Annotated in this window: 100 protein-coding genes (1 of these 100 cut by a window edge); 55 read left to right on the plus strand and 45 right to left on the minus strand. The window is 65.3% G+C overall.

The genetic code is table 11. From position 1 onward, the window contains the following. The 4 genes from ACFSUD_RS10725 to ACFSUD_RS10740 form a co-directional block, all read left to right on the plus strand. Nucleotides 1-494: the 3' portion of a M4 family metallopeptidase gene (locus tag ACFSUD_RS10725; RefSeq protein ID WP_386374228.1), read on the plus strand. It extends 613 nt beyond the left edge of the window; 494 of the gene's 1,107 nt are visible here — the last part of the coding sequence; its start codon lies beyond the left edge, outside the window; the stop codon is at nucleotides 492-494. 35 nt (nucleotides 495-529) lie between these two features. Beyond that, complete coding sequence (locus ACFSUD_RS10730) at nucleotides 530-844, plus strand: protealysin inhibitor emfourin (protein WP_386374229.1); 315 nt, start codon at nucleotides 530-532, stop codon at nucleotides 842-844. Between the two features lie 263 nt (nucleotides 845-1,107). Beyond that, nucleotides 1,108-1,620, plus strand: coding sequence for an RNA polymerase sigma factor (locus tag ACFSUD_RS10735; protein WP_386374231.1), 513 nt, complete (start codon nucleotides 1,108-1,110; stop codon nucleotides 1,618-1,620). After that, nucleotides 1,617-2,354 carry an anti-sigma factor family protein gene (locus ACFSUD_RS10740; RefSeq protein WP_386374233.1) on the plus strand — a complete coding sequence of 246 codons (738 nt, stop codon included), beginning with the start codon at nucleotides 1,617-1,619 and terminating at the stop codon, nucleotides 2,352-2,354. Before ACFSUD_RS10735 ends, ACFSUD_RS10740 begins: the two co-directional genes overlap by 4 nt. 7 nt (nucleotides 2,355-2,361) lie before the next feature. Here ACFSUD_RS10740 and sorU read toward each other — a convergent pair whose 3' ends face one another. The 4 genes from sorU to ACFSUD_RS10760 all read right to left on the minus strand — a co-directional run bounded on the left by sorU (nucleotide 2,362) and on the right by ACFSUD_RS10760 (nucleotide 5,631). Continuing rightward, nucleotides 2,362-3,207, minus strand: coding sequence for a SorU family sulfite dehydrogenase c-type cytochrome subunit (gene sorU / locus ACFSUD_RS10745; protein WP_386374235.1), 846 nt, complete (start codon nucleotides 3,205-3,207; stop codon nucleotides 2,362-2,364). A gap of 56 nt (nucleotides 3,208-3,263) precedes the next feature. After that, nucleotides 3,264-4,448 (minus strand): SorT family sulfite dehydrogenase catalytic subunit, encoded by a 1,185-nt coding sequence (gene sorT, locus ACFSUD_RS10750; RefSeq protein WP_386374237.1) that lies wholly within the window; start codon nucleotides 4,446-4,448, stop codon nucleotides 3,264-3,266. A gap of 179 nt (nucleotides 4,449-4,627) precedes the next feature. Then, the gene (locus ACFSUD_RS10755) at nucleotides 4,628-4,810 is read right to left on the minus strand and encodes a hypothetical protein (protein WP_386374239.1); all 183 of its coding nucleotides are present in this window, start codon (nucleotides 4,808-4,810) and stop codon (nucleotides 4,628-4,630) included. 125 nt (nucleotides 4,811-4,935) lie between these two features. Beyond that, nucleotides 4,936-5,631: an IclR family transcriptional regulator gene (locus ACFSUD_RS10760; RefSeq protein ID WP_386374241.1), complete on the minus strand. Its 696-nt coding sequence runs from the start codon at nucleotides 5,629-5,631 to the stop codon at nucleotides 4,936-4,938. A 102-nt stretch (nucleotides 5,632-5,733) separates the two neighbouring features. On the opposite strand from ACFSUD_RS10760, the gene ACFSUD_RS10765 reads away from it, so the two are divergent. The 4 genes from ACFSUD_RS10765 to ACFSUD_RS10780 all read left to right on the plus strand — a co-directional run bounded on the left by ACFSUD_RS10765 (nucleotide 5,734) and on the right by ACFSUD_RS10780 (nucleotide 11,001). Then, nucleotides 5,734-8,049 (plus strand): cytochrome P450/oxidoreductase, encoded by a 2,316-nt coding sequence (locus tag ACFSUD_RS10765; RefSeq protein WP_386374243.1) that lies wholly within the window; start codon nucleotides 5,734-5,736, stop codon nucleotides 8,047-8,049. A gap of 55 nt (nucleotides 8,050-8,104) precedes the next feature. After that, complete coding sequence (locus tag ACFSUD_RS10770) at nucleotides 8,105-9,130, plus strand: TRAP transporter substrate-binding protein (RefSeq protein WP_386374245.1); 1,026 nt, start codon at nucleotides 8,105-8,107, stop codon at nucleotides 9,128-9,130. An 87-nt stretch (nucleotides 9,131-9,217) separates the two neighbouring features. Continuing rightward, nucleotides 9,218-9,703 carry a TRAP transporter small permease gene (locus ACFSUD_RS10775; protein WP_386374247.1) on the plus strand — a complete coding sequence of 162 codons (486 nt, stop codon included), beginning with the start codon at nucleotides 9,218-9,220 and terminating at the stop codon, nucleotides 9,701-9,703. Beyond that, nucleotides 9,700-11,001: a TRAP transporter large permease gene (locus tag ACFSUD_RS10780; RefSeq protein ID WP_386374249.1), complete on the plus strand. Its 1,302-nt coding sequence runs from the start codon at nucleotides 9,700-9,702 to the stop codon at nucleotides 10,999-11,001. Before ACFSUD_RS10775 ends, ACFSUD_RS10780 begins: the two co-directional genes overlap by 4 nt. A gap of 18 nt (nucleotides 11,002-11,019) precedes the next feature. Here ACFSUD_RS10780 and ACFSUD_RS10785 read toward each other — a convergent pair whose 3' ends face one another. Continuing rightward, entirely contained in the window at nucleotides 11,020-11,514 is a 495-nt protein-coding gene (locus tag ACFSUD_RS10785) for a GNAT family N-acetyltransferase (RefSeq protein WP_386374251.1), read from the minus strand. A 302-nt stretch (nucleotides 11,515-11,816) separates the two neighbouring features. Here ACFSUD_RS10785 and ACFSUD_RS10790 point away from each other — a divergent pair, with 302 nt between their 5' ends. Then, the gene (locus ACFSUD_RS10790) at nucleotides 11,817-12,263 is read left to right on the plus strand and encodes a DUF4168 domain-containing protein (RefSeq protein ID WP_386374253.1); all 447 of its coding nucleotides are present in this window, start codon (nucleotides 11,817-11,819) and stop codon (nucleotides 12,261-12,263) included. 78 nt (nucleotides 12,264-12,341) lie between these two features. Here the strand turns inward: ACFSUD_RS10790 and ACFSUD_RS10795 are convergent, their stop codons facing one another. After that, the gene (locus tag ACFSUD_RS10795; protein ID WP_386374255.1) at nucleotides 12,342-13,241 is read right to left on the minus strand and encodes a LysR family transcriptional regulator; all 900 of its coding nucleotides are present in this window, start codon (nucleotides 13,239-13,241) and stop codon (nucleotides 12,342-12,344) included. Nucleotides 13,242-13,371: 130 nt separating this feature from the next. On the opposite strand from ACFSUD_RS10795, the gene xdhA reads away from it, so the two are divergent. From xdhA to guaD, 5 genes are read left to right on the plus strand one after another with little or no spacing between them, the layout of a single operon-like run. Continuing rightward, a complete protein-coding gene (xdhA, locus tag ACFSUD_RS10800) occupies nucleotides 13,372-14,832 on the plus strand; it encodes a xanthine dehydrogenase small subunit (protein WP_386374257.1) in 1,461 nt (486 codons plus the stop codon). Between the two features lie 14 nt (nucleotides 14,833-14,846). Next, nucleotides 14,847-17,243 carry a xanthine dehydrogenase molybdopterin binding subunit gene (gene xdhB / locus ACFSUD_RS10805; protein ID WP_386374259.1) on the plus strand — a complete coding sequence of 799 codons (2,397 nt, stop codon included), beginning with the start codon at nucleotides 14,847-14,849 and terminating at the stop codon, nucleotides 17,241-17,243. Between the two features lie 3 nt (nucleotides 17,244-17,246). Further along, on the plus strand, nucleotides 17,247-18,086 hold the full coding sequence (xdhC, locus tag ACFSUD_RS10810) for a xanthine dehydrogenase accessory protein XdhC (RefSeq protein WP_386374261.1): 840 nt from the start codon (nucleotides 17,247-17,249) through the stop codon (nucleotides 18,084-18,086). A gap of 60 nt (nucleotides 18,087-18,146) precedes the next feature. Then, on the plus strand, nucleotides 18,147-19,742 hold the full coding sequence (locus ACFSUD_RS10815; RefSeq protein ID WP_386374263.1) for a xanthine/uracil/vitamin C permease: 1,596 nt from the start codon (nucleotides 18,147-18,149) through the stop codon (nucleotides 19,740-19,742). 59 nt (nucleotides 19,743-19,801) lie between these two features. Then, a complete protein-coding gene (guaD, locus tag ACFSUD_RS10820; RefSeq protein WP_386374265.1) occupies nucleotides 19,802-21,115 on the plus strand; it encodes a guanine deaminase in 1,314 nt (437 codons plus the stop codon). Nucleotides 21,116-21,141: 26 nt separating this feature from the next. Here guaD and ACFSUD_RS10825 read toward each other — a convergent pair whose 3' ends face one another. Next, nucleotides 21,142-21,924, minus strand: a complete 783-nt coding sequence (locus tag ACFSUD_RS10825) for a cyclase family protein (protein ID WP_386374267.1) — start codon at nucleotides 21,922-21,924, stop codon at nucleotides 21,142-21,144. Nucleotides 21,925-22,177: 253 nt separating this feature from the next. On the opposite strand from ACFSUD_RS10825, the gene ACFSUD_RS10830 reads away from it, so the two are divergent. The 3 genes from ACFSUD_RS10830 to ACFSUD_RS10840 all read left to right on the plus strand — a co-directional run bounded on the left by ACFSUD_RS10830 (nucleotide 22,178) and on the right by ACFSUD_RS10840 (nucleotide 25,225). Further along, nucleotides 22,178-22,798, plus strand: a complete 621-nt coding sequence (locus ACFSUD_RS10830; RefSeq protein ID WP_386374269.1) for a hypothetical protein — start codon at nucleotides 22,178-22,180, stop codon at nucleotides 22,796-22,798. 99 nt (nucleotides 22,799-22,897) lie between these two features. After that, a complete protein-coding gene (locus ACFSUD_RS10835) occupies nucleotides 22,898-24,529 on the plus strand; it encodes an acyl-CoA dehydrogenase family protein (RefSeq protein WP_386374271.1) in 1,632 nt (543 codons plus the stop codon). A gap of 90 nt (nucleotides 24,530-24,619) precedes the next feature. Next, nucleotides 24,620-25,225, plus strand: coding sequence for a dimethylsulfonioproprionate lyase family protein (locus ACFSUD_RS10840; protein ID WP_386374273.1), 606 nt, complete (start codon nucleotides 24,620-24,622; stop codon nucleotides 25,223-25,225). A gap of 49 nt (nucleotides 25,226-25,274) precedes the next feature. Here the strand turns inward: ACFSUD_RS10840 and ggt are convergent, their stop codons facing one another. Together ggt and ACFSUD_RS10850 are read right to left on the minus strand one after the other, a co-directional pair. Further along, a complete protein-coding gene (ggt, locus tag ACFSUD_RS10845; protein ID WP_386374275.1) occupies nucleotides 25,275-27,002 on the minus strand; it encodes a gamma-glutamyltransferase in 1,728 nt (575 codons plus the stop codon). Between the two features lie 118 nt (nucleotides 27,003-27,120). Continuing rightward, entirely contained in the window at nucleotides 27,121-28,041 is a 921-nt protein-coding gene (locus tag ACFSUD_RS10850; protein WP_386374277.1) for a LysR family transcriptional regulator, read from the minus strand. A 124-nt stretch (nucleotides 28,042-28,165) separates the two neighbouring features. Here ACFSUD_RS10850 and ACFSUD_RS10855 point away from each other — a divergent pair, with 124 nt between their 5' ends. From ACFSUD_RS10855 to repC, 4 genes are all read left to right on the plus strand, one after another. Further along, nucleotides 28,166-29,152, plus strand: a complete 987-nt coding sequence (locus ACFSUD_RS10855; RefSeq protein WP_386374279.1) for an Ldh family oxidoreductase — start codon at nucleotides 28,166-28,168, stop codon at nucleotides 29,150-29,152. 323 nt (nucleotides 29,153-29,475) lie between these two features. Continuing rightward, complete coding sequence (gene repA / locus ACFSUD_RS10860; protein WP_386374281.1) at nucleotides 29,476-30,651, plus strand: plasmid partitioning protein RepA; 1,176 nt, start codon at nucleotides 29,476-29,478, stop codon at nucleotides 30,649-30,651. Beyond that, nucleotides 30,651-31,550 (plus strand): plasmid partitioning protein RepB, encoded by a 900-nt coding sequence (gene repB / locus ACFSUD_RS10865; RefSeq protein WP_386374283.1) that lies wholly within the window; start codon nucleotides 30,651-30,653, stop codon nucleotides 31,548-31,550. Before repA ends, repB begins: the two co-directional genes overlap by 1 nt. A 176-nt stretch (nucleotides 31,551-31,726) precedes the next feature. Continuing rightward, nucleotides 31,727-32,941, plus strand: coding sequence for a plasmid replication protein RepC (repC, locus tag ACFSUD_RS10870; RefSeq protein WP_386374285.1), 1,215 nt, complete (start codon nucleotides 31,727-31,729; stop codon nucleotides 32,939-32,941). Nucleotides 32,942-33,181: 240 nt separating this feature from the next. On the opposite strand, the gene ACFSUD_RS10875 is transcribed toward repC, so the two are convergent. Then, a complete protein-coding gene (locus ACFSUD_RS10875) occupies nucleotides 33,182-33,943 on the minus strand; it encodes a MauE/DoxX family redox-associated membrane protein (RefSeq protein ID WP_386374287.1) in 762 nt (253 codons plus the stop codon). 145 nt (nucleotides 33,944-34,088) lie between these two features. Then, nucleotides 34,089-34,661 carry an EF-hand domain-containing protein gene (locus ACFSUD_RS10880; protein WP_386374289.1) on the minus strand — a complete coding sequence of 191 codons (573 nt, stop codon included), beginning with the start codon at nucleotides 34,659-34,661 and terminating at the stop codon, nucleotides 34,089-34,091. Between the two features lie 236 nt (nucleotides 34,662-34,897). On the opposite strand from ACFSUD_RS10880, the gene ACFSUD_RS10885 reads away from it, so the two are divergent. From ACFSUD_RS10885 to ACFSUD_RS10905, 5 genes are all read left to right on the plus strand, one after another. Beyond that, the gene (locus ACFSUD_RS10885; protein ID WP_386374291.1) at nucleotides 34,898-35,614 is read left to right on the plus strand and encodes a response regulator; all 717 of its coding nucleotides are present in this window, start codon (nucleotides 34,898-34,900) and stop codon (nucleotides 35,612-35,614) included. Continuing rightward, nucleotides 35,611-36,963 carry an ATP-binding protein gene (locus tag ACFSUD_RS10890; protein ID WP_386374293.1) on the plus strand — a complete coding sequence of 451 codons (1,353 nt, stop codon included), beginning with the start codon at nucleotides 35,611-35,613 and terminating at the stop codon, nucleotides 36,961-36,963. The genes ACFSUD_RS10885 and ACFSUD_RS10890 overlap by 4 nt, the downstream gene beginning before the upstream one ends. 158 nt (nucleotides 36,964-37,121) lie before the next feature. Beyond that, entirely contained in the window at nucleotides 37,122-39,179 is a 2,058-nt protein-coding gene (locus ACFSUD_RS10895; RefSeq protein WP_386374295.1) for a catalase, read from the plus strand. A gap of 123 nt (nucleotides 39,180-39,302) precedes the next feature. Further along, nucleotides 39,303-40,538, plus strand: coding sequence for a putative DNA modification/repair radical SAM protein (locus tag ACFSUD_RS10900; protein ID WP_386374297.1), 1,236 nt, complete (start codon nucleotides 39,303-39,305; stop codon nucleotides 40,536-40,538). Further along, nucleotides 40,538-41,959 carry a UdgX family uracil-DNA binding protein gene (locus ACFSUD_RS10905; protein WP_386374299.1) on the plus strand — a complete coding sequence of 474 codons (1,422 nt, stop codon included), beginning with the start codon at nucleotides 40,538-40,540 and terminating at the stop codon, nucleotides 41,957-41,959. The genes ACFSUD_RS10900 and ACFSUD_RS10905 overlap by 1 nt, the downstream gene beginning before the upstream one ends. Nucleotides 41,960-42,013: 54 nt before the next feature. Here the strand turns inward: ACFSUD_RS10905 and ACFSUD_RS10910 are convergent, their stop codons facing one another. The 7 genes from ACFSUD_RS10910 to ACFSUD_RS10940 form a co-directional block, all read right to left on the minus strand. Beyond that, complete coding sequence (locus ACFSUD_RS10910; protein WP_386374301.1) at nucleotides 42,014-42,502, minus strand: YciE/YciF ferroxidase family protein; 489 nt, start codon at nucleotides 42,500-42,502, stop codon at nucleotides 42,014-42,016. A 50-nt stretch (nucleotides 42,503-42,552) separates the two neighbouring features. After that, complete coding sequence (locus ACFSUD_RS10915; protein ID WP_386374303.1) at nucleotides 42,553-43,653, minus strand: glycosyltransferase; 1,101 nt, start codon at nucleotides 43,651-43,653, stop codon at nucleotides 42,553-42,555. Then, nucleotides 43,650-44,216 carry a class I SAM-dependent methyltransferase gene (locus ACFSUD_RS10920; RefSeq protein ID WP_386374305.1) on the minus strand — a complete coding sequence of 189 codons (567 nt, stop codon included), beginning with the start codon at nucleotides 44,214-44,216 and terminating at the stop codon, nucleotides 43,650-43,652. Before ACFSUD_RS10920 ends, ACFSUD_RS10915 begins: the two co-directional genes overlap by 4 nt. Further along, entirely contained in the window at nucleotides 44,213-44,920 is a 708-nt protein-coding gene (locus ACFSUD_RS10925; RefSeq protein ID WP_386374307.1) for a PIG-L deacetylase family protein, read from the minus strand. The genes ACFSUD_RS10920 and ACFSUD_RS10925 overlap by 4 nt, the downstream gene beginning before the upstream one ends. After that, a complete protein-coding gene (locus ACFSUD_RS10930) occupies nucleotides 44,917-46,014 on the minus strand; it encodes an acyl-CoA dehydrogenase (protein WP_386374309.1) in 1,098 nt (365 codons plus the stop codon). The genes ACFSUD_RS10925 and ACFSUD_RS10930 overlap by 4 nt, the downstream gene beginning before the upstream one ends. Beyond that, entirely contained in the window at nucleotides 46,015-47,058 is a 1,044-nt protein-coding gene (locus ACFSUD_RS10935) for a glycosyltransferase (RefSeq protein ID WP_386374311.1), read from the minus strand. It lies immediately after the preceding gene. 294 nt (nucleotides 47,059-47,352) lie between these two features. After that, nucleotides 47,353-48,090 (minus strand): Crp/Fnr family transcriptional regulator, encoded by a 738-nt coding sequence (locus ACFSUD_RS10940; RefSeq protein ID WP_386374313.1) that lies wholly within the window; start codon nucleotides 48,088-48,090, stop codon nucleotides 47,353-47,355. Between the two features lie 260 nt (nucleotides 48,091-48,350). Between ACFSUD_RS10940 and ACFSUD_RS10945 the strand changes: the two genes are divergently transcribed. Next, on the plus strand, nucleotides 48,351-48,794 hold the full coding sequence (locus ACFSUD_RS10945; RefSeq protein WP_386374315.1) for an enoyl-CoA hydratase: 444 nt from the start codon (nucleotides 48,351-48,353) through the stop codon (nucleotides 48,792-48,794). Continuing rightward, nucleotides 48,795-49,739: a cation transporter gene (locus ACFSUD_RS10950; protein WP_386374317.1), complete on the plus strand. Its 945-nt coding sequence runs from the start codon at nucleotides 48,795-48,797 to the stop codon at nucleotides 49,737-49,739. 81 nt (nucleotides 49,740-49,820) lie between these two features. On the opposite strand, the gene ACFSUD_RS10955 is transcribed toward ACFSUD_RS10950, so the two are convergent. From ACFSUD_RS10955 to ACFSUD_RS10970, 4 genes are all read right to left on the minus strand, one after another. Then, on the minus strand, nucleotides 49,821-51,065 hold the full coding sequence (locus ACFSUD_RS10955) for a cation:proton antiporter (protein ID WP_386374320.1): 1,245 nt from the start codon (nucleotides 51,063-51,065) through the stop codon (nucleotides 49,821-49,823). A gap of 170 nt (nucleotides 51,066-51,235) precedes the next feature. After that, the gene (locus tag ACFSUD_RS10960; RefSeq protein ID WP_386374322.1) at nucleotides 51,236-52,402 is read right to left on the minus strand and encodes a C45 family autoproteolytic acyltransferase/hydolase; all 1,167 of its coding nucleotides are present in this window, start codon (nucleotides 52,400-52,402) and stop codon (nucleotides 51,236-51,238) included. Between the two features lies 1 nt (nucleotide 52,403). Further along, complete coding sequence (locus tag ACFSUD_RS10965; protein WP_386374324.1) at nucleotides 52,404-53,525, minus strand: extracellular catalytic domain type 1 short-chain-length polyhydroxyalkanoate depolymerase; 1,122 nt, start codon at nucleotides 53,523-53,525, stop codon at nucleotides 52,404-52,406. Nucleotides 53,526-53,555: 30 nt separating this feature from the next. Beyond that, a complete protein-coding gene (locus ACFSUD_RS10970) occupies nucleotides 53,556-53,972 on the minus strand; it encodes a CopG family transcriptional regulator (RefSeq protein WP_386374326.1) in 417 nt (138 codons plus the stop codon). 161 nt (nucleotides 53,973-54,133) lie between these two features. Between ACFSUD_RS10970 and ACFSUD_RS10975 the strand changes: the two genes are divergently transcribed. Together ACFSUD_RS10975 and ACFSUD_RS10980 are read left to right on the plus strand one after the other, a co-directional pair. Continuing rightward, a complete protein-coding gene (locus ACFSUD_RS10975) occupies nucleotides 54,134-54,379 on the plus strand; it encodes a type II toxin-antitoxin system CcdA family antitoxin (RefSeq protein WP_386374328.1) in 246 nt (81 codons plus the stop codon). Then, the gene (locus ACFSUD_RS10980) at nucleotides 54,379-54,675 is read left to right on the plus strand and encodes a CcdB family protein (protein ID WP_386374330.1); all 297 of its coding nucleotides are present in this window, start codon (nucleotides 54,379-54,381) and stop codon (nucleotides 54,673-54,675) included. The genes ACFSUD_RS10975 and ACFSUD_RS10980 overlap by 1 nt, the downstream gene beginning before the upstream one ends. 7 nt (nucleotides 54,676-54,682) lie before the next feature. On the opposite strand, the gene ACFSUD_RS10985 is transcribed toward ACFSUD_RS10980, so the two are convergent. Beyond that, on the minus strand, nucleotides 54,683-56,224 hold the full coding sequence (locus ACFSUD_RS10985) for a phospholipase D family protein (RefSeq protein WP_386374332.1): 1,542 nt from the start codon (nucleotides 56,222-56,224) through the stop codon (nucleotides 54,683-54,685). Between the two features lie 110 nt (nucleotides 56,225-56,334). Further along, complete coding sequence (locus ACFSUD_RS10990) at nucleotides 56,335-57,525, minus strand: hypothetical protein (protein WP_386374334.1); 1,191 nt, start codon at nucleotides 57,523-57,525, stop codon at nucleotides 56,335-56,337. Nucleotides 57,526-57,851: 326 nt separating this feature from the next. Between ACFSUD_RS10990 and glpD the strand changes: the two genes are divergently transcribed. The 9 genes from glpD (at nucleotide 57,852) to glpK (ending at nucleotide 68,542) form a co-directional block, all read left to right on the plus strand. After that, nucleotides 57,852-59,456 carry a glycerol-3-phosphate dehydrogenase gene (glpD, locus tag ACFSUD_RS10995; protein ID WP_386374336.1) on the plus strand — a complete coding sequence of 535 codons (1,605 nt, stop codon included), beginning with the start codon at nucleotides 57,852-57,854 and terminating at the stop codon, nucleotides 59,454-59,456. An 8-nt stretch (nucleotides 59,457-59,464) separates the two neighbouring features. Next, entirely contained in the window at nucleotides 59,465-60,553 is a 1,089-nt protein-coding gene (locus tag ACFSUD_RS11000) for an ABC transporter ATP-binding protein (RefSeq protein ID WP_386374338.1), read from the plus strand. Then, nucleotides 60,553-61,638: an ABC transporter ATP-binding protein gene (locus tag ACFSUD_RS11005; protein ID WP_386374340.1), complete on the plus strand. Its 1,086-nt coding sequence runs from the start codon at nucleotides 60,553-60,555 to the stop codon at nucleotides 61,636-61,638. The genes ACFSUD_RS11000 and ACFSUD_RS11005 overlap by 1 nt, the downstream gene beginning before the upstream one ends. Before the next feature lie 91 nt (nucleotides 61,639-61,729). Further along, complete coding sequence (locus ACFSUD_RS11010) at nucleotides 61,730-62,602, plus strand: carbohydrate ABC transporter permease (RefSeq protein ID WP_386374342.1); 873 nt, start codon at nucleotides 61,730-61,732, stop codon at nucleotides 62,600-62,602. Nucleotides 62,603-62,770: 168 nt separating this feature from the next. Continuing rightward, nucleotides 62,771-63,661, plus strand: a complete 891-nt coding sequence (locus ACFSUD_RS11015; protein WP_386374344.1) for a carbohydrate ABC transporter permease — start codon at nucleotides 62,771-62,773, stop codon at nucleotides 63,659-63,661. A gap of 444 nt (nucleotides 63,662-64,105) precedes the next feature. Then, nucleotides 64,106-64,390 carry a GIY-YIG nuclease family protein gene (locus ACFSUD_RS11020; protein ID WP_386374346.1) on the plus strand — a complete coding sequence of 95 codons (285 nt, stop codon included), beginning with the start codon at nucleotides 64,106-64,108 and terminating at the stop codon, nucleotides 64,388-64,390. 499 nt (nucleotides 64,391-64,889) lie between these two features. Further along, a complete protein-coding gene (locus ACFSUD_RS11025; RefSeq protein WP_386374348.1) occupies nucleotides 64,890-65,162 on the plus strand; it encodes a DUF2160 domain-containing protein in 273 nt (90 codons plus the stop codon). 84 nt (nucleotides 65,163-65,246) lie between these two features. Further along, nucleotides 65,247-66,944 carry an ABC transporter substrate-binding protein gene (locus ACFSUD_RS11030; protein ID WP_386374419.1) on the plus strand — a complete coding sequence of 566 codons (1,698 nt, stop codon included), beginning with the start codon at nucleotides 65,247-65,249 and terminating at the stop codon, nucleotides 66,942-66,944. A 110-nt stretch (nucleotides 66,945-67,054) separates the two neighbouring features. Then, nucleotides 67,055-68,542 (plus strand): glycerol kinase GlpK, encoded by a 1,488-nt coding sequence (gene glpK, locus ACFSUD_RS11035; protein ID WP_386374349.1) that lies wholly within the window; start codon nucleotides 67,055-67,057, stop codon nucleotides 68,540-68,542. 97 nt (nucleotides 68,543-68,639) lie between these two features. Here glpK and ACFSUD_RS11040 read toward each other — a convergent pair whose 3' ends face one another. Together ACFSUD_RS11040 and ACFSUD_RS11045 are read right to left on the minus strand one after the other, a co-directional pair. Further along, complete coding sequence (locus ACFSUD_RS11040; RefSeq protein ID WP_386374351.1) at nucleotides 68,640-68,759, minus strand: putative transporter small subunit; 120 nt, start codon at nucleotides 68,757-68,759, stop codon at nucleotides 68,640-68,642. A gap of 22 nt (nucleotides 68,760-68,781) precedes the next feature. After that, nucleotides 68,782-70,437: a sodium:solute symporter family protein gene (locus ACFSUD_RS11045; RefSeq protein ID WP_386374353.1), complete on the minus strand. Its 1,656-nt coding sequence runs from the start codon at nucleotides 70,435-70,437 to the stop codon at nucleotides 68,782-68,784. Between the two features lie 451 nt (nucleotides 70,438-70,888). On the opposite strand from ACFSUD_RS11045, the gene ACFSUD_RS11050 reads away from it, so the two are divergent. The 7 genes from ACFSUD_RS11050 (at nucleotide 70,889) to ACFSUD_RS11080 (ending at nucleotide 74,941) form a co-directional block, all read left to right on the plus strand. Next, nucleotides 70,889-71,272, plus strand: a complete 384-nt coding sequence (locus ACFSUD_RS11050; protein WP_386374355.1) for a winged helix-turn-helix domain-containing protein — start codon at nucleotides 70,889-70,891, stop codon at nucleotides 71,270-71,272. Nucleotides 71,273-71,342: 70 nt separating this feature from the next. Beyond that, nucleotides 71,343-72,122 (plus strand): molybdate ABC transporter substrate-binding protein, encoded by a 780-nt coding sequence (gene modA, locus ACFSUD_RS11055; RefSeq protein WP_386374357.1) that lies wholly within the window; start codon nucleotides 71,343-71,345, stop codon nucleotides 72,120-72,122. 5 nt (nucleotides 72,123-72,127) lie between these two features. Beyond that, on the plus strand, nucleotides 72,128-72,820 hold the full coding sequence (gene modB / locus ACFSUD_RS11060; protein ID WP_386374359.1) for a molybdate ABC transporter permease subunit: 693 nt from the start codon (nucleotides 72,128-72,130) through the stop codon (nucleotides 72,818-72,820). Continuing rightward, nucleotides 72,820-73,938, plus strand: a complete 1,119-nt coding sequence (modC, locus tag ACFSUD_RS11065) for a molybdenum ABC transporter ATP-binding protein (protein ID WP_386374361.1) — start codon at nucleotides 72,820-72,822, stop codon at nucleotides 73,936-73,938. Before modB ends, modC begins: the two co-directional genes overlap by 1 nt. Nucleotides 73,939-74,049: 111 nt before the next feature. Continuing rightward, nucleotides 74,050-74,265: a hypothetical protein gene (locus tag ACFSUD_RS11070; RefSeq protein WP_386374363.1), complete on the plus strand. Its 216-nt coding sequence runs from the start codon at nucleotides 74,050-74,052 to the stop codon at nucleotides 74,263-74,265. Between the two features lie 2 nt (nucleotides 74,266-74,267). Further along, entirely contained in the window at nucleotides 74,268-74,432 is a 165-nt protein-coding gene (hemP, locus tag ACFSUD_RS11075) for a hemin uptake protein HemP (RefSeq protein ID WP_386374421.1), read from the plus strand. Then, nucleotides 74,429-74,941 carry a hypothetical protein gene (locus tag ACFSUD_RS11080; protein ID WP_386374365.1) on the plus strand — a complete coding sequence of 171 codons (513 nt, stop codon included), beginning with the start codon at nucleotides 74,429-74,431 and terminating at the stop codon, nucleotides 74,939-74,941. Before hemP ends, ACFSUD_RS11080 begins: the two co-directional genes overlap by 4 nt. 67 nt (nucleotides 74,942-75,008) lie before the next feature. On the opposite strand, the gene ACFSUD_RS11085 is transcribed toward ACFSUD_RS11080, so the two are convergent. Both ACFSUD_RS11085 and ACFSUD_RS11090 read right to left on the minus strand, forming a co-directional pair. Next, nucleotides 75,009-76,292: an amidohydrolase family protein gene (locus ACFSUD_RS11085; RefSeq protein WP_386374367.1), complete on the minus strand. Its 1,284-nt coding sequence runs from the start codon at nucleotides 76,290-76,292 to the stop codon at nucleotides 75,009-75,011. Next, entirely contained in the window at nucleotides 76,285-77,193 is a 909-nt protein-coding gene (locus tag ACFSUD_RS11090; protein WP_386374369.1) for a sulfotransferase family protein, read from the minus strand. The genes ACFSUD_RS11085 and ACFSUD_RS11090 overlap by 8 nt, the downstream gene beginning before the upstream one ends. 202 nt (nucleotides 77,194-77,395) lie before the next feature. On the opposite strand from ACFSUD_RS11090, the gene ACFSUD_RS11095 reads away from it, so the two are divergent. Together ACFSUD_RS11095 and ACFSUD_RS11100 are read left to right on the plus strand one after the other, a co-directional pair. Further along, on the plus strand, nucleotides 77,396-78,760 hold the full coding sequence (locus ACFSUD_RS11095) for a selenium-binding family protein (protein ID WP_386374371.1): 1,365 nt from the start codon (nucleotides 77,396-77,398) through the stop codon (nucleotides 78,758-78,760). A gap of 10 nt (nucleotides 78,761-78,770) precedes the next feature. Further along, nucleotides 78,771-79,127 carry a 2Fe-2S iron-sulfur cluster-binding protein gene (locus ACFSUD_RS11100; RefSeq protein ID WP_386374372.1) on the plus strand — a complete coding sequence of 119 codons (357 nt, stop codon included), beginning with the start codon at nucleotides 78,771-78,773 and terminating at the stop codon, nucleotides 79,125-79,127. Nucleotides 79,128-79,193: 66 nt separating this feature from the next. On the opposite strand, the gene ACFSUD_RS11105 is transcribed toward ACFSUD_RS11100, so the two are convergent. The 4 genes from ACFSUD_RS11105 to ectA form a co-directional block, all read right to left on the minus strand. Further along, nucleotides 79,194-80,678 (minus strand): aspartate kinase, encoded by a 1,485-nt coding sequence (locus ACFSUD_RS11105; RefSeq protein ID WP_386374374.1) that lies wholly within the window; start codon nucleotides 80,676-80,678, stop codon nucleotides 79,194-79,196. After that, on the minus strand, nucleotides 80,659-81,045 hold the full coding sequence (locus ACFSUD_RS11110; RefSeq protein WP_386374376.1) for an ectoine synthase: 387 nt from the start codon (nucleotides 81,043-81,045) through the stop codon (nucleotides 80,659-80,661). Before ACFSUD_RS11110 ends, ACFSUD_RS11105 begins: the two co-directional genes overlap by 20 nt. 5 nt (nucleotides 81,046-81,050) lie before the next feature. Beyond that, on the minus strand, nucleotides 81,051-82,337 hold the full coding sequence (gene ectB, locus ACFSUD_RS11115; RefSeq protein WP_386374378.1) for a diaminobutyrate--2-oxoglutarate transaminase: 1,287 nt from the start codon (nucleotides 82,335-82,337) through the stop codon (nucleotides 81,051-81,053). Nucleotides 82,338-82,409: 72 nt separating this feature from the next. Beyond that, nucleotides 82,410-82,919 (minus strand): diaminobutyrate acetyltransferase, encoded by a 510-nt coding sequence (gene ectA / locus ACFSUD_RS11120; RefSeq protein WP_386374380.1) that lies wholly within the window; start codon nucleotides 82,917-82,919, stop codon nucleotides 82,410-82,412. 278 nt (nucleotides 82,920-83,197) lie between these two features. Between ectA and ACFSUD_RS11125 the strand changes: the two genes are divergently transcribed. After that, nucleotides 83,198-83,683: a MarR family winged helix-turn-helix transcriptional regulator gene (locus ACFSUD_RS11125; RefSeq protein WP_386374382.1), complete on the plus strand. Its 486-nt coding sequence runs from the start codon at nucleotides 83,198-83,200 to the stop codon at nucleotides 83,681-83,683. A 25-nt stretch (nucleotides 83,684-83,708) separates the two neighbouring features. On the opposite strand, the gene ACFSUD_RS11130 is transcribed toward ACFSUD_RS11125, so the two are convergent. Both ACFSUD_RS11130 and ACFSUD_RS11135 read right to left on the minus strand, forming a co-directional pair. After that, a complete protein-coding gene (locus ACFSUD_RS11130; protein WP_386374384.1) occupies nucleotides 83,709-85,493 on the minus strand; it encodes a TRAP transporter permease in 1,785 nt (594 codons plus the stop codon). Nucleotides 85,494-85,591: 98 nt separating this feature from the next. Then, nucleotides 85,592-86,548 carry a TAXI family TRAP transporter solute-binding subunit gene (locus ACFSUD_RS11135; RefSeq protein ID WP_386374386.1) on the minus strand — a complete coding sequence of 319 codons (957 nt, stop codon included), beginning with the start codon at nucleotides 86,546-86,548 and terminating at the stop codon, nucleotides 85,592-85,594. 242 nt (nucleotides 86,549-86,790) lie between these two features. On the opposite strand from ACFSUD_RS11135, the gene ACFSUD_RS11140 reads away from it, so the two are divergent. After that, nucleotides 86,791-87,498 carry a sulfotransferase family 2 domain-containing protein gene (locus tag ACFSUD_RS11140; protein WP_386374388.1) on the plus strand — a complete coding sequence of 236 codons (708 nt, stop codon included), beginning with the start codon at nucleotides 86,791-86,793 and terminating at the stop codon, nucleotides 87,496-87,498. A 39-nt stretch (nucleotides 87,499-87,537) separates the two neighbouring features. On the opposite strand, the gene ACFSUD_RS11145 is transcribed toward ACFSUD_RS11140, so the two are convergent. Both ACFSUD_RS11145 and ACFSUD_RS11150 read right to left on the minus strand, forming a co-directional pair. Beyond that, nucleotides 87,538-88,956, minus strand: a complete 1,419-nt coding sequence (locus tag ACFSUD_RS11145) for a sensor histidine kinase (protein ID WP_386374390.1) — start codon at nucleotides 88,954-88,956, stop codon at nucleotides 87,538-87,540. Further along, a complete protein-coding gene (locus ACFSUD_RS11150) occupies nucleotides 88,953-89,432 on the minus strand; it encodes a molybdopterin-dependent oxidoreductase (protein ID WP_386374392.1) in 480 nt (159 codons plus the stop codon). Before ACFSUD_RS11150 ends, ACFSUD_RS11145 begins: the two co-directional genes overlap by 4 nt. Nucleotides 89,433-89,952: 520 nt before the next feature. On the opposite strand from ACFSUD_RS11150, the gene panB reads away from it, so the two are divergent. Both panB and panC read left to right on the plus strand, forming a co-directional pair. Continuing rightward, the gene (gene panB, locus ACFSUD_RS11155; RefSeq protein WP_386374394.1) at nucleotides 89,953-90,780 is read left to right on the plus strand and encodes a 3-methyl-2-oxobutanoate hydroxymethyltransferase; all 828 of its coding nucleotides are present in this window, start codon (nucleotides 89,953-89,955) and stop codon (nucleotides 90,778-90,780) included. After that, nucleotides 90,777-91,610 carry a pantoate--beta-alanine ligase gene (gene panC, locus ACFSUD_RS11160; RefSeq protein ID WP_386374396.1) on the plus strand — a complete coding sequence of 278 codons (834 nt, stop codon included), beginning with the start codon at nucleotides 90,777-90,779 and terminating at the stop codon, nucleotides 91,608-91,610. Before panB ends, panC begins: the two co-directional genes overlap by 4 nt. Nucleotides 91,611-91,629: 19 nt before the next feature. Here the strand turns inward: panC and ACFSUD_RS11165 are convergent, their stop codons facing one another. The 4 genes from ACFSUD_RS11165 to ACFSUD_RS11180 form a co-directional block, all read right to left on the minus strand. Beyond that, nucleotides 91,630-92,913, minus strand: coding sequence for a TRAP transporter large permease (locus tag ACFSUD_RS11165; RefSeq protein ID WP_386374398.1), 1,284 nt, complete (start codon nucleotides 92,911-92,913; stop codon nucleotides 91,630-91,632). Then, nucleotides 92,906-93,427: a TRAP transporter small permease gene (locus ACFSUD_RS11170; RefSeq protein WP_386374400.1), complete on the minus strand. Its 522-nt coding sequence runs from the start codon at nucleotides 93,425-93,427 to the stop codon at nucleotides 92,906-92,908. The genes ACFSUD_RS11165 and ACFSUD_RS11170 overlap by 8 nt, the downstream gene beginning before the upstream one ends. 76 nt (nucleotides 93,428-93,503) lie before the next feature. Beyond that, nucleotides 93,504-94,454, minus strand: coding sequence for a TRAP transporter substrate-binding protein (locus tag ACFSUD_RS11175; RefSeq protein WP_386374423.1), 951 nt, complete (start codon nucleotides 94,452-94,454; stop codon nucleotides 93,504-93,506). Between the two features lie 182 nt (nucleotides 94,455-94,636). Then, complete coding sequence (locus tag ACFSUD_RS11180; RefSeq protein WP_386374425.1) at nucleotides 94,637-95,512, minus strand: DMT family transporter; 876 nt, start codon at nucleotides 95,510-95,512, stop codon at nucleotides 94,637-94,639. Between the two features lie 350 nt (nucleotides 95,513-95,862). On the opposite strand from ACFSUD_RS11180, the gene ACFSUD_RS11185 reads away from it, so the two are divergent. After that, a complete protein-coding gene (locus tag ACFSUD_RS11185; protein WP_386374401.1) occupies nucleotides 95,863-98,910 on the plus strand; it encodes an aminotransferase class III-fold pyridoxal phosphate-dependent enzyme in 3,048 nt (1,015 codons plus the stop codon). Between the two features lie 253 nt (nucleotides 98,911-99,163). Next, entirely contained in the window at nucleotides 99,164-100,789 is a 1,626-nt protein-coding gene (locus ACFSUD_RS11190) for an ArnT family glycosyltransferase (RefSeq protein WP_386374403.1), read from the plus strand. A gap of 12 nt (nucleotides 100,790-100,801) precedes the next feature. On the opposite strand, the gene ACFSUD_RS11195 is transcribed toward ACFSUD_RS11190, so the two are convergent. From ACFSUD_RS11195 to ACFSUD_RS11205, 3 genes are read right to left on the minus strand one after another with little or no spacing between them, the layout of a single operon-like run. Beyond that, nucleotides 100,802-101,209, minus strand: a complete 408-nt coding sequence (locus tag ACFSUD_RS11195; protein ID WP_386374405.1) for a GtrA family protein — start codon at nucleotides 101,207-101,209, stop codon at nucleotides 100,802-100,804. Next, a complete protein-coding gene (locus ACFSUD_RS11200; RefSeq protein ID WP_386374407.1) occupies nucleotides 101,190-102,191 on the minus strand; it encodes a glycosyltransferase family 2 protein in 1,002 nt (333 codons plus the stop codon). The genes ACFSUD_RS11195 and ACFSUD_RS11200 overlap by 20 nt, the downstream gene beginning before the upstream one ends. Further along, nucleotides 102,178-103,800, minus strand: coding sequence for a glycosyltransferase family 39 protein (locus tag ACFSUD_RS11205; protein WP_386374409.1), 1,623 nt, complete (start codon nucleotides 103,798-103,800; stop codon nucleotides 102,178-102,180). Before ACFSUD_RS11205 ends, ACFSUD_RS11200 begins: the two co-directional genes overlap by 14 nt. Nucleotides 103,801-104,512: 712 nt before the next feature. On the opposite strand from ACFSUD_RS11205, the gene ACFSUD_RS11210 reads away from it, so the two are divergent. Next, nucleotides 104,513-107,434 carry a G8 domain-containing protein gene (locus ACFSUD_RS11210; RefSeq protein ID WP_386374411.1) on the plus strand — a complete coding sequence of 974 codons (2,922 nt, stop codon included), beginning with the start codon at nucleotides 104,513-104,515 and terminating at the stop codon, nucleotides 107,432-107,434. A 123-nt stretch (nucleotides 107,435-107,557) separates the two neighbouring features. Here the strand turns inward: ACFSUD_RS11210 and ACFSUD_RS11215 are convergent, their stop codons facing one another. Beyond that, entirely contained in the window at nucleotides 107,558-109,252 is a 1,695-nt protein-coding gene (locus ACFSUD_RS11215) for a hypothetical protein (RefSeq protein WP_386374413.1), read from the minus strand. Between the two features lie 137 nt (nucleotides 109,253-109,389). Further along, nucleotides 109,390-110,049 (minus strand): type I secretion C-terminal target domain-containing protein (locus tag ACFSUD_RS11220; RefSeq protein ID WP_386374415.1); only part of this gene is annotated, 660 nt, incomplete at its 5' end.

A 110,049-nucleotide genomic window follows, 5' to 3' on the forward strand; every position in this document is an offset into this window, starting at 1 on the left:
AATCCGGCGCGTTGAACGAAAGCTTCGCCGATGTTTTCGGGATCATGGCCAAGCAACATGCGCTCGGGGAAAGCGTCGATGACAGCGACTGGCTGGTGGGCAAGGGCATCCTAGGGCCGGAGATCAACGGCGTCGCGCTGCGCTCGATGCGGGCCCCCGGCACCGCCTATGCCGATGCGGTGCTCGGTCAGGATCCGCAGCCCTATCACATGGATTTCTACATGGACACGACCAGCGACAACGGCGGCGTGCATATCAATTCGGGCATCCCCAACCATGCTTTCTATCTCTATTGCCAATATCTGGGCGGCAATGCATGGGCAAAGCCCGGGCAGATCTGGTATCATGCCTTGCAGCGGCTGAACAATCCGCTGGCCAGCTTTCACGACTGGGCCGGTCAGACGGTGAGCAGCGCGATGGAATTGCACGGCATCGGCTCGCTGGAGGTCAACCTGCTGCGCCGGGCGTGGAAACTGGTGGGGATTCAAGTCTGAGCATGAGCGGCTGTGCGGCGATGGGATGTGCCCTGATGATCATAAAGATTGCGACGACTGGCGGGATCGGCGGTTTTGGCCTCGGTCAGGACCGGAAGGTCGATGTGAACGCCCTGCCCGCGGAGATTCGCGCGCAGGCCTGCGAGATGCTGAGCGATGCGCAGTTGAGCGCCATGGCCAAGGCGTCTTTCGACAAGGGGGCCGACCGGGTCAACTACTCCATCGCGCTGCAGGGCGATGACGGCGCGGTGCGCCGCTACGAGATCGGCGAAGCCGCGATGCCGCCCGAGATGCTAGACATGATCGACACGCTGCAAAGCTATCCCGAGGCGGAGGACGATACGCCCTGAGCGCATGGCGGGCCGGGGCCCGTTGCGAAACACCGGGGGCTGCGGCTCGCCCGCAGCCCGCAGGCGTCTCGCTTCCGCAGCATTCTTGCCGCGATCCCGCAGGCGCCTCGCTTCCGCAGCATTCTTGCCGCGATCCGGCAGAAGCTCTAGGTTGCCTGCATGACCTCCCCGACACCGAGTCTTCCCTGCCTTGCGAAAAAGATCAGCGTCGCGCGCCGCGCCGTTGCATATGCGGGTGTGGGCCCTACGACCGGGTCGGCCGAATGAGTCGCAGGCTGCAGGCCGCGCTGGTCACCCTGATGCCCGAATTCCGCGCCTTCGCCCGCTCGGTCTCGCTCAACCCGGCCGATGCGGAAGATCTCGTGCAGGATGCCGTCGAACGCGCGCTGCAGGCCCGCGGCGCGCCCTCCGAGGTCCCGGCGCTGCGGCGCTGGATGTTCCGGGTGATCCGCAATCTCAATGTCGATGAGCTGCGAAAAAGACGCGTGCGCCGGGAATATTACACCGCCCAGACGCGTCTTTATGACGAGGCCCCCGCCAGCCCCGACGTCGCCCGCGACACGCTGGTGCGGATCGCCTTCGACACGCTGCCCCCCGCCACGCGGGAGATCCTGTTCCTGATCGATGTCATGGGGTTCAGATATGTCGAGGCGGCCGAGGTGATGGAGGTGCCGGTGGGCACGGTGATGAGCAGGCTCAGCCGGGCGCGCCGGGTGATGTGCGAAAAAATGGCGGGACCGGCCGAGGCTGTGCCGCAGCGGAAAGTGACGCGATGAACGATAGCACGATGGATGACTGGACCCGGCTCAGCGCCTTTCACGACGGCGAGCTCGACCCGCAGGCGACGCGCGAGATGCAGGCGCGGCTGGACCGCGAGCCTGCCCTGCGGGCCACATTGATCGAGATCGCGGAAATCTCCGCTCAGCTCAGACATCTGCGCCCGGCACCGGCACCGGAGGCGAAGCTCGCACCCCGACGGCTCGCGCACCGGATGCGCCGGGGGCTGGCGCTGGCGGCGTCGCTGGCACTGGCGGGCTTCGTTACTGTCCATTTGCTGGGCGATCCCGAAGCGCCGCCGCGCGATGCGCTGGCCTGGCATGCGGAATTCGCCAGTCGCGCACAGCCTGTCTCCGCCCATGCGGCGCTTATCGCCGCGGCGCAGGAAAGCTTCGGCACGCTCCCCGATCTTACGGCGGCCGGGCTCACGCTCACCGACATGGCGGCGAGCAGCGATGCGGGCGGGGCCTATCATTTCGCGGGAGAACGCGGCTGCCAGCTGACAGTGCTCGTCGGCACCGATGCGCGGCTCGGCGTTCCGACCGAAAACGTGCTGGTCCGGCAATGGCACGCGGGGGGGCTGAGCTATGTGGCGGTGGCGGCGGGGATGGACGCGGAGCGTTTCGCCAGCGTCGGGGCCTATCTCGAGACACTGACCCGGCAATCCGGGACGCTCGGCACCAGCGTTCTCGCGATGCGCGCGGCGACCGAGACCGCCACGCGCTGCATTTGATCGCGCCTTATTCCGCGCTGGCGAGCGGCGCGTCGGAATGCGCGTCGAGATAGGCGATCACGTCGGCACGGTCCTGCTCCTTGCGCAGCCCGGCAAAGCCCATCTTGGTGCCCTTGATCGTGCCGCGCGGGTCGGCGAGGAATTCCGCGAGGAAGGCCGGGGTCCAGTCGCCTTCGATCGCGCTCATGGGACGGGAGTATTTGAAGCCCTCGGCGCGTGCCACCGTATCACCGACGATCCCGTAGAGACGCGGTCCGACCCGGTCGGCTCCGCCCTTTTCAACGGTATGGCAGGATTTGCACTTGCGAAAAACCTTCTCGCCCGCTTCCGCATCGCCCATGGCGAGGATCTCGCGGTCCTCATCGGTCAGCGCGGCCAGCGCGTCGCTGCCCGCGTCGGATTCCGCCATAGCGTCAGCTTCGGTGGGCGCGGCGTCCTGAACATCCGCAGTCTGCGCCGGGTCTTGTTCCTCTGTGGTTTCCGCCGCCGGGGTGGCCTGCGCTTCCTCCGCCGTGGCAGCCGGATTGCCGACCACTGCCGCGACGTAATTCACCACGGTGTCGATCTGCGCGGCGCTGAGGCTGTCCTCGAACGGAGGCATGACGCCCACGCCGCTGACCACCGCGGCGCGGATCTTCTCGGCATCGGGTTTCAGCTCATCGAGATTGGGACCGACCGCGCCCTGCGATCCGGCATCGGCCAGCGTGTGGCAGATACCGCAGTTCGGCGCGGCGGTTTCGTTGAAGATTACCCGGCCCTTTTCGAGATCGACCGGGGTATCGGCCAGACCCGGCGCCGCGGCGAGGGTCAGCAGCACGGCTCCGCAGGTGAGCGGTGCAGGTAAGAAAGACATGAATGTTACTCCGTTTGCAAAGTCCCGCCGGCAGCATCACCGGCGGGAGATCAGGCTCAGCCGACGGTGACGTCGACGCCATGGACACGCCAGCCGTTGTTGCCATAGCCCCGTTCATTGGCCGGGAAATCCTCGGGCTGGGTCTCGCCGCTCGTGGTGGTGGCGCGGCTCACCAGCTCATGGGTGCCTTCGGCAAGGTCGGTAATCAGCACGAAGGGACGCCAGGCGTATTTGCCCAGATCGGGACCGACCATCGGCGCGTCCTGCCAGGTCTGGCCGCCGTCGAGGGACACTTCGACCTTCTCCAGCTCCTCGGTTCCGCCCATGGCGACGCCGTGAATCTGCACGCGACCCGTCTCGGCATCGCGCAGCGGGCCGGTGATCCAGGATTTGACCGGCATTTCGTACATCGAGGGCTGCGAGGGCGCGCCCTTTTCGCCGACCGGACGCATCCGATAGCTGGTCTGCTGGATCTTGGCGGGCGATTCCTCCGCCGTGAAGGCCAGACGCTTCAGGTATTTGACGTTGTTGACTCCGAAATAGCCGGGGATGACCAGACGCAGCGGCCCGCCATGGGCCAGCGGGATCGGCTCGCCGTTCATTTCCCAGGCGAGGATCGCGGTCTCCAGCGCCTCCTTGGGCACCGAGCGCTCGACCTGGATGGTCTCGGGCGGCAATCCTTCGGGGATCTCCTCGCCGCCGGTGCCGGTCAGCCATTGCATGCCCTCGCTGACACCGCCCATCGCCTCGACCAGCGCGCGCACCGGCACGCCGGACCAGATCGCGCAGCCCGCCGCGCCGGTGGCCCATTGCGAGCCCGAGGTCTCGTGCTCGAAGAAGGCCCGGCCGTTGCCGGAACATTGCAGCACCGTGGCGACGGTTTCGACCGCGACCTTCTTCAGCTCGCCAAGGGTCATCGTCTTCGCGTCGGACAGCCCTTCGAAGCTCACTTCCCAGGCGTCGCGATCGGCGACGATGGCCTCGTCCGGGGCCGGAAGGTTGTTGCGGATATACATTTCGCTGTTCGGGGTCACGATCGAGGTGCCGATTACCCCGCGCTTGGTTTCCAGCGTCTGGGCGGAATGGACGATGAAATCCTCGGCATCCTTCCAGGCCACGTAATCGGGCAGTTTGCCCGCTTCCTGCGCAAAGGCCGGGATCGCGCCGGTGGCCCCGGCGCCCACCGCCCCGGCCGCACCGATCAGGAAATGTCGTCTCTTGACGTTCTGCATGATTGTCATGTCGCTCCTCGCTCGCTTGATGAAGGTATGCCGAGGCATACCGGCTGCATTGATGAACAGACGTGACAGGGCCCGGATTTATTCCGCGCCCTGTGAAAAAAGTCCTGTGAAAAATTGCCGTGTGAGAAAAACGCGTCACGAAAGACCGCCGGAGTCACGCGACCCCGGCGCAGATCCCCTCAGCGCGACGGGGTCTCCTGCGGCGGTTGCGGCGGGGTTTCGTCCGGGTTGCGCTGCGGGGTTTCCTGGGGCACCTCGGGCGGGCGTTCGCGGGGCTGTTCGTCAGGCACTTCCTGCGGCGGCGGGGTCGGCTCGGGGTTCTCGGGCGGTTGCTGTCCGGGTAGGGGGTCTTGCAATTGCATGATGTCTGGCTCCCTGGCTGTTCTTGTTGGCGCGAAGGCGGGGTGATCGCCGCCTGCCCCTCTGTGGAAGAACCGCCGACCAGGCGAAACGTTCCGCGAACGTCCGCAAGATCGCTGCGCCGATCTCAGCGGCGCAGGCCATGCCCCATCAGCGCCGCGAGCTCGCCCGCCGCGCGCATCGCCGCCTGCGCCGCATTGGCAACGTCGAGATCCTCCATCGCCACCACGCCGATACTGCATTCGAGCCCCGGATGCAGGTCCGGGCTGAGCGGTACCGGGCTCGACACGCCGACCGCGCCGGGCTGAAGCTGGCCGCGCGTCAGGCTGTAGCCGAGCCGTCGCGCCTCGCGGATCTCGTCGGAATCCTCCGCCGCCTCGGGCCGCCCGGCGAGGATCGCGATTCCCGCGGCCCCCCTGTCCAGCGGATGCCGCACCCCGGCGCGATAGGCGATGTTGATGAAGGGTCTGTCGCTCTCGACCGTCAGGATCGCGGTGCATTGACGGCCATGGGCGACGGAGACGAAAGCCGTGGCCTGGGTCTTGGCCGCCAGCTTCTCGACGATCGGGCGGGCGATGCCGCGCAGCCCGGTGTCGAATTGCGCCGCCAGCACCAGCGTGCCGCTGCCGAGCCGGATCCGGCCCGTGCCATCGCGGTGCAGCATCGCGTGGTCTTCGAGCGTCGCGACGATCCGGTAGGCGGCGGCGCGCGCGACGTCGAGCTCGCGGGCGAGATCGGCGACGCTGATGCCGCGGGGCGCCTGCGCGACGATCTGCAGTGCGAGCATGCCGCGGTCGAGGGTCTGAAGCCGGTTGGTATCCATGGTGCGAACTCGATTGACAGCGTAGATTCCGCTGCATATGTTCGGGTATCGATACAATGCTGTTCGATAAAAGTAAATGACAATTCGCACAAAGGCCCGCCCATGATCGTATCGCGCCCCTCAGCCTGTCCTGTCGGCCCGGCGCGCTCGCCCACCGGCTGCCCCCTTTCGGCACATGCGGCCGCCTTCGATCCTTTCGACAAGCCCTACCAGACCGACCCGGCCGCGGCGCTGCGATGGGCGCGCCAGCAGGAGCCGGTGTTCTATGCCCCCAAGCTCGGCTATTGGGTGGTCAGCCGCTATGCCGATGTGAAGGCCGTGTTCCGCGACAACATCACCTTCTCGCCGCGCAACGCGCTGGAGAAGATCACCCCGGTCAGCCAGGAGTCGCTCGACGTGCTGGCCAGCTACGATTACGCGATGAACCGCACGCTGGTGAACGAGGACGAGCCCGCGCATATGGAGCGGCGCCGCGCGCTGATGGAGCATTTCATCCCGGAGAACCTCGCCGGTCGCGAAGAGAAGATCCGCCGCATGACCCGCGAGAAGGTCGACGCCTTCATCGACCGGGGCGAGGCCGATCTGGTCGAGGAGATGCTCTGGGAGATCCCGCTCACCGTGGCGCTGGATTTCCTCGGCGTGCCGGAGGACGACATGGCCCGGCTGCGCGATTTCTCGGTGGCCCATACGGTCAATACCTGGGGACGGCCGACGCCGGAGCAACAGGTCGAGGTCGCCCATGCGGTCGGCAGGTTCTGGCAATTCGCCGGTGAGGTGCTGGAAAGGATGCGCGCCGATTCCGACGGCCCGGGCTGGATGCATTACGCGATCCGCAAGAATGCCGAGGCGCCCGAGGTGGTGACCGACAGCTACCTCCATTCGATGATGATGGCGATCATCGTCGCCGCCCATGAAACGACGGCGCTGGCCTCTGCCAATGCGCTGAAGGTGCTGCTTGAGGACCGGGCGGTCTGGCGGCGGCTCTGCGGCGATCCCTCGCTCATTCCCAACGCGGTGGAGGAATGTCTGCGTCTCGTCGGCTCGGTGGTGGCCTGGCGGCGCGAGGCGACCCGCGACACCGAGATCGGCGGCGTCGCGATCCCGAAGGGCGGCAAGCTGCTGATCGTGCAGGCCTCCGCCAACCACGATCCCTATCATTTCGAGAATGGCGATGCGCTCGACATCTGGCGCGACAACGCGGTCGATCACCTGACCTTCGGCTATGGCAGCCATCAATGCATGGGCAAGAACATCGCCCGCATGGAGATGCGGATCTTTGTCGAGGAATTCACCCGGCGCCTGCCGCACATGCGCCTGGCGGCGCAGGATTTCACCTATCTGCCCAATACCTCGTTCCGCGGCCCCGATCATCTCATGGTGCAATGGGACCCGGCAGAAAACCCCGAGCGCCGCGATCCGGCATTGCGCGAGGCCGCGCACAGCTTCGCCATCGGCGCCCCGCGCCAGCAGGACATCGCCCGGCGCGTGCGGGTGGTGGAAACTTCCCGTCCTGCGCAGAACGTGCTTGCGGCGACGCTCGAGGATACGGAGGGAGAGGCGCTGCCGGAGTGGAGCGCCGGGGCGCATGTCGAGCTGGAGCTCTATGGCATGTCGCGGCGCTATTCGCTCTGCGGTGCGCGCGATCATCGGCGGATGGGCGTGGCGATCCTGCGCGAGGACGCGGGCCGCGGCGGCTCGCGGCATTTCCACGACCATCTGAAGCCCGGCACGATCGTGAAGCTGCGCGGCCCGCGCAACCATTTCCGTCTCGATGAGGAAGCCAGCGCCCATGTGCTGATCGCCGGGGGCATCGGCATCACCCCGATCATCGCCATGGCCGACCGGCTGAAGGTGCTGGGCCATGAGTACCGCATTCATTATGCCGGGCGGTCGCGGCGCAGCATGGCCTTTCTCGACCGGCTCGAACGCGACCACGGCGCGCAGCTCAGCGTCTATGCCGGGGACGAAGGCGCGCGCGCCGATCTCGCGGCGCTGGTCGCGTCGCGCCCCGAGGACGGGCAGATCTGCGCCTGCGGACCCGAGCGGATGATCGCCGCGCTCGAGGAACTCACCGCCGACCTGCCGCCGGGGGCCTTTCATTTCGAACATTTCACCGCCGCCGGGTCGGCGCTCGATCCCGGCAAGGAGACCGGCTTTGACGTCGAGCTCGCCGATTCCGGGCTGAGCCTGCATGTGCCCGCGGATGCGACCATGCTCGATGCGCTGCGCCGCGCCGGGATCGACGTGCCGAGCGATTGCGAGGAGGGGCTCTGCGGCTCCTGCGAGGTCGAGGTGCTCGAGGGAGAGATCGACCACCGCGACAAGGTCCTGAGCGAAGGCGAGAAACGCGAGGGCGGGCGGATGATGTCCTGCTGCTCGCGCGCGCGGGAGGGCTGCAAGCTGCGCGTCGCACTGTAAAGATAGCCGAAAAGACGGCCAATAAGAACGACATGATAAACGGGAGGAACCATTCATGACGACAAGCAAACCCATCCTGGCGGCGGGGGCCGCTGCCCTGTTTGCCCTGCCCCAGGGCGCCAGTGCCGAAGTGACTCTGAAGGTCAGCCATTTCCTGCCTGCGGTCCATGGCATCCACACGGATTTCATCGAACCCTGGACCGAGCAGGTCAGCGCCTGCACCGATGGCGAGGTCCAGTTCGAGATCTCCGCGGCAGGTTCGCAGCTTGGCAACGTGGCACGCCAGCAGGAACAGGTGATGGCCGGCGTCGTCGATATCGCCCATGGCCTGCACGGCATCCCGCGCGGCCGCTTTCCGCGCAGCTCGCTGATCGACATGCCGTTCCTCACCGACGATGCCGGGGCCGCGACAGCGGCGCTCTGGTCGCTGCTGCCCGGACCGCTGGCAGAGGAATACAAGGGGCTGAAGGTGCTGGCGCTGCATGCCCATAACGGCGGGTTGCTGCATACCAACGGCAAGAAGGTCGAGACCATGGCCGATATGGAGGGTCTGCGCATCCGCACGCCGAGCCCGGCGGTCTCCGACATGCTGTCCTTCCTCGGCGCCACGCCGCAGGGCCTGCCCCCCGGCGAGGTCTACGAGAACCTGCAGCGCGGGGTGATCGACGGCACCGTCTTCCCCTGGGACCCGGTCAATTCCTTCGGGCTCAACGAGGTACTGACCCATCACCTCGATTTCGGCGCCTATACGGTCTCCTTCTTCTTCGTGATGAACGAGAATTCCTACGCAAGGCTCAGCCCCGAGGCGCAGGGATGTATCGACGAATTTTCCGGTGACCCGCTGGTCGCCCGGTTCGGCGATTGGTGGGACGACTGGGATGCGCCGGGGCATGAGCAGGCGGTCGCGGCCGGTCACGAGATCACCGTGCTCTCCCCCGAGGCGCGCGCCGAATGGGCCGAGGCGCTGCAGCCGATGATCGACGCCTATCTCGAAAAGCAGGTCGCCGACGGCGTGAGCGACGCGCGCGAGATCTACGGCGCCATGCAGGAGAAGGTCGCGGCGTTCGAGCCCGCCGAATAGGCCGCGCCGACGAGACGAAAGGCAGGCGGCGCGCGGCGTCGCCCGCCCCTCCCCTCCCTTTCCCGTCCCAAGCCGGAGATCTGGCACTTGCAAATATTCCTGACCGCGACCCGCCGCGCCATCCTTGTCCTCGCGATGCTCGGCGTGGCCGCCTATGGCGCGGCGGCGCTGGTGACGGTGGCCGATGTGCTCGGCCGCCGGGTCGGCCTGCCGATCGACGGGGTGGTTGACCTCGTGCAGCTATTCGTCGTCACCGGGGCCTGGCTGGTCATGCCCTGGGCCTTCTGCTCGGGCGCGCATGTCGGGGTCGATTTCCTGATCACGCGCCTGCCGCGGGCGCCGCAGATCCTGCTGCGTTTCCTCGCCATGCTGGCGGCGCTGGCGCTGCTCGGGGCGATGCTCTGGCTCGGCTACGGCACCTTCCAGCAACGGGTGATGTTCGGGGACAGGTCGCAGCAGCTCGGCATCCCGATCTCCTGGTTCTGGCTGCCGCTGCTGATCGGCCTGGGCTTCTCGCTGCTTGGCGCCATCGCCGCCTTCCTGTCGCCGCAAGTGCAAGGACAAGAGCTATGACATTGCCGCTCCTCGGCCTCGGCGGCTTCATCGCCGCGCTGCTGCTCATCGCCTTCGGCTTCCCGGTGGCCGTGGCCATGGGCGTGATCGGCGTGGCCGGTTACTGGTGGCTCAACGGCTGGATGGGCGCCGCCTATGTGCTCGGCAGCGCGCCCTTCGAGTCGATCTTTCCCTATTCCTTCTCGGTCATCCCGCTCTTCGTGATGATGGGGGTCTTCGCCTCCCATGCCGGGCTGTCGAAATCGCTGTTCGAGGTGATCAACGGCTTCATCGGTCACGTGCGCGGCGGGCTCGCGGTCACCACCGTCGGCGCCAGCGCGGTCTTCGGGGCGATCTGCGGCTCCTCGCTGGCCACGGTCGCCACCATCGGCCGCGTCGCCATGCCCGAGATGCGCCGCCATGATTACGACGACGCGCTCTCCTCCGCGACGGTGGCGGCGGGCGGCACGCTCGGGGTGCTGATCCCGCCGTCGATCCTGCTGGTTATCTACGGCCTGCTGACACAGAGCTCGATCGGGCAATTGTTCATCGGCGCGCTGATCCCCGGCCTGCTCGGCGCCGGGCTCTATGCGCTGGCGATCCTGGTCGTCGTGCGGCTGCGCCCGGAGCTCGCACCCGCCGCGGCGCGCACCGCCTGGCGCGGGCGGCTCTCGCTGCTCTGGCGGATCTGGCCGGTGCTGCTGCTCTTCGGGCTGGTGATCGGCGGCATCTACCTCGGCTGGTTCTCCCCGACGGAGGCGGCGGCGGTCGGCGCCGTCGGAGCCTTCCTGCTGGCGCTGGTGTCGGGCGGCATCACCCGCGCCACCCTGCGCGCCTCGGTGCTCGAAACGGCGGCGCTGACGGGGATGATCTTCTTCATCCTGATCGGGGCGGCGCTGTTCAACTTCTTCCTCGAAGGGACCGGGTTGCCGCAATTCCTGATCGCGCAGATCGAAAGCTCGGGCCTCTCGCCGCTGGCGGTGATGGTGCTGATCCTGCTGTTTTACATCGTGCTCGGCTGTTTCATGGATTCGATGTCGATGATCCTGCTGACCGTGCCGCTGCTCGCGCCGGTGGCGATGGGGCTTGACTTCGACCTGATCTGGTTCGGCATCGTCGTCGTCACTGTCGCTGAGATCGGGCTGATCACGCCGCCGATCGGCATGAATCTCTTCGTGATCCAGGCGACGGTAAAGGGGCTCAGCCAGAGCACGGTGGTGCGCGGGATCGCGCCCTTCATCCTCGCCGATATCCTGCGTCTGGCGCTGCTGGTGGCCTTTCCGGCGCTGGTGCTCTGGCTGCCGCGCGCGATGTTCTGAGGCAGGCGGCGGCGCGGCTCAGCCGCCCAGCCCGTGCCGCTGCACCGCCTGCGAGAGATCGACCCGGGCGCGGGATTCATCGCCCTCGACGGTGATCCGCGCCCCGGCGCTGCTCACCAGATGGTGGATACCGGCGTTGCTGGTGTGGAACAGGAAAACCGCCTGCGCCGCGCCGAGCCTTTCGGCCTCGCGCAGACCGGCGGTGAACAGGCGCCGCCCGATGCCGCGGCCCTGATAGGCATCCTCGACCGATATGCCGATCTCCACCGCGCCCTGGCTGACCGGGAAGATCTCCAGCACGCCGCGGACCTGACCGTCGAGCTCGATCCCGAGCACGCTCGCCGGGCGGGTTTCACCGGCCAGCCGACGCAGCCCGCTGTCGGCCACCCCGCCGAGGAAGCGCAACCGGCGCGACGCGGCGCCGAGCCTTGTATAATGTTTCAACAGGACCTCGCGCCAGGGCGCGGCCCCGCGGATCAGCGGGCGGGGATGGGGCAATGTGAGGGTGGACATCTTTGTGACCTTTCAGGCTTCCTGCCCTATATCGGTCCCGCCAACGTGCTTTACAGCAGGCGTTTCTGCATTGCCGCATTGCACCCGCGGCAAGTGTCCCAGCGGCAAGCGGTTGGTCCCGGGCGAACAGCCGCTCAACACCCGACCCTGCGGCCCCCGCCCGGCGGATCGACGCTCGGGACTAGGGCGTCTGACGCAAGAAACCGCCGCCGCTTTTGCCTCGGGGCGGGGGCGCCCCTAATTCATCCTGACCGGACGCGGGAAACGCGTTCGATTGTGAGAAGCCCTTGAAAGGATGCATGATGTTCTCCACCCGGAAATTAGCCGCCGCCACGCTGGCGCTCGCCCTCTCCGCCGCCCCGGCCTCCTTCGCGATGGCCGAGGAAACCGCGGCCCCGGAACAACAGCCGAGCGCCGACGCGCCGCAGAAGCCGGAAACCCCGCAGGCCACGCCCGGTCAGGCCGAAATCTTCGAAGAAGAACAGCTCGACGCCTTCGCAAGCGCGGTGATCAAGGTCTCGGAAATCCAGGACAGCTATACCCAGCAGCTTGAAAATGCCGAGGACGAGACCGCGCAGAAGGAATTGATCGCCAAGGCCGAAGCCGAGATGCGCGTCTCCATCGAGGAGACCGAAGGGCTGACCTTCGAGGATTATCTCGACATCAACCACGCCGCGGCGATGGATCAGGACCTGAACCTGAAGATCGCCCAACGGCTGCAGGCGCTGCAGGCCAACAAGGCGGGCTGACGCCGCGAACTCACTCTCTCCCCCCTCGACGTCAGGACACATGGCGCGCTCTACCGGCCGCGCGCCATGTGTCGCCCCTCAGCCGGGCAGCGCCCTGCGCGTATGCTCCACGATGAAATCGATGAACAGCCGGACCTTTGAATCCTGCAGGCGGCGGTGCGGATAGAGACAGCCGAAGACCGAGGGCAGCGGCGGGGTCTCGGGCAGGATCTCCACCAGCGCGCCGCTGTCGAGATGGTCGGCAATGTCGAACCGCGGCTTGTTGACGATGCCGCGCCCGTCGAGCGCCCATCCGGTGAGCACATCCCCGTCATCGGAATCATAGCTGCCCGAGACTTCCAGCTTCAGCGGCCCCTCCGCCCCCGCAAGGGTCCAGAAATATTCCGGCGAACGCGGATAGCGCAGCAGCAGGCAATTATGCCGCGCCAGCGCGGCTGCCGTCTCCGGTGTGCCGCGCCGTTCCAGATAGGCGGGCGCGGCACAGAGGACGCGGGGACAATCGATGATCTTGCGCAGTTTCAGGTTCGAATCCGCCGGTCGCCCGACGATGAAGGCGGCGTCCATCCCGTCATCGAGGATATCGACCTTGCGGTCCGACAGGCGCAGACGCACCGAGACATCGGGATATTGTTCGACGAATTGCGGGATCAGCGGCGCGATGAAGCGTTTGCCGACCCCGAGCGGCGCCGTCACCCGCACCGCCCCGCGTGGCCGGTCCGAATAGCCGGAGATCGCGGCCTCGGCATCCTCCAGCGATTGCAGCACGTTACGGGCATGTTCATAGAAGGCCTGCCCGACGTCCGTCGGCGAGAGCTTGCGCGTGGTGCGGTTGAACAGCCGCACATCGAGCCGTTGTTCGAGCTCCTTGATCCGGTTGCTCGCGACCGCCGGGGTCAGGCGCAGATCGCGTCCGCCCGCGGTGATGCTGCCGCGTTCGACGACCCGGACAAACACCCGCAGGCTTTCGATATAGGGCATGCGCGGCGCTCCCGATTATATAAGATTCGTTGAAATAGCTTACCAGTCTGCCTTCTAGATATATATAGTCCAAAGGCGCATGGTCGTTCCGGTCGGGGACAGGCCATCCCTCCCCGCCAAGGGAGGACATATGGGACATCGCGCAGACATTCATTTTCTGCTGAACGGGCAGGAGGTCACGCTCGACAAGGTCGGGGCGGGCGACACGCTGCTCGATCACCTGCGCCTGCAGCGTCGGCTGACCGGCACCAAGGAGGGCTGCGCCGAGGGCGATTGCGGGGCCTGTACGGTGCTCGTCGGCCGACTGAGCGGCGGCGCGCTGCGCTACGAGACGGTCAATGCCTGTATCCGTTTCATGGCCTCGCTCGATGGCTGCCATGTCGTCACCATCGAATATCTCGCGGGGGCCGACGGGCGGATGCATCCCGTTCAACAGGCGATGGTCGAGCACCATGGCAGCCAATGCGGTTTCTGCACGCCGGGTTTCGTCATGTCGCTCTATGCGCTCTGGATGCAGAACCCGAACCCGTCGGAAACCGAGATCGAGACCGCGATCCAGGGTAATCTCTGCCGCTGCACCGGCTATGAGCCGATCATCCGCGCGGCCCGCGCGATCAGCGATTACGGCAATCCGGCCCAGGACGCGCTCAACGCCGAGCGCGCGGCGGTCACGACACGTCTGGCCGACCTTGCCGATCACCGCCGTGTCGAGATGAGCGACGGGCAGAGCCGCGCGATCCTGCCTGCCGATCTCGACGATCTGGCGGCGGTGCTGGAGACCCATCCCGATGCCACGATCGTCGCCGGTGCCACCGATGTCGGGCTCTGGGTGACGAAATTCCTGCGCACCATCTCGCCTGCGGTGTTCATCTCTCATCTCGAAGAGCTGCGCCAGATCTCCCGGGACGACGAGGCGATCCGGCTCGGGGCCGGGGTGAGCTATTCCGCCAGCGCCGATGTGCTCTGTGCCGAATATCCGCATCTGCGCGAATATTGGGATCGGATCGCCGGCTGGCAGATCCGCAACATGGGCACGATCGGCGGCAATGTCGCCAACGGCTCGCCGATCGGGGACACGCCGCCGGTGCTGATCGCGCTGGGGGCCGAGGTGATCCTGCGCAAGGGGGCAGGCCGACGGACGCTGCCGATCGAGGATTACTTCATCGATTACGGCAAGCAGGACCTGGCCCCCGGCGAATTCGTCGAGCGTATCGACATTCCCCATTCGCGGGCCGACACGCTGCACAGCGCCTACAAGATATCGAAACGGCGCGACGAGGACATCTCCTCGGTCGCCGCCGGGTTCAGCATCACGCTCGAAAAGGGTATGATAACGGCGGCCCGGATCGCCTTCGGGGGCATGGCCGCGACGCCGAAACGCGCGGCAAAGGTCGAGGCCGCGCTGATCGGGGCACCCTGGGCGGAGGCGAGCCTGCGCGACGCCGCGGCGCGGATGCCGGAAGATTTCACCCCGCTGAGCGACTGGCGCGCCTCCGCCGATTACCGGATGCGCGCCGCGCAGAACCTGCTGCGCCGCTTCTGGCTGGAACATTCCGAACAGGCCGCGCCGGTGCGCCTGCTGCGGGCTTGAGGGAGGGCCGAGAGATGAACGACGATGCCAAGCTGAACCAGGACCTCGCCGAGCGGGAGAATGTCGCCCCCGTGAGGGACGCAGACGCCGCCGCGCCGCGCGTCGCCGGGATCGCGGGCGGTGTCCATCAGGACCGCAAGCACGATTCCGCGATCAAACACGTGACCGGACGGGCCGAATATACCGATGACATCGCCGAACCCGTCGGCACGCTGCATGCCTATCTCGGCCTGTCGACCCGTGCCCATGCGCTGATCCGCGATATCGACTTCAGCGCCGTCAGGGCGGCACCCGGCGTGGTCGCGGTGCTGACGGCCGCCGACATCCCCGGCGTCAACGACGTCAGCCCGACCGGGCGCGATGACGAACCGATCTTCGCCGAAGGCAAGGTCGAGTTCTGGGGTCAGCCGATGTTCGCGGTGATCGCCGAGACCCGCGACGCCGCCCGCCGTGCCGCGCAGCTCGCCAAGGTCACCTATGAAGACCTGCCGCATGTGCTTGACGCCGAGGCGGCGCGCGCGGCCGACATGCCCTATGTCACCCCGCCCCTGACCCTGAAACGCGGCGCGCCGCAGGCCGCGATGAGCCGGGCGAAGCACCGGATCAGGGGGCGGATGCGTGTCGGTGGGCAGGATCACATGTATCTCGAGGGCCATATCGCCTTCGCCATTCCCGGCGAGGACGAGGACGTCATCGTCCATTCCTCCACGCAGCACCCGAGCGAGGCGCAGCATATGGTCGCCCATGTACTCGGCGTGGCTTCCAACGCGGTGGTGGTGAACGTGCGGCGCATGGGCGGCGGTTTCGGCGGCAAGGAGACGCAGATGAACCTGTTCTGCGCCGTCGCCGCCGTGGCCGCGAAGAAGCTGAGCCGCCCGGTGAAGATCCGCCCGGACCGCGACGATGACATGTCCGCCACCGGCAAGCGCCATGATTTCGTGATCGACTACGAGGTCGGCTTTGACGATCAGGGGCGGATCGAGGCGGTCACCGGCGATTTTGCCGCGCGTTGCGGCTTTTCCTCGGATCTGTCCGGGCCGGTCACCGACCGGGCGCTGTTTCATGCCGACAACGCCTATTTCTACCCCCATGTGCAGCTCAATTCGCACCCGATGAAGACCAACACCGTCTCCAACACCGCCTTTCGCGGCTTCGGCGGTCCGCAGGGGGTGATCGTCGCTGAGAGGATCATGGAGGAGATCGCCTATCACCGGGGCTGTGATTCCCTCGAAATCCGCAAGCGCAACTTCTACGGCGACAAGGGGCGCGACCTGACCCCCTATCACCAGCAGGTCGAGGACAATATCGCGCCGCGCATCGTCTCCGATCTGGAGGAAAGGGCCGCGTATCAGGCACGCCGCAAGGCGGTGCTCGACTGGAACGTGCGCGGCGGGGTGATCCGCAAGGGCATCGCCCTGACCCCGGTGAAATTCGGCATCTCCTTCACCGCGACCTGGTATAATCAGGCGGGCGCGCTGGTGCATGTCTACAGTGACGGTTCGATCCATCTCAACCATGGCGGCACCGAAATGGGCCAGGGGCTCAACACCAAGGTCGCGCAGGTCGTCGCGGATGCTTTCCAGACCGAATTCGACAACATCAAGATCACCAAGACCACGACGGAAAAGGTGCCCAACACCTCGGCCACCGCCGCCTCCTCGGGGACCGATCTCAACGGCATGGCAGCGCTCGATGCCTGCACGCAGATCAAGGCGCGGCTGGTCGAATTCGCCGCACGCAAATGGGACGTCTCGCCGGAAGCCGTGCGTTTCCTGCCCGGCGCGGTGCAGGTCGGCGAGGAGCGGGTGGCCTTCGCCGATTTCATCAAGCTGGCCTATATGGCACGGGTGCATCTCTCGGCGGCCGGGTTCTACAAGACGCCGAAGATCCACTGGGACCGTGAGACCGGCAAGGGGCGGCCCTTCTATTACTACGCCTATGGCGCGGCGCTCTCGGAAGTGTCGGTCGATACGCTGACCGGCGAATATGTCGTCGATCGCACCGACCTGCTGCATGACGTGGGCCGTTCGCTCAACCCGGTGATCGACCGCGGTCAGGTCGAGGGCGCCTTTATCCAGGGCATGGGCTGGCTGACCACCGAGGAGCTGTGGTGGCACAAGCAGGGCCAGCTGCGCACCCATGCGCCCTCGACCTACAAGATCCCGCTGGCCTCGGACCGGCCGCGAATCTTCAATGTCGAGCTGGCGGATTGGTCGGTGAACCGGGAGAACACGATCAAACGCTCAAAGGCAGTGGGCGAACCGCCCTTCATGCTCGGCATCTCGGTTTTCGAGGCCCTGTCGATGGCGGTGGCCAGCGTTGCCGACTACCGCACCTGCCCGCGGCTCGACGCGCCGGCCACGCCCGAACGGGTTCTGATGGCGGTCGAGCGGCTGCAGGCGGAGGGCTGAGCCATGGCGCGTCGCGAGCCCCTCCGCGATTTTCTCGCGCGTCACGCCGAGGTAATCCATGTGCGCATCACCCGCGTGCGCGGCTCCTCGCCGCGCGACGAAGGGGCGGAGATGTTCGTCGCCGCGGATGAGATGCGGGGCACCATCGGCGGCGGGCAGCTTGAATATATGGCGCTCGACGAGGCCCGCGCCCTGCTGCGCTCGGGGCACGAGAGAGGCCATATGGATGTGCCGCTCGGGCCGGAGATCGGGCAATGCTGCGGCGGTCGGGTGGAGATCGCCTTGCAGCGCATGGACAGCGCCGCGCGCGAAGCCGCCACCCGCGCCGCCGGAGCCGAAGAGGCCGCCCGGCCGCATGTCTATGTGCTCGGTGCCGGACATATCGGCCGCGAGCTGGCGCATTGCTTCGCCCGCCTGCCGGTGCGACCCGTCCTCGTGGACAGCCGCGCCGAGGAGCTGCGGCTCTGCTCCGCGCAGGTCGAGATGCGCCATTGCGCATTGCCCGAGGCCGAGATCGACGCCGCGCCGCCGGGCAGCGCCTTCATCGTGCTGTCCCATGATCATGCGCTCGATTTCCTGCTGAGCGCGCAGGCGCTGGCGCGCGGCGATGCTGCCTATGTCGGGATGATCGGCTCGGCCACCAAACGCGCGAAATTCGAGCGTTTCTGCCGCGGCGAAATCGACGGCGTGGCGACGCAGGGTCTGACCTGCCCGATCGGCGCGGGGCAAAGCGGCGACAAGCGCCCGGAGGTGATCGCCGCATTCGTGGCCGCCGAAGTGATGGCGGCGCTGAGCCGCAATGAGGTGACAACGCCACGCGGATCGAGCGTCTCGATCCGCTGAAGGACGCGGCGCCAGGGAGGAGAATGGCGCCGCAAGAGACCCCATGGGAGGACAAGGGACATGACGACGAAACCTTACAGCTACCGGCTTTTCGCCCGGAGCGACTACAGCGCCTTCTGGGCGCTTTTCACCGATAACCTGGTCAATCTGATGGTTCTTTCCGGGGTCTGCCAATTCGTGTTCCAGATGCCCGCCGAGATCGTCTATGGCCGCATCGTGCCGGGGGCTGCGATCGCCATCATCGCCGGGGTGGCGGTCTATGCGCTGATGGCCAAGCGCATCGCGGAGAAGACCGGTCGCGATGTCACCGCCCTGCCCTACGGCATCTCCACACCGGTGATGTTCGTCTATCTCTTCGGGGTCATCGGGCCGATCTACTGGGCCACGCAGGACGCGCTGCTGGCCTGGCAGGTCGGGATCGGCGCCGGGTTCATGGGCGGCATCGTCGCCGCGCTCGGGGCCATCGTCGGCCCCTTCCTCAAACGCGTCACGCCGCGCGCCGGGATGCTCGGCACGCTCTGCGGGATCGCGCTGGTGTTCATCGGCGCCGTGCCGCTGTCGCAGATCTTCGAGAACCCGATCATCGGCTTTGCCTCGCTGGTGATCATCCTCTGGGGGCTGATCGGACGTTTCCGCCTGCCCTTCAACATCCCCGCCGGTCTGCTGGCCATCGGGGTCGGCACGTTCTGCGCGATCCTGATCGGGCAATCCTCTCTTGAGATCGACGGCATCGGCTTCTACCCGCCGCTGCCCTATCTCGGCGACATGATCGCCGGGGTGCAGTATCTCTTCGCCAATCCCGAACTGTTCCTGGTGCTGGTGCCGGTGCAGATCTACAACTTCATCGAGACGATGAACAACGTCGAAAGCGCCGAGGCGGCGGGGGACCACTATCCGGTCGCGGTCTGCCAGGTGACCGACGGTGTCGGCACGATGATCGGCGCGGTCTTCGGCTCGCCCTTCCCGACCACCGTCTATATCGGCCACCCGGCCTACAAGCGGCTCGAAGCCCATGCCGGCTACATCATCGGCGTCGCCGGGGTGATCGCCTTCGCCGCCTTCTTCGGCTTCCTCGCCTTCATCAACGGGCTGATCCCGGTCGCCGCCGCCGCCCCGGTGCTGGTCTTCGTCTCGGTAAGTCTGATCACCAACACCGCCTTCAGCGTCAGGACCGAGCATATGGCCGCCGTCGCCATCGCGATCATGCCGCATGTGTCGAGCTTCCTGGTCACCAAATGGGGCTCGCTGCACAATGCGCTGCGCAGTTCCGGGGTCGAGGGGCTGCCCGCGCTCGGCGATCCGCAGCTGACCGCCGCGATGCTGATGGAGGGCGCGCATTACGACGGCCATCTGGCGCTGGCGCAGGGGGCAATCCTCACCGGGCTGATCTGGGGCGCGATCGTCGCCGGTGTCATCGACGCACGCTTCCGCAACGCCGCCGGTTTCGCCTTCGCCGCCGCCGCGATGTCCTCGCTGGGGATCATCCATGCCGCCAGCCTGCAACTGCCGCAGCTCGACGGGATCACGCTGGGCTACCTGATCACCGGCAGTTTCCTCTTCCTCTATCCGCTGGTCGCGCCGAAGGAGGATCTGGTCAACCGGATCATCGTGCCGGACGAGCCGGACCTGATGCCGCAGAAACAGCAACCCGTTTGACAAACTCCGGGGCGGGCGCCCCCGGCCCCGCCCCCTCACAAAGAGATGGAAATGATCCGATGACCGACACGCTCCTGCGCGGCCGTATCCTGAGCTTCAACCGCGCGCCGCTCAGCGCCGAGGACAGCACCGCCTATTCCTATGTCGAGGATGGGGCGCTGCTGTTGCGCGACGGGCTGATCATCGCCTCGGGCCCCTATGCCGAAGTCTCGCTTCAAGCTCAGGGCACAGAGATCATCGACCACCGCCCGCATCTGCTGATGGCCGGGTTCATCGATACCCATATCCACTTCCCCCAGTTGCAGATCGTGGCAAGCTGGGGCAGCCAGCTGCTTGATTGGCTGAACGGCTATACCTTCCCCGCCGAGGCCGAATTCGCCGATGCGCAGCACGCCCGCGCCATGGCCCGGCGCTTCTGCGACCAGCTCATCGATCACGGCACGACGACGGCGGTGGCCTTCTGCTCGGTGCACAAGACCTCCGCCGAGGCCTTCTTCGCCGAGGCCGAGAGCCGCAACATGCGGATGATCGGCGGCAAGACGATGATGGACCGCAACGCGCCCGAGGCCGTGCGCGACACGCCGCAGCAGGGCTTTGACGACAGCAAGGCGCTGATCGAGACATGGCACGGTCGCGGCCGCGGGCTCTATGCCATCACCCCGCGTTTCGCCATCACCTCGACCCCGGAGCAGCTGGAAATGACCGGCGCGCTGATGGCGGAACATCCCGATTGCTACGTGCAGACGCATCTGTCGGAAAACCACGACGAAATCGCCTTCACCGCCGAACTCTACCCGCAGGCGCGCGATTATCTCGATGTCTACGAGCGTTTCGGCCTGCTCACCCCGCGGAGCCTGCTCGGCCATGCGATCCACCTGAAGCCGCGCGAGATCGACGCCATCGCCCAGAGCGGCGCGCATCCGGTGTTCTGCCCGACCTCGAACCTGTTCCTCGGCAGCGGCCTGTTCGATGCCGCCGGACTCGAGGCACGCGGGATCACCAGCGGCATTGCCACGGATATCGGCGCGGGCACCAGCTTCTCGATGCTGCAAAGCCTCAACGAGGGCTACAAGATCCTGCAATTGCAGGGCCAGAAACTCCAGGCGCTGCGCGCTTTCGACTGGATCACCCGGGGCAATGCCGAGGTGCTCGGCCTCGCCGACAGGATCGGCACGCTGGTACCGGGCAGCGAGGCCGATGTCGTGGTGCTCGACGCGCGGGCGACCTCTGCGATGGCGCTGCGCATGGAACGCGCGCAGACGCTGGAGGAAGAGCTCTTCGTGCTGCAGATGATGGGCGATGACCGGGCGATCGTGCAGACCTATGTCGCCGGCGTGGCGCGCAAGGAAGCGGGCGCGGCGCTCGCCGCCTGAGCGGCCCCGCGCCCGCCAGCCGCCGGTCAGGGCAGATGCGCGACGATGCGCAGCGGCCCGCCGGAGCCGCCCTCGATCTTCATCGGCAGCGCGATGATGGTGCTCCCCGTGGCCGGCAGGCCGCTCATGTCCGCGACATTCTCGAAGGCCGGAATGTCATGGGTCATCAATTCGACATGGGTAGCGAAATCCTGTGACTGGCCGTGATCGATCGACGGCGTATCGAGCCCGACCGCGGCAATCCCGCGTTCGACCAGCAGCGTCGCGCCCTCGAGCCCCAGACCCGGAAAATGCAGATTGGCCACCGCCGCCTCGCCGCGCTCCGCCGTGCCCATGTAGCTCTCGCGATCGGGATAGAGCCCCGCCCGACCGGTGCGCAGCAGGACAATCGCGCCCTGCGGGATCTGCCCGTGCTCGGCTTCGAAGCCGGTGATGTCGGCGGCGGTGACCTGGTAATCGACATCCGCCTCGGCCTGCGCACTGACATCGATGACGAAACCCGGCCCGACCAATTGCCCGATGGGCAGTTCATCGACCTTGAGCGCGCCTTCGGCGAAATGGATCGGCGCGTCGATATGGGTGCCGCCATGTTCGGCGGCGGCGAAATTATAGGCCGAGTAAAAATAGCCGCCGTCGGTATGCCCGGCGAAAACCTCCGTCTGCGTGAAGGTCTCTGCCGTCGGCCAATAGACCGAATCGGCGTTGAACGGATGGGTCAGATCGACCCAGCTCCCCTGCGTCAGATCCTGTGAGAAGCCGGGCGCGGCGCTCAGGATGAGGGCGGCGAGGGCGATGAAATGGCGGTTCATGGTCAAATCTCCTTTATGAATGCAATCAAGGCGAATTGGCAGCGCGACAGCAGGACAGGCGGCGCCACGCCGGGCGCGATCCGCCGCGCAGGAAATTTCTCCTGTCCCGAGTGTAGGCAGCCGCACCGGGGTTTGCATAGGAAAGAGCGTGCCAGGGACCGCCCCGGCCCGCGATCAGCAGGAAATCGCCGCCCCGCCCGGGGACCGCCCGGCCTGTGCTATGATGGCACTTTGCAATTCAGGGAGTTTCATCATGAAGAGATCTGCTGTGATTCTGGTCTCGGCACTGATGCTGGGCGGTGGTGGGGCGTTGGCCCAGGACAATCCGATGAGCTTTTTCGTGACCAGCACCAATCCCGGAGAGGGCGCCAATCTCGGCGGGCTCGAAGGGGCCGATGTGCATTGCGCGAGCCTTGCCGAGGCCGCCGGGGTCGAGGGCCGGACCTGGCGCGCCTATCTTTCCAGCAGCCAGGAAAACGCCCGCGACCGCATCGGCGCCGGTCCGTGGCACAATGCCGAGGGGGTCGAGATCGCCCCGGATGTCGACACGCTGCACGAGGGCGAGAACCTGGTCAGCAAGGAGAACGCGCTCGACGAGAGCGGCAATCCGGTCAACGGGCGCGGCGATACGCCGAACCGGCATGACATCCTGACCGGTTCGAAACCGGACGGCACGGCCGCGGCGGAAACCTGCGAGGACTGGACCTCGGGCGGCGAAGGCTCGGCCATCGTCGGACACCACGACCGCGCCGGGCTCGATGACTCCGATGCGGCGAAATCCTGGAACGCCTCGCATCCCTCGCGCGGCTGCAGTCTCGAAGCGCTGCAGGGCACCGGCGGTGACGGGCTGTTCTATTGTTTCGCCGCCGACTGAGGCGACGCCCGACCTGCAACACGCTTGAGCCTGCGGCGGTTCTGTCGCAGGCTCATCTGCGATGGGCGTCGCCCCCGCCGCGGCGCAAGTGAGGTCAGGATGACAGGAAGCGCGCCGCGCAGCGATCTCGGCACCCATGTGGTGCAGAACCAGCCCCCTCCCCGCGGGGACCGCGATCTCTGGAGCGAAGACCGGCCGCTGCGCGAAATCGCGGCACGCATCGGCGCACATGGCACGGCGCTGGCCTCCTATGGCCGCAGCCTCGGCACCGCCGAGATGGGCGATGCTGCGCGCGACGCCAACCGCCACCCGCCTGAGCTGCGGCTTTTCGACAGCGGCGGGCGGCGGCTCGACGAGGTGCGGTTTCACCCGGCCTATCATCGTTTCATGCAGACCTCGGCCGAAGCGGGCTATGCCGCCATTCCCTGGGAGGGGGGCGCGGGCGGTCATGCGACCCATGCCGGCATGGTCTATCTGGCCAGCCAGGTGGAGCCGGGCCATTGCTGCCCGCTGACCATGACCTATGCCGCCGCCCCGGTGATCGCCGCCGCCGACACCCTGCCCGCGCCCTGGTACGACAGGCTGCTGGCGCGGCGCTATGACAGCGCCACCGCGCCCGTCGCCGCGAAACAGGCGGTCACGCTGGGCATGGCGATGACGGAAAAGCAGGGCGGTTCCGATGTCCGGGCCAATACCACGATCGCCGAGGCCGATGGCGCGGATTGGCGGCTGACCGGGCATAAATGGTTCTGCTCGGCGCCGATGTCCGACGGTTTCTTGACCCTGGCGCAGATGCCTGCCGGGCTGAGCTGTTTCCTGGTGCCGCGCTGGCTTGAGGGCGAGCGCAACGCGATCCGCATCCTGCGCCTCAAGGACAAGCTCGGCAACCGCGCCAATGCCTCTGCCGAGATCGAATACGACCGCACGCTGGCGCATCTCGTCGGCGCCCCGGGCGAAGGCATCCGCACGATCCTTCAGATGGTCCACCACACCCGGCTCGACACCTGCATCGCCCCCGTCGGGCTGATGCGCGCGGCGCTTGGCGAGGCGCATCACTGGGTCGAGCACCGCAGCGCCTTTCAGAGGCGGCTGATCGACCAGCCGCTGATGCGGCAGGTGCTCGCCGATCTGGCGCTCGACTGGGAGGGCAGCCTCGCCCTGTCGATGCATGTCGCCGGAGCTTTCGACGGTGACACGGAGCGGGACCGCGCCTTTGCCCGGATCGGCGTCGCGCTGGCGAAGTTCCTCGCCAACAAGCTCTGCTTGCTGGTCGTGGGCGAGGCGATGGAGGTGCTCGGCGGCATGGGCTATATCGAGGATACGCCGCTGCCCCTGCTCTACCGCGAAGCGCCACTCAACGGCATCTGGGAGGGCTCGGGCAATGTCATCTGCCTCGACATCCTGCGCAGTCTCGCCCGCGAACCCCGCACCGCCGAGGCGCTCGGAGCCGAGCTCGACGCCGGCGCCAGGCTGAACCCGGCCTATGACAGCGCCCTCGCCGAGCATCGCGCGCGTTGGCCCGCGATCCCGCCCGAGGCGGAAGCCCGGTTCTTCGCGGAACAGAGCGCCCTGCTGCTCAGCGCCTCGATCCTGCTGCGCCACGCGCCGGAGCCTGTCTCCGATGCTTTCGTCAGGACACGGCTCGGCGCGCCGCGCGGACGCGTTGCCGGGGCGCTGACCGGGCTGGATACCGAGGCGATCCTGTCACGGCTGGCCCCGCCCCCGGCCTGACCGCCCCCGGCCTGATCGTTCTCCGGGTCAAACGAAGCTTGCGCGCCCCGCGCTCTTCCCCGACACTCCCGAAAAACCGCAGGAGGCAGGATGATGCGCCCCGGACATCTGCAGGACTTTCTCGACGCACTGCTGGCCGCGACCCGGGCCCGGGTGATCTCGCCCGAGGCCGCCGCCTCGCTCGAGCGGATCGCCGGAGCGCTCGAACGCCCGGCCCCGCCCGCCGAGGCGGACGGCAGCCGCCTGCCCGTCTGCGCGCTGCTCGAAGAAATGCTCGACCCGATCCGTTTCGACGCGCCCGACCTGCGCGCGCTCGCCGCGTCATTCAGCCGCCTCGAACCGGCACTCACCTGGCGCCGCCGCGCCGGCAGCATGCGCAACGCCAGCGCCGGTATCGACGAGCGCCACGCCAATGCGATGATCGTCGGCCCGGCCGGACACGAGCCGCGCCGCGATGTCTGGATCGGTGCCTCGCTGCTGGCGCCCGAGGTCCGCTATCCCGACCACGACCACCCGCCCGAGGAAACCTACCTGGTGCTGAGCGACGGCGACTTCCTGCAGGGCGACGGCCCCTGGTTCACCCCCGGCATCGGCGGCACGCTCTATAATCCGCCGGGGATCAACCACGCGATGCGCACCGGGGAAACTCCGCTCCTCGCCTTCTGGATGCTCTGCGCGGAACGGCCCGAAAGCTGAGCGCCGTGCTGTCGCGGCGGCCAGAGGCTGTGCCCCCGACCGCGCCTTCTCAATAGCCGCGCGCGGCCGAGCTGGTCTGGCGCGTGTCGGCCCCGCCGAGCAGCAACCCGTTCTCGTCATCCACCATGATCGACTGCGCCGAGCCCATGGTCGCCATCGTCTCGACCACATGACCCTTGGCCTCGAGCGCCATGATCGTGTCGGGGCTCAGCCCTTCCTCGACGCGCAGCACCTCGGGCAGCCATTGGTGATGGATCCGCGGCGCCACCGTCGCCTCGGCGATGTTCATGCCGTGATCGACCACGTTCATGATCATCTGGATCACTGTGGTGATGATCCGCGAGCCCCCGGGCGAGCCGGTGACCATGAAGAACTCGCCATCCTTCTTGACGATCGTCGGGCTCATCGAGGACAGCGGCCGCTTGCCGGGCTCCACCGCATTGGCATCGCCGCCGATGAGCCCATAGGCGTTCATCACGCCGGGCTTGGCGGCGAAATCGTCCATCTCGTTGTTCATCAGCACGCCGGTGCCATCCGCCACCATGCCCGAGCCGTAGGAGAAGTTGATCGTATAGGTGTTGGAAACCGCGTTGCCCGCCTTGTCCACGATCGAGAAATGCGTGGTCTGATCGCTCTCATAGGGCGCCAGATCGGCGGGCTTGATCTGGTCCGACGGGGTTGCGCGGGCGCGCGAGATGCCCTTGCGGATATCGGCCGCATAATCCTTGGAGACGAGCTGCGCCTGCGGCACGTCGTAGAATTCCGGGTCGCCGAGATATTCGGAACGATCCGCATAGGCGCGCTTCATCGCCTCGGCCATCAGGTGGATGGTCTCCGCCGAATTATGCCCGAGAAAGCCGATCGGATATTCCTCCAGCGTGTTGAGGATCTGCACGATATGGATCCCGCCGGAGGAAGGCGGCGGCATCGAGACGATCTCGTAGCCGCGATAGGTGCCGCTCACCGTGTCGCGGCTGATCGCCTTGTACCCGGCCATGTCCTCCATGGTGATCCGCCCGCCCGAAGCGCCCACCGCATCGACGATCTTCTGCGCCGTGTCGCCGGTATAGAAGCCCTGCGGCCCCTGATCGGCGATGCGCTGCAGCGTCGCCGCGAGGTCGGCCTGCACCAGCCGGTCGCCGGGTTCGTAGAATTCCCCGCCCTCCTTGTAGAAGATCGCCTCGGACGCGGGCCATTTCTTCAGCCGTCCCTCCAGCCCCTTCAGCGAATCCGCCAGATCGGCGGTCACGTCGATCCCGTCGCGGGCGAGGCCAATGGCCGGTTCCAGCACCTCGGCAAGGGTCATCGTGCCGTATTGATCGAGCACCATCTGCATCCCCGCCACGGTCCCCGGCACGCCGGTCGCAAGCCCGGTGAAACGCGACTTCTCGCTGTCGGCCTCGCCCGCCTCGTCAAGGAACATGTCGCGATCCGCAGACATCGGCGCCATTTCGCGGTAATCGATCGCCTTGGTCTCGCCACTTTCGGCATCATGCACGATCATGAACCCGCCGCCGCCGAGATTGCCGGCCCGCGGCAGGGTCACCGCCAGCGCGAAGGCCACGGCAACCCCGGCATCGAAGGCATTGCCCCCGGCGGCGAGAATATCCCGGCCGATCTCGGCCGCGACCTCCTCCTGCGCCACGACCATGCCGTTCTCGGCCCAGGCCGGATGGATACGGTCCATGCCGCTGTAGATCGCCGCCTCCTGCGCGAAACCCGCGACCGGCGCGAGGCCAAGCGCGGCGCCCAGCGTTCCTGCGATGATGCGTTTCATGAAATGCTCCTCTCCCCGATATGACAATTCCACGAGCCTAACCCGCGCCCCCCGGACCGGGCAACGCGGCATTTCCATTTGCGGTTGCGACGGCGGATCGGGACGCGGCGCGCCGGGTTCAGAAGCTGTCGGTCCCCTCCCCGGCTTCATGCGGCATACCGACATTCATCTCCGCCACGACCTCCTCAACCACGGCGTGAAAGGACTGCGCGGCGGGAGAAAGCGAGGCATGGGCGCGGATGATCCGGTGCACCTGCCGCTTCAGCCCGGCATCGGCCAGCGGCAGGAAACACAGGCCCTCGTCGATATCCTTCAGCACGAATTCGGGGAAGATCGTGATCCCGGCCCCGGCCCGCACCACCGAGAGATTGGCCGTGGTGCTCAGCACCGACAATTGCGACCGCGCCAGGATCTCGCGAAACTCCGGCGTCTCGATCTGGCTGCAGACCCCGTTGGTGATGAAGCGGAAGGCGCCGAGATCCTCCCAGCTCAGCGGCAGCGGGCAATCGCGCAGCGGATGATCCGCCGCGCAGACCGCTCCGAAACGGTCACTGAACAACACCTCCCCGACCAGTCCCGCCACCGGGCTCAGCAGCGAGCCATAGCCGAGATCGGCGCGCTCCGCCTCCAGCTCGCGCAGCACGAAACCGCTCTCCATGTCGCGCACATGCACCTTCACGTCGCCATGCGCGGCGAGGAAACGGCTGATCGCTTCGGGCAGGATCGAGGTGGCGACCGAGGGTATCGCCGCGACCCGCACAAGCCCGGTATCGGCGCGGGCATAGCTCTCGATCGAGGCGACGGTGCGGTCGAAATGCTCAAGCTCGCGCCGCGCCTCTGCCAGCACGAAGGTCCCGAGCGCGGTGAGCTTGCTCTTGCGCTCGCTCTCGAACAGCGGACGGCCGAGATGCGCCTCGAAATGTTTCAGCATCATCGAAACGGCAGAGGGCGTGCGCCCGACCCGCTCCGCCGCATCCGCGAGATTGCCGCTCTGCGCCACCGCCACGAAATAGCGCAGCATTTCCGTCTTGATGACCACGTTTCAGCAATCCTTCAGTGGAGTTAAGGTATTTAAACGTGACTGAACACTATTGTATACGCAATACCCTGCGAAAGCTCCCATCCTGCCCGGAACCCGTAACCGCCCCCAAAGAGGACATGCCATGCCGCAGATATCGCTTGATGAGATCGAATCCACCACCAAGGCAGCGCTCGAACGCCATGGCGCCCTGCCCTGGATCGCCGATGAGGTCGCCCGCGCCGTGCGCAAGGCCGAATCGGTCGGTAACCGGATCTGCGGTCTCTATTACCTCGAAAGCTATTGCCAGCAGCTTGAAACCGGCCGCGTCAAAGGCGATGTCGAACCGCAGATCAGCCGCCCGCGCCCCGGCACCGTGCAGGTCGATGCGCGTTTCGGCTTCGCGCAACCGGCCTTTGCGCGGGCGCTCGACACCGCCGTCGCCGCGGCGCGGGAATGTGGCGTTGCGAGCCTTGCCATCGGTCATGCCCATACCTGCACCTCGCTCGGCTATTTCACCGAGCAGATCGCCCGCGCCGGGCTCATCGGGCTCGGCCTAACCAACGCCTCGCCGATCGTCGCCCCGCCCGGCGGCAAGTCCCGCGTGATCGGCACCAACCCGATCGCCTTCTCGGTGCCCGACGGCAAAGGCGGGCTGGCGATGCAATTCGACCAATCGACCACCACCGTGGCGCTCGGCAAGATCACCATGGCGAAAGCGGCGGGGGAACAGATCCCCGAAGGCTGGGCCGTCGATGCCGACGGCAATCCCACCACCGATCCCGAAGCGGCGCTGAAGGGCTCGCTGGTCAGTATGGGCGGCTACAAGGGCTGGGGCTTCGGCCTGATGGCGGAGCTGCTCGCGGCGGGCATGACCGGCGGCGTGGTCAGCCGCGACGTCAAGCCGCTGAAGGCGCCGGAAGGCCCGCCCCATGACCTCGGCCAGTATTACCTGCTGATGGACCCGGAAAGCTCCGGCCATTTCTTCGACCGGCTGGCGCAGGTGCAGGAGGGCGTCTCCCTCGATGAAGGCGCGCGGATGCCCGGCCAGGGCAAGGAACCGCAGGACCCGGTGACGCTCGACCCGACGATCTGGGATCAGACCCGCAGGCTCGCCGGTCTGCAAAGCTGAGCGAAGGCGGCACGCAGCGCCGCCCACCATCGCCACGTGATCAAGCACCGCCGCGCTCCGGCGGTGCTTTCGTTTTCTTTGCCGGTCTTAGGACGAATCGCGCTACACGGTCCTGCCCCTGCCCTGCCGCGAGGCGCGCCCCTCGCAGGCAATCGCCGCAAAGCGTCGCGCAACGGCCCCGAAACCCGCCGAACCGCCCGGGATTGTGGATAAATATGCAGAAAACGCTGGACAGACTCACCCGACCTGGCTCATTTATACGGAAACGATCGAATAAGACGCGATAAAGCGTAACAAACGCTTTCGGGCAGAGGGCAGTAAAAGTGAACCGAGACAGAATCGACGTGCTCGTCGGGCAGCATGCGGCAAACCTGTCGCAGCAGCTACAGGAACATCGTCAGGCGCTCTATCCGCCGGATGCACGGCGGGTGTTGCGCAAATTCACCAGCGGCGAGGTTGCCGATCTTCTGGGCGTCAAGGACGCCTATCTGCGCAAGCTGCATCTCGACGGGCGCGGCCCGGAGCCGGAAATCCGCGCCGGCGGGCGGCGCTATTACAGTCCCGATGACATCCAGTCGCTGCGCGAAATGCTCGAGAAAGGCGCCAAGACCCCGGGCACCTACCTGCCCGGTCGCGGGCCGGGGGATCATCTGCAGGTGATCTCGGTGATCAACTTCAAGGGCGGATCGGGCAAGACCACGACCTCCGCCCATCTGGCGCAGAAGCTGGTGCTCGACGGCTACCGCGTGCTGGCGGTCGATCTCGATCCGCAGGCCTCCTTCTCCGCGCTGCACGGGTTCCAGCCCGAGTTCGACCTGCTCGACGGCGGCACGCTCTACGATGCCATCCGCTATGACGACCCCCTGCCCCTGCGCGATGTGATCCAGAAAACCTATTTCACCAATCTCGACATCATCCCGGGCAATCTCGACCTGATGGAATTCGAGCACGACACGCCGCGCGTGCTGGCGCAGGGGTCGCGGGACCTGTTCTTCACCCGGGTCGGCGAGAAGCTCTCCGAAGTCGAGGCCGATTACGACGTGGTGGTGATTGACTGCCCGCCGCAGCTCGGCTTCCTGACCATGTCGGCGCTCTCGGCGGCAACCGCGGTTCTGGTGACGGTGCATCCGCAGATGCTCGACGTGATGTCGATGTGCCAGTTCCTGCTGATGACCTCCAACCTGCTCGGCGTGGTGGCCGATGCGGGCGGCGACATGTCCTATGACTGGCTGCGCTACCTGATCACCCGCTACGAGCCCGGCGACGGGCCGCAGAACCAGATGGTCAGCTTCATGCGCTCGATGTTCGGCGAGCATGTTCTGAACCACACGGCGTTGAAATCGACCGCGATCTCCGATGCGGGGATCACCAAACAGACCTTGTACGAGGTCGAGAAATCGCAATTCACCCGCTCCACCTACGAGCGCGCGCTGGAAAGCCTGAACGCGGTGAACGGCGAGATCGAAGACCTCATTCAGACAGCATGGGGACGGGGATAATGGCACGCAAGAACCTGCTCGAAGGACTGAAGAAACCACTGCCCACACCGGCGCAGCCCGCGGCGCCGCGCCGCCAGACCGGCGCCATCGGCGCGGTCAGCCAGTCGCTGGCCGATCTCAAGACGAGGGCGCTGATCGAGGTGCCCGCCGACATGATCGACGACGCGGGGCTGAAGGACCGGCTCGACGCCGAGGATTCCGGCCTCGCCGAATTGCAGGAAAGCCTGCGCGAATACGGACAGCAGGTCCCGGTGATGCTGCGCCACTCACCCAATTACGAGGGCCGATACGAGATCGTCTACGGTCGTCGCCGCGTTGCAGCATTAAAGGCGCTCAAGATGCCGGTGCGGGCCATGGTCCGCGATCTCGACGACCGCTCCCTGATCGTCGCGCAGGGGCAGGAGAACGCCGCCCGCAAGGACCTGTCCTTCATCGAAAAAGCCAATTTCGCCAAGCAGATGCAGGATGCGGGCTTTGATCGCAAGGTGATCTGCGACGCGTTGCATGTGGACAAGACCGTGGTCTCGCGGATGCTGGCGGTGACCCAGCAGATCCCGCATGAGCTGATCCTCGCCATCGGCGCGGCGCCCTCGGCGGGGCGTGATCGCTGGATCGGGCTGGCCAAGCGGCTGAAGGAACGCCCGCTCACCGAGCTCACCGCCATGGCACAGGGCGCTGACAGCGATGCGCGTTTCCAGGCGGTTTTCGACGCATTGCAACCCACCCGCGCCCGCCCCGCGCAACGCGAGGTCACGACCGGGGATGGCAAAGTGCTTGCGCAGGTCAGCAGAAAATCGGGGAAACCGGTGCTGACCCTGCAAGAGCCGGATTTCGGCGACTGGCTCGCCGAAAATCTGGCGCGGCTGCACGGCGATTTCGCCGCAAGCCGCGATACCTGAGGCAGAACAGACAGTAACCGACAGAGGAGGCACAACAGAGACAAAAAAAGACCCCCCAGGACATGACATCCCGAAGGGCCGTTCTTACTCGCACTCTGAACGTATCCCCAACAGTTGACTCCTGTCAACAACCGCCATGTCAGCGGATGGGTTTTTTATGTCTTCGTGACAGATTCATGCAGCATATTTCCACAACGCCTTTCGGGCGAAGCCTTCGCGCATCCGATTTCGGAGCCGCGCACATGGCCGAGCAGCCCCTGCCCGATCATTCCCGCGACAAATGGGCGGTGATGAAGGATCTCACTGCCGCGCGTCATGCTTTCGAGCTGCGCGACCGTGATCTGGCAGTGCTCCATGCGCTGCTTTCCTTCCATCCGCACCAGAGTCTCGCCGAGGGCGACGGCACCATCGTCTTTCCCTCCAACGCCCGGCTGGCCGAGCGGGTGCATGGCATGGCCGAGAGCACCCTGCGGCGGCATCTGGCGGCGCTGGTTCGCGCTGGGGTGATCCTGCGCCACGACAGTCCCAACGGCAAACGCTACGCCCGGCGCAGCGGGGCCCGGATCAGCGTCGCCTATGGCTTCGACCTGCGCCCCCTGGTCCTGCGCGATGCGGAGATCGCCGCCGCAGCCGAAGCCGCCCGCGCAGCCGACGCCAGGCGCAAATCCCTGCGCGAGGCAGTTGTGCTGTGCCTGCGTGACATCGCCCAGCTCCTCGCCTATGGGCGCGACCGGTGGCAAGGCAATTGGGATGAGATTTCCGACGGTCTCGCGCTGATGAACCGCGCGCTGCGCCGCAAGCTCAGTCTCGAGGATATCGGCGGGCTGCACCGCACGGCCCATGAATTGCGCGAGAAGGTCAAGGCCCTGATCCCGCAGGAGAAAACCGGGGAAATGAGCGGCAGTGGGGTTGTAAATGAGCGGCACACAGAGGAATCAGATAAAATAACCTATGATTCCGAAGTAGCTGAGAAAACGGTAAGGGAAACTGCGCCCGATGTGAGCGGGACGCGAACCAACGGGGCACCTCCGACCCCCCTGCCCCGCCGCAACACGCCTCCGGACCTCCCCCTCGGCCTTGTCCTGTCGAGCTGCAGCGAAGCGCTGGCCTATGCCACTGCGCCGATACGCAACTGGACGGACCTGATCCGCCTGGCCGATTTCCTCGCACCGATGATGGGCGTCGATCGGCGGACCTGGCAGGGCGCCTGCAACGTCATGGGACCAGCCGAGGCCGCGATCACCCTGCTCGCCCTGCTCCAGCGCCAATCGGCGATCCGCAACCCCGGAGGCTATCTGCACAGCCTGACACAGAAGGCCGCCATGGGGCGTTTCTCCGCCGCGCCGATGATCATGTCGCTCTTGCCGACGGAGGGACACCGGGCGGCCTAGCGATGGCCGGCAGAGGGGCCGGTCGCCGAGAGCGCGAAAGCGGCTCTGATTGGGCGGAACAGTCTCTGTTGCGTATGGCGCGGTTGCCGGGAGCAGGCGGTTGACGGCTGTCAACTTTGGGTGCTGAACCCCTGCCCTCGGGTTTGAATGGTACCGGGCTTCGGGAAGTTGACGGTTGTCAACTTTTGCTTCGGGGCATGTGGGAGGTCCCCGCTTTTGCGGGAATGACCCCTCCCCGTTTCAGAGATACATCTTGACCAGCATCCAGATCCCCATGCCGAGCATCATCAGGTTTTCGGTGAGCGAGACGAACCCGAGCGGCACGTTGGAGCTGCCGCCGACGCAGGCGCATTTGAGCTCGCGCTTGTCGATATAGACCGCCTTGAACACCGAGATCGCACCGATCGTGCCGATCACGATGGCCACCGGCGAAGCGATCCAGATCAGCGCTCCGGCGGTCATCAGGATCCCGGCCAGCGCCTCGCCGAAGGGATAGATCTTGCCATAGCGCACCCAGCGCCGCGCCAGCAGGTCGTAATTGAGGAACATCGTGGAAAAGCTCTCGACATCCTGCAGTTTCTGAACCGCAAGGAAGCACATGGAAATCGAGATGAACCATTCAAAGCCGCGCAGGGTCAGCAGATTGTCGAAGACATACCAGGACAGGCCTAGCGCCATCAGAAACGCCACCGCGAAGATCGCGATCACCGGCTGGTAGGACGTGTCGGAACGTTCCTCCTTGGGGGCGTCCTTACCAAAATGGACCCGCAGATCGTCATAGCCGCCGATGCGCTGGCCGCCGATGAAGGTCTGCGGCGTGGTCTCGACGCCATGTTGTTTCATGAATTCGTCGGTCTGCGCGCGCGTGGTGAGGTGGTGGTCTTCCACCTTGTAACCCTCGCGTTCGAGCAGATCCTTGGATTTGAGCCCATAGGGGCACAGATGATCGGGCATCACCATCCGGTAAAGCGTGGCGATGTTGCTGCCATTATCCTTTGCCATGTTCACCCTCCTCGGTTGCTGTCTTGTCAGAACAACAACCTTCCAGCGTCGGAGGGTTCCCGAACGGCGCGCGCGGGTCGGCCGGTTCGCAGCCTTTCCGCGCGAAGTCTGCGGGCGGCGCGCATGGCCGCCCGCATAATCCGGCTCAGCGGCGGCGGCGATCCTGCAGCGTCAGGGCGCCATCGCCGTCGCGGTCCATATTTTCGACGATGTCACCGAAGCGCGCGTCCATTTCAGCGGCGCTGATCAGCCCGTCGCCATCAGCGTCAAGTTCCTGAAACCGGTCCACCATCCGGGCGCGGGTCATCTCGCGGTAGAGCGTGTCGAATTCCTCGATGCTGAGCGCGCCGTCACCGGAGGCATCGACCTCGGCGAGCTTGGCGGCGCGGTAGCTGTCGATCTCCTCCTGGGTCACGGCCTTGTCGCCGTCGGCATCGATCGCCGCGAAGAGGTTGCGCATCATCTCGCCGCCGCCGTGCATGCCGCCGTGCATGCCCCCGCGCATCCCGCCGTGGCGGTGATGACCGGCGTGACGTTTGCCGTCCTTGCCGCGATGCGCCTTTTCATCGCGATGCGTCGCCCGGTCCGCCGGGGCTTCCTGCGTGGTCTCGGCCGAGTCGGATGCGGTCGGCGCGGTCTGGGCCGTGGCGACCATGGCGCCGGTGCCGATCATCCCGATGATCAGGAACGTGGTGGGGAGAAGCTTGCTGCGTGTCATCTGTCTTCCTTTCGAGTGAAGTTTGTCTTTCAGGTGATCTTTGTCTCGGAGACGTTGCGTTCCGATGGGCTCAATATGGGGCATTCTGCGCCGCCATATGTGTCAGCGCGACCGGGGCTTTGTCGCGGATTGTAGCGCCGCGCGGAGCTGATACAAATCGCGACAAATTTCTCCTCTATGCGTTGCTTTGCGGGATGCTAAGACGGGGCAGACGCAACCCTGACCGGAGCCGCAATGTGAGCGAAGCGCCAGCGCCGCAGATCCTGATCGTCGATGACGCGCGCGATATTCGCGAGCCGCTGGGGCAATATCTGCGCAAGCAGGGCTACCGCACGCGGCTCGCCGCCAATGCCGGCGAGGCGCGCCGGGCGCTCGGCGAGGCGCGGTTCGATCTCGTGGTGCTCGACATCATGATGCCCGGCGAGGATGGGCTCAGCCTGTGCCGCTGGCTGGTCGGGCAGGGCGGGCCGCCGGTGATCCTGCTGACGGCGATGGCCGATGAGACCGACCGGATCGTCGGGCTCGAGCTCGGTGCGGACGATTACCTGATCAAGCCGTTCAACCCGCGCGAATTGCTGGCGCGGATCCGTGCGGTGCTGCGCCGCGCGCCGCCCGTCGAAGAGGCGATCCCTTCCGGGCGGCGGCGTTTCGGCAGTTGGCTCCATGACCCGGCGCTGCAGGCGCTGGAAGACGAGAGCGGCAGACAGGTGAGCCTGACCTCGGGCGAGAACCGGCTGCTGATGGTGCTGCTGGCGCATCCGCGGGTGGTGCTGAGCCGCGATCGGCTGCTGGATCTCACCGCCGGGCGCGACGCCAAGGCCTATGACCGGGCGATCGACAACACGGTCAGCCGCCTGCGCCGCAAGATCGAGCGCGATCCGAAGGCGCCGCGGATCATCGTGACCGAATGGGGCGGGGGCTATATGCTGGCCACCGACGTGGCGGAGGTTTGAGCGGGCGGCTGCGGCTGCTGCCCGACGGGCTGGCCGGGCGTTTCGCGCTGCTGCTGATCTGCGCGCTGATCGCGGCAAATCTGGTGGCGCTGGTGCTGCTTGGCTTCGAACGCGGGCGGCTCGACCGGGCGGCGAAGCGGGAGCGGGAGATCGAGCGGGTGGTTTCGCTGGTGCCGGCCATCGAGGCGGCGCAGCCGCAGCGCCGCGGGGCGATTGCCCGCGAGGCCTCGACAAGGTTCTCGCGCCTCTCGGTCGATCCCCAACCCCTGGTGGCTGAGGCCCCAGAGTCGCGGCGCTCGCGCCTGCTGCGCCGCGAGCTGGGCGAGGCGCTGGTGGGGCGCGAGGTCCGGGCGGCGATCCTGCGCGCGGGGCACGGGGGGCATCACGGGCGGCAGGGGCAGCGCGAGGTCATCGTCGTGTCGATCCGCCTGTCTGCGCCGGACGCGGGGCCACAGCAATGGCTGAACGCGCGCTCGCGCGGCGGGCGCGCCCCGCCACGGGGTCTGCCGGGGCGGATGTTCCTGACGATCCTCGCGCTTTCGCTGGTCACGGTGCTGCTGGTCGGGCTGCTCTTCCTGCGGCGGCTGACCCGGCCTCTGGCAGCGCTGGAACGGGCGGCGCGGGCGGCCGGGCGGGGCGATCGCGATGCGCGGGTGCCGGAGACCGGGGCGCGGGAGATGCGACAGGCGGCGGCGGCCTTCAACGACATGCAGGAGCGGATCGCCCGGTTCGAGGCGGAGCGGATGCGCACGCTCGCGGCCGTCGGGCATGATCTGCGCACCCCGATCACCTCGCTGCGGATCCGCGCCGAGATGCTCGCCGAGGACGAGGGCGCGCCGATGATCCGCACGCTGGATGACATGACGGTGATGGCCGAGGGGCTGATCGCCTATGCCCGGGGCGCGCGGGACAGCGAACCGGTGTCGCGGCTGGCGCTGGGGTCGCTGCTGGCGCGGCTCTGCGAGGAACGCGGCGCGGTGCTGTCCGTGTCGCAGGAGGTCGAGATCGACGGGCGGCCGGTGGCTTTGCGCCGGGCCTTCGGCAATCTCATCGACAATGCGCTGCGCTATGGCGGCGGCGCGGCGCTGCGGCTCGAGAGACGGGGCAGGGAGGCTGTGGTCATCGTGGAGGATGCCGGGCCGGGCATCGCGCTGGAGCGGCTCGAGACGATATTCGAGCCTTTCGTGCGCGGCGAGGAGAGCCGCAGCGCGGAGACCGGCGGCGCCGGTCTGGGGCTGGCCATCGCGCGCAATATCCTCACCGCGCATGGGGGCGGCATCGCGTTGGAGAACCGGGCCGAAGGCGGGTTGCGGGCTGTTGTGAGACTGCCGCTGGCAGCCCGGTCCTGAGACCAGGCGCCGCTCGTCGCTTTCGCCTGCGGCGTACGCAGGAACCATTCGCCCCGGTTCGGGTTGAGCAAGAATGACGCATGTTGCGACCGGTGCCCGTGGTGCCGAACGACGGCAGGGTCACCTTGAAATTCAGCATTTCAGAACGGGAGCGACAGATGGACAAGATCGATCTTGGCAAGGGCGGCGAACCGCGCCAGCAGACGGAGGATCGCGACGAGACCATGACCTCGGCGCAGGGCGCGCCGATGGCGGACGACCAGAATTCGCTGAAGGCCGGGCCACGCGGGCCTGTGCTGCTCGAAGATCACATGATGCGGGAGAAGATCTTCCATTTCGATCACGAGCGCATTCCCGAGCGCGTGGTACATGCGCGGGGCTATGGCGTGCACGGGCATTTCGAGCTGACCGAGGCGATCCCGGAATTGTCCTGCGCGGATATCTTCCAGCGGGTCGGCGAGAAGACCCCGACCTTTACCCGTTTTTCAACCGTAGCGGGAAACAAGGGCTCCCCCGACGTGGCGCGGGACGTGCGCGGCTTTGCCACCAAGTTCTACACCCAGGAGGGCAATTGGGATCTGGTGGGCAACAATATCCCGGTGTTCTTCATCCAGGATGCGATCAAATTTCCCGATCTGGTCCATTCGGTGAAAGCGGCGCCGGATCGAGGCTTTCCGCAGGCGCAAAGCGCGCATGACAATTTCTGGGATTTCATCTCCCTGTCGCCGGAAGCGGTGCATATGACCCTGTGGACCATGTCGGACCGGGCGATTCCGCGCTCCTTCCGGTTTATGGAAGGGTTCGGGGTGCATACGTTCCGGCTGGTCAATGCCAAGGGCAAGTCGCATTACGTGAAGTTCCACTGGAAGCCGAGGCAGGGGCTGCAATCGGTGGTGTGGAACGAGGCGCTGAAGATCAACGGGGCCGATCCCGATTTCCACCGCCGCGACATGTGGGATGCGATCGACGCGGGCGATTATCCGCGATGGGATCTGGGGATTCAGGTCTTTGACGACGATTTCGCCGATCAGTTCGAATTCGACATTCTCGACGCGACCAAGCTGATCCCCGAGGAGCAGGTGCCGGTGCGGATCATCGGCACGCTGACGCTCGATGCCAATGTCGATAATTTCTTCGCCGAGACCGAGCAGGTCGCCTTCTGCACCCAGAATATCGTGCGCGGCATCGACCAGACCAATGACCCGCTGCTGCAGGGGCGCAATTTTTCCTATCTCGACACACAGATCAAACGGCTCGGCGGGCCGAACTTCACCCATATCCCGATCAACGCGCCGAAATGTCCGGTGCGGCATTTCCAGCAGGACGGGCATATGGCGATGCACAATCCCAAGGGGCGGGTGAATTACGAGCCCAATTCCTGGGGTGCGGAGGGCGGTCCGCGGGAGAATCCGAAGCTCGGGTTCGAAAGCTATCCGGCCGAGGTCGAGGGGGTGAAGCAGCGGGTGCGTTCGGAGACCTTCGCGGATCACTACAGCCAGGCGCGGCAATTCTGGATCTCGCAGACCGAGACCGAGCAGCGCCATATCGCCAATGGCTACACTTTCGAGCTGTCGAAATGCCAGGAGGAGCGGATCCGGCTGCGGATGCTGAGCCATCTGATGAATGTGCATGACGATCTCGCCGCGATGGTGGCCAAGGGGCTCGGGGTCAGCGACATGCCCGACCCGGCGACACCGGCGCGCGCGCCGATCACCGATCTGCCGCCGTCGGATGCGCTCAGCATCCTGAAGAACGGGCCGGACAGTTTCGCCGGGCGCAAGCTCGGGCTCTATGTCTCGGACGGGGCCGATGCGGCGCTGGTCGCGGCGCTGGAGGATTCGTTCGAGAAGGAGGGCGCGATGGTCGCGATCGTGGCGCCGCATATCCAGGGCGCGAAGCTTTCGGACGGCAGCATGAAGGCGGCGGATGAGAAGATCGACGGCGCGCCTTCGGTGGTTTTCGACGCCGTGGCGCTGGTCTTCTCGCAGGAAGAGGGCAAGACGCTGGCGGCGGACAAGCCGAGCCAGGATTTCCTCAGCGATGCCTTTGCCCATGCGAAATTCATCGCCTGGACCGATGCGGCGAAACCGTTGATGAAACAGGTCGGCGTCGCCGACAAGATCGACGGCGGCATGATTGAGATCGACAAGGGCAATGTCGATGCCTTCGTAACCACCTGTCGCAAGCTGCGCTTCTGGGAGCGCGAGACCATGTGATCCGGGGCGCGCGGGCCGGGGATGTGTTTCCGGCCCGCGACCGATGGACTTTGCAAGCTGACGCCACGTCGTTCTTCAACCTAGATGGATGACATCGGCGGTGCGGGAACATATGTGGAACATATGGCAAAGCAATCTCTCGAACAGAAGCTGGCGATCCTCAGCGATGCGGCGAAATACGACGCCTCCTGCGCCTCCTCGGGCTCGTCCAGACGCGACTCGCGCGATGGCAAGGGGCTCGGCTCGAATGATGGCAGCGGGATCTGTCATGCCTATGCACCCGACGGACGCTGTATCAGTCTCTTGAAGATCCTGATGACCAATTTCTGCATCTATGATTGCAGCTATTGCATCAACCGGGTGTCCTCCAACGTGGAGCGTGCGCGTTTCAGCGTCGATGAGGTGGTCAAGCTCACCATCGAATTCTACCGGCGCAATTACATCGAGGGGCTGTTCCTGTCCTCCGGGGTGATCCGTTCGCCCGATGCGACGATGTCCGATATGGTGCGGATCGCGCGCAAGCTGCGCCATGAAGAGAATTTTCGCGGATATATCCATCTCAAGACGATTCCCGACGCCGCGCCGGAGCTGATCGCCGAGGCGGGGCTGCTGGCCGATCGGCTGTCGATCAATGTCGAGCTGCCCTCGGATGCGGCGGTGAAGCAATATGCGCCGGAGAAGAAGCCCGAGCAGATCCGCAAGGCGATGGCCGATGTGCGGATGCGCAAGGAAGCGGGGAAGGAGAGCAGTTTCAGCGGCAAGCGTCCGCCGCGCTTCGCGCCTGCCGGGCAATCGACGCAGATGATCATCGGGGCGGACGGGTCCAACGATGCGGCGGTGCTCGGGCAATCGACGCGGCTCTATGCGAGTTACGGGCTGAAGCGGGTCTATTACTCCGCCTTCTCGCCGATCCCGGACAGTTCGTCGAAACTGCCGCTGGTACGGCCGCCGCTGCAGCGCGAGCACCGGCTCTATCAGGCCGATTGGCTGCTGCGGTTCTACGATTTCCAGCTCGACGAGATCACCTCGGTGAGCGTGGACGGCAATCTCGATCTCGAGGTCGATCCAAAGCTTGCCTGGGCACTGGTCAACCGGCATGTCTTCCCGCTCGACGTCAACCGGGCGAGCCGGGAGATGTTGCTGCGGGTGCCGGGGTTCGGGGTGAAGACGGTGAACCGCATTCTCACGACGCGCCGTCACCGGGCGTTGCGCTATGAGGATATCACCCGCATGGGCGCGGCGATGAAGAAGGCGCGCAGCTTCATCACGGCGGAGGGCTGGAGCCCCGGGGCCTTGGTCGACAGCGCCAATCTGCGCGCCCGTTTCGCGCCGCCGCCCGAACAATTGTCGCTGTTCTGATGCAGCGCGTGATGATTCCCAAGATCGGCGCGGCGGAGGCCTGGCGCGATGCGGCGCGGCGGTTCCTGGCGGCGGGTGTCGCGCCGGAGCAGATCATCTGGGGCGACAGCGGCACGGCGCCGGACCTGTTCGGCGCGGATGAGCCGCCGGGCGACGGTGCGCCGGTGACGGTGTCGCGCTCCTTCGTGGCGTTGGCGAATGCGGTGGTCTGGCACAGCGATCCGGAACGTTTCGCGCGGCTCTATGCGTTTCTGTGGCGGCTGCGCGGTGCGCCGCAATTGATGAGCGATCGGGGCGATGCGGACCTGGCGCGGCTGCGCGGCATGGAGAAGAACGTGCATCGCTGCCAGCACAAGATGAAGGCCTTCGTGCGCTTTCGCGAGATCGGCGCGCCGGACGCGCCGCGCCGCTCCTTCGCGGCCTGGTTCGAGCCGACGCATCATACGGTCGAGCCGACGGCGACATTCTTCGCGCGTCGCTTCGCCGATATGGACTGGCGCATCCTGACGCCGGATGTCTGCGCTGTTTTCGAAGGCGGGCAGCTGTCCTTCGAGGAGGGGCGGGCGCGGCCCGACCTGCCGGAAGACGCCGGGGAGCAGCTCTGGGTCACCTATTTCCGCAACATCTTCAACCCGGCGCGGCTGAAGGTGCAGGCGATGCAATCGGAAATGCCGAAGAAATATTGGAAGAACATGCCCGAGGCGGCGGCGATCCCCGATCTGATCGCTTCCGCCCCGGCCCGTGCCCGCGCCATGGCGGAGGCGGCGCCGACCCTGCCGCCGCGCCGCATGGCACAGGTACAGGCGCAGCTGGCGGGTTGCGCCTCGGCCTGGAGCGGGCCGGAGGGTGCCTTGCCCGAGGCGATCGCCGCCTGTACCCGCTGCCCGCTGCACCGCGCCGCGACGCAGGCGGTGGTGGGGGAGGGGCCGAAGGATGCGGATCTGATGATCGTCGGGGAGCAGCCGGGGGATCAGGAGGATCTGAGCGGTCGCCCCTTCATCGGCCCGGCGGGGCAATTGTTCAATGAGCTCGCCGCCGGGGCCGGGCTCGACCGGCGGAACGCCTATGTCACCAATGCGGTGAAACATTTCAAGTTCACCCCGCGCGGTCGGCGGCGGATTCATCAGCGGCCCAACAGTTCGGAGATCGAACATTGCCGCTGGTGGCTCGACGCGGAGCTGGCGGAGGTGAAGCCGAAGCTGGTGCTGGCGATGGGCGCGACCGCGGTGGAGAGCCTCACGGGGTCGCGTGCCGCTGTACTGTCGCGGCGCGGCAAGGTCGAGACGGGCAGGGGCGGGGAGCCGGTGCTGATCACCCTGCATCCTTCCTATCTGCTGAGATTGCCCGATCCGCAGGCGCGGGCCGATGCCAGTGCCGCATTTCAGGAGGATCTGCGCAGCGCGGTGCGGATGATTTCCTGATCCGTGCTCGCAGCATGGTCGCCCGGCGCGGCGGAACCGCGCCGGGCCGCGGCCTCAGCCCTTGGCGTCGAGGTTGCGCGAGCGTTCGGCGAGGTCGGTCATGAAATCATCCGACTCGTAGATCTTGTCGAGCGCCTGATCGAGCTTGCCGACCGCGTCGCTTTCGCCGAGCGCGTCGGCAAAGGCCTTGGCGGTGCCGAAACCGGCGATGCCGTAATGGCACAGGCGCTGGTATTGCGCGATGATCGCCACGTCGAGCGCGGCGTCGGACATGTCGCTGTCGAGCGCGTGTTTATGGGCCTCCTTGACCAGCCCCTCCATGCCCTTGCAATGCTCCTTCTGGACCTCGGCACCGCTGTCGCGCAGCAGCGATTGCAGCAGCGAGACATGCTGGTCGATCCCGTCCTTGGCCCTGGTGAGCCGGTCGGACAATTTGCTGTCCGACGCCCGGTCGGCCATTTTCGACACGACCTGTGACATCTGTTCATTGGCTGACCACAGGTCCTGCAGTTCTTCGATGTATAGATCTTTCAACGTCGTCATTTCGATACTCCGTTCGTTTCTGCCATCGGCAGCCCAGAGGTCTGGGAAGGTCAGGGTATGGATGTCAGCGTGTCGGTGACATCCGGCGGCACAGGATCCGGCTCGAAAGACGGAAGTTCCTGTATTCCGTTGTCTTTCCTGCGGCTCGCCGGGCGGGCAGCGGCGCGGATCGGCCAGGCGTGCGGCGTTTCGGGATGCAGCAGGGCTTCGAGATGGGCGATATGTTCGGGCAGGGAGTCGAGATGCAGCGGTTCGTAATCGCGCCCCTCGGGCGGCCAGTGAGGCAGCCTGTCGCGTCGATGCCAGAGCCAGCTCGGCGGCGGCAGCGCGGAATCGATCCGGTAGCGCTGTTGCGACAGGCGGCGGCGCAGGGTGTCGGACATGCCGCCCGGCGCGCGGCCCGAGAGCCGCAGCGACGCCTGCACCCGCACGTCATTGGCATGGGCAACGTGAAAGCCCGCGCCCTTGAGCCGCCGCACGATGTCGCGGTCCTCGCCGCATTGCAGCGGGGCGAAACCGCCGATCGACTGGTAGGCGCTGGCGCAAAAGGCGAGGCTGGCGCCGGGGGCCTGTCCGTGATGGGGCAGGGGGTTTGCCGGTTCGGGCGCGTGGCGGCGATAGAAGGCAAGCACCAGCGCGCGGTAGCGTTTCTCCAGCGTGGCACCTTCGATATCGAGGTCATCGGGGCCGTAATGTTCTTGCGTCCGATCGGGGGTATCGCCAGCGCCGCGCGCCGTCAGGGCGGCGGCTTCGCCGGTGAGCGGGGCGATATTGCCGCAGACCGCCGCGCTCCTTTCCAGATGGTGGAGATTGCGCGCGATCCAGTCCTGCGCGACGATGCAATCGGCATCGGTGGTGAGGATGTAGCGCAGCCCCGGCATCTCGGCGAGCGCCTGTGCCGCGCCGATACGGCGGGCGGTGCCGACGCCTTCGCGCGGGCCCAGTGTGAGGTTGCTGATCCGAGCCGGAACGGCGGCGTCGCGACACAGGCGTTCGGCGCGGGCCGCGGTGGAATCCTCGCTGTTGTTGACAACGACATGCAGTTTCAGCCGCTCCGGCATCTGTGCGAGCAGCGGCGTCAGGCAGGCCTCGATCCGCGCCGCCTCGTTGCGGGCCGGGATGACGATGGCGATGTCGCGCTGCCCGCTCATCCGCGCATCTCCGGCAGGCCACGGTCGATGCGGTAGCCGGGCGCGGGGCGGCACGTCTCGAAACGAGGTCTGCCCGCCAGCGCCGCGATGAAATGGCAGAGCGCTTCCTCACCGGACAATTGATCGCCGGTATCCCCGAGATAGCTGACGCAGAGCAGCTCCGCATCGGGCCAGAGCCGGATAATGCGTTCGGCGAGATCGAGGATGTCGGGCGGGCTGAGGAAATAGAGGAATTCCGAGATGATGATCAGGTCGAATGCGCCGGGCGGCAGGGGGCAGGGGAAGAACCGCTGTTCGAAACGCGCGTTCGGCAGGGCGCGCCGCGCTGCCGCGATGGCTTTGGCGACGGCGTCGATCCCGGTATAGCTCGCGCAGCGCGGCGCGAGATGGCGGGCCAGCGCCCCGTTGCCGCAGCCGATCTCCAGCGCAGCGGCGTAATGCGGGCGCGACAGGGCGGCGGCGGTGGCCCGGAACTTGCCCTGTTCATAGGCGCTTTCGGCGAAATTCCAGGGATCGTCGCTGTCTGCATAGATCCGATGCAGATGTTCGATGGGCACGCTCATGGCTGGCTGCTCCAGTAGATTTCATCCTCTTCGGCGAAATGCGCAACGAAGGCCGGGTCCATGGTGAAGCCCTGCGGATCGTCGGTGACGCATTTTCCGAGCTGGCTGTGATGGCAGGCGATGGCCGCGCGTTTGGCGGCGCGGTGGGCACCGGGGCCGAGGCGCAGCGGCCGGTGATGCGCGATAAGGGCGTCGAAATCGGGCGCATTCCAGCGCGACCAGATCGGATAGGAATAGAGCTTCAGCCCCGGTTGCCGGGCCAGCACAAGCCGCGCGATCCGGGCGGCGGTCTTGTGATCGCAATGTTCGTCCTCCGTGGCCGGGGCGAAGAGATGGCGTGCACCCAGCCTTTCTGCAGTCCCTGCGATCCGCTCGGCGATCTCCTCCGGGTTGTGATCGTGCAGCGCACTGTCGCGCAGGCCGTACCAGCTCAGGTCCTCCGCACCGCCGCCGAGGCTTTCGAGCGCTGCCGTCAGCTCGCGGCGCCGCTGCTCGGCCAGCCGCTCTGGCGGCCAGTCGCGCGAGCCGGGATGCGACGCGCTGCCGTCGGTGAGGCAGATCACATTGGCCCCGTGATGGGCGAAACCATGGGCAAGCAGGGCACCGCAGCCGAGGCTTTCGTCATCGGGATGCGGTGCCAGCACGAGGATCGGCGCGCCGCCGCACAACATCTCGGCTGTGATCGAGGGCCAGGGCGCGCTCATTCCAGCAGCTCCCAGACCGCGCCGTCGCGCAGGAAGGCGTGATCGGCAAAGCGCATCAGGAAGGCGTCGCGCGCCACCTGCCGCAGATAGACCGAGAGGTCGCGTGCCCGGCGTCCGGTCACCGAACCGGCGTCGAAATGCGCCAGTCCGAGGCTCTGTTCGACCGCCCTGATCGTATCGAGCGCCACTTCCTCGGTCAGGAGGCGGGCGGAGATCGACAGGGCGACGGCCCGATCGGCGGGGGCCTCGGCTGCCTGAAGCGCGGCGCGTTCGGTCAGCTCCACGGCCGCCAGGGCGCGCATCAGCACCGGCGCGAGCCGGGTCTTCTGGGCCTCGTTGTCCATGCGGCCCATCTCGCGCAGCTGCGCCGTGGCGGCATCGATCAGACCCAGCGCGCCGCCGATCTGCAGCGCCGCGATGCGCCAGACCCCGGCGATGAAATGCGGCTCGTTGAAGTAATCGCCCGGCCCGCCGAGACGATCGCCGCGCGGCAGGGGCAGGCCGGTGAAATCATAGGCGCCCGAGGCGGTTGCCCTCATCCCCGGCATCTGCCAGCGGGCGGGATCGGCGCGCGCCGCGTCGCGCACATCGACCAGCGCGAGCTGCGGCCCCAGCGGCGTGCCGACAGTCACGATGGCATGGCTCAGGACGCCGAGGCCGGAGGCAAATTTCTTGCCGCCGCTCAGCCGGTCGCCGCTCTTGGAAAAGGTCAGCGGCAGTGTATCGTCGGCCCCCCATACGCCGAAGAGGCCATCCTGCGCCAGCAGCTCCTTCGCCTTCGCCTGCAACGGAGCATCGCCATGCACGCGGATCAGGTAGAGCGCGTTGACATGCCCTTCCCAGAGCCGTCCGAGCGAGAGATTGACGGCGCCGATCCGCATCAGCCGCCGGGCGGTCCGTCGCGGCGCCTCGCGCCCGTCGTCATGCAGCAGCCCGGCGTCGCGCAGCAGGGCGAGCGAGGCCGCGATATCGCCGCTGCCGCGATCCTCCGCCATGGCGTTCTCGGCCAGCGGCGCGAGCAGATCCTCCAGAGGATCCGTCCCGGTCATGGCGCTGCTGCGCAAGATGCGCGAAGGTTTGCTCGCGGTTTGCATTCATCCCACCCTGACTTGCCTGAATTCGGGTTCAACGCCGAGCGCGGTCCGAAGGATCCCGGCCCAGTCCTCGCGCAGCTGCGAAAGGCGGAAACAGGGCTTGCCGACAATCCGCGGCGGCGCGGCCTGCCAGGCGCGGATCCGCGACAGGATCGCCTCGGGATCATTCGCGTCGAGCAATTGCCCGGCGGTGGACACCACCTCGTCATTGGCGCCGAGTCCGGCATGGGCGAGCACTGGCGTGCCGACGGCGTTGGCTTCGGCCAGCACCAGACCGAAGGTCTCGGCGAAGCCGGTCTGCGGATAGAAAAGGCAGAGCGACTGGCGCATCTGGCGGATCAGCGCGGCATGGGACAGCGTGCCGAGCGAGACGACATTCTGCGGCACCGGCCCGGCATCCCAGCGCAGATAGCCGGGATCGGCCAGTGCCAGGGTGAGCTCGGGCAGGGCGCGACGCAGCCTGTCGAAGCGCGCGAAGACCTCCGCCAGCCCCTTGTGCGGCGAACTGGCGTAGAGCAGCCGGTTGCGGCGGCGCGGCGTGTCATCAGGCGCCAGTCCGTCGGCGATCGGGTTATAGACATGCAAGATATCCGGCAGTGGCCCCGGTGACAGGAAGTCGCGCAGCTCGGCAACATGGCTCCGCGAGACGCAGATCACCGCAATCCCGGCGCGGTGCAGCGCCGCGCCCATGCGCCGGTTGTGACGTCCCGGATGCACATGCAGCCAGAGAAAGATCGGCAGGTCGGGATGGGCCTTGCGCAGTTTCACCGCCACTTTCCAGGCGTTGATGACGATGATCGCCTCGGCGTCGAGCCGCTCGATCTGGCAAAGCGGCCGCAGCACGCCCGCAGGCGAGTCCTGCACCCGGTCGCGGCCCTTCTGGTAATGAGTGAAGGCGAAATCGTCGCCGAGCGCCCGGGCGATCCGCAGCACCGTCGCCTCGGTGCCGCCCAGCCCGCCCGCGGTCAGCGATGCGGGGGAATAACCCTCGCGGCACATCGGATCGACCAATGCGATCCTCGGCTTGAGCGGGGTGTAGCTCATCTGTCGTGCCGTGCCGTCTGGCCAAGCGGCGTCAGGGCGCGCACGGGAATAATCAGGACCAGCAACTTCATTCACCCCCAGGTGTCATGCGGAACATCCGACGCGGAATACCAGATACGCAAAGGGCAACAATCGCCCTGTCGGGGGAGGAACGCCGGGATCGGCATCCGGTTCCGGGACAATGCCGATTTCAGCAGGAAAAATGTAATTGAAACAAAGGCTTGAGAAGGCAACCCGACAGGTTACGAAAATCAGCACGCCGCAGCATTCAACCAGGTTAAACCGGCGTGAAATTCATTTGTCAGGAAACCACGAGGTGTCGAGATCATCGTAGTGATTGGTGAAATCGGTCAGCTCGATCAACGCCTCTTCACGCAGCAGCCGCACCTTGCCGTCGCCGCGTTGCAGGTAGCCTTTCTGTTCCATCTGCAGCAGCGTCTTGGAGACATAGACATTGGTCAGGCCGAGGTAATCGGCGATCTGGCTCTGGGTGAGGGGCAGCCGGAATGTATCGGTCATCGACGGGTTGGTGATCCGCAGCCGCGCGATGAGATCGAGGAACAGGTAGCCGATCCGCTCCTCGGCGCTCATCCGCCCCATGGCACGCAGCAGGTCGATGAAGGTGACCTGTTCCCGCAGCGCGATCGACAGCAGCAGCGCCGAAAGGCGCGGGGATTCGCGCAGGATCAGGTCGAGCGCGGATTTCGGGAAGGGGCAAAGGGTCACCGGCTCGGCGGTGCTGAGCGTGGTACTGCGGCAATTGAGGGCGACATCGCGCAGGCCGATGATATCGCCCGGATGGTGCAGCTGCACGATCTGGCGACGGCCATTGGGCATGTCCACATAGCTGAAGGCCCAGCCCTCCTTGACCACGAAGAGCTCGGTATTGCGGTCCGCGAGGCGATAGACATCGGTATGGGTGGCATAGTTGCGCTCGGTCTTCTCGATCTTCGCGAGCCGCGCCCTGTCCTCCGGGCCAAGCGTCACGTAACGGGAGAGCTTCATCACCAGGCAGCTCGATCGGTCGGTCATGTCCTTGCTACCTTTCCGGGTGAGCCTCTGGGTCTGGATCGGCGGCCCCTGGCCGCACCGCGATGGTGCCGGTGCGCCCTGCCAAGTCTGGAATAAAACGCCGCTTCGCGGTGCAATGTTCCGCGCCCGCGTCGCTCCGCCGGGAGGCTGCAGAAAGAGACGCTCTCGAGCAGGGCGTGCCACCCTGTAGAACCGGAGCGGGAACCCGGGCGGTTGCTGGCCGGTTTGTTTGTCATTAACGCATATTGGCGAGACATGTTGTGACGGCCGAATCTTCCCGAAATCTGAGATCAATCGCCCTCGCGCTCGGCCTGTTGCTCGTCGCGGCCTGTCGTCTGCCGCTCGATCCGGAATCGACCAGCGAGGAGGTCACGGGCGGGGTTCTGAAAGTCGGGCTGCTGATGCGGCCGCTCGATGCACCGGACCGTCAGGCGCTGGAGCGGATCGCGGCGCGGTTCGATGCCACGCCGGAATTGATCGAGGATGATCCGCACAGATTGTTCGCGCGGCTGGAACGCGGGGACCTGCATCTGATCCTCGGGCGTCTGCCCGGTTCGACGCCTTTCGCGGACAAGGTCGCGCTGAGCGATCCTTTTGGAGAACTGCGCCTCGGCGGGGAGCAGGAGGATCGGGTGCTTGCGCTGCGCCAAGGCGAGAACCGCTTTCTCGTCGGGGTCAATCGTGCGCTGAAAGAGGGCCGCTGAATGAGCCGTGAACTGCCCCTGGAGATCGAGAAGAAACTGAAACGCGCGGCCCGGCTCGAATGGTGGACGCTGTTCTGGATGCTGAGCATCATCGGCGTGATGTATTTCGCCATGGGGTCGAGCCAGGCGATGAAGACTGCCTGGATAGAAGACACCCTGAGCCTGATCCCGCCGATCCTGTTCCTCGCGGCGCGGCGGTTCGAGCGCATGGCCCCGACCCGTGCCTATCCTTTCGGGTTTCACCGGATCGGCTCGCTGGCCTTCTTCTTCGCGGCGACGGCGCTGATGGGCATGGGGCTGTTCCTGATCTACGAGGCCGGGCGCGCGCTGATCCTAGCCGAGCATCCGAGCATCGGCGATGTCACGCTGTTCGGCTTCGACATCTGGCTCGGCTGGGTGATGATCGCGGCGCTGGTCTATTCGGTGATCCCGCCGGTGATCCTCGGACGGATGAAAAAGCCGCTGGCCCATGCGACGATGGACAAGGTGCTTTATACCGACGCCGACATGAACGCGGCGGACTGGAAGACCGGGCTGGCCGGGATCGCCGGGATCATCGGCATTGCCTTCGGCCTCTGGTGGGCGGATGCGCTGGCTGCAGGGCTGATCGCCTTCGACATCCTGCGCGACGGGTTGCGCAACATGCGGATTTCGGTGGCGGAGCTGCTCGACGGCGCGCCGCGCGAGCTGGCGACGACGCGGGTGCATCCGATCGTGGACGAATTGCAGGACGAGGTGGCACGGCGTTTTCCCGGCGCCGGGGTCGAGGTGCGCGAGACCGGGCGCTGGGTGCGGGCGAATGTGATCTATCCCGACCGTGAGCTGAGCGAGGCGGCGGCGCGGGCGCTGCTTGGCGACGAGGCCTGGCGGCTGCAGGCGCTCGGGGAGCATCTGCAGGACCTGCCCGGGCCACAGGAAACGGCGCGGGAAAAGGGAGCGGAATAACGCCCGGCTGCTTTCCGAGCGTCGCCGTCTTGGCCTGATCTGCAACATATCCAGTAAGGCGCCTGGAACGGCGCCGCGTCCTCATTCCTCCTTCAGCCGCTCCATTGCCCAGCCGACGCTGAACCCGTGCAGGATCGTCGAGAGCAGGATCACCAGCGCGACCAGCGACCAGAGCTGGACCTCGTTGGCGAATTCCATGTGGCTCCCGGCATAGCAGAGATAATAGATCGAGCCGATGCCGCGCACGCCATAGACCGCGACCACCCCCCGGTCGCGGCGCGCCATGTCGCTGCCGAGCAGGCCGAGCCAACCCGACAGGGGGCGGATCACGAGGATCAGCATCAGCGCGATGAAGACATGGCTCCAGCTCAGATCGGCGAAGAGGACCGGCAGCACGCTGCCGAGCGCCACCAGCAGCAGCGCGGTCAACGCATGTTCGATGGATTCCGAGAAATCGTGCAGGCGCCGGTGGAAGTGATGGTCCTTCTCGATCCGCCGCAGGGTCAGCCCGAGGATCGCCACGGAGATGAAGCCATAGCCCTCGACCAACTCGGTCGAGCCATAGCACAGCAGCACCCCGGCAAAGGCGATGACGCCCGAGCCGGTTTCGGCCAGGACGGAATCCTTGGGCACCGTGAAGAGCACATATCCCAGCGCCTTGCCCCCGACCCAGCCCATCAGCCCGCCGACGACGATCCGGTAGAGCACATCGCGCAGCAGCCAGTCGAGCGCCCAGGTCTCCGGGTTGAGCCCCTGTGCCGCGATGATCAGCCCGAGATAGACGAAGGGAAAGGCCAGCCCGTCGTTGAGCCCGGCCTCGGTGGTCAGGGTGAAGCGCACGGGATGTTCCGCGCCCTCCTGCGGCGGCCCGACCTGCACATCGGCGGCCAGCACCGGATCGGTGGGTGCGAGCACCGCGCCGAGCAGCACCGCGCCGGCCACGGTCAGCCCGCCGAACCAGACCCCGAGCAGCGAGACCGAGAGGATGGTCAGCGGCATGGCGATGCCGAGCATCCGCAGCGTCGGGATCCAGCGTTGCCATGGGCGCAGCATGTCGATGCGCATCCCGGCGCCGAACAGCGCGATGATCACGGTGAGTTCGCTCACCAGTTCCCAGGGCAGGGGCTGCTGGCGCGGGTCCGGCAGGCTCGGCAGGTTCGGCACCAGCAAGGCGGCCAGCGCCCCGAACAGGATCATCAGCGGCGCGGCTGCCGGTTCACGATCCGACAGCAACCGGGGCAGCCAGCGCGCCAGGATGACGATGATGCCGACGACGGCCAATGTGAGGTGATAGGAGGAGAAGGCGAAGAAGGGTTCGTGCTGCAATCTCTGTCCGTTCCTTGTTTCGATGCCTGAGCGGGAGCATCGCCTGTCGGGGCATCTCCCCCGGCGCCCCCTCGATGGAAGGAGAACCCCGCGGGGGCGGCGATGTTCCGGCAAGCGCGGCGCCGCCTCCGCCTCTGCGCCCGTGCAGGTCGCAGAGACGGGGACGCGGGTCACTTTACCGCGAAATAGGAGGCGACCGGGCGACCCTTTCCGTTGGCGTAATCCCGCGCGAGGGCCTGCCAGTCGATGCCTTGCGCGCCCTGCCAGTTCCCGGACCATTCGGCGGCATATTCCGATGCACGTTCTGCCCCCGCTTCGCTTCCTTGCGCCGGGGATGGCTCAGCGGCGCCATCCGCGCCGTCGAGCGCATTGGTCACGGCGAAGTCGATCACCCGCTGCCCCTCGGTGAAGTCATCGAGCGACTGCGCCCATTCCCGGCCCGGCCAGCGCAGCCAGAGACGGCCCGATCCGGGGTCGTATTCGGCGGTGAACAGGGTGCCGAAGCCCTCGGAATGCCGGTCCTGCAACAGCGGTCTGGCAGTGAAATAGCGGTGCAGATCGCCCGGCGTGCTGCGCAGCCCGGCCAGATGGGCATGCCGCTCATAGGTGCGGGTGAAGCCCGCCCGGGCGGGACGCGCGGCACCGCTCTGGTGGTTCGTTGCGATCGGCTGCGGCATCAGGGTGAAGCCGCCGCCGGGATGCATCTCGACACTGGCAATCTGCCCCTCCCGGTCCGCGAGCACCAGGTTATAGGCCATATGCGAGGGCACCCGGCGCAGCACCGCCAGTGCCTCGGCGACAGTGTCGCAGGTTTCGAGCACGTAGCGCAGGATCGTGGTGATCCCGAAACCGGCCCCGGTCTCGCTGCTGCCGCCATAGGCCAGCGCGATGGAAAGCCCGGCCGCGTTGATCCCGTCGGACAGGCCCCAGAGGAATTCGACCATGCCCATCACCTTGCGCCCGCACCAGGCGCTGTGCAGCAGCAGCCCTTCGTTGAGATCCGGCGACAGGTCGTAATTGCGCAGCAGCCGCACCTCGCCGCCCTCGGCCAGCGCGGCGAGTGAACAGCCGCCGAGATAGCGCGGCGGGCACCAGGTGGAGAGGAACCGCGCGGCGCGGTCCCCGCCGCCCGCCAGCTCGACCAGCCGGTCATAGAGGCCGAGCAGTTCGGGCATGTGGCGGGCAAGCGCGGCGCGGCAGGCGACCCGGTCGGGGCCGTCATCGCCGCCCCGGCCGAGGAACCAGGCCTCGTAGGCGGGCCAGGACCGCTCCCAGCGCTGCTGCCATTTCGCGCCGGGCTGTGCCTCGCTGATGGCGTCAAAGGTCATTCGGCTCATGTCAGGCCTTTCGCTGCTGCGGTTCGAGGAAGAAACGGATCATCTCGGCGCTGGCATCCGGCCCTTTCGGGTCCGTATGGCTGCCGCCGGGATGGCCGCCCGACCAGGCGTGACCGAGACCTTCGATCAGCCAGAATTCTGACCGGCTCCCGCCTTCCATGTCCAGGGTGACGCTGCGACGGTAGTCGCGGCCCCCCTGCTGTCCGGTTTCGGTGGTTTGACAGCTTTGCGCCGGGCCGCGCGCCTCGGCCTGTTCGAGGATGCGCTCGCCGTTCGCCGGATGCACCGTGCTGTCGCTGCTGCCGTGAAAGACGATCGTGCGCAGCGCCGAGGCCTGCGGCGCCGGGGCGCTGGCGGGATTGCCGCCCATCGCGGCGAAGGCGGAGGGCACATCGCTGGCGGCGCCGAAGGGCAGGCCGGAATGGGCGCCGACAGCGGCGAAGACATCCGGGTAGGTCTCGCCGAGGATCACCGCCATTGCCGCCCCGGCGGAGAGCCCGGCGACGAAGCTGCGGTCCTGTGGCACGTCATGTTCCGCCATGACCCGCCGCGCGATCCCGGCGAGGATTTCCGGCTCGCCGCGGTCACGGCGCTGGTCGCCCTTGCTGAACCAGTTCCAGCAGCTCTGGGCATTGGCGCCGCGCGATTGCTCGGGATAGATCACCACCAGACCATGCTCTTCGGCGAGCGCGTTCATCCCGGTGCCCCTGGCGAAATCTTCCGGGTTCTGGGTGCAGCCATGCAGCATCATCACGCAGCCCGCCACGCCGTTTCCGGCGGTGGAGGGGACATAGACGCGGTAGTCGCGCCGCCCGGAGCGACCCTCGAACCCGTCATTGCGGAACGTGGCGCCAGCGGGAATATCCGGTGTAACCGCCTGCGGCCCCGCCGCTTTGCCCAGCCCGCCGAGCCCGCCGAGTCCACCGCGGGAAAGCGCATCCTGTATCGTCTGCATCAGGTTGTCGCCGTTCGGAAGGGCGCCGCCCGGCTGGGATGCGGCGGGGGTTCCGCCACTGCCCATCAGCCCATGCTGCGACAGGGTGCGGCGCACCAGATCCTCGGCGGCGCCGAGGCGTGCATCGTCATTGGCCGGACGCTTGGCGCCGACAGTAAAATTCAACATTTGAGTTATCCTTGTGAAAAGGGAATTAAGCTAGCTGATCCGATCTGCCAGCGCTTTCTTGATCTCTGCAGAGGCCTGCAAGGCGCCGAGTACCGTGATCGAGCCGATGCTCTGCAGCGCCAGCTCGGGGGTGACGTCGGCCGCGATCCGCGCCAGGCCGACGACCTTGACATGCAGCATCTCACCGGCATCGCGCAAAGCTTCGAGGTCGGCCCGGCTGTAGTCGCGCAGGCCGAGCTCCATCGTGTGGCGTTCGACCGACCTGCTGACCACCTCGGCGTGGCTGTCTATCTGGTTGCGGATCGCGGTGCGGATGAAGTCGCTCCGGTTGGAATAGAAGCCTTCCTGCACCAGAAGATCGATGCGGCCGAGATCGACGAAGCCGAGATTGATCGTGATCTTCTCGTTCTCGGGCTGTTTGTCGCGTAGCTGTCTGATGTTGCTCATGGCATTTCTCCATCTGTATGGATGGTATATGGATGTTCTAGGGGATTAGACAAGGGGAAGCTGCGGTGACCAAGGGGAAACTTTCCGGATGCGCAGATCTTGCGACATTGAAGAACACATCACAGATGTGTATGATCAAGGTCATGCAACAGGAGAGCAGCATGTCACAGACAGCGCAGGTCAAGCAGCGGACCAATGTCACCATCGACAGCGAGATCCTGTCGGCGGCGCGGGATCTGCGGCTCAATGTCTCGGCGATCAGCGAGGCGGCGTTGAGCGATGCGGTGCGGCTGGCCCGGGCGCAGAGCTGGCAGGCGGAGAATGAAGCGGCGCTGGCCGAACGGCGCCGCTGGATCGAGCGCGAGGGCCTGCCGCTCGCGGATCTGCAGATCCTGGTGACCGATTGATGGCGCAGTTCCAGGTCTATGCGCTGGCGGGCGGGCGGCTGGTGCTCGATCTGCAGACCGATCTGATCGACACCGGCAGCCGGGTGGTGGCGCCGCTGGTCGCGCTCGGGGCAGGACCGCGGCCGCTGACCCGGCTGGAACCGATCATCGAGATCGACGGGACCGAATATGCGCTGCATACGGCCGAAATGGCGGCGATCCCGGCGCGGTTGATGCGCGATCCGCCCGTCAGCGATCTGAGCGCGCGGGATTACGAGATCCGCGGCGCGCTCGACATGGTGTTTTCCGGTTTCTGAACGGCGCTCACAGCAGCCATTCCACCGGCAGCCAGGAAATCACATTCAGGGCTTTGCGCCGCAGCAGGGTCGATCCGGGCTCCTCTGCCAGGACCGCGCCGCTGCCGGTATCCTGCCAGACGAGGTCGTCATCCTGCAGGCTCACCTGCCAGGCGAGCCCGGCGAATTTCTGGTCGAATGCGGCGTGGAGTCGGCCCGCCATGGCGGGGCTGTCGATCAGCAGACCCATCTCGGTGTTGAGGCGGGTGGAACGCGGATCGAAGTTGAACGAGCCGATGAAGATCCGTCGGCCATCCACCGCGAAGGTCTTGGCATGCAGGCTCGCACCGGAAGAACCGAAGGGGCCGATCCGCTCTTTCGGGATCTCGCCGGTAGCCTCCTGTTTCAGCTCGAACAGCCCGACGCCCTCTGCCAGCAGCGCGCGGCGGCGTTTGGCATAACCGGCATGGACCGGCAGCACATCGGTCGCCGCGAGGGAATTGGTCAGCATCCGCGCCGCGACGCCCTGTCGTTCCAGTCCCGCAAAGGCCCTGACCCCGCCCGCGCCCGGCACGAAATAGGGCGAGACACCGTCAAAGCGGGTGGCGATCTCGCCCACCGCGCGGCTCAGGCGCAGCGCCAGGAGATCCTCGCGCGGGACCTTGCCCATGCCCTTGCGCGGGTCATCGCTGACCAGCAGGGCGTCGGTCCATTCCAGTGCCAGACGGCCGGTCCGCAGCTGCGTGACGCTGTCCGACTGGCCCATGACCTCGCGATAGGCGGCAAGCTGCGGATCGTCGCGGTAGTGATCTGCATGGTCGGCGATCGGGTCCTGGGGCGGCGCGCCGTCAAGGATCGCCGCGGCAGGATATACCGCCTCCGCTGCCCAATAGCTGTCGAAATTGGCGGCGACTTCCGGGACGATCCGGCCGACGGCGAGCGCGTCGAGATCGACATAGAGCGCCGTGGGCCCGGTGTCGAAATATTCATCGCCGATATTGCGCCCGCCGAGGATCGTTGCCGCGCCGTCCACGGTGAAGGATTTGTTGTGCATGCGCCGGTTGAAGCGGAAGAAGTCGAAACCGTAGGACAGCAGCTTGAAGCGGCGCAGGACGAAGGGATTGTAGAGCCGCACCTCGGCGTTGGGATGGGCGTTGAGCGCGGCAAGCTGCGGGTCGAGCCCGGAAGTGCCGTGATCGTCGAGCAGCAGCCGCACCCGCACGCCGCGTTCCGCCGCGCGCCACAGCGCGTCCAGCAGCAGCGAGCCGGTGAGGTCGTCGTGCCAGATGTAATATTGCGCGTCGATCGAGGACACGGCGGAATCGGCCAGCATCATCCGCGCGGCGAAGGCATCGACCCCGCGGCCGAGCGACGCGATGCCGGTCAACCCGGGATGCGCGCGCGCCTGTTCCGCCAGGGATCGGACCAGCGGCGCCTCGGGGGGCGGCGGCAGGGCCTTGCTGTCGCGGCGTTCGGTGATCTCGGGCAAGGCGAAGAACAGCCGGGCCAGCAGGATCGCGGCGGCGAGCGCCAGCAGGATTGCCGCGATCATCTTCAGGAACAGCTTCATCAACACGCCTTTATCTTCTTTGCCCGCCCAAGACATAGCGCGAAACCTTCGGTGTCACGACCGGACCGCGCCGCCCGGCGGCGGCGCGGTCCGGTTGCCGGGCGTTTTCTTCAGAGCAGCCCGACGAAGATACCGGCCAGCACCACGGAGACCATGGTCACGGTGATGAACCCGGCCACCAGCATCGGCGGCAGCATATGCGAGGTCAGCGCGTCGCGTTCCTCCTCGTCCTCGGTCAGCCCGTTGATCACCTCGTTGGTGATCACGTAATCGGCCGGGAACCCGTAGAGCGCGGTCAGCGCGCAGGCAAAGGCCAGCGCCGGAGAGATGCCGAGGATCCGCCCCGCGATCACCGAGAAAATGCACATGCCCAGAAGCCCGATCACGATGATCAGCAGCATTGGCAGCGCCAGTTGCAGCAGCATTTCCGGTGTCGCGCGTTTCAACCCGTCGAAGATGAACAGCATCAGGATCATGATGGTGAAGCCGAAGGCATTGGCGCCGCGCAGCGGTTCGCGTTCGAGAAAGCCGACCGAGCTGGCCAGCACGCCGAAGACGAGGCAGAGCACGAAGGGGCTGATGGTGAAATAGGGTTTGCAGAGCTCCGCCGCGCCCCAGGCCGCCAGCGCCACGAGCCCGAGGCGCATGAGCTTGAAATAGACCGTGTTATAGGCGGGCGGCAGGGCGCTGAACAGGCGCGGTCCGGGCGGTGTGAGACTGTGCTCGGCGGGTTCGGGCAGATGTTCGGGCTGCCAGGTTCCGGCCCGGAACCGCGACAGCGTGCGCCGCCCTTCGCGTTTCAGCAGGAAGGCGGTCAGCGGGTAGCCGGCAAAGCCCTGCATGACATAGATCAGGATCGCCAGTACCGAGAGATTGACCAGCCCCGCCTCGGCGGCGGCCTGTGACATGATCAGCGAGGAGACCACGCCGCCGACCAGCGGCGGCGTCGCGACCACGATGGTCTGGTAATCGAGCACCAGCAGCCCGGCGCTGAACAGCAGCGCCACGATCCCGGCGATGCCGCTCAGCGCGACGATCACGGTTTTCCACTGCCGGGCCAGCTCGCGCCCGGAGAGCAGCGTGCCCATGTTGGTGATCAGCAGATACATCGACAGGAAGACGATCGGCGTCGGGATGCCGGCGGTCTCGACGATATTCTCGGGGAAGAAGGTCCAGTAGCCGAGCAGGAAGAGCAGCGCGCAGACGAAGATCGACGGCAGCCAGGAGCGGGTGCGCGTGGCGATGACATCGCCGATATAGAGGATGGTGATCAGGATGGCGAAAGCCACGAGTTGAGGCATGGGAGAAACTTTCTGTTCTGGGGAGCGGGGCGGATCGGCCCGGCAGGCTCCAACCCCGGCCTTTTCCCCGAACAAGCCACCGATCACAAGCGGATAGCAGCCGGGATCGGGGCGCGATTGCAGAGTAAAATTCGAGGGATTGACCGCGATTTTTGCAGGTTCGCAGGCGCGATCCTGTTACCGGGCGGGGTTCGGTCCTGCGCTGTTCGCCCAAACACGAATGGGCCGCCGCCCAAAGCGAACATAAACGAAAATATATCTTGCGTGAAAAAACCGTAGAACCTATCAATATCGCGTATAGTCGAACATTATCGGCGGGGGATCATGTGACGGAGTTGCTATCTCAGCACGGGCGGGTTGATCTCTTCGTGATCGGCGGCGGGATCAACGGTTGCGGCATCGCGCGCGATGCGGCCGGGCGCGGGCTCAGCGTGGCGCTGGCCGAGATGCATGACCTTGCCTCGGCGACCTCCTCGGCCTCGACCAAGCTGTTCCACGGCGGGCTGCGCTATCTGGAATATTTCGAGATCAACCTCGTGCGCCATGCGCTGGCCGAACGCGAGATCCTGTTGCGCGCGATGCCGCATATCTCATGGCCGCTGCGCTTCGTGCTGCCCTATCACCGCGACATGCGCTTTGAGAGCGACACGCCGACGGCCAAGCTGCTGAACCTTGTCATGCCCTGGACAAAGGGGCGCCGCCCGGCCTGGCTGATCCGGCTGGGCCTGCTGCTTTATGACAATCTCGGCGGGCGCAGGATCCTGCCGGGCACCCGGACGCTGAAACTGCCCGGCACGCCCGAGGGCGCCCCGCTCGAGCCGCGTTTCGAGAAGGCGTTTGAGTATTCCGATTGCTGGATCGAGGACGCGCGTCTGGTGGTGCTGAATGCCCGCGACGCGCGGGCGCGCGGGGCGCGGATCATGGTGCGCAGCAAGGTGATCTGCGCCGCGCGCCGCGACGCGGGCTGGGACGTGACGCTCGAGGATGCCGACAGCGGCGCGCAGCGGGTGATCCGCGCGAGGATGCTGGTCAACGCGGGCGGGCCCTGGGTCGGCGACATCATCCACAACACGGTGCGCATCGACTCGACCGAAGGCGTGCGGCTGGTGCGCGGCAGCCATATCGTCACCCGGCGGCTCTATGAACATGACAAATGCTATTTCTTCCAGGGCAGCGACGGGCGGATCGTCTTCACCATTCCCTTCGAGCATGATTTCACCCTGATCGGCACCACCGACGAAGATCACGCCGACCCGTCGATCGCGCCCGAATGCACGCCGCAGGAGCAGCAATACCTGGTCGATTTCGTCAATGCCTATCTGCAACAGGACATCTCGCGCGACGACATCGTCTGGACCTATTCCGGGGTGCGCCCGCTCTATGATGACGGGGCCAGCAGCGCCACGGCGGCGACGCGGGATTATACGCTCAATGTCGATGACGCGGAGGACGCGCCGATCCTCAACGTTTTCGGCGGCAAGATCACCACCTACCGCCGCCTCGCGGAGGATGCGCTGGACAAGATCGCGCCCTATTTCGACGGGCTGCCCGGACGCTGGACCGCCGGTGTGCCGCTGCCCGGCGGTGATTTTGCGGTTGGTGATGTGGACAAACTCATTGCAGGATTGCGCAGCGCCTATCCGTTCCTCAGCCAGTTCTGGGCGCGGCGGCTGATCCGGGCCTATGGCAGCGAAAGCTGGAAGCTGCTCGGGGATGCCGTCACGCCGGGCGATCTGGGGGTCGATTTCGGCGCAAGCCTGACGGCGCGGGAGGTGATCTGGCTGATGGAACACGAATTTGCGCGCTCTGCCGAGGATGTGGTCTGGCGGCGCAGCAAGCTGGGTCTGCGGCTCGACGCCGTCCAGATCGCGGCGCTGGATAAATGGATGCAACGGCAGCTGCGCGCGCGCGCGGTTCCGGCGGCGGAATAGGGGGCGGGATGAGCTTGATCCTGAAGAACGTGTCGAAGCGGGTCGGGTCGCAGGTCCATATCCACCCGACCGATATCGAGCTGCACAAGGGCAGCATGAACGTGCTGCTCGGACCGACCCTGTCGGGCAAGACCTCGTTGATGCGGCTGATGGCCGGGCTTGATGTGCCGACCGGAGGGTCGGTGCATTGGGACGGCAGGAACGTGACCGGGATGCGGGTGCAGGACCGCAAGGTCGCGATGGTCTATCAGCAGTTCATCAACTACCCCTCGATGAGCGTCTATGACAACATCGCCTCGCCGCTGAAACTGATGGGGCAGTCAAGGGCGGAGATCGACACCCGCGTGCGCGAGACCGCCGAGCTGATGCAACTCACCCCGATGCTTGAGCGCAAGCCGCTGGAACTGTCGGGCGGGCAGCAACAGCGCTGCGCGCTGGCACGGGCTCTGGTCAAGAACGCCGGGCTGGTGCTGCTCGATGAGCCGCTGGCCAATCTCGATTACAAGCTGCGCGAGGAACTGCGCGCCGAGATCCCGAAGATCTTCGAACGCTCCGGTTCGATCTTCGTCTATGCCACCACCGAGCCCGAAGAGGCGCTGCTGCTCGGCGGCAACACCGCGACGCTTTGGCAGGGACGGGTAACGCAATTCGGCCCGACGCCGTCAGTCTATCGCCGCCCGATCAATGCCACCACCGCGCGGGTTTTTTCGGACCCGCCGATGAATTTTCTGGCGCTGCGCAAGGATGGCGACATGCTCGGTTTCGGCGCGTGCCAGCAGATGGCGACACCCGAGGCGCTCCGCGCGCTGCCCGATGGCGATTATTCGGCCGGCTTCCGGCCCAACCATCTGGAACTTGCGCCGCAGCGGCCCGGCGCGATCGAGTTTCGCACGAGGCTCAGCGTGACCGAGATTACCGGATCGGAGACCTTCATCCATCTCGATCACGCGGGCGACCGCTGGGTCGGTCTGGTGCACGGGGTGCAAAGCCTGAAGCCCGGTCAGGAGCTGTCGGTCTATCTCGATCCGGCGCATGTCTATATTTTCGGCGCAGACGGGGGCCTCGTCGCCGTCGCCCCCTATGCGGAGGCCGCGTGATGGCGAAGATCACCCTCGACAACCTCGCCCATTCCTATCTGCCGAACCCGAAGTCGGAGGAGGATTACGCGCTCAAGGAGCTCAACCACGACTGGATCGATGGCGAGGCCTATGCATTGCTCGGCGCCTCGGGCTGCGGCAAGTCCACGCTGCTAAACATCATCTCGGGCCTGCTGAACCCCAGCCAGGGGCGCATCCTGTTTGACGACAAGGACGTGACTGACGCGCCGACGGCCGCGCGCAACATCGCGCAGGTGTTCCAGTTCCCGGTGGTCTATGACACGATGACCGTGCGCGACAATCTCGCCTTCCCGCTGCGCAACCGGGGGGCGGATCCGAAATATATCGCCGAGCGCGTGCAGCAGATCGCCGCGATGATCGGCATGGAAGAGGTGCTGAACCGCAAGGCGCGCGGGCTGACGGCGGATGCCAAGCAGAAGATCAGCCTCGGCCGCGGCATGGTGCGCGAGGATGTCAACGCGCTGCTGTTCGATGAACCGCTGACGGTGATCGACCCGCATATGAAATGGGAGCTGCGCACCCAGCTGAAATCGCTGCACCATGATTTCGGCCATACGATGATCTATGTGACCCATGACCAGACCGAGGCGCTGACCTTCGCCGACAAGGTCGTGGTGATGTATGACGGCCGGGTGGTGCAGATCGGCACACCGCAGGAATTGTTCGAACGCCCCGCGCATACTTTCGTGGGCTATTTCATCGGCTCGCCGGGGATGAACCTGTTTGACGCCCAGATCAAGGGCGACATGGCCCGGGTCGCCGGTGTGCCGGTGCCGCTTGGTCGGCACTATGCGCCGCAGGGGGGCCGGTTGCAGCTTGGCGTGCGGCCCGAATTCGTGCGGCTGGTGCAGGGCGCTGAGGGCGTCCCGGCAAAGGTCACCCGCGTCGAGGACGTCGGACGCCACCGGATCATCCGGCTCGACGTGGCAGGCCAGACCGCGAGCGCCATCGTCGATGAGGACGTGCCCGTGCCGGAAGACGCGCAGCGGATCGCCTTCGATCCGGCGGGCATCAACGTCTACGCCGACGACTGGCGCCTGCGCGGCGCGGGGGAGGCGGCATGAGCGGGGATGACGGTGGTGAACCGCGGCCGCGGCTTGGCTCCGGGAACGACACCCGCCATCACACCCGCATTAGAACACCGGAGCGCCGCATATGAACAAGACCGTCAACCAGAAGGCCTGGTTCCTCGTCCTGCCGGTGCTGATCCTCGTCGCCTTTTCCGCTGTGATCCCGCTGATGACCGTGGTGAATTACTCGGTGCAGGACACGTTCGGGAACAATGTTTTCTTCTGGGTCGGGCTCGAATGGTTCTCCGACATGCTCGACAGCGAGCGGATGTGGGACGCGTTGGGGCGGCAGTTGATATTTTCCGGGATCATCCTCGCGATCGAGGTGCCGCTGGGGATTTTCGTGGCGCTCAACATGCCCAAGAAGGGCTTCTGGGCCAGTTTCTGCCTGGTGCTGATGTCGCTGCCGCTGCTGATCCCGTGGAACGTGGTCGGCACGATCTGGCAGATCTTCGGGCGCGTCGATATCGGGCTGCTCGGCCATACGCTGGCCAAGCTCGGGATCTCCTACAATTACACGCAGGATTTCTTCGCCGCCTGGGCCACCGTCATCGTCATGGACGTCTGGCACTGGACCTCGCTGGTGGCGCTGCTGGCCTATGCCGGGCTGCAGTCGATCCCGGATGCCTATTATCAGGCAGCCAAGATCGACCAGGCCAGTCGCTGGGCGGTGTTCCGCTATATCGAACTGCCCAAGATGGCCGGCGTGCTGATGATCGCGATCCTGCTGCGCTTCATGGACAGTTTCATGATCTATACCGAACCCTTCGTAGTCACCGGCGGCGGGCCGGGCAATGCCACGACCTTCCTGTCGATCGACCTGGTGAAGATGGCGCTCGGCCAGTTCGACCTCGGCCCGGCGGCGGCGTTCAGCCTGATGTATTTCCTGGTGATCCTGCTGATCTCATGGGTGTTCTACACGGTGATGGTGAATATCGACAGGAGGGACGGGGTGTGAGGATGGGGTTTCTTTCGATTGGTCACGTGTGGGGGGTGTGGCGGAGAGGTCCCCGGGGCGGGCCCGGGGATGACCTGCGGAGCCGCCGACAGGGAGGCCCCCGGGGCGGGTCCGGGGATGACGTTGTGGCGGCACGTTGCATGCCGCGCGGCCGGGGGGAGGGAGCCGATGTCTGACTCGACCCTGCAGGCGCCCGGGGCTTCGCCGCTGCCCGGCGCGCTCACCGAGACGCGCAGCGCCGCGCGGCGCAGGCGGTTCCGGCCCAAGGGCTCGGCGATCGTCATGGCGCTTTACCTGATCTTCCTGCTGCTGCCGATCTATTGGCTGATCAACATGAGCCTGAAGACCAATGCCGAGATCCTCGGGGCGTTCTCGCTGTTCCCGCGCGATCTGACGCTGGCCAATTATGCCAAGATCCTGACCGATCCGTCCTGGTACATGGGCTATGTCAATTCGCTGATCTACGTGGTGATGAACACGGTGATCAGCCTCGCCGTGGCGCTGCCCGCCGCCTATGCCTTCAGCCGCTACAGCTTCATGGGCGACAAGCATCTGTTCTTCTGGCTGTTGACCAACCGGATGGCGCCGCCCGCCGTCTTCGCGCTGCCGTTCTTCCAGCTCTATTCTTCCGTGGGTCTGTTTGACACCCATATCGCCGTGGCGCTGGCGCATTGCCTGTTCAACGTGCCGCTGGCGGTGTGGATATTGGAGGGCTTCATGCGCGGCGTGCCGAAGGAGATCGACGAGACAGCCTATCTCGACGGCTATTCCTTCCCGCGTTTCTTCATCCGCATCTTCACCCCGCTGATCGCCAGCGGCATCGGCGTCGCGGCCTTCTTCTGCTTCATGTTCTCCTGGGTCGAACTGCTGCTGAGCCGGACGCTGACCTCGGTGGATGCCAAGCCGATCGCCGCGACAATGACCCGCACCGTCTCGGCCTCGGGGCTCGACTGGGGCGTGCTGGCGGCGGCCGGGGTGCTGACCATCGTGCCGGGGGCGCTGGTGATCTATTTCGTGCGCAATTACATCGCCAAGGGCTTCGCCCTGGGGAGGGTGTGATGCCGGTGCAGGCGCAAGGGTTTGTTAAGGATTTCCAGGGCATCCTTGGGGTTGAGCCGAGGGTCTTCGGGTTGCGAGGTCCCCGGGTCGAGCCCGGGAATGACGGGGCTTGCGGGAGGCGCCGGATCGGGGCCGGGGATGACGGGGAAGCGCTTTCGGCTGAGTCCGCATTGACCCTGTGTTGCGAGGTCTTTCTCGGGCTCGACCCGAGGATCTTTGGTCTGGGAGATCCCCGGGTCAAGCCCGGGAATGACGGGGCTTCCGGGGGATGCCGGGTCGGGGCCGTGGATGACGGGACTTGGGGGAGGTGTCGGGTCAAGCTCGGCGGTGACAGGAGTTGGGAAGGCCCCCGGGTCAAGCCCGGGGATGACGGGGCTTTGGGGAGGCGCCGCAGTGAAATCGTGCCGGGGCAGGAGTGCCGTCCGGCGCGCCGCGAGGTAAGGGATGTATGTTTACATCATGACGAACCGCCCCAACGGCACGCTTTATATCGGCGTGACCGGCGATCTGGTGCGGCGGGTGCATCAGCATCGCACCCATGCGCTGCCGGGCTTCACCGACCGTTACAATCTCGAACGGCTGGTACATTTCGAGCATTACGAGGAGCCGCGGCTGGCGATCCAGCGGGAGAAGAACCTCAAGAAATGGTACCGGGCCTGGAAAATCGCGCTGATCGAGAAGAGCAATCCGGCCTGGCGGGATCTCTGGACGGAGATCGTGTCGGGGTAGGGAGAGTGACAGGCGGAGTCTTCCTCGGGCTCGCCCCGAGGATATTCGGTTTGGGAGATCCCCGGGTCAGGCCCGGGGATGACGTGGTCTTGAGAGGTCTTGGGGTCGGGCTCGTGGATGACGCTGCTTTGGAAGGCCCCCGGATCGAGCCCGGGGATGACGGGGCTTGGAGAGGTTCCCGGGTCGAGCGCGGGGATGATTGGGGAGTGCGTTGGGCTGGGTGCGCGGGGGTGTTGTCTCGCGGGGTCTTTCTCGGGCTTGACCCGAGGATCTTCGAGTTGAGAGATCCCCGGGTCAGGCCCGTGGATGACGTTCCTTTAAGAGATCCCCGGGTCGAGCCCGTGGATGACGCTGCTTTGGGAAGTCCCCGGGTCGAGCCAGCGGATGACGCTGCTTTGGGAGGCCCCCGGGTCGAGCCAGCGGATGACGGGACGCTGAAAGGTCTCCTCATCGGGCCCGGGAATGACGGTCCATATACACCAACCGCAGGAGCGCACCCATGAGCTGGATGGCCTGGACCCTTCCCACCGCGATCTTCTTCGCGGTGATTGCCTGTCTGCTGATCGCCTTCACCCTTCTCGCGATCAGATATCCCGAAACGCCGCGCAGCGGTATTCTCGGGATCGAGACCACCCGTGGTGACCGCCTGTTCATCACGCTACTGGGCTCGGCCTTCATCAACCTGATCTGGCTGGGTTTCGAGATCGGGCCGCAGCCCTATGCGCTGCTGGTCTGCCTGGTCTATGCCGCGGCGGTGTTCCGCTGGGTCTAGACGCGACGACCGCGCAGCCGGGCCAACCCGGTGCGCGCACGACCAATCAACTGTCTAGGGAGGACAAAGATGAAACGCTCTGCCATGAAATCGACCACCGCGCTCGCGGTCACGCTCGGCCTGCTCGCCGGGCCGGTCTTTGCCGATATGGACGCCGCCAAGGCGTTCCTTGACGAGACGATCGAGCGCTCGGCGCTGAGCCGCGAAGAGCAGGAAGCCGAGATGCAGTTCTTCGTCGATGCAGCCAAGCCCTTCGAGGGGATGGACATCCGCGTCGTCTCGGAGACCATCACCACCCATGAATACGAGGCCAATGTGCTGGCCCCGGCCTTCACCGCGATCACCGGCATCAACGTCAGCCATGATCTGATCGGCGAAGGCGACGTGGTGGAGAAGCTGCAGACGCAGATGCAGTCGGGCGAGAACATCTATGACGCCTATATCAACGACAGCGACCTGATCGGCACCCATTGGCGCTACAAGCAGGCGCGCAACCTGACCGACTGGATGGCGGGCGAGGGCGCCGACGTGACCAATCCAGGGCTCGACCTGGAGGATTTCATCGGGCTCGAGTTCACCACCGCACCGGACGGCGAGCTCTACCAGCTGCCCGACCAGCAATTCGCCAACCTCTACTGGTTCCGTCAGGACTGGTTCACCGACCCCGAGCTGATGGCGGAGTTCAAGGAGAAATACGGCTACGAGCTGGGCGTGCCGCTGAACTGGTCCGCCTATGAGGATATCGCCGAATTCTTCACCGGGCGGGAGATCGACGGGATCAAGGTCTATGGCAACATGGATTACGGCAAGAAGGACCCGAGCCTCGGCTGGCGCTACACCGATGCCTGGATGTCGATGGCCGGGATGGGCGATGTGGGCGAGCCCAACGGGCTGCCGGTCGATGAATGGGGCATCCGCGTCAACGAAAACTCGCAGCCGGTGGGCTCCTGCGTGACCCGCGGCGGCGCCACAAATGACGCGGCGGCGGTTTATGCGGTCAACAAGGCGATCGAATGGCTGGAGAAATACACGCCTCCCGCCGCTGCCGGAATGACCTTCAGCGAGGCCGGGCCGATCCCCGCGCAGGGGGCCATCGCCCAGCAGATGTTCTGGTACACCGCCTTTACCGCCGACATGGTCAACGACAGCGCCAAGGCGGTGCTCAACGAGGACGGCACGCCGAAATGGCGCATGGCCCCGAGCCCGCACGGCGCCTATTGGAAGGACGGCCAGAAGGTCGGCTATCAGGACGTGGGCAGCTGGACGCTGATGAAGAGCACCCCGGTCGACCGCGCCAAGGCGGCCTGGCTCTATGCGCAATTCGTCACATCCAAAACCGTGGATGTGGAAAAGTCCCATGCCGGGCTGACCTTCATCCGCGAGAGCACGATCCAGCATGACAGCTTCACCGAACGCGCGCCCAAGCTGGGCGGGCTGATCGAATTCTACCGCTCACCCGCGCGGGTCGCCTGGTCACCGACCGGCACCAACGTGCCGGATTATCCCAAGCTGGCGCAGCTCTGGTGGCAGAATATCGGCGATGCGATGTCCGGTGCCAAATCTGCTCAGGAAGCGCTCGACAGTCTTTGTGCCGAGCAGGAAAAGGTGCTGGAACGGCTTGAGCGCGCAGGCGTGCAGGGCGATCTGGGGCCGAAGATGAACGAGGAGATGGAAGCATCCCATTGGCTCGAACAGGAAGGCTCGCCGGTGGCCAAGCTCGAGAACGAAGACCCCGAGCCGGAAACCATCAGCTATGACGAGCTGATCAAATCCTGGCAGTAAGGTCGGCATGATCACGAGCCGGGGCGCCGCCGCGCCCCGGCTTCTTTACCGATCCGCCGACGCGTGCCAGTCTGTCGGCGAGTGTGACGTTGATTTCGTTCGGGGGGAACATGACCCATATCCTTGCCATCGATCAGGGCACCACCTCCTCGCGGGCGATCATCTTTGACGGCGAGATGCGCCTCAAGGCCGCGGCGCAGGAGGAGTTTCCCCAGCATTTCCCCGATTCAGGCTGGGTCGAGCACACGCCCGGCGATCTCTGGACGACCACCGCCGCCACCTGCCGCGCGGCGATCGAGAAGGCCGGGCTCGGCCCCGATGACATCGCTGCGATCGGCATCACCAACCAGCGCGAGACGACGCTGGTCTGGGACGCGAAGACCGGCGAGCCGATCTACAACGCCATCGTCTGGCAGGACCGCCGCACCGCCGATTATTGCCGCACCCTGCGCGAGGCGGGCGATGACAAGTTGATCACCGCGCGCACCGGGCTGCTGGCCGATCCGTATTTCTCGGGCACCAAGCTGAAATGGATCCTCGATCATGTGGAGGGGGCCCGCGGCAGGGCGCGGCGCGGCGAATTGCTGTTCGGCACCGTCGACAGCTACCTGATCTGGAAGCTGACCGGCGGCGCGCGGCATGTGACCGATGCCACCAACGCGGCGCGCACCCTGCTTTATGACATCCACAAGGGCCGCTGGAGCGCGAGCATCTGCGCGTTGTTCGACATTCCCATGGAAATGCTGCCCGAGGTCAGGGACAGCGCCGCCGATTTCGGCACGACCCGGCCGGACCTCTTCGGTCGCCCGATCCCGATCCTCGGCGTCGCGGGGGACCAGCAGGCGGCGACCGTCGGGCAGGCCTGTTTTCAGCCCGGCATGTTGAAATCGACCTATGGCACCGGCTGTTTTGCCCTGCTCAACACCGGCGAGACGGCGGTCACCTCGAACAACCGGCTGCTGACGACCATCGCCTATCAGCTGGATGGCAAGCCGACCTATGCGCTGGAGGGGTCGATCTTCGTGGCCGGGGCGGTGGTGCAATGGCTGCGCGACGGACTCAGGATCATCCGCGAGGCGGCCGAGACCCAGCCGCTGGCCGAGGCCGCCGATCCGCATCAGAACGTGGTGCTGGTCCCGGCCTTCGTCGGGCTCGGCGCACCCTATTGGAACGCCGAATGTCGCGGTGCGATCTTCGGGCTGACGCGCAATTCCGGTCCGGCCGAGCTCGCCCGCGCCGCGCTCGAAAGCGTCGGTTTCCAGACCCGCGACCTGCTCGAGGCGATGCAGGCGGATTGGGCCGGGCAGGGCGGCGCCGCGACGCTCAGGGTCGATGGCGGGTTGAGCGCCAGCGACTGGGGGATGCAATTCCTCTCCGACATCATCGGCGCGCCGGTGGATCGCCCGCAGGTGCGCGAAACGACGGCGCTCGGCGCCGCGTGGCTGGCCGGTCAACGGGCGGGGATCTATCCGGATATGGCGGGATTTGCGCGCGGCTGGGCGCTGGACCGACGGTTCGAGCCGGAAATGGAAGGCGGGCTGCGCGACGAGAAATATGCGGCCTGGAAACGCGCGGTGAATGCGACGCTGCAATTCTGAGCTGCCGGGCCATGGCAGGCTTCTTCTGATAGGTCTTCGTTCCGCCTTTCGGGGGCGGGCGAGGCAGGCCGGGGCTGACCCCGGCCTGCGCAGGGTCTCAGACCACCCGTTTGCCGTCGCGTTTGGCCTGCCGCAACTCGCGGCAGAAGGTGGTGACGATCAGCACCAGCACGAAAAACGCGATGACGGGCCAGATCAGGATGTAGAATGTCAGCATTTTGCTTTCTCCTTGTTTGCTATCAGGCCCGGGCCCGGCCACGCCGCGGGGCGGGCGGCTCGGCATCGTGGAAATTGGTCACTCTCTCGCCGATCAGGGCGAAGTCGAACTCCTCGCGCACCGCAAGGCTCAGCGCCACGCAGATGATCGTGCTGGCGCCATAGGCAGTAAGCGAGCTCAGCAACACCGTATAGTCGCGCAGGAAATCATGGAAGTAGAACATGAAGAAGATCCCGGCCAGGAGGCCGATGATCATGCCTACCACGCGGCCGAGGAAGCCGAAGGCCATCAGCCCCAGCACCACGCCGCCGCCGACCGCCGCGATCACCTCGAAGAAGGACCCGAAGATGCCTTCCAGCGGCAGCAGGTCGAACCGCACCACGCAGAACAGCGCCAGCGCGCCGACCACCGCCCAGATGAAGGCGGCGTTGGTGACCCGGCTCCAGTAGCAGCTGGCGATCACCGGGAAGACGATCGCCCCCCAGAGCGCGCCGACGAAGACCAGCATCACCAGGATGTTGAGCGCGAAACTCGCCAGTATCAGCCCGATCACGGTGGCCACGATCATGGTGATCCGCCCGACCAGAAGCATCTTGCCCGTATCCGGGTTCCCCTTGGCGAGGTTCTTGCCGTAGATGTCCGTCATCATGATCGCCGACAGCGCCGAGAGGTCGGAATCCGCCGTCGAGGACAGCGAGCCGATCACCAGGATCAGGAACAGCGCGATGGCGAAGGGCGGCAGATAGGCGGAGGCCATCTGCGGGATCAGGTTGTTGGGATCGCCCTCATGCGGCGCCATGCCGATCAGCAGCGCCATCAGCCCGAGCATGCCGAGCCCGATGACGATCGCGCCATAGCCGATGGTGGCGGTGACGAAGGTCGGCCGGATCAGGTCCTGGCGCACGGCGAAGAGGCGCTGTGCGATGGTCTGGTTGCCGATCGCATAGGCCAGCACCGCGACGAAGAAGGGCGCGCCCTGTTCGAGGATCGCCTCGCGCGACCAGAAATTCGCCTGTTCGGCGGTGATCCGGCTCAGCCCGGCGCTCATCACTTCCGCACCCCCGGCGCTGAAGTAGACCCACGGGATGATGATCACGGCAATGCCCATCATCGCCACGACCTGCGCGAAATCGGTGAGGATCGAGGCCCGGAACCCGGACCAGAGCGTGTAGGACAGCACCCCGACACCGGCAATCAGCACGCCGACCTGGAAGGGCAGGGGCGACAGCACGGCGACCAGCGCCCCGGCGGCGGTGAAGTTGACCATCAGGCTAATCACGCTGCCGAGGATGTTGGAACCCGCGAGGATCAGCTGGCTGCCCGGCCCGTGCCGTGCATGGATGATCTCGGCCAGCGTATGGGCATTGGGCGCCAGCGCCCGGAAACGCAGCCCGTAGGGATAGATAAACAGGATCATCAGGGCACCCCAGAAGCCATAATGCATCGGCCCCGAGAGCCCGTAATTATAGCCCGAGATCGCCGCGCCGTAGAAGGACGCCGCCCAGATCCAGGTGGCAGTCATGCTCGCCGCGGAGATGCCGAAACCGACCTCGCCGCTCGACACCATGTAGCCGTCGACGTTTTCGTTCTTCTCGTTGACGAAAGTCGACATGTAGAAAGTCAATCCGTAGAACAATGCCAGGATGGCGAGGACCATCGGGGTTGAAAATTGAAACATTGGGGCGACTTCCATTTCTTCTCCTGCTGCTGATTGAACGCGACAATTATTATGAATCTTGCGAGGTCTTAGGAGAATTGGACATTATCTTCAATGGCACCCCCCTGCATGGCATGCTCAAAGGGTACAGGCTCTGACCTTCCGGCAGCGTTCCGGCCTCGGATGCCGGGCTGCTGCCGCTACGGTAAGCCCTTGCGATAGCACCCGAATAGAGGGAAAGGCTGCGTGTTGCGGTTGAGCCTTCGACGCTGAGGAAATATTTTCTCCCACAGGTAAAATTCATGGGTCAGAGGCGACGTTCTGGCGGTTCTTTGCGCCAGTCTTGTCCGTCCGACGAGGCGGATCGAATCCATCCCGGCGGGTCGCGGCGGGCGCGGGCCGGCGGCTCGGGGGCGGGCGTGGTTCTGCGTTATGGCTTGCCTTACCCAACGCGATGAGGTGAATTGCCGTCATGAGCGCGCCAGACGACACTTCCGCCACCTGCCCGAGACTCCGCATCCGGGTGCATTTCGGGCCGGAGATCATGCTCGGCCCCGGCAAGGCGGACCTGCTCGAAAGGATCCGCGACACCGGCTCCATCGCCGCTGCGGGCCGGTCGATGGCGATGAGCTACAAACGCGCCTGGTCGCTGGTGGAGACCATGAATACGGCGTTTCGCGAACCCCTCGTGGCCTCGGCGCGCGGCGGTGCCCGGGGGGGCGGGGCGCATCTGACCGAGACGGGCGAGGCGGTGCTGACCCATTATCGCAAGCTCGAGGAGATCACCGGCGAGGCCGGGGCAGCGCGGATCGGCGCGATCCGGGCCCTGCTGGCGGATATGCCGCAAGGGAAATAACGCTTGAACGGTCGCAGCGTAGTTGCGATATGTTTTGCGATACATATCACGAATTGGGAACAGCATGTCGATGCGACATTTTCTGTGCCGGGCAATGCTTTTTGGCGGAGCCATGATCGGCGCGCTGAGCCTCGCCGCGCCGCTCGCCGCCGGGCAGATCACGGTCTTTGCCGCGGCCAGTCTCGCGACGGCGCTGGAAGAGATCGAAGCGGGGTTCGAGGCGCAGCAGGGGCATGATCTGGTGGTTTCTCTCGCCGGATCCTCGATGCTGGCGCGCCAGATCGAACACGGCGCCCCGGCCGATGTCTTCATCTCCGCCAACAGCGACTGGATGGATCGGCTCGCGGCAGAGGGGCTGATCGCCGAGCGGACGCGCTTCGACCTGCTTGGCAACGAGATCGTGCTGATCGCCCGTGGCGGCACGGCGCGCCGGGTGGCGCTGGATGCGACGCTCGATCTCGGCGAATTGCTGAACGGCGGGCGGCTCGCGATGGCGCTGGTCGATGCGGTGCCCGCCGGGATCTATGGCAAGGCGGCGCTGGAACGGCTCGGCCTTTGGGATGACATCGCGGACCGGGTGGCGCAGACCGACAATGTGCGCGCGGCGCTGGCGCTGGTGGCGACCGGCGAGGCGCCCTTGGGGATCGTCTATGCCACCGATGCGCGGGCGGCGCCCGAGGTCAGCGTGATCGGCCGGTTCCCTGCCGGGAACCATCCGCCGATCGTCTACCCCGCCGCCGCGCTGGCACGGCGCGACACGCCCGAGACCCGCGCCTTTCTCGATTATCTCAGGGGCCCGCAGGCCCGCGCGGCCTTCGAGGCCCAGGGCTTCACCATGGCGACACGGTAGGCGCGGTGGCGTGGCTCGGCCCCGAGGAATGGCGCGCCGTGGCGCTGTCGCTGCAGGTGTCGCTCTGGGCGACGCTGCTGAGCCTGCCGCTGGGGATCCTCACCGCCTATGCGCTGGCGCGCTGGCAGTTTCCGGGCAAGCAGCTCTTGAACGGCATCGTGCATCTGCCGCTGATCCTGCCGCCGGTGGCGACCGGCTACCTGCTGCTGCTCGGCTTCGGGACGCGCGGGCCGATCGGCGGGGTGTTGGAGGATTTCGGCATCGTGCTGGCTTTCCGCTGGACCGGGGCGGCGCTGGCGGCGGGGGTCATGGCCTTTCCGCTGATGGTGCGCGCCATCCGCCTGTCGATCGAGGCGGTGGACCCGAAGCTTGAACAGGCCAGCGCCACGCTCGGCGCCTCGCCGCCCTGGGTGTTCCTCACCATCACCCTGCCGATGGCGCTGCCGGGGATCATCGCCGGGGCGATCCTCGCCTTCGCCAAGGCCATGGGAGAATTCGGCGCCACCATCACCTTCGTCTCCAACATCCCCGGCCAGACCCGCACCATCGCCTCGGCGATCCATGCCTTCCTGCAGGTGCCCGGCGGCGAGGATGCGGCGCTGCGGCTGGTGCTGGTCTCGGTCGTGGTGGCGATGGCGGCATTGCTGCTGTCCGAACTGATCGGCCGCCGCGTGGCGGCGCGTGTGGGGGGCAAGTGATGCTCGAGGTCGCGCTGCGCCATGACTTCGCCGACTTCACGCTCGATGCGCGTTTCGAGGCGCCCGCGGGGATCACCATCCTGTTTGGGCGCTCGGGGTCGGGCAAGTCGACCGTCGTCAATATCGCCGCCGGGCTGCTGCGCCCCGATGCCGGAAAGATCACCTCGGGAGGGCGCGTGTTGCTCGATACGCGCAACGGTGTCTGCCTGCCGCCGCATCGCCGACGGCTCGGCTATATCTTTCAGGAGGGACGGCTGTTCCCGCATCTCACGGTGCGCCAGAACCTGCGCTACGGCGCCTGGTTCGCGCCGCGCGGCGCGGCGCGCGAGGAGAGCGGCCGGGTGGTCGAGCTGCTCGGCATCGGCCATCTGCTCGACCGCCGCCCCGGTGCCCTGTCGGGGGGCGAGAAACAGCGTGTGGCGATCGGGCGGGCGCTGCTCTCGGCGCCGCAGCTGATCCTCGCCGACGAACCGCTGGCGGCGCTGGACGAGGCGCGCAAATCCGGGATCCTGCCCTATTTCGAACGGCTGCGGGACGAGGTCTCGGTGCCGATCCTCTATGTCAGCCATTCCGCTTCGGAAGTGGCGCGGCTGGCGACCAGCGTCGTGGCGCTGGAGGCGGGCCGGATCGTGCGGCAGGGCAGCGCGGCGGAGGTGCTGAGCGATCCGTCGGTGCTGCCTGCCGGGGCGCGCGAGGCCGGGGCGGTGCTGACCGCGCGGGTATTGCGACACCATGCGGACGGGCTGACCGAGCTTGCGGCGGGCGGGGTGCCGCTGTTCCTGCCGCGGCTGGCACAGGCGCCGGGCAGCGAGATGCGGCTGCGCGTCGCGGCCCATGACGTGATCCTGTCGCGCGACCGTCCCGAGGGGCTTTCGGCGCTCAACATCCTGCCCGGGACCATCGCCGAACTGCGCCCCGGTGACGGACCGGGCGCCATCGTCGCGCTCGACACGCCCGCCGGTCGGCTGCTGGCGCGGATCACCCGCCGCTCGGCCGCGGCGCTGGGACTCGCACAGGGCGGCAGCGCCCATGCGGTGATCAAGGCCGTGTCGATCGCCCCGGCCGATATCGGCGCCGGTCCGCGGGCCGGGGAAACCCGCGACCTTATACCAGAGTAAATCACTCTATTACTATTCTTGACATACCCTAGAGATTCAGTCAGGAATGACGCCAATCGTCCCAGCCACCGTCAAGGAAGCCCGGATCACGCTCAATGATGGAGGTGCCCGATGGCCGAGGCGAGCGATTTAGCGAGTGACCTGATGCCAAGTGACATGATGCCGAGTGACATGGCGAAAACTGCGGCATCGATCCGCCGGACCGCGCCCCGCGAACGGGCGGCGCCGCTGCGCTGGCTCGAATTGCTGGAAGTGTCGCGCGACGCCGACACGAATTGCACGGCGGAACTCGCGCGGCTGCTCGATCACGCGCGGCGTCTGGCATGAGCATGGCCAAGGCGATCCCGCAGAATACCGCGTCCCGGGCGACGGAACTGCCGACCTATCGCGCCCGTGACCTGACCGGGGGCGGGGATCAGGCGCATATCGAGCTTGACGGGCAGATCTACACCCTGCGCATCACCCGCGCGGGCAAGCTGATCCTGACCAAATGAAGATGCGCTTTTCCTTCCCCGAAGCGCAGCCGGGCCAGACGATGTCGCGCGGGGCCGCGCCGGTCGGGCAGCTGCAGGAACTGCCCGGCCTCGAACGCGCCGCGATCCTGAGCCTCCGCGCCTGGTGCGACGGCGGCGCGGCCCGGGCGGCGCTGGCTGAAGACATCGCCGCGCTGCTCGGGCGGACCGGGGGCGAAGAGGCGCAGGAGGCTTTCGACGCGCTGATGCGGCTGATCCTGCAGGGCGCCCGACGGCCGATGATGCGTCACGGCTGCAGTTGCAGCTGCATTGGCGGTGACGAGAACGCCTTCGCCCAGATGATCGGCGCGGCTGCCGCGCAGGACCGCGAGGAGGCGATGCTCTTTGCCGCGATACTGGTCTCCGGCGGGGCGGCCTTCGAACTGGTGGAGCGGGCGTTGAGCCTTGGGCCGCTGTTCCTGCAGCTCGGACGGGGGAAAGCATCGCGCGTGGCGGCGGATCGGAGCGGCGATCCGCGGCGGTTGCACTGAGCGGCAGGGCCGGGGGCCGGCCCCCGGACCCCCGAGGTATTTCGGGTCAGAAGAAGCCGGGGCTGGGTCAGCCGGTGGCGAGCCGGTGGCGGCGGCGCATTCTGTCCGGGCGGCCGGGCAGGTGAAGCGCCGCCTCGGCGCGCGGCAGGCGGCTGATCACCTTGCCCTTTGCGATGACGCAGAGCCGCGTGGCACGCAGGCGCAGTGCCTCGATGGGGTCGGCGGCGTCAAGCACCACCAGAGACGCCTTCGCACCCGGTTTCAGCCCGTAGTCACGCAGTCCGAGAATGCTCGCATTGTCGGTGGTGATCATCTCGAAACATTTGCGCATCTCGTCGGGGCTGCTCATCTGCGCCACGTGCAGCCCCATGAAGGCGACATCGAGCATGTCGGCGGTGCCGAGGGAATACCAGGGGTCGAGCACGCAATCCTGCCCCCAGCCGACCGTGATGCCCGCGGCCAGCATTTCCTTCACCCGGGTCAAGCCGCGGCGTTTGGGATAGCTGTCGGCGCGGCCCTGCAGCATGATGTTGATCAGCGGATTGGGGATCACCCCGATCCCGGCCTCGGCGATCAGTGGCAGCAGCTTGGTGACATAGTAATTGTCCATCGAATGCATCGAGGTGAGATGTGAGGCCGCGACCCGTCCCTGCAGGCCGAGACGCTGCGTCTCATGGGCGAGGGTCTCGATATGGCGTGACAGCGGATCGTCCGTCTCGTCGCAATGCAGATCGACCGGCAGACCACGGGCGGCGGCGATTTCGCAGAGCTCGGTGACCGACGCGGCACCGGCGGCCATGGTGCGTTCGAAATGCGGGATGCCGCCGATCACGTCGACGCCCATGTCGAGCGCGCGCAGCGTGTTCTCGCGCGCCTTCGGGTCGCGGTAGAAGCCGTCCTGCGGGAAGGCGACGAGCTGCAGGTCGATATAGTCGCGCACCTGTTCGCGCACGTCCAGCAGTGCCTTGACGCCGAGCAGGCGGGGATCGCAGGTATCGACATGGCTGCGGATCGCCAGGAGCCCCATGCTGGCCGCCCAGTCGCAATATTGCAGCGCCCGTGCCACCACGTCCTCGTGCCGCATCACCTGTTTCAGCTCGCCCCAGAGGCCGATCCCCTCGAGCAGCGTGCCCGAGGCGTTGATCCGCGGCAGGCCGTAGGAGAGCGTCGCGTCCATGTGGAAATGCGGATCGACGAAGGGCGGGCTGACCAGATCGCCCGTGGCGTCGATGATCTCCCCGGCCTCGGCGCCGTCGAGCGCGTCGACGGCGGTGATCCTGTCGCCGCGGATGCCGATATCGCGCTGCGTTCCGTCGGGCAAGGTGCCGCCACTGACGATCAGATCAAACATCGGCCGATTCCTTCCCGGGTCGGCTTGCTTCGGGCTTTGGCCGGTCGCGGGCCACAACGGTGGTTTTCCAGGCCTCCCAGGGCGGCGTCACCTGCAGCAGGTCGGCCAGCGCGGCCACGTCGGCGGCGAAATGCTCGATCAGCATGTCGCGCGTCTCCGGCCGCATGGGCGGGATTTCCGACTTGATGGAGATGCTGTTGGCCGCGAGCAGCCGGGCCACGAGCTTCTGGGACTTGATCCGCGCCAGCGCCGGTTCCATGCCCTGTCGGCGCAGCCAGTCGCCGCCGCCGCGCAGGGACTTGCGCAGCAGGGCATGGCGCGGCCGGTCGCTTTCGTTGCGCCGCTCGCTCAGGATGGCGCTGCGGAAACCGGGATCGACACCGATGAAGTCGAAGACCTCGACCGCGGTGCCCGCCGGGTCGGCGCCGATCTCTTCGGCGAAGAGCACCTTGATGCTCGCGGCGGGAAAGGCGTCGAACCAGGGGCGCAGGTGACGCGCATAGAGCCCCTGGTCGAGATAGCAGGGGTTGTTGCGCAGCCCTTCCTCGAAGGTGCAGGGGGCGATATGGCCCTTGACGATCTCGTGCATGTGGTTGGAGAAGGCGCGCGCGATCGGGTCACGCAGCAGGGCGAGGATCTTCATCTGCGGATCGAAACGCGCGGCGCGCTCCGCGGCGCGCGGGTCGATCAGGTAGGAGGGCGAGCTTTCGAACAGCGCCATGCGGCCGGGGGCGGCGGGGAAATGCCCCTCATACCATCGATAGCCGCGGTCGAAATAATAGCTGAAGAAATCCACTTCCTTGGGCTCGGAAACCGCGATCTGGGGATGGGAGCCCGCGATCGCATGGAGCCAGGACGATGCGCATTTCTGCCCTCCGATGCCGATCACGCGTCTTGTCACTCAAGCCTCCAAACCCGTTAACAGATCGTCGATTGTGCAGCGCTGTCGGAACGATACGTCGGAAGCCGCCATGTGCCAAGCCGGTTCTGCAGGCGGGCGGACCGGGGACCGGGAATCTTGCGGAGAGACGGTCTGCTGATCTATCCTGAGAAAGAGCAGGCCAGAGAAACAGGAGTAACGTCAGCACGGAGGGAGGAATATCATGTCAGAGCAAACCAACGGATGTTGTCCGGGGCCCGGCTATGCTTCGCCGCAGGAGGCGATCAAGGCGCCGCGCGAGAAGGTTGTCTATACGATCTGCATCTATACCGGGACCGGAGTCGAGAAGCCCGATTACCTTGCCACCATCGACGTTGACGAGGACAGCCCGACCTACAGTCAGGTGATCCACCGCACCGAGATGCCGATTGTCGGGGACGAGCTGCATCACATGGGCTGGAACGCCTGTTCCTCCTGCAATGACGATGGCAGCATGGAGCGTAAATACCTGATCATCCCCGGCGTGCGCACCACCAATTTCTATATCGTCGACACGGCCAGCGATCCGCGCGCGCCGACCCTGCACAAGACGATCGACGGCGATGAGATCAAGGCCAAGACCAACCTGTCGGCCCCGCACACGGTGCATTGCCTCGGCGCGGATATCATCGTCTCGATGCTGGGCGATGCCGAGGGCAACGGGCCGGGCGGGTTTTTGCATCTGGACAAGGATTTCAACATTCTCGGGCGCTGGGAGGAGGATCTCGGTGCGATGAAATACAATTACGATTTCTGGTATCAGCCGCGCCACAACATGATGATCTCGACCGAATGGGGCGCGCCCAATACCTTCATGCCGGGGTTTGACCTCGAGGATGTCGCGCGCGGCAAATACGGGCAGCATGTGCATTTCTGGGATTTCAAGAACCGCAAGGTCGAACAGAGCATCGATCTTGGCGCCGAGGGGATGATTCCGCTGGAGGCGCGGTTCCATCATGATCCGGACAGCACCCACGGGTTTGTCGGGGCGGCGCTGGCGTCCAATATCTTCCATTACCACAAGGACAACGGCAAGGTGGAGATCGAGAAGGTGATCGATGTCGAACCTATCGATGTCGAAGGTTTCCCGGTGCCGATGCCGAGCCTGATCACCGATATCCTGGTGTCTATGGATGACAGGTATCTCTATTTCTCGAACTGGCTGCACGGCGACCTGCGCCAATATGACATCACCGACCCGTCGAATCCGAAGCTGACCGGGCAGGTCTGGATCGGCGGCATGCTCGGCAAGGCCCATGAGGTCAACGGCAGGGCGGTCGAGGGAGCGCCGCAGATGATCCAGCTGTCGCTCGACGGCAAGCGGCTCTATGTAACGACTTCGCTGTTCTCGACCTGGGACAACCAGTTCTATCCGTCGATGAAGGAGAAGGGCGGGGTGATGCTGATGGTGGATTGCGATCCCGAGAATGGCGGCATGAAGATCCGTGAGGATTTCCTCGTCGATTTCGGCGCGGAGCCGCAGGGCCCGGCGCGGGCGCATGAGACGCGTTATCCGGGCGGTGATTGTTCCTCGGACATCTGGATCTGAGCGCGGCGGGATGCGCAGGCACAGGGTCACGTTCCGAAACCGCGGTCTGAGCTTCGAGGTCGGCGAGGACGAGGCGATCATCGACGTGGTCGAGGCGGCAGGGCATGTGCTGCCGATCGGCTGTCGCTATGGCGGCTGCATCACCTGCGCGGCGAAGATGATCTCGGGCTCGGTACGCCAGCCGAAGGGGACGGCGCTCAACAAGCGTCAGGCGGGGGAGGGCTATGTACTGCTCTGCGTGGCGCGACCGAGAGAAGATTGCGTCTTCGATGTCGGGGTGGAGAGCCATGACAGGCTTTATGTGAACCCGTTTGCCAGCGCGGCGGCGGCAGCTCAGATGACCCGGGCACGGGAGCGGGAAGGCTGAAGCCTTGACGCGAGAGGCCGGGGCGTGATCCGCCCCGGCCTTTCGTCACATTCCGGATCGCGCGCTTCAGGCGGCCCGGCGCGGCGCGTCAGCCGCGCTGCGCGCCTCGCTGTCTTCCTCGATCAGGCGATGCAGTGCGATGATCGCCGGTTGCAGATCCTCGCGCGCCATGGCGAATTGCACATCGACGCTGCGGGTGGTCTGGGTCGTGGCCAAAGGTTCGAGCCCGGCCTCGTGCAAAAGGTTCAACCCGCGCGATAGCACCCGGAGATTCTCCATGTTCTGACCGATCACCGAGACGATGGCCAGCGAGCGCACGGTGATCTTGGCCTGCGGATAGATCTTGTGCAGATCACTCTCGACCTTGCGGATCGCCGAGAGCGGCGCATCGACGTAATGCACGATCGTGTTGGCATTCGAGACCTTCGAGACGATCCGCAGCCCGTGCCGGGTCAGCGTGTCGAGGATCGTGGAATCATAGCCCTTGGTGCCGACCATGTCCTGTTCGAACAATTCGAGCGAATAGACATCGAGCCCGGTGATCACTTCGGGCGTCGCATGGCGGGAGGCGAAATCCTCGATCAGCGTGCCCAAGTCATCGGGCTCAAAGGCGTTGGTCACGCGCAGCGGCACATTGGCCTGACGCAGGGTCTTGCCCGCCTTGGGGTGGATCGCCTCCATCCCCATGTTGGAGAGCTGGTCGGCGACGTCGTAATTGGTGTGACCCACCTTGCGCACCTTGTCCGCGCCGACGAGTTTCGGATCGGCGGAGGAAAGGTGGAATTCCTTGTGGATGATCGCCTCGCGTGCTGCGGTCTGGGCGGCGATGCGGCTGAAGGTCACTTCCGAATAGCCCCGGTCGTACTCCTGCATCAGCCCTTCGCTGCATTGCGCATAGCCGGTGACGATGGGCAATTCGCTGGCCAGATCGACACCGCTGAGCCCCGCGTCGATGCGCTCGGCGAGGCTGTATTCTCCGTCATCGCGCCAGCCCGACAGATCGACGAACCGCGCCGACAACCCGTTGCGGCTGAGCAACAGTGAGGTGACATAGGCAGAATGCGCCTCGCCCAGCCCGGAGAGCAATTCGCGGATCACGTTCATGTGGTGGTCGAGCCGGAAATGTCCGTAGGAACAGACCCGTTGCAGGTCGATCAGGCAGGAGCGCGCGCCCTCGATCCGGTCGCGCACGAAATCATCGGCCAGCGAGCGGTCGCCGGGGTGATCGAGCACCGACGCATGGGCGGCACACATCGCCTCGGCGACGCTGCTCAGCGCGGCGAGCCAGCCATGATCGTCATCGGCGCTGGAAAACAGGCCGAAAACGCCGGGCTTGCCGGATTTCTTGTGCTCCAGCAGCAGGTCGGTGATCCCGGCAAAGGCCGAGACCACGAAGATCCGCTGGTAGCGCTCCGGCCCCTTGCGGGAGCCGATGAACAACGTGTCGAGCAGCTCAGGCAGGCGCGACATCGAGGTGCCGCCGATCTTCTCGACGGTATGGCGGGGCGCGTTAGCGGCTTGCTGGGTCTGATCAGGCATCAGCTTTGGCATAGCTTCCATCTTCCTGGTGCACTTCGCTGCCGGTCACCGGCGGGTTGAAGCAGCAGGCCATGACCAGCTCTTCCTCGGCGCGCAAAGTGTGCTTGTCATGCAGGTTGAGCGCATACATCACGCCGGGGCGGATCTCGTGGGTTTCACCGCTCGCGAGATCGGTGATCGTGCCCTTGCCGGAGATGCAATAGACGCTTTCGAAGTGGTTCTTGTAGTGGAACGTATGTTCCGAACCGGCCTCGAGCGTGGTGATGTGGAACGAAAAACCCATCTTGTCATCGGCAAGCAGCATGCGCACGGAAGTCCATTGCGCATCCGCGACCTTGCGATCAGTGTTCTTCAGCTCGTTGAAATCTCTGACGATCATATCGGTTACTCCGCAGCAATTTTGAGGGAAAGCGAGGCGCTCACGGCGTCCTCCAGCGTGTCGAGCCCGGCCTTGAACTGGGCCAAGGGCGTGGTCAGCGGCGCCAGCACCTTGACCACCTCATCCTCGGCGCCCGAGGTCTCGATGATCAGGCCCTTGTCGAAGGCGTCGGCGCAGATATGCGCCGCCAGTTCGCCCGAGCCTACGTCGATGCCGCGCATCATGCCGCGGCCCTTGACGTAGGCGCCGGGGATGTGACGCGCGATCTCGGTCAGGCGCTTTTCGAGAAGGTCAGATTTTTCAGCGACTTCCTTGGCGAAGCTGTCATCCTTCCAGAATTTCTCGAGCGCCACCCGGGCGGTGACGAAGGCATGGGTGTTGCCGCGGAAAGTGCCGTTGTGCTCGGCCGGTTTCCAGATGTCGAGCTCGGGCTTGAGCAGCAGCGCGGCGAAGGGCAGGCCCATGCCGGAGAAGGATTTGGCCAGCGTGATCATGTCCGGCTCGAAGCCGAAATCCTCGGTCGAGAAGAACGAGCCGGTGCGCCCGATACCGGCCTGGATGTCGTCGATGATCAAGAGCGCGCCCAGCTCCTTGGCAAGCGCGGCGATGCCCTGCAGCCATTCCTTGCTAGCGGCGTTGAGCCCGCCTTCGCCCTGAACCGGCTCGACGATGAAGGCCGCCGGCGCGTCAATGCCGCTGGAGCCGTTGCGCAGCATCTCGCGGGCCAGTTCCAATGTGTCGACATCGCCCAACGACCCTTCATAGGGCAGGTGGGTCGTGTCGTTGAGGCTGACGCCCCCGGCGCCGCCCCGTTTCCCGGCATTGCCGGTCAGCGCCAGCGCGCCCAGCGTCATGCCGTGAAAGCCGTTGGTGAAGGCGATGACATTCTTGCGCCCGGTGGTCTTGCGCGCCAGCTTGATCGCCGCCTCGACGGCATTGGTGCCGGTCGGGCCGACCATCATCACCTTGTGGTCCATGCCACGCGGCTTGAGGATGATCTCGTCAAAGGCGCGCAGGAAGTCGGCCTTGGTGTCGGTATACATGTCGAGACCGTGAGTCAGCCCGTCGCCGGTGATGTGATCGACCAGCGCGGATTTCATGTCAGGGTCGTTGTGGCCGTAGTTGAGCGACGAGCAACCGGCGAGGAAGTCGGTATATTCGCGACCCTCTGTATCGGTCAGGGTGCTGCCGCTGGCGCTTGTGAAAACGGTGTCGAACGACCGGCAATAGGAGCGGACTTCGCTCTCGCGGCGTTCAAAGATGGTACGATCGGCTGTCTGAGCAGTCGACATGGGAGTTCCTCCAATGGATGAAAAGATGGCCCCTTCGCCGGGGCATGCATGTGGGCTGGATCTGGTCGGTGATCAGGCGGCGGCGCTGAGCGGCTCTGCCAGCGGGATGGTGACCAGATGTTCGGTCTTGGCCGTACCGTCGAAATGCTCTTCCGACTTGTAATAGGCCTCGCTGTCGATTTCGGCGCCCTGGCGTTCGGCAAAGCTGCTGAACAGGCCCCAGGACGCGTCATTGTCCTTGGTGATGGTCGTCTGGATCTGGTTCACATCGGCGCAGGCGTCGCGGGCAATAAGCTGACCGAGCATGCGGCGGCCAAGGCCGCAGCCGCGTGCCAGAGGCGACACCGCGACCTGCCAGACGAAGAGCGTTTCGGGATCGTCGGGCCGGACATAGGCAGAGATCCAGCCGACGGGCGCGCCGTTCATCTCGGCCAGAACGCAGGTATCGGCGAAGTGGTCGCATTGGACCAGGTTGCAATACATCGAATTCTCGTCGAGTGGCTTGCAGCTGCGCACCAGCTCCCAGACGGCGGAGCCATCCTGGTTGCTCGGTTTGCGCAGCTTGATCCTGGTTTCGGTCATGTCTTTCGGCACGTGGTCTACCCTCTCTGGTCGTTCCCGATGGTACGCATCGTTTTTTTATTCGTATTGCTAAGTATAATTCGAGAGCCTCGCAATCAACCATAAAAATTGTGTTAATTTTCCGACATCGCGTCAAAGCAACGCATTGCCTTGCAAAGCGAATGATTTGCGGCGGCGGAAATTTGCCGGATTGGAAGGGCGCGGCGGCGATGCTATGAGTAAATTTCAACAGCAAACCCGAGGCTTGCGCCAGGCCCGGGCATCAGATGGACCCGCCCATGGATCGTACCGACAAGAGCCTGATCGCGCTGCGCCGAATCCTGCGCTCGACCGAACTCTATGGCCGTGAGCTGGCCAAGGCCGCCGGGCTCACGGCGGTGCAGGTGCGGGTGTTGCAGATTTTGACCGAGACGGGCCATGCCACGTCAAAGGAGATCTGCACGCGCATGGGGGTTACGCAGGCGACGATGAGCTCGGTGATCGACCGGCTGTCGAAAAAGGCGATGGTCGAGCGCCGCCCCTCGCTGTCGGACCGCCGCGCGATTGACATCATCATCACCGACGCCGGGCGCCACGCGGTCGATACCGCCCCCGATCCGCTGCAGCAGCGCTACGTGGCGCAGTTCGAGGCGATGGAGGAATGGGAACAGGCGATGTTCGTCTCGGTGCTCGAACGGGTGGCGGTGATGCTCGGCGGCAGTGACACGGCAGCGGCGCCGGTGCTCGACATCGGCGATCTTGGCGGCAAGGGCGAGACGCGCTGAGCACCGGCCCCGGCAGGGACTGGGCTCAGAAATAGAGCCCGGAAAAGATCACCGCCAGCCCTGCGGCGCAGAGCAGCAGGGTCGCCAGCTTCCCCCGCGCCCCGATCAACCCGTTGGAGATCAGCACCAGCCCCAGAGCCAGCCGCGCCAGCGCCAGCAGCGCCGCGCCCGGGCTCTCGGAGAGCCGCAACAGGTCCGGGTTGGCGATCATCCCGAGCGGAATGAGATAGAGCCCGACCCCGAGCGCCATGGCGGTCAGCGCCACCTTGAGCCAGTTCTCCCCGATCATCCCGGCGGCGATGAACACCGCACCGCAGACCGGCGGCGTGATGGTCGACAACAGCGCGAACCAGAAGACGAAGAGATGCGCTTGCAGCGGCGCCAGCCCGAGCTGTGTCAGCGCCGGTCCGGCCACCGAGACACAGATCACATAGGCGGCGGTGGTCGGGACTTCCATGCCGAGCACCAGACAGGCCAGCGCGGTCAGCAGCAACGAGGGCCAGAGCAGTCCGCCGGAGCCTTCGAGGATCAGCGAGGTGATCTTGACCCCGAGCCCGGTGATCGACAGCACGCCGATGATGATCGAGGCACAGAGGATGATCGCGGCGATCAGCGAGACCTGCTTGGCGGCGGTCAACAGCGCGCGCACCAGCCTTTCGGCGATCAAACGGCGGTCGATCTCGAACCGGCCGTTGACGAAGAGCAGCAACGTGCCGGCGAGGATCGCCAGCGCGGCGGAATATTCCGGCGTGAACCCGGCGCCGAACATGCTCCAGAGCAGCACTGAGAAGGGCACCAGAAAGAACAGCGAGGTGACGATCACATCGCGCAGCGCCGGGTGATCGGCAGCATCGACGCCTCTGAGTTCGAAGCGCCGCGCATAGGCGTTGATCCCGACCCAGACCGCGAAGAAATAGAGCAGCGCGGGCAGGATCGCCGCGGCCATGATCGCGGTATAGGGCACGCCGGTCAGCTCGACCATGACGAAGGCCCCGGCCCCCATCAACGGCGGCATGATCTGCCCCCCCGAGGAGGCCACCGCCTCCACCGCCGCGGCGAGGCGTTTGGGATAGCCGAGCCGTGTCATCGCGGGCAGGGTGATCGCGCCGGTGGAGGCGACATTGGCCGAGGCCGAGCCGGAGATCGAACCGAACAGGGCAGAGGAAATCACCGACACCTTGGCCGCTCCGCCATTGAGCCGACCGGCCGCCGCGGCGGCGACATTCATGAAACCCTGTCCGGCCTCGCCCGCGTTCAGCACGGCGCCGAAGATCACGAAGATCGACACGACGCTGACCGACACCCCGGTGAGCGACCCCCAGATCCCGCCTTCGGCAATGGTCAGCGTGCCGAGGAAGCTCGGCAGCGGCGTGCCGGAATGGCCGAACTGGCCGGGAATATGTTGGCCGAGCAATCCGTAGAGCAGCGCCGCCGCGGCCACCAGCGGCAGCGGCCAGCCGATGGCGCGGCGCGCGGTCTCGAGCGTGACCAGTAGCAATATGATCGCAACGGCAGTCTGAAGGTCGTTTTCAAGGAACCCGTATTGATCGATCAACGTGTCACTGCGCCACGCCACCCAGAGCGCTGCGCCGACACCGAGCAGCGCCAGCAGGAGTCCCGAGCCGCGCTGCCATCCCGGACGCGCGGCAAAGACCAGCGCGAAGGGCAGGATGAAGGCCATGTGCAGCGGACGGCTGACAAGGTTGGGCACCAGGCCGGAAAAGATCAGCGCCAGGTGATAGAACACCAGCCCTGCCGCCAGGAGGAGCCAGAAGGCAGCCGCAACTCGACCCTTGGGCAGCATGTCCATGGCAATATCTTTCGTCCGGTGGTGGGGGAATGGGCGGGAGGCGCGGCCCGGGGTCAATCGACCGGGCCGCGCCTCGGATTGTCGGGGTCGGGCGCGGTCTATTGCTGTGCGGCGTCGAGCGCGATCCCGGCTTCCTCGTAATAGCGCACGGCACCGGGGTGGATCTTGCCGTCGATATTGGCCATCAGCGCTTCATCGACACCATTCCACCACGGCGAAGTGTCGCCGAGCTTTGCCTTGCTCTCCCAGAAGGTCTTGGTCAGCGCATAGGCGGTGTCGTCATCCATCTGCGTGGTGGCATAGGCGACGACCGGCAACGAAGTCGTGGTAATGTCGGCCTCCTGACCGGCATAGGTCCCGGCGGGAATTGTCAGCGCGGTGCGGTTGCTCTGCGCGATCTGGTCCTCGCTCAGCGACAGGATGGTGACCGGGGTCGAGGCGGCGGCCTCGATCACGTTCGGGGCGGGCCAGGAACCGGCGGTGACGAAACCGTCGATCTGCCCGTTCTTCAGCGCGGCGACCGCATTGGACAGCTCCGCATCGGCGATCTCAACCTTGTCGGTGAGCCCGAACAGCTCCAGATATTTCTCGCCTTCGGTGGCGCCGAAGGAGCCATTGCCGAGCAGGATGGTCTTGCCCTCCATTCCGGCAAGATCGCTGGCACCGCTGCTTTGGGACATCACGAAATGCATGGTCAGCGAGGGGATCGGGAACAGCGCGCGGATCTCGTCGAATTGCGCATCGCCCTTGCCCTCGAACATCGCCTTGCCGCCCTGCGCGAGACCGACAAGTGCCGGCGGCGTGGTGAAGACGTAATCGCCGCCCCGGGCGCGCACTTCCATGACATTCTGCACCGAGCCCTGGCTTTCCTCGACGGTGACGATCACCTCGCCGTCGGTGCCTGTCTTCATCGCCTCGGCCAGTTCCACGCCCATCTGGTAATAGGACGAGCCGGTCTTGGCCGATTTGTAGGTGATGCGCGTCTCGGCGCCGGCGGCGGTGGCGCTCAGCGCGCTAAGGGCCAGCAGCGCGGCGGTGGTCTTGAAAAACTTCATTGGCTTCTCCTCCTCATCGAGCCTGTCGCTCCGTCCTGCTGTCTGGCCGATCGGCGCGCGAAGCTCCACTTATTTTTCGCAAATCATGACAAAGAGGCGCCGACCGGGGCGGCGATGTCGCAACGCTGCGGGATGCATCGGCGAGCCGGGCCGGGAATTATTTGCATCGGAAGAAATTGACGCGGCGCCGCATTCGCGCCTAAGCAATGGGCAACGCTTTCGTTGTAACGAGGAACCGTCCCATGCCGCTGGCCCGGATAAACGGCAAAATCCTGCATTTCATCCATATTCCCAAAACTGGCGGTTCCGGCATTTCGAGCTATCTGCGCGCCAAGGGGCAGGTGGCGCTTTACAGCCGCGAACGCCTGCAATGGGCGCGCACCACCCCGCAGCATGTCCATGCCGAGACCAGCGAGATCCTCCTGCCGGACGGTTTCGCCGATGCGACTTTCGCGGTGATCCGCGATCCAATGCAGCGTCTGCTCAGCGAATACCGCTACCGCGTGACCCGGCGCCATGATTCCGGCGCAGTGCCGAAGGCTCTGGACAGCGGCGCGGCGCTGACGGTGGAGCTGGACTGGGGTGCGGAGTTTCACGGCACGTTCGACGCATGGGTCACGCATATTTTCGCGGAATATCAACGCGATCCGCATGTCTGCGACAATCACGTGCGCCCGCAGGCCGATTTCATCCGGCAAGGCGCGGCATTGTTCCGGTTCGAGCAGGGGATGCAGCCGGTGTTCGATTGGATCGACCGGGTGACAGGCACGACGCGTGCCGATTTCCGGATCGATCGCAACGAAAGCATTAAGTTCGAGATCGAGATGAGCGACGAGACGCGGGCGGCGATCCGGCGGTTTTATGCCGCGGATTTCGCGCTGTGCGACAGGCTGGCCACCGCGCCAGCGCCCTCCGCAGAGCGTCAGCCGGAGATGGTCGTGGCGAAATAGGCTGACCGGCGCGCGCGTTGCCCCGAAACGTCGCCGTTCTCAGGCGGTGACCGGGTCGCGCGTCGTGGTGCCGCTGCCGACAGGGCGCGGCGCGTCGGGCAGCAGCGCCAGCTCGAACCAGAAGATCGAGCCCTTGCCCTCCCTGGAATCGAACCCGATGCGGCCCTCGTGCAGCTCGATCAGCTGTTTGCAGATGCTGAGGCCGAGGCCGCTGCTCTTGGTCGGTCCGGTGGTGCCGGGATTAACCTGGTGGAAGCGGGTGAAGAGGTTGGCATGTTCCTCGGGCGGAATGCCGCGGCCATGATCGATGACCTCGACCCGCACGCTGCGATCGACACGATAGGCCCGCACCCGCACGATATCCCCCGGCGAGGTGAATTTCGCGGCATTGGAGAGGAAGTTGCTGATTACCTGGGAAATCCTCCGCGCATCGGCGCGGATGGGCAGCCGATCGGGCAGCGGTGAGATCGCCAGGCTGACATCGAACTGGCGCGCGTAATTCTGGCAGCTCTGCACCGTGTCGGCGATGATCTCGTTGAGATCGACCTCCTTGCGCTCGAGCGATACCTTGCCCTCGCTCAGCGATTGCGCATCGAGGATGTCGTTGACCAGCGCCATCAGCCGCTCGCCGTTGCGATGGGCGATATCGACCAGACGCCCGGCGTCCTCGGGCATCGTCTTGCCGTGTTTCATCCGCAGCAGCGCGAGACCGCCGAGGATCGAGGTCAGCGGCGTGCGCAGCTCGTGGCTCACCACGCTCATGAAATTGTCCTTCTGTTTCGCGGCGGCCTGAGCCTCCTTGGCGAGCTGGCGCATCTGCCGCGACGTGCGCTTGCTGGCCTTGAGGTCGAGCATCAGCAGCGCGGCGAAAATGGCGGCGATGCCGAGGATCGCGATGCCGAGATAGGCGATGCCGCGGGACAGGGAGAGAAGCGTCTGGCGATAGGCGCTCATGAAGCGCGATTTGGCTTGTGCCAGCGCCAGGGACAGCTGGCGGAACTGCGGATCCAATGCGTTGATCCGGAACAGGATGTCCTCGGTGATCTCACGGCGCGCGGCTTTCGTGGAATCCGGTCCCGGCAGGGCGAGGATCACCGGTTCGAGATCGACAAAGATGGCTTCGAGGTCATGGACCGCCGAATTGTCGATGTCATAGCTTTCGACGATCTCGGTGAACTTGCCGGCCTGCATGACGTTGATCCGGCTCCAGGCAATGTCGAACCTGAGCGCGACATCCTCCCGTGTCTTCAGCCCGAGCACGTATTCGTTGAGCTCGGCATTGAAGCGCAGGATCTCGAACTGCAGCTGCGAGGCAATCCAATGGGGGTCGCTTCGTTCGGCAATGCGGATCTGGCGGACCTGGTCGCCGAGTTTCCACACCATGCCGCCGCCGAGCAGGATCGAGCCGATAAACAGCCCGAACAGCGTCGCCCTGACGAAGTTACCCCCTGTGCTCATTCAACCGCGATGCTTTTGAGTTGCCAGACCAGACGCCCGTTATAGATGTCGTCGCGCAGCTTGGGCTCGTCATCCATCGGATAAATCACCCAGATCGGCCCCTTGTCGCGGATCGACATCGGTTTGCCGTCCATCGACAGCGCCAGGATCACGTCATGTTCATAGGCATCCGACGCCGGGGCCCGCACGGTGAAATCGTTGAGCGCCGTCATGATCAACTCGCTTTCCGGCCCGATATCCTGACCGGCGAGCACATCGCGCAGTTTCGGGCCGACAAAGGTCGTGGTGGTTTCGACATAGTCGTTCTTGGTCACGACGGTAGTCTGCGGCATTTCCTGCAGCTCTTCCATGCTGAACGATTCGGCCGCGCCATGGGCGTTTACCGTCAGGATATCGGCTGCATGACCAAGCGTCGGCAGCGCCATCAGCGCAGCCACGAGACAGAATTTCACCATTTCAATTGCTTGCCGCGTCATTGGTCGAGACCTTTCGGATTTGTGAACTTTGCGTCGATCCTGCCATCTGCGCATGGCGATTATATGGCGGGATCGCGTATATGTTTCGCGGCTGTGATGCAGCGTTTCGAAGCGTGCGACAATCCCCTCTGACAGCGCGGAGCGCAGTATTCTCTGATGTCCGGGGGCCGGGCGCCTCGCGGTCATGGCTGCCCTGCAATCGGGGCGTGATATGGCCACTATTGGTAAAACCGCAGGCTGCAGGCTGGCGGGGCACCGGGCAAACCGTGACAGGCGCGCGCATCTGCTTGCCCCTGGGTAAAGTGCCGTCTAAGAATCCTGCATTCTTCCGCAAGCATGGCGGTGCGCGACACAGACGGCGAGTAGGCGCAAAGGTGGACAGGGGCATCATGGGACCAGATAAGCGGACAAATGTGACCAGAGACTTTACGTCATCCGGGTTGAGCGCTGTATTTTACGGAGCAAACCGTTCAAATGCGCGCTATCCGCCCGCCGCGGCACCACGAAAGGACGACATGTTATGAGCCGATCCGCCCCGCAACCGAGCCTCACGCCGAGTGACATCCGTGCCCGCAAGGGAGAGGTGCCGCTGGTCTGCCTGACGGCCTATACCACCCCTGTCGCCCAGCTTGCCGACGCGGAATGCGATGTGGTGCTGGTCGGGGATTCCGTCGGCATGGTGCTGCACGGGTTGCCCTCGACCCTGCCGGTTAGCCTTGAGATGATGATCATGCACGGGCAGGCGGTGGCGCGGGGGCTCGAACGGGCGATGCTGGTCATCGACATGCCCTTCGGCAGCTACGAGGAAAGCGCCGAACAGGCGTTTCGCAATGCCGCGCGGCTGATGGGCGAGACCGGGGCGGCGGCGGTCAAGCTGGAGGGTGGCCGCCATATGGCGGAGACGATCCGCTTCCTGGTGGCGCGTGGTATACCCGTGATGGGCCATGTCGGGCTGACGCCGCAATCGGTCAACACGCTGGGCGGTTACAAGGTGCAAGGGCGCGGCGAGGACCGCGACCGGGTGATCGCCGATGCGCGTGCGGTGGCGGAGGCGGGGGCCTTTGCCATCGTGCTGGAGAAGGTGATCGCCGACCTCGCGGATGAGATCACCGAAACGCTGGCGATCCCGACAATCGGCATCGGCGCCTCGGCGGGATGTGACGGACAGATCCTGGTGATCGATGACATGCTCGGGCTGTTCAACGCCTTCCAGCCGAAATTCGTCAAGCGCTACGGGGATCTGGCGCAGGACGCCGCCACCGCGATCCGCAGCTATGCAGAAGAGGTGCGCAGCCGGGAATTTCCCACTAAGGAGCATGTGTTTTCCGAAGGAAGCCCGAAGACATGAAGATTATCCGCAAGAAATCCGAGCTGCGCGCGCTGACCGAAGATTGGCGCGCGGCGGCGGAGAGCATCGGCGTGGTGCCGACCATGGGCGCGCTGCATGCGGGGCATCTGAGCCTAGTGGAGGCCGCCAAGGCGCAGAACGACCGGGTGATCGTGACGCTCTTCGTCAATCCGCGCCAGTTCAACCAGGCCTCGGATCTGGAGAAATACCCGCGCACCGAGGAGAGCGATGCCGAAAAACTCGCGCCCTTTGATATCGACGTGCTCTATATCCCCGAGCCGGATCAGATCTATCCGGCGGGCTTTGCCACCAATATCAGCGTCTCGGGCATCAGCGAGGCGCTCTGCGGCGCCGACCGGCCCGGTCATTTCGACGGGGTTGCCACGGTAGTCACGAAGTTGCTGCTGCAATGCGATGCCGACCGCGCCTATTTCGGCGAGAAGGATTTCCAGCAGGTGCAGGTGGTGCGTCGGCTGGTCGAGGATCTCGATCTCAAGGCGAAGATCATCCCCTGCGAGACGATCCGCGAGGCCGATGGGCTGGCCCTGTCATCGCGCAATCTGCGGCTCGGAACGCAGGCGCGGCAGGTGGCGCCGGTGCTGCACCGGATCCTGCGCGAGACGGCAGAGGCGATCGGCAGGGGCGAGAAAGGCGCGCTGGAAAAGGCCCGCGCGGCATTGCTGGCGGCCGGTTTCGGGCCGATTGACTATCTCGAGATGCGCCATGTCGATGACCTGTCCCCGGCGGAGGATGCCGGTCGGCCGCGTCGGCTCTTCGTGGCGGCATGGCTCGATGATGTGCGGCTGATCGACAATATCGCGCTCGACTGAGCGCTTCTCGCGCCGGGGTTCAAAGCCCGCTGACCTGCGGCAGCCAGGTGGAGAGCGCCGGGATGAAGGTCAGCAGCAACAGCACCGCGATGGAGGCGAGGAAGAACGGCGGCAGCTCGCGGACCAGCGCTGCCGGGCGCATCTGCGTTGCGCCGGAGACGACGAAGATCAGCGCTCCGACCGGCGGCGTCGCCAGCCCCATCGTCAGGTTGACGATCACCACGATGGCGAAATGATTGGGGTCGATCCCAAGCGCATGGCTGATCGGCGCGAGGATCGGCACCAGGATCAGTACGCCGGGCAGCGGATCCATGAACAGGCCGAAGAGCAGCAGCAGCACGTTGACCGCCAGCAGGAACATCACCGGCGAAAGATCCCAGCCGATGATCGTGGCAGCGAGATCCTGCGGGATGCCCTCGATGATCAGCACCCAGGCGAAGGCCCGCGCCGCGCCGAGGATCAGCAATACCGCCGAGCTGACGAGCGCGGCGCGCAGGATGATCTCAGGCAGGTCGCGCAGGCGCAGCGAGCGATAGATGAACATGCCGCAGGTCAGCGCGTAGAACACCGCGATCACCGAGGCTTCCGTCGGGGTGAAGATGCCGAAGCGGATGCCGCCGACCACCAGAACGATCAGCATCAGGGCTGGCAGGGCCATGGCGCTGGTGCGCAGCATCTCGCCCGCGCCGGGCCGCGTGTCGGCGCCGCGATAGCCGCGCCTTGCCGACATGATCGCATTGGTGGCGAGCATCGCGGCGGTGATCAGCAGCCCGGGCAGGATGCCGGCCATGAACAGCGACACGACCGAGACCTGCTGATCCTGCATCGCGTAGATGATCATGGTGATCGAGGGCGGGATGATCGGTCCGACGACGGCGCTCGAAATCGTCAGCGCCCCGGCATAGGCGCGGTCATAGCCGCCCTTTTCCATCATCCGCACCATCATCGCGCCGGGTCCGGCGGCATCGGCCAGCGCGGAGCCGGAAATCCCGGCAAACAGCGTCGATGAGATCACATTGGCATGGCCGAGCCCGCCGCGCAGATGGCCGACGAACTGGCTGGCGAAGCGCAGGAGGTGATGGGTGATGGCGCCGCCGGTCATCAGCTCGGCGGCGAGCACGAAGAAGGGCACCGCCAGCAGCGGGAAGGAATCGAGCCCGGCGAACATCTCCTTCACCACGACGATCTTCGGATAGCTGCTGCCCAGGCTCAGCGCCAGAAAGACCGAGATCGCCATGGCAAAGGCGACGGGCAGGCCGAGCGCCATCAGCAGGAACAGGGCGGGAAAGAGGATTTCAGCCACTGGCGGCTCCGGTTGCTGAAGGGCCGTCTGTCCGCGGCGCGTCGCGGTAGTGACCGAGCGCGATCAGCGGGCGGGCGATCAGCAACAGATGCACGCTCAGAAGGGCAAAGCCGATCGGCATGGCCGCATAGACATATTTGAACGGCAGGCGCAGCGCCGGGCTGCGCTGATATTGCATCCGGGTCATGTATTCATAGCCGGTGACGATCATGAAGACGAAAAACGCCAGCAAGCTCAGCACGATGGCCCCGCGCAGGGCGATCTGCGCCGGGCTGGGCAGCACGTCCTGCAAATTAGTGATCGCCACATGGCCGCCGCGGCGCAGGGCCAGCCCGGCACCGGTGAAGGTCATCCAGATCATCAGGTAACGGGCCACCTCGTCGGCCCAGGGCAGCGAGTGGTTGGTGGTGTAACGCAGGGCGACATTGGCCCCCACGACCAGTGCCATGCCCGCGAGCATCGCAATCACCGCCCAGCGGTTCAGGGCCACGAAAAGGGCTTCGGCTCGGCGCAAGGGGAGGTTCCTTTCGGATCGCGGGACGGAGCCACCCGCGCGGGGCCGCTCCGTGCCTTCGGTCAGTGAGCGCGGATCACTCGGTGGCGATGATCCGGTCGATCACGTCCTTGTCGTATTGCTTGTAATAGCTCTCGTAGGCCGGCTGCACCGCCTGCTGGAAGGCCGCTTTCTGTTCGGCGCTCAGGGTGCCGACCTCCATGCCGCGCTCCTTCAGCGTGGCAACGCCGCTGGCCTCGACATCATCGACGAAACCGCGCATCGCCGCGACCGCAGCTTCGGCGCCCTTTTCGAACGCTGCCTTGTGCGCGTCGCTCAACCCGTCCCAGAACGGCTTGGAGACCAGCAGCATCGCGGGCGAATAAACGTGGCCCGACAGGGTCAGATATTCCTGCACCTCGTCAAGCTTCACCGAGACGATCACCGAGAGCGGGTTTTCCTGTCCGTCGATCACGCCCTGCTGCAAGGAAGAGATCACCTCGGGCCAGGCCATCGGGGTCGGCGCGGCGCCGAGCGTCTCGAAGGCCTCCAGATGCACCGGGTTCTCCATGGTGCGGATCTTCAGCCCGGCCACGTCTTCGGGCTTGGCGATCTGGTTGCGGTTGTTGGTGATGTGGCGGAAGCCCTGCTCGCCCCAGGCCAGCGCATGCAGGCCGACGTCGTCGAACTTGGCGAGGATCTCGTCACCGACCTCCCCGTCGAGCACCCGGCGGGCATGGTCGAGATCGCGGAACAGGAAGGGGATGTCGAAGACGCCGGTCTCGGGGACGAAATTCGCCAGCGTGCCGGAGGAAACGATGGTCGCCTCGATCGTGCCGATCTGCAGCCCCTCGATCACCTCGCGCTCACCGCCGAGCCCGGAGGAGGGGAAATGCTTGAAGGTGAATTCCCCGTCGGTCTCGGCCTCGACGACCTCCTGAAAGGCGGCCGCACCGACGCCGTAATGGGAATCCGGTGCCAGCGCATAGCCGAGCTTGACCTCGGTCTGTGCCGCGACGGCACCGGCGGAAAGCACGAGGCCGAACATCGCGGCGCTGCTTGCGAAAAGGGATGTACAGGAAAATTTCGACATGCGGGTCTCCTCACCAGCTAATGACAGGGAGAGTGCTAAACCTGATCAAAAGGACAGGCAAGCCGCACGTTGACCCTGTAAAGGCTCACGATGCAACGACTTGTGCCGGGACCGCAGCCCCGGCACGCCCGAAACCTTCAGCGCACGCCGCGCCGACGCCGCGGCGCGGCGGTGTCGGAAACGCCCTCGCGCTGGAAGACATAGAGCCCCGAGGCGAGGATGATCGCGATACCGATCCAGGTGAAGCGATCCGGGAAATCGCCGAACAGCAGGTAACCCGCCGCGGTGGCGCCGAGGATCTCGACATATTGAAACGGCGCGAGGCTGCTGGCCTCGGCATGACGGAAGGCTTCGGCGATCAGCAGATGGCTGGCACCGGTCAGCGCCCCGATGGCGATCAGCGCGCCCCAGGCCCAGCCCGCATCGGGCAGGATCGACGCGGGGGCCTCGAGACCGGTCAGCGCGACAAACAGGACCATCCCGGCGGCGGCGTAGAGCGTCGCGCCGCATTGCACGGTCAGCCCCGATCGAGTCGCCGTGGCACGTTTGAGCACGATCATGTTGAGCGCATAGCTCAGCGCCGCCAGTGCCGGCAGCACGGTCATCCAGCCGAAATCGGAACCGCCCGGGCGGATCACCACCAGCGCGCCGATCAGCCCGACGCCGACCGCGATCAGCCGCCGCGGCCCGGCCTTCTCGCCCAGCAGCGGTCCGGCCAGCACGGTCAGCAACAGCGGCTCGACGAAGAAGATGGCGATCACCGTGGCCACCGGCATGCTCGCGAAGGCGACGACGAGGCTCGACAGTGTGACGATCACCAGCGCCCCGGAAAGCGCGATGATCGGCGAGAACATCGCCCCGCGCAGGCGGTTGCGCAGAACGAAGGCGATGGGCGCCATGAAGGCGGCCTGTGCCAAGAGCCGCCACATCACCACATGCGAGGGCGAGAGCACCCCGGTCAGCAGCTTGCTGAGCGCATCCCCGAGCGGCAGCATCAGCATCGCCGCGATCATCAGCAGGAGGCTGCGGTTGGCGCGCAGCCCCGCAAGGGGCGCGGCGGGAATGATGGCGGTGTTGGCGACCATGACGATATCTCCAAAAATAACGGGGCCGCGCAGCGACGCGGCCCTATTCCGGGCGTTCAGGACAGGTTGTTGTGAACGGGGACACAGACTTCCCGTGACGCCATCACGGTGCTGGTCCTGCTCCGCATCTAGGCCCCGGCGCGGCGCCGGTCAATCGGCCCCGTCGCCATAGCGGGCATGCGTTCGGGGCATAGCATGACGCTTCCCGGCCGGGCAGGCATCGCGACAATCGATCTTCCGGTCACGGGGATGCGCTGCTAGGCATGCGGCAGGGTTGAATGATTTCACGCAGGCGGGTGGATAAGATGAGTGCACATTGGCAGCAGGTTCTGGCGCAGCTTTGGGGCATCAAGGCGCGTCTTGTGCCGCTGGATGGTGAATACGACCTTAATTTCATGGTCGAAAGCAGCCCCGGCCATGTGCTGAAGGTCATGCGCCCGGGCTGCGAAGCCGGGTTCATCGACCTGCAATGCCGCGCCTTCGAACATATCCGCGACCGGGCGCCGGGTCTGCCGATCCCCGGTATCGTGCGGACAAGGGAGGGCGAGCTATTCGCCCATGTATCGGATGGGGCGGGAGAGACGCGGCTGGTTTGGCTGCTGGAAAAGGTCGAGGGCCGCGTCTATGCCACGTTCCGCCCGCAGAGCCCGTCCCTGCTTGAAGAGGTTGGCCGGACAATCGGCGCGATGGACCGGGCGTTGGCGGATTTCACCCATGCGGCGCTGCAACGGAATTTCAAATGGAACCTCACGCAGGGCGAATGGATCGCCGAGGATCTGGCGGCGATTGCCGATCCGCGACGCCGCGCGCTCGTGGAGACTATCCTTGCCGAATTCCGCGCCATCAAACCGGAGCTCGACGCGCTGCCGCAGGTGGCGATCCACAATGACGTCAACGATTACAACGTCATCGTCACCGGTTCCCTGACCTCCCCTGCGAAGGTGTCCGGGGTGATCGACCTTGGCGACATGTGCGCCAGCCCGCGGATCTGCGACCTGGCGATTACCTGTGCGTATATGGTGCTGGGGCAGGAAGACCCGGAAGCTGCGCTGGCGGCCGTGGTGGCGGGCTATCATGCGGCCTATCCGCTGAGCGGTGCAGAGGTGGACATGATCTGGCCGCTGCTCCGGATGCGGCTGGCGGTGAGCGTCGTTAATTCCACGCTGATGGCGGTAGAAAACCCCGACGATCCCTATGTGGTGATCTCGCAGAAACCGGCCTGGGATTTTCTGGAGAGCGACAGGGTCAACGCCGGGCTGATCAACGCACGGCTGCGCTCGGCCTGCGGTCTGCCGGTCACCGAAGCGGCGGCGCGGGTGATGGAATGGCTGACCACACAGCGCGGCAGTTTCGCGCCGCTGCTGGGGTGCGATCTGGCAGCGGCGCCGATGGGCTCGCTCTCGGTGGAAAATTCCGCCGAGCCGCAGAACCCTTTCGACCTGCCGCTGGCCGAGGCCGCGACGATCGGTGCCGCCTATGGTGCCCAGCACGAGATCTGGTTGGGATATTATGACGAACCCCGGCTGATCTACACCGCCCCGGCGTTTCGCAAGGGACCGTGGAAAGCCTCGGACCGCCGCAGCGTGCATCTGGCGGTCGATGTTTTCGCCCCGGCGCAGACCGCGCTTTACGCGCCGCTCGACGGGGTGGTGCATATGCTGGAAAACCGCACCGCGCATCTTGATTACGGCGGGGTGATGATCCTGCGCCATGAGACAGAAGCGGGCGATGATTTCTACACCCTCTATGGCCATCTCAACCCGGAGATCTGCACCCGCCTCAAGGTCGGGCAGCGCATTGCCAGGGGCGAGAAGCTGGCGCAGATGGGTGACGTGACCCAATCGGGCGGCTGGGCGCCGCATGTGCATTTCCAGCTGGCGCTGAGCATCGAGGGCATGGGCGCGGACTGGCCCGGCGTTGGCGACCCGGATGAGATGTATCTCTGGCGCGCGCTCTGCCCGAACCCGGCGATGCTGCTCAACCTGCCGGATGCCAAGGTGGCCTATGAGACGCTCAGCACGAAAGACGTGCATGCCGAGCGGCGGGAGCGCTTCGGCGCCAATCTCAAGCTCTCCTATGCCGATCCGGTGATGCTGCTGCGCGGCTGGCGGCATCACCTGTTCGACCAATGGGGGCGACCCTATCTCGACGCCTATAACAACGTGCCCCATGTCGGCCACGCGCATCCGCGCATTCAGGCGGTGGCGGCGGATCAGCTGCGGCGGATGAATTCCAACACCCGCTATCTGCACCCGGCACAGACCGCCTTTGCCGAGAAGATCACCAGCAAGCTGCCCGCGCCGCTGTCGGTATGTTTCTTCGTCAATTCCGGTTCCGAGGCCAACGAGCTGGCGCTGCGGCTGGCCCGCGCGGCCAGCGGCGGGCGCGACATGATCACGCCGGATCACGGCTATCACGGCAATACCACCGGGGCGATGGACCTTTCGGCCTACAAGTTCAACGCGCCGGGCGGGCAGGGGCAGCCGGATTGGGTGCAGCTCGTCGAAGTCGCCGATGAATATCGGGGTAGTTACCGGCGTGACGATCCGCACAGGGCCGAGAAATACGCAGCGCAGGTCGATGATGCGCTGGCGGCGATCGCCGCGCGCGGCGGCAGGCTGGCCGGGTTCATCGCCGAGACCTTCCCCAGCGTCGGCGGCCAGATCATTCCGCCGCAAGGGTATCTGGCCGCAGTCTATCGGCGCATCCGCGCAGCGGGCGGTATCTGTATCGCCGATGAGGTGCAGACCGGGCTGGGACGGCTCGGGGAATATTACTTCGGGTTCGAGGAACAAGGGGCGCTGCCCGACATCGTGGTGCTCGGCAAGCCGATCGGCAACGGTCATCCGCTTGGAGTTGTCGTGACTACCCCCGAAATCGCGGCCGAATTTGCCAAGGGGCCGGAGTATTTCTCAACCTTCGGCGGCTCAACGTTGTCCTGCCGGATGGGCAAGGAAGTGCTCGACATCGTCGATGACGAAGGGCTGATGGAAAATGCCCGCACCATGGGCGATCTGCTGCTCGACGGGCTGCGCGCGTTGCAGGAGCGGCATGTCTCGATCGGGGACGTGCGCGGTTATGGTCTGTTCATCGGCGTCGATCTGGTCCGCGACCGCGACAGCCGTGCCCCGGCGACCGCACTGGCCGATTACGTGAAGAACCGGATGCGCGAGCGCCGGATCCTCATCGGCTGCGAAGGGCCGGATGACAATATCCTCAAGATCCGCCCGCCGCTGAGCATCGAGGCGGAGGATGTGCAGATGCTCCTGAGCAGGCTCGACAGCGTGCTCGACGAGGCGGAAATGCTGGGCGGGATGGCGGAATAACGCGGGGGTCAGGCGGCGGAGAAGGGGATGCGGCGCCCGGCGGTGGCCCAGTCGAGGCGGATAATTCCCGATCAGATCGGACGGATTACGGGAAATTTGTTGCGCCCGGTCGCGGTTTTGGACCATTATTGAGAAAAACCAAGGGTGTTTGACCCGGGCGGCACCTGCCATGCCGAAATACGCCATGGCTGACCGTGAAACCGCCTATATGCGGAGCTTTTTTGATAACGTCGTTATTCTTGGAGGCCCAACGATGACCCAACCAATTTCGGGTTTAGACGGTCATACCCAAAATGTAACGCCTGCCCTCAGCGGCACCGTGGTCTTCGCGCTTGGACTCTTCGTTGTCGCTGTCGCCCTGCGTCTCACGCAGCTCGACGGGGCGATCTATTACGACGAATATTATCACCTGCTGGCGGCGACGAGCCGGTCGCAGGACGGGAGCCTGGACATCTATCAGGGCGCCTATACCCGCGCGCCGCTCTATACGATCTTCACCAGCTGGGTCTTCGATCTGACAGGGGGCCCCGATGTCGCGATGGCGCGCCTGCCGAATGTTCTTTTCGGGGCGCTGCTGGCGGTGGGCGTGAGCATCTGGACACGCTGCATCGCCGGACCTTTGGCGGGGTGGATCGTGGCGCTTTGCGTGATCTTCTGGCCGAACGGCATCTACCTGTCGCAGCTCGTGCGATTCTATGCGCTGCACGGGCTGATCTTCTTTGTCGGGGCGATCGCGGCCTATGACCTGTTCCGCCCGGATGCGACGACGGCCCGTCGTCTGCTGATGCTGCTTCTCAGCGGGACGATGATGTTCCTGGCGCTGCAGTTTCAGGACAGCACGCTGGTCGGGGCCATGGCGATCGCGCTCTGGGCAGCGCTGACCGTGCTTCTCCCCTTGCTGCTGCGCCAGAGCCGGGGTCTCATTTTCGGCGTCCTTGCCGCGCTTCTGGTTCTCGCGGTGGCCGGTTTTGCCACGGGTATGGTGCAGGACAGCTGGGCCGCCTATCGCAGTTCGCCCTGGGATCGCGACCCGACCGGCTATCACCGGGCGCTGCGCGATCTCTACCCGGTGCTCTGGCCCCTGACACCGGTGATCGCGGTCTTTGCCATCCATGACCGGCTGCGCCCGGCGGGGTTCTGCGCGTTTATCGCGGCCTTCGGACTGCTGGCCCATTCCTTCGCGGGTGTGCAGAATATCCGGCATATCTATTACCTCTCTCCGTTCCTTTTCGCGCTGTGGGCGATGGGCCTGCAGGCGGTGCTGCCGCCAATTCTCCGTCGCATCAGAAATGCAATCGCCGGGATCGTCGGAAACGGGAGGGCGCGCGCGCTGACCGGTTTCGTGCTGATCGGCGTCCTGCTCTTTGCCATGTTTGCCCAGTCGGCGGTGATGCAGACTTTCAAGGATGTCATCGGCGGCGCGCTGCACCGGGAACCCCAGGCCCAGTTCGACGAGGTCTTCGCCGTGCTTGACGATTACGATGGTGAGGACAGGGTGATCGTGGTCACGAATGACATGGAAACGATCTATCATCGCGGGCGGTTCGATCTGACCTATAGCCGCAACTGGCTGCCGGAGATGGGGGAGGTGGAATTCGCGACCGACCCGCGCAACGGTCGTCCGCTGATCAGTACCGAGGAATCGCTCGGCATGGTGGTTCAGGCCTATCCATCCGGCCTGTTCCTCGCGCCGCGCAGCTGGTGGTCCGACTGGTTCGGCTACAACGATGTCATTCCCTTCCTCGCCGCGTTCAACCAGCCCAATGTCGAATGGTCGATCGAGAAGCTGGAGCGGATGGTCCTGCTGCGCTGGACCACCGACCCGGTGATGCAGGACCCGCAGCTGGCGGATGTCAGGGAAAAGATCGCGGCCGAATGAGTGCTGTCGGGCCTAGGGCTCGGTCGCGAGGAAACCCCAGAACCGGCTGGCGAGGAAGGTCCCGACAGGCACGATCAGGATGGCGATGCTGAGCGCGGTGGCCTTGCTGACGATGCCCGCCGCGACCAGGCCGAACAGCACGACGTTGTTGATGAGGAAGCCGACAAGCGCGATGATGCCGTAGCGTCGGAATGCCCGTGCCAGCGGCGCCGTCCCGGCGAAGGTGTAATATTGATGACCGGCAAACCCCGCGACGAAGGCCACGGCGAAGCCAATGACATTGGAAAGCGCCAGCGGCACGACGCCCGTCGCCAGCGCCAACTGAGCGCAGAGCAGATGCACCAGGGTCGCACCGGCACCGACGATGGCGAAGCGCAGCGCGCCGAGGAGCTCGCTCAGGCTATTGCGGTTTCTGAACATGCTTGCCTTCCCGATAGATTCCCTGAAGCAGGTAAAGGGGGCGCTGCTTGCTCTCCAAAAACAGTCGCGACATGTATTCCCCGATCACGCCGAGCGAAATCAACTGCACGCCACCGAGGAAGAGCACCGCGGTCATGATGGAGGCATAGCCCGGAACGTCGCGTCCGAAGACCAATGTGCGCAAAACGATGACCAGGGCAAAGATCACCGAGCCAAGCGCCACGCTCATGCCGATGTAGGTCCATATCCGCAGCGGCAGGGTCGAGAAGCTGACCAGACCTTCGAGCGCGAAATTCCAGAGCCGCCAGTAATTGAACTTGGTGGTCCCGGCCGCGCGATGGGCGCGCACATAGCCGACACCGATGGAGGGGAAACCGACCCAGGCGAAGATTCCCTTCATGAACCGGGTGCGCTCGGGCATGGATTTGACCGCATCCACGACAACCCGGTCCATCAATCTGAAATCGCCGACGTCGCGGGGGATCTCGGTTTCGGCGAGACGATTGAACAGCCGGTAGAACAGATTGGCGGTCATTCTCTTGCTGCGGGTGTCGCTGTTGCGGTCGTTGCGGATGCCATAGACGACGTCATAGCCATGGTTCCAGCGATCGAGAAAGTCGTGGATCACCTCGGGCGGATCCTGCAGATCCGCATCCATCGGGATGACGACATCACCGGTTGCCGCGTCGATTCCGGCGCTCATCGCCGCCTCCTTGCCGAAATTGCGGCTGAGATCGACGACCACGACGCGCGGGTCCCGCCTGCAGAAGGCGAGCAGCTTGTCCAGCGTGTCATCCGGGCTGCCATCGTTGACGAAAACATACTCGAGCCGCTTGTCGGGCAGGGCCTTGTCCACCGCCTCGATGAACAGGCCGACGGTCTCGCTCTCGGCGTAGCAGGGCACGACCAGGGAGATCAGCGGATCGACGACCCGGGCCGGGCGCGGCGGGCGCGGCGAGTCCGCGAGCTCAACTATTTCCATCAGGTCTCTCCCATTTCGCGTAAAAACGTCTGCCGTGCGGCACGGGAGGCTCCTCTGCGCCGATGAAACCGGCTGCTTCGAGCGTCTGCACGATCGGATCATACAGCAGCGTCTTGTCGGATTCCATGTTGCCGCGCGTGATGGTGAAAACAAGCAGAACCATCTTGAGTTCGGCCAGCTGCGGCGCAAGCCTCTCGGCGGACTCTGCCCATTGTGCCGGATCGCGGGGCAGGACATAGGCCGCGTTTTCCTCGGGCAGGGCCTGCGCGGCGGCGAGCAGCGTGCCGCGGCCGTTCCCCGGATCAATGATGACGAGACTGTCCCGTACGCCGACCGAGCGCAGCTGATGCGCTATGGACTTGAAGTAGGCACCGCCGCGGTTGCGGTTGGTCTCGTAGCCAAAATTGGCCATGGCAAGTTGCACCGCAATCAGGATCACCAGCGGCGATGCCGCGACATAGGCTTTGCGGCCGAAGGGTGAGGCCAGAACGGTACCGACCAGCAGCGCGCCACGGGCGGCGAGATAACAGAGAAAGGGCGCGAAGAAGAGAAGGTAGCGGAAGGTATCGAACCAGCGGTCGAGCAATATCGAGACCAGCAGGAAACAGAGAAGCCCGGCGGCCGGGACGAACACCGCGATATGCTCCAGGCCGCGCCTTTCCGGCGCCGGGGCGGGATGCAGCATGATCCGCAGCGTTCCGATCAGCATCAGCAGCAGGACGACACCGCGCAGGGCATTCTGCAAGATGTCGGGAAAACCGCCATGGGTTGCGGAGATCACCTGGGCGGGGAGCAGCAACATCATCCGTTTCGACCAGGGCAATACGCCTTGAAACCCGGCCATTTGCTCGGGCCGCGCGCCCAGATGCTCAAGCATGACCGGCAACCAGGGTGCAAAGACGCAGGCGCAGACCAGCGGTGCGATCAGCCCCGCCGGATCGCGGTTCCGCGTCGTTTCGATCATCCGCCATCCCAACAGCGGCAGGACGACGAAGAGCGCGAAGTAATGGGTCAGGAGCAGGCCGCCGCAGGTCAGGCCGAGCAGGAAATCGATCCTGAAACGACCTTGCCCGCTCCCGCACCGGGCGGCGAGGATCAGCAGCCGCCACGCCAGGATCACCAGCAGCAATACCAGCGCATAGCCCCGCGCATCCTGCGCCGTGGTAATCGCGGCGAAGGAGAGCGCATAGACCAGCATCACCCCGAGGCCCGTCCTTTCCCCGACCTGTCCCAGCAACCGCCTGTAGAGGAGCGCGGAGAACAACACGAGCACCAGCGACAGACCCCGCACAACGACAAGCTGTGTGCCGAAGATCAGCGTCGCCGCATGGGCAAGGATGAAATAGAGCGGAGGGTGCACATCGGTTTCGATGTAGCGTCGAATCAATTCCGGAAGCGATGTCGTACCGGTCACAAAGGTCTTCAGGGCGCCGATATCGACGAATCCGAATTCCTGAGCCGCCAGCCGCTGTCCGGAGAGCGACTGCAGGGTGATGGCCTCGTCATACCAGATGGAGCGGCTGAGGATGCCGACGAGGTAGATGCCGCCGATGCCCGCGCATAACAGCAGCGTCGACGCCCAGTGACGATGAAAAACCCATTGTTGCAAAGGTAATTGCCTGGAAGATATGCGAATAAACTATCCGGGAAACGTAGCACCCGGCGCGCCGGAAAAGCAACGATGACGACATCGTCAGACGCGAAGAAACGATCTTTTCGCGCTCCTCGGGATTCGAATCGATGACTTATCGGCATGGGAGAAGTCAGCCGTGTTTGGTGGAGATTTGCCTTTATAGAGGGGAAATCCGGGGGGTTGACCTGCCCGGAAACGCGCGAACCGGCCTGCCTACTGACTTTCCTTCCGATGTCCATCCCCCAAACGAGGATTAAACCCGACGTAAACTTGACCTTCATTCGAATCGGCAGGTTGCCGCTGTCATGATCTCTGCCAACTGGCTGATGTTCGCGTTGTTGCGGCTTCGGAAACAATCAAGGTTTCGGTCGTTAGCGATTACTTTAAAGGTCCGTGTCATCAACAAGGCGGCGACGCTGCGAATTGAGCGAGGAACGAAGACCCGAGCAGTTGAACTGAAGATCTGAAAGAGCACCGCCGCTGAAAGGCAGTTCAGCGGCTCCCACCCTCATGAAACGTCCGCCGAAAGCATCGCCGGGCGACGAAAAACGCTTGGTCGATGCAGCCCATCGCCAGGCGTCGACAACGAACGTGAAATCCGATCATCCCAACAAGGGGTGACGTGAAGAAGGCAATAAAATCAATGAACGAAGCTAGCATGACGACCCATATGGAGCAAGCAGAAAGCTTGGCCAGTAGCAAGAATGCTACCCATACAGCCGTGAAATCCGGCGATTGGTCCGACCCCAAGACCTGGGCAGGCGGCAAGGTCCCCGGTACCGACGCGCAGGTCTATATCCCCAAGAATGTCGCGGTCACCTATGACGTGGACAACGAGGTTGCACTTGAGACGGTTCGCGTCGATGGCACGCTGAGCTGGGCAAAGGACATGTCCACCGAGATGCTCGTGGAAACCATCGTGACCGGACATGGGTCCAAGCTCGAAATCGGTACGGCCGATGGCGCGCTGGCTGCCCAGCATGACGCGACGATCACCTTCCGGGATACGTCGATCGACAAGGCCGCAGATCCCGGCCAGCTGAGCCACGGTCTCGTAGCCTTTGGCGAGGTAGAGATCCAGGGCGCGGAAAAGGAAAGCCACCTCACCCTCAAAGGCGGTGCCAAGGCGGGTGCCACGTCGGTCAAGGTCGACGGCTCCCTGCAGAACTGGAAAGTGGGCGATACCGTTCTGCTGGTAGGCACCGGAAACGGCAGCAAGGACGAAGAGCGCACCATCACCAAGGTTTCCGGCGATGTGATCAGCCTCGATAAGGCGCTGTCCCACAACCACGAGCCGCCCGCAGGTATCGACGCCGACGCCTATATCGGCAACCTGTCCCGCAACGTGACCTTCACGTCGGAAAATCCCGAAGGTACGCGCGGTCACGTGATGCTGCACAACGGCATGGCCAATGCCGACGGTGAGGCCAATGCGGTACGCTTCGCTGCCTTCGAGGACATGGGTCGCACCGACAGCAGCCGCACCACCGGCACCGAAGACAACCCGATCGGCCGCTATCCGCTGCACCTGCACATGATCGGCGACGAGCCCGATTCCGCCCCTTCGATGCTCGAGGGCAACGCGGTCAACGGCAGCCCGGGCTGGGGCATCACCCAGCACCAGAGCCACGCCATGGTCATCAACAACATCGTCTATGACACGGTCGGCTCCGGCATTGCTTCGGAATCCGGAAGCGAAACCGGCGCGTGGAACGACAACCTGGTTTCCTCCGTTGCCGATTACGACGTGCTCGATGCCGAGGGGCGCCACGCCCAGCCCGGCGATGAAGGCGCTGCCTATGAGAACCAGTCGCGGGTAATCACCCAGTCCGGCAACATCGCCGCCAACGCGCGGATCGGCTGGAACTTCAGCGGACGGGAAGATTTCGAGCTCGGGCCGACGCAGGACGGCGCGCATCGCAAGATGTTCGACCGTGAACAGCTCGCCTATGATCCCTCGCCCTTCGATGTCGCGATCGACCACGAGGAACCGGCGCTCGTCGATTTCAACGACAACACGGTGATCAACGCGCATACCGGATTCCGGGTGTTCCACCGCCAGACCTCAGACGATACCGATACCATGAGCGTGGTGCGCAACTTCGATGTCTATAATGTCGACAATGCCGTTCGGCTCGACAATTACGCATCGAATTATCAGTTCATGGATTCGGTCTGGCACGGCAGCAACGAGGGTTTCTCGATCGCGCGCAAGACCTCCTCGGTGGTCTTCAACAATGTCGATTTCCACGGTTTCGACACCGGCTACAAGAGCCATGCGGTGAACCACGAAGTGGTGCTGATCGATACGACCTTCAACAACGTGAAGAAGGATTTCGACCAGTTCGACCTGATGAAGAACGCCACCGACGGCGGGGTGCGGAACGAGTTGCTCGATTACTACCAGAAGAAGCACGGTATCGACTATGCCGATCCCAAGCCGCTGATCTTCAGCAAATCGGACCTCACCGAGAAGTCGGAAGTGACCTTCACCCCGAATGAAGGTGCGGATCTGACGATCGGACCGAAAGACGGGTCGATCTCCTTCACCGGCACGATCACGGATTCGGTCGGCCCGCGCCGGTTCAACGAATACGTGATTGCCAAGACCCCGAAAGGCACTGGCAGCAGCAAGGATTTCGAAGGCATCGACGTCAATTTCGGCAGCGGGAACGAGGCACGCCAGAAGGATTTCACCCGGGACGAATTCCTTTCGACCCATGGTGCGTTCCAGAAGGCCGATGGCAGCTGGGTCAGCCCCGTGGTGAACTGGATCACCGATCGTATGACCGGTGATCAGCACCCCGTCATCATCGAGATCAAACTCGAAGGTTTTGCCGAAGGTGCGCTCGATCAATACGCGCTGTCCGAATATCCTGATCCGGGCATCAACAACCTTGGCTGGTTCGCGGAGAATGGCCAGGGCGGCGGTGTCGCGGGTGACAATGGTGACGATTCGAACGCCAAGCCGAAACCGAAGCCCGAGTCAAAACCGGAACCGAAGCCCGAGCCAAAACCGGAGCCCAAGCCCGAATCCAAGCCGGAGCCTGATGTCGATGAGAAGCCGGAGACTGGCGATGTAGAAACGCCCGAAACGGACGGTGACAAGGACGATCTCGAAAAGCCGGCAACCAAGCCGGAGAAGGGCGAGAACACTGATGGCGACAAGCCCGAGGTCGAAGTCAAGCCGGAGCTGCCGAACAACAACGGCAATCAGGGTGTGGCCCCCTCTCAGGTGATCGAGGGATCGAGCGGCCGCGATACCCTGCAGGGATCGAGCGCGGACGAGATCATCGAAGGTGGTGCCGGCAAGGACAAGCTCTTCGGTGGGGAAGGGGCAGATGTCTTCCTCTTCGACACGGATGCGCTTGACGGCTATCGCAACGAGGTGATGGACTTCTCGCTGGCCCAGGGCGACAAGGTCGATCTCTCTTCGATCGCCAGCAGCTATGGTCTGGACGCTGCCGGAATGGAGGACGCTATCTCGGTCCGTGACATCAAGCCGGGGATGCGCATAACCCTGGACCTCGATGGCGAAAGCCATGTCCTGGCCGTGCTGCACGGTGTGGAGACCCAGAACTTCGTCGAAGCCGACGCCTGGATTCTCTGACGGGAAATCCCCTGACAATGCCACCCGGGGTCTTTGCCCCGGGTGGCGCTGTTGCAAGACCATGCTGAGAGCATTGCGAAAGAGCGGTATCAGCCCGACCTGTCGCAGGCTCACTCCCCGTTTTTACCGACACCGTGCCGCCCAGCTCACGGCCTCCGCGACGGGCGATGCCAAGGAATTTGGCAGCGTTTCCCTGCGGATGAGCAGGTACCAATACCCATTCATCGCCTGTGCCACGAATTTTTCTGACAGATAGGTTTCGTAAGCGCAGAGCAGGTCATGGCTGACCTGGCGATCTTGGGGATATCGGGGCACCATCACGATCTGCGCATCGCTGAGGATCTTGGACGGGTCCGGCGGATTGGCGAAGTCGATCTCGCGTAGAGACCGCGCGATCATGACCCCTTTCGGCGGAATCGTCCGCGTCAGCATCGGAAAGGGATTCATGAAATCTATACTTTCGATCCGCAATTTCGGAGCTGCGTGACGCACCGGTTTCAGCAGTGCGAGACCGGACAGGTAGCTTTGGGCCAGAACGCTGTTGCGCCAGTAGATCATTGACAGGCGCGGCAGGATTTGGTCCTGGAAGGCTTCGATCGACAGGGGAAAATCGTCACCGGCCGCGAAACTTTCATGCAACGCGCTGGATTGCCGGTTCTGCACGAGACCATCGAGCGCGCCGGGATAATAGAGCATCTCCTCGCCACGCGGCGGCGGCTTTGCCAGCACACGCAGCCCGCGTGCCCAATCCACCATCGGCACACTCAATATGGCGAGAATGAACACCGCCGATACGAGCGAAAGCGCCGCGCGGGGTTGCCTGAACCTCGGGCTTTGATCGCCGTTCACATAGATGACATTGGCCGCCCAGAGCCAGGGAAACGCCAGGGTCAGCAGGTATTGATACTGAAAATTCTGGTTGAAATTCATCAAACTCGCGAGAAGCACGGCGCCGAGCACCAGCGACGTTCGCAACATCAGTTTCGGATCGGGGAGAAGACGATAGAGTCGCAGGGCATGGAGAAGGAAGACGCAGCCCGCGAGAAAGAGGAATATCTCGCCCTTGATCGACAGGAATTCCGACATCGGCTTGATCCGTCCGCCGCTGACGGAGATCACCGCCATGACGTCGGCTATGTAACCGAGGAAGAGATCGCTGAAGAGCAGCGCAACGCCGATCAGGCCGAGGGCGAGCAGCGCCAGCGCAACCCAGAAGACCCGTTTGGCGCCAAAGGCCAGCAGGCCCAGGACGATCAGCCCCAGAAAGGTCAGAAAGAAGGAGATCTTGGCGAAGAACAGCACGATACCGAGCAGTGCCAGGATCCACCCGTCGAGCAATTCGAGCCCCCGCGTGGAGCGCCGTCGCGGCAGCAGCGCGGTGGCTGTCAACAGCAGGAACACCCAGCCAATCCGGTTGTAATGAAGCGCCATCGTCAGGTCACGGTGACCGCCTCCGAACATCATGGGACTGCTCACCGCAAGGGTGCAGAAGGCGGCCAGCAGCAGCGCCATCGCCATCGGCAACCGCCCGAGCGTCAGGCATAGCCCCGTCGCAAGGGTCAGGCAGCCGAAAGCGAAGAGGCTGGCCTTCAGCGCCAGACCCATCGAGCCGGTCAGCTCATAGAACCCGGCGGGCACAAGGAACATCAGCGCCCCGATGGGCGTGTGAAAATCGCTGTGTATCTGCTGGCCGAGACTCAGGCGATAGACCGCATCCGCCCAGAGCATCGTGTCCTGCATGAACCGGCCGATCAGGAAATATTTGTGGTTCAGCAGCGCATAGGCCAGCACAGAGAGCAGGAGCAGCGCAAAGAGCAAGGCGATGCCGGGCGCGGGCGGGCGCGGCAGCAGATCCGCGTCCCGCTCCGTCCGGACGCCGCGCAGAGACGACCTCCCGGTGCGCGCGCGCCGCGATAAAGGAGCCTCAAGCTCCGCGTTCCGGCCTCGATGACGCATCAGACGAAGACGATATCGTCAAACGTGATCCCCGCAGCGCTGATCCCTCGGAAATCGGCCAGGGTAGACTGGAACTCCGGGGCATCGATGGAAAGGTAGACGCCCTCCGCATGCTCGGTAAGCGAGGTATAGGACCGCGCCTCCGCTTCGCTCCAGCCGTACCCCGTGGTCAGGAAGGAGATATCCACCCGGTCACCCTCGCTGCTCGCATCGAAACCATTGATCACATCGGTAGCCCCGTCGAGCGCGCCCCGTGCGAAGATGAAGGTATCGCTGCCCGCCAGCCCGTCGAGCGTGTCGATGCCTTCGTCGCCTTCGAGCAGATCATTGCCCGCGCCGCCGGTCAACACGTCATCTCCGGTGCTGCCAAGGAACAACCTGCCCGGCGGCGGACCGCTATCGAGGATGATCGAACCGGCGGCGAGGAAGCTGTTCGCATCCATATTGCGCACCAGCGCAAAGGAGGTCGTGCCGCTCGGCAGGTCGATCTTGAGCTGCAGATCGCCGCCGGACGTGTCGCGGAAGCTCAGCCGATCCATCAGCTCCCCGGCGGTCCAGCCATAGAAGCTGGCCACTTCGGAAAGATCGACCTTGTCGCCCTCGGCAATCGAGAAATCCTCGATATTGTCGCGGTCGCCGACGAGGTCGCTCGCCCGGTA

Origin of the sequence: Sulfitobacter aestuarii (assembly GCF_042685005.1) — a bacterium.
In the GTDB taxonomy this organism is placed as follows: Bacteria; Pseudomonadota; Alphaproteobacteria; order Rhodobacterales; family Rhodobacteraceae; genus Sulfitobacter; species Sulfitobacter aestuarii.

What these genes read in the sequence shown, in the direction of transcription:
- ACFSUD_RS10840 (WP_386374273.1), top strand. Translation starts at nt 24,620, where the DNA reads ATGATGCGCCCCGGACATCTGCAGGACTTTCTCGACGCACTGCTGGCC.
- ACFSUD_RS10965 (WP_386374324.1), bottom strand. Translation starts at nt 53,525, where the DNA reads ATGTTGAATTTTACTGTCGGCGCCAAGCGTCCGGCCAATGACGATGCA.
- ACFSUD_RS11135 (WP_386374386.1), bottom strand. Translation starts at nt 86,548, where the DNA reads ATGAAGTTTTTCAAGACCACCGCCGCGCTGCTGGCCCTTAGCGCGCTG.
- ACFSUD_RS11130 (WP_386374384.1), bottom strand. Translation starts at nt 85,493, where the DNA reads ATGGACATGCTGCCCAAGGGTCGAGTTGCGGCTGCCTTCTGGCTCCTC.
- ACFSUD_RS10970 (WP_386374326.1), bottom strand. Translation starts at nt 53,972, where the DNA reads ATGAGCAACATCAGACAGCTACGCGACAAACAGCCCGAGAACGAGAAG.
- ACFSUD_RS10975 (WP_386374328.1), top strand. Translation starts at nt 54,134, where the DNA reads ATGTCACAGACAGCGCAGGTCAAGCAGCGGACCAATGTCACCATCGAC.
- ACFSUD_RS11050 (WP_386374355.1), top strand. Translation starts at nt 70,889, where the DNA reads ATGAGCGCGCCAGACGACACTTCCGCCACCTGCCCGAGACTCCGCATC.
- ACFSUD_RS11195 (WP_386374405.1), bottom strand. Translation starts at nt 101,209, where the DNA reads ATGTTCAGAAACCGCAATAGCCTGAGCGAGCTCCTCGGCGCGCTGCGC.
- xdhA (WP_386374257.1), top strand. Translation starts at nt 13,372, where the DNA reads ATGGGACATCGCGCAGACATTCATTTTCTGCTGAACGGGCAGGAGGTC.
- ACFSUD_RS10940 (WP_386374313.1), bottom strand. Translation starts at nt 48,090, where the DNA reads ATGACCGACCGATCGAGCTGCCTGGTGATGAAGCTCTCCCGTTACGTG.
- ACFSUD_RS11200 (WP_386374407.1), bottom strand. Translation starts at nt 102,191, where the DNA reads ATGGAAATAGTTGAGCTCGCGGACTCGCCGCGCCCGCCGCGCCCGGCC.
- ACFSUD_RS10930 (WP_386374309.1), bottom strand. Translation starts at nt 46,014, where the DNA reads ATGCAAACCGCGAGCAAACCTTCGCGCATCTTGCGCAGCAGCGCCATG.
- ACFSUD_RS10740 (WP_386374233.1), top strand. Translation starts at nt 1,617, where the DNA reads ATGAACGATAGCACGATGGATGACTGGACCCGGCTCAGCGCCTTTCAC.
- ACFSUD_RS10815 (WP_386374263.1), top strand. Translation starts at nt 18,147, where the DNA reads ATGACGACGAAACCTTACAGCTACCGGCTTTTCGCCCGGAGCGACTAC.
- ACFSUD_RS10960 (WP_386374322.1), bottom strand. Translation starts at nt 52,402, where the DNA reads ATGAGCCGAATGACCTTTGACGCCATCAGCGAGGCACAGCCCGGCGCG.
- ACFSUD_RS10825 (WP_386374267.1), bottom strand. Translation starts at nt 21,924, where the DNA reads ATGAACCGCCATTTCATCGCCCTCGCCGCCCTCATCCTGAGCGCCGCG.
- xdhB (WP_386374259.1), top strand. Translation starts at nt 14,847, where the DNA reads ATGAACGACGATGCCAAGCTGAACCAGGACCTCGCCGAGCGGGAGAAT.
- ACFSUD_RS10795 (WP_386374255.1), bottom strand. Translation starts at nt 13,241, where the DNA reads ATGCCCTATATCGAAAGCCTGCGGGTGTTTGTCCGGGTCGTCGAACGC.
- ACFSUD_RS10855 (WP_386374279.1), top strand. Translation starts at nt 28,166, where the DNA reads ATGCCGCAGATATCGCTTGATGAGATCGAATCCACCACCAAGGCAGCG.
- ACFSUD_RS10920 (WP_386374305.1), bottom strand. Translation starts at nt 44,216, where the DNA reads ATGAGCGTGCCCATCGAACATCTGCATCGGATCTATGCAGACAGCGAC.
- ACFSUD_RS11150 (WP_386374392.1), bottom strand. Translation starts at nt 89,432, where the DNA reads ATGACGCGGCAAGCAATTGAAATGGTGAAATTCTGTCTCGTGGCTGCG.
- ACFSUD_RS10900 (WP_386374297.1), top strand. Translation starts at nt 39,303, where the DNA reads ATGGCAAAGCAATCTCTCGAACAGAAGCTGGCGATCCTCAGCGATGCG.
- ACFSUD_RS11025 (WP_386374348.1), top strand. Translation starts at nt 64,890, where the DNA reads ATGAGCTGGATGGCCTGGACCCTTCCCACCGCGATCTTCTTCGCGGTG.
- ACFSUD_RS11070 (WP_386374363.1), top strand. Translation starts at nt 74,050, where the DNA reads ATGGCCGAGGCGAGCGATTTAGCGAGTGACCTGATGCCAAGTGACATG.
- ACFSUD_RS11145 (WP_386374390.1), bottom strand. Translation starts at nt 88,956, where the DNA reads ATGAGCACAGGGGGTAACTTCGTCAGGGCGACGCTGTTCGGGCTGTTT.
- hemP (WP_386374421.1), top strand. Translation starts at nt 74,268, where the DNA reads ATGGCCAAGGCGATCCCGCAGAATACCGCGTCCCGGGCGACGGAACTG.
- ACFSUD_RS11180 (WP_386374425.1), bottom strand. Translation starts at nt 95,512, where the DNA reads ATGATCGCGGCGATGCTGATGCTGCCGCTCGGGGATGCGCTCAGCAAG.
- ACFSUD_RS11010 (WP_386374342.1), top strand. Translation starts at nt 61,730, where the DNA reads ATGAACAAGACCGTCAACCAGAAGGCCTGGTTCCTCGTCCTGCCGGTG.
- ACFSUD_RS11110 (WP_386374376.1), bottom strand. Translation starts at nt 81,045, where the DNA reads ATGATCGTCAGAGATTTCAACGAGCTGAAGAACACTGATCGCAAGGTC.
- ACFSUD_RS11190 (WP_386374403.1), top strand. Translation starts at nt 99,164, where the DNA reads ATGACCCAACCAATTTCGGGTTTAGACGGTCATACCCAAAATGTAACG.
- glpK (WP_386374349.1), top strand. Translation starts at nt 67,055, where the DNA reads ATGACCCATATCCTTGCCATCGATCAGGGCACCACCTCCTCGCGGGCG.
- ACFSUD_RS10770 (WP_386374245.1), top strand. Translation starts at nt 8,105, where the DNA reads ATGACGACAAGCAAACCCATCCTGGCGGCGGGGGCCGCTGCCCTGTTT.
- ectB (WP_386374378.1), bottom strand. Translation starts at nt 82,337, where the DNA reads ATGTCGACTGCTCAGACAGCCGATCGTACCATCTTTGAACGCCGCGAG.
- ACFSUD_RS11020 (WP_386374346.1), top strand. Translation starts at nt 64,106, where the DNA reads ATGTATGTTTACATCATGACGAACCGCCCCAACGGCACGCTTTATATC.
- ACFSUD_RS10880 (WP_386374289.1), bottom strand. Translation starts at nt 34,661, where the DNA reads ATGACACGCAGCAAGCTTCTCCCCACCACGTTCCTGATCATCGGGATG.
- ACFSUD_RS11000 (WP_386374338.1), top strand. Translation starts at nt 59,465, where the DNA reads ATGAGCTTGATCCTGAAGAACGTGTCGAAGCGGGTCGGGTCGCAGGTC.
- ACFSUD_RS10910 (WP_386374301.1), bottom strand. Translation starts at nt 42,502, where the DNA reads ATGACGACGTTGAAAGATCTATACATCGAAGAACTGCAGGACCTGTGG.
- ACFSUD_RS10780 (WP_386374249.1), top strand. Translation starts at nt 9,700, where the DNA reads ATGACATTGCCGCTCCTCGGCCTCGGCGGCTTCATCGCCGCGCTGCTG.
- ACFSUD_RS10730 (WP_386374229.1), top strand. Translation starts at nt 530, where the DNA reads ATGATCATAAAGATTGCGACGACTGGCGGGATCGGCGGTTTTGGCCTC.
- ACFSUD_RS11185 (WP_386374401.1), top strand. Translation starts at nt 95,863, where the DNA reads ATGATTTCACGCAGGCGGGTGGATAAGATGAGTGCACATTGGCAGCAG.
- ACFSUD_RS10875 (WP_386374287.1), bottom strand. Translation starts at nt 33,943, where the DNA reads ATGGCAAAGGATAATGGCAGCAACATCGCCACGCTTTACCGGATGGTG.
- modA (WP_386374357.1), top strand. Translation starts at nt 71,343, where the DNA reads ATGCGACATTTTCTGTGCCGGGCAATGCTTTTTGGCGGAGCCATGATC.
- ACFSUD_RS10760 (WP_386374241.1), bottom strand. Translation starts at nt 5,631, where the DNA reads ATGGATACCAACCGGCTTCAGACCCTCGACCGCGGCATGCTCGCACTG.
- ACFSUD_RS10835 (WP_386374271.1), top strand. Translation starts at nt 22,898, where the DNA reads ATGACAGGAAGCGCGCCGCGCAGCGATCTCGGCACCCATGTGGTGCAG.
- ACFSUD_RS10990 (WP_386374334.1), bottom strand. Translation starts at nt 57,525, where the DNA reads ATGCCTCAACTCGTGGCTTTCGCCATCCTGATCACCATCCTCTATATC.
- ACFSUD_RS10895 (WP_386374295.1), top strand. Translation starts at nt 37,122, where the DNA reads ATGGACAAGATCGATCTTGGCAAGGGCGGCGAACCGCGCCAGCAGACG.
- panB (WP_386374394.1), top strand. Translation starts at nt 89,953, where the DNA reads ATGAGCCGATCCGCCCCGCAACCGAGCCTCACGCCGAGTGACATCCGT.
- repC (WP_386374285.1), top strand. Translation starts at nt 31,727, where the DNA reads ATGCAGCATATTTCCACAACGCCTTTCGGGCGAAGCCTTCGCGCATCC.
- sorT (WP_386374237.1), bottom strand. Translation starts at nt 4,448, where the DNA reads ATGACAATCATGCAGAACGTCAAGAGACGACATTTCCTGATCGGTGCG.
- ACFSUD_RS11085 (WP_386374367.1), bottom strand. Translation starts at nt 76,292, where the DNA reads ATGTTTGATCTGATCGTCAGTGGCGGCACCTTGCCCGACGGAACGCAG.
- ACFSUD_RS10755 (WP_386374239.1), bottom strand. Translation starts at nt 4,810, where the DNA reads ATGCAATTGCAAGACCCCCTACCCGGACAGCAACCGCCCGAGAACCCC.
- ACFSUD_RS11005 (WP_386374340.1), top strand. Translation starts at nt 60,553, where the DNA reads ATGGCGAAGATCACCCTCGACAACCTCGCCCATTCCTATCTGCCGAAC.
- ACFSUD_RS11125 (WP_386374382.1), top strand. Translation starts at nt 83,198, where the DNA reads ATGGATCGTACCGACAAGAGCCTGATCGCGCTGCGCCGAATCCTGCGC.
- xdhC (WP_386374261.1), top strand. Translation starts at nt 17,247, where the DNA reads ATGGCGCGTCGCGAGCCCCTCCGCGATTTTCTCGCGCGTCACGCCGAG.
- guaD (WP_386374265.1), top strand. Translation starts at nt 19,802, where the DNA reads ATGACCGACACGCTCCTGCGCGGCCGTATCCTGAGCTTCAACCGCGCG.
- ACFSUD_RS11100 (WP_386374372.1), top strand. Translation starts at nt 78,771, where the DNA reads ATGCGCAGGCACAGGGTCACGTTCCGAAACCGCGGTCTGAGCTTCGAG.
- ACFSUD_RS11040 (WP_386374351.1), bottom strand. Translation starts at nt 68,759, where the DNA reads ATGCTGACATTCTACATCCTGATCTGGCCCGTCATCGCGTTTTTCGTG.
- ACFSUD_RS11030 (WP_386374419.1), top strand. Translation starts at nt 65,247, where the DNA reads ATGAAATCGACCACCGCGCTCGCGGTCACGCTCGGCCTGCTCGCCGGG.
- ACFSUD_RS10925 (WP_386374307.1), bottom strand. Translation starts at nt 44,920, where the DNA reads ATGAGCGCGCCCTGGCCCTCGATCACAGCCGAGATGTTGTGCGGCGGC.
- ACFSUD_RS11140 (WP_386374388.1), top strand. Translation starts at nt 86,791, where the DNA reads ATGCCGCTGGCCCGGATAAACGGCAAAATCCTGCATTTCATCCATATT.
- ACFSUD_RS10790 (WP_386374253.1), top strand. Translation starts at nt 11,817, where the DNA reads ATGTTCTCCACCCGGAAATTAGCCGCCGCCACGCTGGCGCTCGCCCTC.
- ACFSUD_RS10785 (WP_386374251.1), bottom strand. Translation starts at nt 11,514, where the DNA reads ATGTCCACCCTCACATTGCCCCATCCCCGCCCGCTGATCCGCGGGGCC.
- ACFSUD_RS11045 (WP_386374353.1), bottom strand. Translation starts at nt 70,437, where the DNA reads ATGTTTCAATTTTCAACCCCGATGGTCCTCGCCATCCTGGCATTGTTC.
- ACFSUD_RS10950 (WP_386374317.1), top strand. Translation starts at nt 48,795, where the DNA reads ATGAGCCGTGAACTGCCCCTGGAGATCGAGAAGAAACTGAAACGCGCG.
- ACFSUD_RS10915 (WP_386374303.1), bottom strand. Translation starts at nt 43,653, where the DNA reads ATGAGCGGGCAGCGCGACATCGCCATCGTCATCCCGGCCCGCAACGAG.
- ACFSUD_RS11175 (WP_386374423.1), bottom strand. Translation starts at nt 94,454, where the DNA reads ATGTTCGGCCTCGTGCTTTCCGCCGGTGCCGTCGCGGCACAGACCGAG.
- ACFSUD_RS10935 (WP_386374311.1), bottom strand. Translation starts at nt 47,058, where the DNA reads ATGAGCTACACCCCGCTCAAGCCGAGGATCGCATTGGTCGATCCGATG.
- ACFSUD_RS10735 (WP_386374231.1), top strand. Translation starts at nt 1,108, where the DNA reads ATGAGTCGCAGGCTGCAGGCCGCGCTGGTCACCCTGATGCCCGAATTC.
- ACFSUD_RS11080 (WP_386374365.1), top strand. Translation starts at nt 74,429, where the DNA reads ATGAAGATGCGCTTTTCCTTCCCCGAAGCGCAGCCGGGCCAGACGATG.
- ectA (WP_386374380.1), bottom strand. Translation starts at nt 82,919, where the DNA reads ATGACCGAAACCAGGATCAAGCTGCGCAAACCGAGCAACCAGGATGGC.
- ggt (WP_386374275.1), bottom strand. Translation starts at nt 27,002, where the DNA reads ATGAAACGCATCATCGCAGGAACGCTGGGCGCCGCGCTTGGCCTCGCG.
- ACFSUD_RS10830 (WP_386374269.1), top strand. Translation starts at nt 22,178, where the DNA reads ATGAAGAGATCTGCTGTGATTCTGGTCTCGGCACTGATGCTGGGCGGT.
- repB (WP_386374283.1), top strand. Translation starts at nt 30,651, where the DNA reads ATGGCACGCAAGAACCTGCTCGAAGGACTGAAGAAACCACTGCCCACA.
- panC (WP_386374396.1), top strand. Translation starts at nt 90,777, where the DNA reads ATGAAGATTATCCGCAAGAAATCCGAGCTGCGCGCGCTGACCGAAGAT.
- ACFSUD_RS10985 (WP_386374332.1), bottom strand. Translation starts at nt 56,224, where the DNA reads ATGAAGCTGTTCCTGAAGATGATCGCGGCAATCCTGCTGGCGCTCGCC.
- ACFSUD_RS10765 (WP_386374243.1), top strand. Translation starts at nt 5,734, where the DNA reads ATGATCGTATCGCGCCCCTCAGCCTGTCCTGTCGGCCCGGCGCGCTCG.
- ACFSUD_RS11095 (WP_386374371.1), top strand. Translation starts at nt 77,396, where the DNA reads ATGTCAGAGCAAACCAACGGATGTTGTCCGGGGCCCGGCTATGCTTCG.
- ACFSUD_RS10980 (WP_386374330.1), top strand. Translation starts at nt 54,379, where the DNA reads ATGGCGCAGTTCCAGGTCTATGCGCTGGCGGGCGGGCGGCTGGTGCTC.
- sorU (WP_386374235.1), bottom strand. Translation starts at nt 3,207, where the DNA reads ATGTCTTTCTTACCTGCACCGCTCACCTGCGGAGCCGTGCTGCTGACC.
- ACFSUD_RS11105 (WP_386374374.1), bottom strand. Translation starts at nt 80,678, where the DNA reads ATGCCAAAGCTGATGCCTGATCAGACCCAGCAAGCCGCTAACGCGCCC.
- ACFSUD_RS10905 (WP_386374299.1), top strand. Translation starts at nt 40,538, where the DNA reads ATGCAGCGCGTGATGATTCCCAAGATCGGCGCGGCGGAGGCCTGGCGC.
- ACFSUD_RS11015 (WP_386374344.1), top strand. Translation starts at nt 62,771, where the DNA reads ATGTCTGACTCGACCCTGCAGGCGCCCGGGGCTTCGCCGCTGCCCGGC.
- modC (WP_386374361.1), top strand. Translation starts at nt 72,820, where the DNA reads ATGCTCGAGGTCGCGCTGCGCCATGACTTCGCCGACTTCACGCTCGAT.